Genomic DNA, 95,909 nt, shown 5'->3' on the forward strand with positions numbered 1-95,909 from the left:
GTGCCGACGGCTCCAGCCCCGCCCTGGCCTCCTGCCCCGCCGGCTCCACCGGACCACAGGAACGACAAGAGAGCCCTGTCGACGCCACCGGCGCCTCCGGCGCCGCCGGTCCCACCGATGCCGGTCGGGTTGGCAAAGCCGACTCCGCCGGTCCCACCGGCCCCGCCGTTGCCTCCGAGGAAGCCACCGGCGCCGCCGACACCACCGACCCCACCGACCGCGGTCGCGGTGCCGGCACCCCCGGCCCCGCCGGCACCACCGTTGCCGAACAACCCGGCCGCGCCGCCGGCTCCACCCGCCTTCCCGGCCGCCCCGGACCCACCGTTGCCACCGTTGCCCCAGAGGATGCCACCGGCCCCACCAGCCTGGCCGGTACCCGCCGCACCATTGGTGCCATTGCCGATCAACGGACGCCCGAACAATGCGTTGGTGGGCGCATTGATGATGCCCAGGATGTCTTGTTCTAAAGTCTGAAGGGGCGATGCGCTGGCCGCCTCAACTGCCGCATATGCACCCCCTGCGCCCGTCAATGCGCGCACGAAGTCGGCGTGATATGCCGCAGCCCGGGCATTGAGCGCCGTGAATTGTTGACCGTATCCGCCGAAGAATCTCGAAATCGCTGCCGATACCTCATCGGCGGCCGCGGGCAGCAATTCCGTCGTCGCAGGCGCGGCCGCACCGGCTGCCGATTTGAGTGCAGACCCAATACTGGCGATGTCAGTCGACGCGGCATTCAACACCTCGGGTGCGACCAGCAGGTACGACGACATTCGCGGCTCCCATCTTCAATTGACTCTCGGCAGAACGGGGTTCTAATAGCGATAAATTCATAGCAGACACCACCGCCGGAGGGCCAGTGTTCGTTTTACGGATTTCGGCGTGTCGTTTGGAGGACGTCTCTGCGTGTCGAGCAGGAACAGTGCATTCCCCCGGACGAATGCCGGTAGGCCCGATGCCGTAGGGCGCGCCACTGGGCCGGCATGAGCACGACTGGCGCTGCACGTCGTGGTTGGTGCGTGCCGCGACGGCATTTGCCCGCCCCGGCTGAGGACAGGTCCGCGCCACACCGGCCGGTGGTTATCGGATCAGTTGGCCGTCGGCAACCCTGCAACCAAGTTTGTTGCGCTGCAACAGGATATCGTTTACGGGTGCGCTGGCTCCGCGGCCACTGACCGCATTGTCGGCGGGAAAAACAAGAAAGCGGGCGGCACTACGGCCTGAGATCCTTCGTTGATCGGCGTGCGCGACCTCGTCCAGCCACCGGTCGCCGATCACATCGGCGGTCAACGACGCGATGGCGGGCAGCCACCAATTCGACTCGGCATCAGGCGAATTCACCTTCATCGCTACGCAAGGCTTTACCGGCTTGGGTGAGTTCAAGGCTAAATGACGAGTCTAGTTGTCAGAGAGTTGATTTCGGCTGTACTGCCGTCGACGACCCGGTCCCGCTGCGGTGATTCGATGATCGGCTGTCCAAGAGCGGAGATTGCGGTGTTCCCGCCGCGCGATCGCGGTCACCTGCGCCGCGGGCCGTTTTGCTGGCGCACGCGGCGGAGTCCCCCGGTCGGCACCCGCCAAAGACCGGTATTCCTATTACTGTTTGCCGGCCGCGGCGTCGACGGTCGCGCGGATGGCTCCGGACAGCCGCGTTCCCGCATCCGCAAGTGCCGGATCGACGGCGGTGAACTCCGGCGCCGGATCGAAGTAGCTGATCTGGGCCGGGCCCCCGCGGTCGTTCGCCCACACGGTCACGCGGACCGGAACCACCGCGCCGATGGCCTGGGTGGCACCGAACAACGACTTGCCGATCTGCGGGTCGCCGATGAAGAAACTGTGCGCGCGTTGCGACGGCACACCCACCGCCTTCAATCTGGTCTCTTCGTTCAAGTCACCGAGGATGACCATGCCGTGTTTGTCTGCGGCGTCGTGCAGGGCACCGATCGTCGCCTCGTACTCGCCGTTGGCGGTCAGCGTGATGAACCGCGTGTCGACCGCGGTTGCCGCCATCGGGCCACCGGCGGCGGCTTCGGCGATCGTTCGGATCTGCTGGGATATCTGCTGCCCGCCGTTACCGAGTGCGGGATCGACCGCGGCGAACTCCGGCGCCGGATCGAAATAGCCGATGTGGGCCGGACCGTCGGCGTCCGCCCACACGTGCATGCGCACCGGAACCACCGCACCGATGGCTTTGGTGACATCGAAAAACGTCTTGCCGAGCTCAGGGTTACCGACGAAGAACGTGTGCGCGCCGGGCAGGCGCAACCCGTTGGCCGCCAACTCAGCGTCCTGGTTCACCTCGCCGACGATCGTCATGCCGTGGTCGCCGGCCGCCTTGGTCAGCGCGCCGACCGTGGCCTCGAAACCTTGGTTGGCGGTGTAGCTGACGAACTTCGTCGACACGCCGCGCGACCCGTCGGCGGGGCCGGCGCTGGTCGGCGCCCCGGCGGGTCCCATGCTGCGCCCGTCATGACAACCGGCCACCGTCACGACGACGGAAACAACCAGGACGATTTGCGCCAATATCGCTCGGAATGTGGGGCACATAGGTGCTGCTCCCTCGACTTCGACGGGCACCGACGTCCCATGAGACTCCACCATCGGCGCAACGATCTCAATAGCCGAAGGTCAGCTAGCGAAAGTGGGGTAGCCATCCCGCGCGAACAGACGCAAAAGCACCCTATTTCGGCACGAAATGGGTGCTTTTGCGTCTGCTCGCGAGCCCGGACCCTGGCGCCGACTAGGTGACCAGGGTGACCGAGTTCGACCGGCGCAGCTTGCCCGACGGCGTCTTCGGAATGGTTCCCGGACCCAGCACGACGACGTTGCGGGGCCGCACGTCGACCTCCTTGACCACCTCGTGCGCCACCTGGTGCTCGATGCGGCGCACCTCGGCCGGGTCTTCGAAAGCGTTCGACTCGACCGCGACGGCGAAAGATTCCCGGGAGTGTCCGGCGTCCAAACGCACGGCCACCGCGCAGCCGGGACGGACACCCTCGACGCGACCGGCGGCCCGCTCGATGTCGGTCGGGTAGATATTGCGGCCGGCCATGATGATGACGTCCTTGACGCGGCCACACACCACCACGTGGCCCTCGTCGGTGAGGTAGCCGAGGTCACCGGTGTCGTACCAGCCGTGCTCGTCCTGCGCGGGGATGAAGCCGCCCATGGTGATGTAGCCCGGTGTGAGCGACTCCCCGCGCAGCTCGATGACACCGACGCCGCGGGCCGGCATCACACTGCCGTTCTCGTCGATCACGCGAGCCTCGAGGTCTTTCAGCAGCGGCCCCAGCGTGGCCAGCCGGCGGGTGTTGCCCTTGGTCGCGGGCACGGCCCGGCGCAGTGCGGCCATCAGATCGGCGTCGACCTCGTCGACCACCAGACCCGAGTTGCACTTGGAGAAGGACACGGCCAGCGTGGTCTCGGCCATGCCGTAGGCCGGCAGGATCGCCGACGACCGCAGGCCGAACGGCTTGCCGGCGTCCAGCAGGTCCTCGACGTCAGCCGGCTCGACAGGCTCGGCGCCGGACAACGCGAAGCGCAGCGTCGACAGGTCGAAGTCGCCCGGCTTGGCGTTGCGGCGCAACCGCTTGGCCAGCAGGGCGTAGGCGAAGTTGGGCGCCGCGGTCATGGTGCCCTTGTACTTATCGATGAGCTTGGCCCACAGCAGCGTGTCGCGCAGGAAGTCCATCGGCGTGACCTTGACCAGCTCGGCGCCGAAGAACATCGGGATGGTGAGGAAGCCGACCATGCCCATGTCGTGGAAGCAGGGCAGCCAGCTGACCATCACGTCTTTATCGACGTCGTACTCGGCGCCGATGAACATCGCCTCGGCGTTGGAGTAGATGTTGCGGTGGGTGATCTGCACCGCCTTCGGCGAGCCGGTGGATCCCGACGTCAGCTGCATGAGCGCCAGGTCGTCCTCGCCGACCTCGATCGGGTCGATGGGCTCCGACGCCAGCAGGTCGGAGACGGTGAGGACCTTGATGCCCTTCTCCTCCAGCACCGGGATGGCCACGGTGAAGGGTTCCGAGACGATGACGGCCTTGGCCTCGATCATGCCGATCACGGTCATGGTGTCTTCGGCCCACACGGCCAGGTCGGTGCGCGGGGTGGGCTGGTGCAGCATGGTCAGGCTGGCGCCGCGCATCCACAGGCCCTGGGCTGTGGGGGCGATCTCCACCGGGAATCCGGCGAGAACGCCGACGGCATCGCCGAGGCCGACGCCCGCGGCGGCCAGGCCGCCCGCGATGCACCGGGCGCGTTCGTGCACCTCGCCCCAGGTGTGTCGGACAGGTTCGTGGGGTTCACCGGTGACCATGCCCGTCGTCGCCGTGCGGGCATTGCGGAACATCTTCTCGGTAAACCTGCTCACGCAAACCTCCTCGGTACTAGCGCTGTGCCCAAGGTCCGAGCTTTCATGTTGCACTCGCCAGATCACGCTTGTAGGCAGGCGCGCGCACACGTTGGACAGCGTTTAGGTCTCGATTTGGTAGAGAGCTGCGGCCCTGCGTTGGGCTGCCGATACTCGCCACCGCGGCTTATCTTAAGCAACTCTTAAGTAACTGCCAAACGGTAACGCGATATGAGTGCCATGTCACAGCCGCGTTAACGGCCGAGCACCTCAGTCGCCCGGAGTCGCCGGCGCCGGCACCACGCGGGCCCCCGGCACCGGCCCGCTGGCAACCCGGACGGTACGGCACACGCCCGCCCCGGACAGCTGGGTGCCGACGTCGACGGCGGAGTCCGCCGAGTCACACAGGAATGCGCACGTGGGGCCCGAGCCGGACACGATGCCGGCCAGCGCTCCCGCCTCGACGCCCGCGCGCAGTGCGCGCCGCAATGCCGGATCCAGGCTGACCGCGGCGGCCTGCATCTCGTTGCCCAGCAGCGGTGCCAGCTGCTTGGGATCTCCGGCAGCCAGGGCGGCCAACACCGGGCCGGGCTCGTCCAGGCGAGGCGGATCCCCGACCTCACGCAGCCGATCCAGTTCCGCATAGACCGCCGGCGTCAGCAGCCCGCTGTCGGCGAAAGCCAGCACCCAGTGAAAGGTGTTGCGCGACAACACCGTCGCCAGCTCCTCGCCGCGCCCGGTGCCCAGCGCGGTGCCGCCGTGCAGCGCGAACGGCACGTCGCTGCCCAGCTGCGCGGCCAGCATCCGCAGGTCTCGGCGGGGCAGATTGAGTTCCCACAGCGCGTTCATCGCCACCAGCACGGCGGCCGCATCCGCGCTGCCGCCCGCCATGCCACCGGCCAGCGGAATCGACTTGTCGATCAGGATCGACACGTCGGGGGCACGGCCCACGTGGTCGGCCATCAGCTCGGCCGCCCGCCAGGCCAGGTTGCGTTCGTCGGTGGGCAGCGTGTCAGCGCCCTCTCCGACGTGCTCGAGGGATAGCACATCGGCATTGCGCACCGTCACCTCGTCGAACAGTGAGACGGCGTGGAACACCGTCGTCAGCTCGTGGTAGCCGTCGTCACGGCGGTCGCCCACGGCGAGGTAGAGGTTGACCTTCCCCGGCACCCGAACGGTGGTCGACCCGGTGGGCACCCACAGCTCGGCGGTGTTGCCGTCAGATGCTGACACCGCAGCAGACTATCGCTGCCATCGGTGAATCACACGCAGCGGCACCGCCACCACTGTCATCCGCGCCTCAGCGGGTGGACGCCGGAGCGGCATCCGCTGCGGCGCCGTCGCCGAGGTCGCCGGACCGCTGTAACAGCCGGACGAAGTCTTCGACGGACAGCGTCTCGCCGCGGCGGGCGGGGTCGATGCTGGCCGCCAGCAACCGGCTGGCCGACTCGTTGCCCGATCCGGCCCACTCCACGAACGCATTGCGCGACGTCTTGCGCCGTTGCGCGAAGGCGATGTCGACAAGCTCGAAAACCCGCCTGCGGAAAGCCTCGTCGGTGGGCCACGGCGAGGTCTCGTAGCGATCGATACGCACCAGGCCGGAGTAAACGCGCGGAATCGGCCAGAACACCGTCGGTGACACGGTGCCGCAGCGTCGTACCCGGCCGTAGAAGTTCACCTTGACGCTGGGCACGCCGTATTCCTTGCCACCCGGCTCGGCGGCCAGTCGCTCGGCGACCTCGGCCTGCACCATCACCGTCACGGTGCGGATAGAAGGAAACTCGGCGAGCAGGTGCAGGAGCGCGGGAACGGCGACGTTGTACGGCAGGTTGGCCACCACCGCCGTCGGTTCCGGGGACAGGTCCTCGCGGCGCAGCGTCAACACATCGCGATGGAGCACGGTCAACCGCTGGGCTTCGCTGTTGGAATGCTCGGTGACCGTCTGCGGCAGCCTGGCGGCCAGCACCGGATCGATCTCGACGGCTGCCACGGTCGCGCCGCGGTCAAGTAGCGCGAGCGTCAACGAACCCAGTCCCGGGCCTACTTCCAGAACGACGTCGGACTTGCCGATGCCGGATGCCGTGACGATTCGGCGAACCGTGTTGGCGTCGTGCACGAAGTTCTGTCCAAAGGATTTCCGCGGGCGGAAATCAAGCTCCTTGGCCAACCGCCGGATCTCGGTGCGCCCGAGCAGCCGGATCGTCAGCGGGCACCCACTCGTCCACTGCACACGGGCCAGGCACCCCAGCCCTGACGCTGCCGGGTCACGTCGGCGATCGCGATCTGCTCTTCGCGGGTGGCCAGGTCGGCGCGGGGGGCATAGCGCAGCCCGCCGTTGGCTTCCCAGGTGCCCTGGTCGAACTGGACGCCGCCGAAAAATCCGTTTCCGGTGTTGATCGCCCAGTTTCCGCCGGCCTCGCAGCCCGCGAGCGAGTCCCAGATGGTTCCGTCGCTGACGGGCGGTACCTCGGTGCCCGGTTTGGCGCCGACCCGCACGACCGCTTCGCGGGCCGGGGTCACGACCACGTTGGCGATCGGCAGGCGGCCGGTCTCGACGCCGTTGATCTCGGCTACCGAGAACGTGACGTCCTGGGTGCCCGGGCTGCCCGGGTCTTCGACGACCTCGCGGCTCATGTTCATCTCGGGGTCTTCGATGCGGCGCGCCGGCGGGGCCAGCGGCATCCGCTCGGTGACCCGTTCGATGCGGTTACGGGTGACCTGGATCAGCATGCCGTCCGTGATCGGTGTCGCCGGCGCGGGGTTCACCTGGTCGCTGTCCTGCAGCGGTGCGCCGGCCGCGCTCAGCAGCCCGGCGACGTTCGGCGCCGGCAGGTGCACGGTGCGGACCGCGCCGCCGTCGTCGATCTGGACTGTCTTGGCGCTGACGACGGGCAGTGCCATGCCCGACAGCGGGACGCGGCTGGCGCGCGAAGCGGCGGCGGGAGCGGTGTCGGTCATCGCCAGCTGCGCGAGCGCCTCATCCACCGTCGACGCCGTGGTCCATACCTGCCGGGAATTCTGGCCGTCCAGGGTGATCTCCAGAGGACGGCTCCGGCGCAGCACGATCGTGGCCGCGTCGCCTACGGAGACGTCGCCGGCCGGGAACAGGTCGTCGCGACCTTCGACGGAGAACCCGTTCTCCCGAACGATGTCGATCACCCGCGACCTCATGGTCTGCACCTTCATCGAGGTGCCATCCACGGTCAGCGTGACGGTCTTCGATGCGGACACGGCGTATCCGCCGGCGGATGCCAGTACCAGCAGCAGGGCGCCGACCAGCAGGCGCAATGTGGGCGATTCGGTTTGATGAAGTTTAGTGAGCAGTTTCAATGTCAATCCCAGTCAATCTCTACGTATCCCAAGTCTGTTCCGACCTACCACGACCCTTACGCAGCAACAACGCAGCAAAAGTTCGAGACGAGCTACCGACCATATTCAGCTGAAATAACAAATGGGCCCATAGGCCCACCCGTTCGATCACAAGACGGTAACGAACCGACCAGTGCAGGGCAACTCCTGCGAGTGGATTCTTTTGGGATACAGGCGTTAGAGCTCCGTCGGCCGATTCAGCCGGTATGCGCGGCGAGCGTTGCTCGTAGTGATTTCCGCTAATTCCTCAGGACGGCGATTCACCAGTTCAGCAAGGGCACGAACGGTGTAGGGCAGGCAGTACGATTCGTTAGCTGCGCCCCGATATGGATGTGGGGTGAGAAATGGAGCGTCGGTTTCCACCAATAGCTGGTCCAACGGTATCAGCGGAACGGCTTCGCGCAGGTCGCGGGCGTTACGGAAGCTCACCGTCCCAGACAGGCTCAGCAACCATCCGGCCGCCGCGCAAGTGCGAGCCATCTCACTGCCGGATGAGAAGCAGTGAAAAATCACAATCTCGGGCGCGCCCTCGGCACGCAGCACATCGAGCACCTCCCGGTCGGCCTCGCGGTTGTGGATCATCAACGGCTTGCCGGTCCGCTTGGCCAGGTCGATGTGCCAGGCGAATGCTTCGCGTTGCACCTCCGGGCGGGCGCAGCCGTCGAGCCGTCCCGGCCAGTACATATCCATCCCCGTCTCGCCGACGGCCACCACGCGGGGATGGGCCGCCAACCTTTCGATCTCCGCGCGCGCGTCCTCGGTCAGCGCCTCCGTGCGCGTCGGATGCAGGGCGACCGCGCCGTAGACCCGTGGGTCCCATTCGACAGCCCGCGTCACCCAGCGCGCCGATTCCAGGTCGTCGGCGATGGTGACCACCGCTTCGACCCCGACGGCAGCCGCGCGGTCGACGAGGGCGCGCACTCCCGCCTCGTCGGAGACGCCGCAGGCGTCGAGGTGGGTGTGGGCGTCGATCAACGGTGAAAGCGGCTCCGGCGGTGGCGGTGCTTCTCGTTTGGCGCTCACGCGCCCACGATATGTGCACACGCGAGGCACCCGGCGACCCGATTAGGGTGGAGCCGCAATGAACCAACACCAGCCGAAGCCGTATTACGTCACCACCGCGATCGCCTATCCCAATGGGGCGCCGCATATGGGTCACGCCTACGAATACATCGCCACCGACGCCATCGCCCGCTTCAAGCGACTCGATGGTTTCGACGTGCGTTTCCTCACCGGAACCGACGAGCACGGCCTCAAGGTCGCCCAGGCCGCGGCGGCCGCCGGGGTGCCGACCGCGCAACTCGCGCGCAGCAATTCCGACGTCTTCCAGCGCATGCAGGAGAAACTCAACATCTCCTTCGACCGGTTCATCCGCACCACCGACCCCGACCATCACGTGTCCTCGAAGGAAATCTGGCGGCGCATGGAAGCGGCCGGCGATATCTATCTGGACAACTACGCAGGCTGGTACTCGGTGCGTGACGAGCGGTTCTTCGTCGAATCGGAGACCCAATTACTCGACGATGGCAGCCGGATCGCGGTCGAGACCGGCACCCCGGTGACGTGGACCGAGGAGCAGACGTACTTCTTCCGGCTGTCGGCATATGCCGACAAGCTGCTGACGCATTACCGCGACAACCCGGGTTTCATCGCCCCCGAGACTCGCCGCAATGAGGTCGTCAGCTTCGTCTCGGGCGGTCTGGACGATCTGTCGATCTCGCGCACCTCGTTCGACTGGGGCGTGCAGGTTCCCGGCCATCCGGACCACATCATGTACGTCTGGGTCGATGCGCTCACCAATTATCTGACCGGCGCCGGCTTTCCCGACACCGACTCGGAGTTGTTCGCCCGCTACTGGCCCGCGGACCTGCACATGATCGGCAAGGACATCATCAGGTTTCACGCCGTGTACTGGCCGGCGTTTCTGATGTCAGCCGGAATCGAGTTGCCGCGAAGGGTTTTCGCGCACGGCTTCCTGCACAACCGGGGCGAGAAGATGAGTAAGTCGGTGGGTAACATCGTCGATCCGGTGGCGCTGGTCGACACCTTCGGCGTGGACCAGGTCCGCTATTTCCTGTTGCGAGAGATACCTTTTGGACAGGACGGCAGTTACAGCGACGAATCGATCATCAACCGGATCAACACCGACCTGGCCAACGAGCTCGGGAACCTGGCCCAGCGGTCGCTGTCCATGGTGGCCAAGAACCTGGGCGCGACGGTACCCGAACCGGGTGAGTTCATCGCCGCGGATACCGAGTTGCTGGCCACGGCCGACGGCCTGCTCGATCGGGTTCGCGTCCATTTCGATTCGCAGGCAATGCATTTGGCGCTTGAGGCAATCTGGCTGATGCTCGGCGACGCGAACCGGTACTTCTCCGCGCAGCAGCCGTGGGTGCTGCGCAAGAGCGAGGCGCAGTCGGACCACGAGCGGTTCCGGACCACCCTGTACGTCACCTGCGAGGTGGTCCGCATCGCGGCGCTGCTTATCAGCCCGGTCATGCCGGATTCAGCAGATAAGTTGCTGGACCTGCTCGGCCAGGCCGATGAGCAACGGACGTTCGCCGCTGCCGGTGCGCGCCTGACGCCCGGGACTGCGCTGCCCGCGCCGTCCGGTGTGTTCCCGCGGTATCAGGCGCCCGAAGCCGAGTGAGCGGAACGCAGTGACGGGAACGAGGCGAGCATCCGGCCCCGAAGCCGAGTGAGCGGAACGCAGTGACGGGAACGAGGCGAGCATCAGGCCCCGAAGCCGAGTGAGCGGAACGCAGTGACGGGAACGAGGCGAGCATCCGGCCCCGAAGCCGAGTGAGCGGAGCAAATCTGAAGAATCGTCAAGTCACGTTCACGAAGCCGGATGGCCACATTACGAACCCGAGTTCGCGTTTTGGTGCCAAGCGGTGTGAGGCCTACTTCAGCGATAGGCCATAATCGCCAAGTGGAGCGAAGACGGAATCGGCAGCCCAGCCAATCCCCGATGACCACCCTTAAGCAGTTGCCTGCACTGGTGGTACTCGAGCGGATCCCGGTCCCCGTCCTAGCAATCGCGGATGACGGCAGCATCCTGTTCACCAACACCGCATTCGCCCAGATGGTGGGGTGCGACCCGGAAGAGGTGCTGGCACTGCGCTTTCACGAGATCTTCCACCAGGCGCCGCAGTCGGAGTCCTCACTGCTTTCCTTCGTGCACGCTCTGGCGAACATGGTGGTCGAGCTGGCACACAAGGACGGCTCGGTAGTCCGGGCCCTGATGAGCCGGTCCGCCGTGATGCGCGCTGACGACAAATTTGCTCTGGCCGCATTCCAGGACCTGACCGAACAGTTGTGGGAAGAAGAGCGCTAGCCGTCCCACGACCCAGGGGTGTCCTGCCGAGGCGTGAACATATGAATTCACATAGACTGTAGGTATCCGAATAAGGCTTTCTTGATACTTGTAGTATGGTTTTTCCTGTGATCAGGACTCGCAGCGACTTGGAGTCGTACCTCGAGGCGGACTTGCATGCGCAAGGACTTGAGCGCTGGCGGCATCGCTACCGGGTCATGCACCGAGCCCCATACTTCCAGCGCATGCTGCGCAAGACGGAATATTGGACGAATACCGCGCGGACGCCGTTCGGCCACCTCGTCGCGGCCTATCTTCGCCTGCGGCTGAAGTTCCTCGGCGAGAAGCTGGGATTCGGCATTCCGCTCAACGCCTTCGGGCCCGGCCTCTCCGTCGCCCACGTCGGCTGGGTGCACGTACACCACCGCGCGAAAATCGGCGCCAACTGCCGGATCCACCAGGGCGTGACGATCGGCGAGGGCCGCCCCGGCGAGTACCCCAGCATCGGTGACGACGTGTTCATCTATCCGGGCGCAATGGTGCTCGGCGCCGATGTCGGCAGCCGCGTCGGCATCTACGCGGGCGCGGTGGTGACCAAGCCGGTGCCCGACGATGTCGACGTCGCGGGCGTTCCGGCCCGCATCGTCAAGGACCGCAGGACCCGCGCCGTGAGCGCCTAGCGCTAGCTGCCCTCCGGCACACCGGCTACAGCGCCCGCCGGCGCGGTGGGCCGGGTGTGCCGCAAAGCTTCCCGGGCGAGGAACTGCCGGAAGTACGGCAGCGACGCTTCCGCGGCGACACCGGGAAGCAGAGAAATCCAAATCTGGCTCAGCCGCCCGTTGAGTTCGTCGAGCATGCCGTCGCTCTGCCGGGTCCGCGCCATGGCGATGGAGAGCAACCGGGTCCCGAACATCGCGCCGACGATCGTCTCGGCGAGCGATTGCGGGTCGACGTCCTCCCGCAGGTCCCCTTCGTCGATCGCCTCGCGGGCCTGGACCGCCATTTCCGCCACCCAACCGGCGCAGCAGCGCGCCGCCGCGTCGTTGAACCCGCTGAGCGCGGCGATCAGTTGCTCGGCCGCACGTGCGGTCTTGTCCGTACTGAGCACGTTGGCGATCGCAAAGGTGCCGTGAATCATGTTCTCCAGCGCCGGCGAAGCCGATCCACACACGTTGCGAAACGCCCCGATCAGCACTTCGGCGCCCTCGTCGATGATGTCGGACGCGAGCGCTTCTTTTGAATCGAAGTGGTGGTAAAGGGCGCCCTTGGTCATCCCGGTGCGCTCGATGATGGTGCCCCAACCGGCGGCGGCGTACCCGACCTCACTGAAGACGTCGATCGCCGCGTCAAGAATCTTCCGCCGGGTTACCTCGGATCGAACCTGGCGCGCCATTGGCCATGCCTCCCCAGTGATGTCAATCCGGTTCAGCTCCGGACCTCGGCGTCTTGTTCCTGCTGGTCAGCCGGATAAGCGTAGCAGCAGCAGGTGCGACGTTTCCGATCGCGCGTGCCAGATCGTCTCCGGTGTCGAAATCATGGAGCAATCACCTGGGCCGGGGCGGCCTTGACCGCCAGCGCCGTACGCCGTCGAAGGAATTGCGCGAAGTAGTCGGCCCGGTCCGGTTGCAGGACAGCGGCAAGGATCAGCACCCAGTTCCGTTCCAGGTCGAGCAGGAAACTTCGCGGGTCGTCCAGGTCGCTGGTCTGACGCAGTCCCAGGTACATCGACACGATCAAACGCCCGATGTCACGCGGCTCCCAGCGCTGGGCCACGTCCCCCTCGCTGATGGCGCGCTTGGCGACGCTGGCCAGGGCATCGACCCAGCCGCCCAGCAGACTGGCCTGCAACCCTTCGCTGCGCCCCACCGACTCAATCAGGTGCAACGCGGCTCTGGCCACGTCCTTCGAGATGTCCTGCACGGCGATCAGGTAGCAGAAGTCGATCAGGGTTTCCAGGCCGGACAGCTGGCGGGACAGCAGGTCCTCGACGGCCACCCTGCCCATTGAGGTGTGCTGCTCGATGATGGCCACCGCAAGGGCGTGCTTGGAGCGGAAGTGGGAGTACATCGCGCCTTTGGTCAGTTCGGCCTCGGCGAGAATGTCGTCCAGTCCGACATCGTGGTACGCGCGGCGGGCGAACTGGTGTGCGGCCGCCCGCAGAATCTGTTGCCGGGTGCTGTCTGCTCGTCCGTCGGCCGATTCAGTCGACATCTACCCGCTGCACGCTTTCGGGCGTGCCGAATAGCGGGCAGCAGCGTGGAGCGGAGCGATCTTCTTCACCATCGCGATGCCTTCCTCGACCAGGTGGCCAGACCATCGGATGGTGAGCCGTCCACCGGCGTGTGTCTCAGGCGGCACATTGGACGCCACCTGTGAGGTTATCAAGTTCGCGGCGACCTGCAGGGTTACACGCCGACATGACTGCATCCGTGCCCTGGCAATACCTTAGGTCTGCTCTCAGGCTGCAATAGGTTCAAACAGTATGTAGAATGGGTATATACGCGATCTGTTGGTCTGTGGAGGGCGGACAAACGGGTCCGAACCACCAGTTCGGCCTGGTCGCGATGACTGCCGCCCTCCCGGCCCACTGCACCGACACCCGTTTGCGTTAGGAGAGCCGCATGTCGTTCGTCACCACGCAGCCAGAATCCCTGACCGCGTCGGCCAGCACGCTGCAGGGCGTCGGCTGTGCCGTGAGCGCGGCCGCGGCCGGTCCGACCACTGCGATAGTCCCGGCCGCCGGCGATGAGGTGTCGGCGCTGACGGCAGCGCAATTCGCCGCGCACGGCCACCTGTACCAGGCGGTGAGCGCACAGGCTGCCGCGATTCACGAGATGTTTGTCCAGGTCCTGGGGGTCAGCGCCGGTTCGTACGCCGCCACGGAAGCGGCCAACGCCGCCGCGGCCCGCTGACGACAGGGGTATCGACAATGGATTTCGGCGCACTGCCACCGGAGATCAATTCCGCGCGGATGTACACCGGCGCGGGGGCGGAGCCGCTGCTGGCGGCCTCCGTCGCCTGGGATGAGCTGGCCGCCGAGCTGGCGAGCGCGGCCTCGTCCTACGCGTCGGTGATCGCAGGCCTCACCAGTGGGCCCTGGCTCGGTCCCGCCGCGATCTCCGCGGCCTCGGCCGCCACTCCCTACGCGGTATGGATGGGAGCCACGGCCACGCAGGCCGAGCAATCCGCCGCGCAGGCCAGGGCCGCGGTGAGCGCCTACGAAGCGGCTTACGCGATGACGGTCCCACCAGCTGTTATCGCGGCCAATCGGGCACTGCTGGCCATGCTGGTGGCGACTAATTTCTTCGGGCAGAACTCTCCGGCGATCGCAGCGACGGAGGCCCACTACAGCGAGATGTGGGCGCAGGACGCCGCGGCCATGTACGGCTACGCGGCGGGTTCGGCGGCGGCTTCGACGCTGACTCCGTTCGAGGCGCCGCCTCAGGTCACCGACCCGGCCGGCGCTGCAGCGCAGGCCACTGCCGTGTCGGAGGCCACCGGCGAGGCCGCGGCGACCCAGGCCACCCTGGCCTCGCTGGTCAGCGCGCTTCCGAACACGTTGCAGAGCATGGCAACGCCGGCGTCGCTCGGTACGGCGGCGGCCGGTGTGCCGATCAGCACCACCTCCACTGGCGACATCGCCAACCTGCTGAACATCGCGGTGATGCCGCTCTTCGCGATCAGCAGCGTGTTGGGCATCGCGCAGACTTTGCAGGGCATGACTGCCGCCGCCGCCCAGGTGGGCGAGGTGGCCGCCGAAGCCGCGGAGGCCGCCGCCGGCGCGGCCGCCGCCGGCGCGGAAGCGGCCGGGGGGGCTGCACTGGGGGCCATGGGACAGGCGGCCAGCCTGGGTTCGCTATCGGTGCCACCGGCCTGGACCAGCGTCATCCCGACGGCCCATCTGGCCGGCGTCAGTTCTGCTCTGCCGGGGGGCGCGCCGGGCGCTACGGGCACGATGCCGCCCAGCCTGTTGGGTGGGCTGCCGCGTGCGGCCGCGGCTCCTGGTGGCGCACCGGGGCCGAGGTACGGACTGGTCCCCACCGTGATGGCACAACCGCCGTCCGCGGGGTACGGCGGCGTGATCTGACGCCGGTACGGCGTGATCGTGCGGTTTAAACAGCTGACCACCAACTCACCGCTTTACCAGGTTACAAGTTCAATAAATCACCATCTTAAGTACTCATATCTCGTTTTTCCGCCTTATCTCGTTCCAAAAGTATGTAATAATGGTTCTGTCAGGTAGTTGGGTATGACAGCCCAACGACGGCCGTAGGAGAGCAGCAGTGAGCGGTTTGCAGAGGGGGGCACGGAAATGAAGGTCGTACTGTTCTGTGGCGGTTACGGCATGCGGATGCGCAGCGCCGCCGGTGATCTCATTCCGAAGCCCCTTCAGATGGTCGGGCCCCGACCCCTGTTGTGGCACGTGATGCGCTACTACGCGCACTACGGCCACACGGAGTTCATCCTGTGCCTCGGTTACGGCCAGTCGTTGGTGAAGGACTTCTTCGTCAACTACCGGGAAACGGAGTCCAACGACTTCGTCATGCGGGGCGGCAAAGTCGAGCTGCTCGACACCGACATGTCGAACTGGACGATCACCTTCGTCGACACCGGCCTGGAGTCGCCGATCGGCGAGCGGCTGCGCCGGGTTCGCAAGCACCTCGGTGATGACGAGTACTTCCTCGCCAACTACGCCGACGTCCTGACCGACGCGCCGCTGGACACCATGATCGAGCGGTTCCACGCGGCCGGTGCCGCGGCGTCGATGCTCGTCGTACCCCCGCAGTCGTCGTTCCACTGCGTCGACGTCAGTACGCACGGGGATATCAAGGAGATCGCTCCGATCGCCAAGTTCCCCATCTGGGTCAACGGCGGCTACTTCGTGCTCCGTCAGGACGTCATCGACCTCATCCCCGAGAACGGCGACCTGGTCGGCGACGCGTGCATGGAGCTGGCCGGCACCGGGCGGTTGCTGGGCTACCAGCACGACGGCTTCTGGAAGCCCGCCGACACCTTCAAAGAGCGTGCCGAACTCGACGCCGACTACAACCGTGGCGTTCGCCCTTGGGCGGTCTGGGAGACGCCGACGGCATTGGTGGAAGCGTCGGCATGATCCCGCTGACTTTCTCCGGATCGGGCATCGGCTCGGTCGCGGCGATCGGTGCGCACTGCGACGACATCCTCATCGGTGCCGGCGCCACCCTGATGCAGCTCGAGCGCAGCAACCCCGGCCTTGTCATCCACGCACTCGTCCTGACCGGCGCCGGGACCGAGCGCGAAATCGAGGAGAAAAGCGCCTTTGCGGCGTTCTTTCCCCAGGCCGACGTGCGCCTGACGGTGACCGACCTGCCCGACGGCCACCTCCCTGAACACTGGGGCACCGTCAAACGACACCTCGCTGCGTTCCGCCGCGGCTGCGAGCCCGACCTGGTGCTGGGTCCCCAGCGCGCCGACTACCACCAGGATCACCGGCTACTGGCGAAACTGATCCCGACCGAGTTCCGGGCCCACCTGGTGCTGGGCTACGAAATCCTGAAGTGGGAATCAGACCTGCCGAATCCCATGCTCTACGTGCCGGTTCCGGCTGACGTCGCCGCCGCCAAGACACGGCTGCTCGCCGAGCACTACCCGTCGCAGGCAGGGCGGGACTGGTTCGACGACGAGACGTTCCTCGGCTTGATGCGGGTGCGCGGAGTGCAGAGTCGCGCCCGCTACGCCGAGGGCTTCGTGACGGAGAAGGCCGTGCTGAGTCCGGCCGCCGGGTAGCCCGATCATGGCCGAGAACACTCTCCCTCAGGCACCGGTGCGCATGGTCGTCAGCGGAAGCATCGTCGAGCGTTGCGAAACACACGAGGTGCTGTCGATCGTCGACTCGCGCCTGCGATCGCCGTCCGGTCGCGGTCTGGCCGTGGGATCGGTGAACCTGGACCATCTGCATCACTTCCGCGTCGCGAGCGCCGCCCCCAACGGACTGGTGGAATGGCTGTTGCTGGCCGACGGCATGCCGATCGCCTGGCGGGGCAAATTGCTGACCGCACGGCCGTGGCCCCGCGTCACCGGGGCTGACCTGCTGCCGTCGTTGCTGGCGCTGGCCGAAGCGAACGGTTACCGGGTCGGCTTCTTCGGTGGCAGCCCGCAGACTCACCGGTCGCTGGCCGAGCACCTGCAGACCAATTATCCGGCCCTGGTGGTCTCCGGTATGTGGGCGCCCGACCTCGACGCCATCGAATCACGTTCGCCCGCATTGTGTTCGGCGATCCGTGCGGCACGCACCGAGCTCTTGGTCGTCAGCCTGGGCAAGCCGCGCCAGGAGCGCTGGGTCGACGAGCACGGACATGCGACCGGCGCCCGGGTGTTCCTGCCCTCCGGCGGTGCCGTCGATTTCCTGGCCGGCATGACCAGCCGGGCACCGCACTGGATGCAGCGCGCCGGCCTGGAATGGCTGTACCGGTTGACCCGCGAACCGCGCCGGCTCGCGCGTCGCTATCTGCTGCAGGGGCCGATCGCACTGCTGCGTGCCCTACGGGCGCAGCTCATCTGCTACCCCGGCGTGCACTACGTAGCCGCACCCGCGCCTGACCACATCGAAACCTGCGGCGCCGCAACCGAAGCGGTGTCCGCATGACAGAGAGATCGGCCAGCATGACGGCCACCCTGCATGCGAAAACCGGGCGCTCACGCCTGGTCGCGGTGCCAGCGCAGCGCGTCAGCACCGTTCCGCGCTGGCAGCAACAGTATTCGGCGCGGCTGCGTGTCACCGACTCGGTCATCGTCTGCGCGGCAATCGTGCTCGCGCAGTTCGTCCGGTTCGGCGACTCGCCGAACATGTCGGGCTACCCGGGTCCGGTGATGACGCTGTTCTCCTGCCTGTTCGCGTTGCTGTGGCTGACCTCGATCTCGGTGTTCCACACCCGGTCCCCCCGGATCATCGGCGCCGGCATCGACGAATACCGGCGGCTGGCGAGCGCGTCGTTCTCGGTGTTCGGCATCATCGCGATGGTCACGTTGCTGGCCAAGATCGATTTGGCCCGCGGCTACCTGGCGGTCGCCCTCCCGGCCGGCACCCTGGGCCTGCTGGCCAGCCGCAACATGTGGCGGAAGTACGTGTGGCGCATGCGCGCCCGCGGCCAGTACCAGACCATGGTGCTGGCGATCGGCGACCGCTCCGGAGTCACCCACCTCGCCCACGAATTGATCCGCAACCCGAAGGAGGGTTATGTCGTTGTGGGCGTGTGCATCCCGGGGTACGGTCCGCAACGCGACGAGACGCTCCGGGTACAGGGCCGCGAGATTCCGATCCTGGGCGACGAATCCAGCGCGGTATCCGCGATCGGGCTGTGCGGCGCCGACACCGTCGCGGTGACCCGCACCGAACATTTCGGGGTCCACGGCATCCGCGATCTGATGTGGCGGCTGGAGACGATGGACGTCGACCTGGTCGTGTCACCCGGCGTGATGGACGTGGCCGGTGCCCGGCTGACCATGCGGCCGATCGCCGGATACCCCCTGCTGCACGTCGACAAGCCGCAGTACGAGGGCACTCAGCGCCTGCAGAAACGCGCCTTCGACTTCTGTTTCGCGCTGGCGGCGCTGATGGTGACGTCGCCGCTGCTGGTCGTGGCCGCCGTCTCGATCAAGTTGAGCAGCAAGGGACCTGTCTTCTATCGTGCGGAACGCATCGGCCTGGACGGCAGGCCTTTCACGATGCTGAAGTTCCGCACCATGGTCGACGGCGCGGACAAACAACTGGAGCGACTGCTGCCCCTGAACCAGGGTGCCGGCGGGGTGCTCTTCAAGATCCACCAGGACCCGCGCGTGACATCAGTCGGAAAGGTACTGCGCCGCTTCAGTATTGATGAGCTGCCGCAATTCATCAACGTGCTCAAGCAGGACATGAGCGTTGTCGGTCCGCGGCCGCCGCTGCGCCGCGAGGTGGAGAACTACGACGGTGAGGTCAAGCGCCGGCTGCTGGTCAAGCCGGGTGTCACCGGTCTCTGGCAGGTGAGTGGCCGATCCGACCTGTCTTGGGAGGACTCGGTCCGGCTCGACCTTTCCTACGTCGACAACTGGTCGATGGCAGGCGATCTGGTGATCATCGCCCGCACACTGCGGGCCGTGCTGGCCAGCGACGGGGCCTACTAGACATGAGGAGCGACATTGTGATCGAGCCGCCGGCGCACAAGTCGGCGGCGGCGCCTGAGGTGCCGCCGTCGCGGATCGCGCACGCGTTCTCGGTCCAGCTCGTCTGCCGGGTGCTGGGCATGCTGGCCTCGGTGGTATCGGTGTCGATGACCGCGCGCTACCTGGGCCCCGGCCGCTACGGGCAGCTGATGGTGGCGGTCGCATTCATCGGGATGTGGACCGCAGCAACAGATCTCGGTATCAACACCGTGATCGTGCGGCGGGTCACCGCGGGCCGCGGCGCGCTGGAGCGGCTCGTTCGGGTCAATAGCGGCCTGTCCCTGATGTATTGCGTCCCGCTGGCGGTGATGGCGGCAGTCACCGGGTGGCTGATCTATCGCGACGCCGACGTGCGAGTGATGCTGGTGGTGTTGTCCGGGCAGCTGCTGCTGCTCACGGTGCGGACCCGGTTCGAGCCCGTCTTCTTGTCGACCGTGCGTTTCGCCGCGGTCGCCGTCTCCGACGTCGCAGGCCGGATCGGCACGCTGGCGATGGTCAGCTGGCTGGTGGCGACACACGCGAACATCATCTGGTTCGCGGTGGCACAACTCATACCGCCGTTGGTGCAGTTGGCGATTCAAGGCACGGCGGCGGCACGGCACGTGTCGCTGCGGCCGGTGTTCTCCACCCGCGAGTCCATCGACCTGCTGCGCGAAAGCCTGCCGCTGATGGGCGTCGCGCTGGTCGGCATCCTGTACTGGCGCGCCGACGGGGTGATCCTGTCCCTGCTCAACAGCCATGCCGAGGTCGGCGTCTACGGGCTGGCGTACACCATCGCCTTCAACACCGAGGCGCTGTCCATCTTCTTCCAGAAGTCCACCCTGTCCACGGCCACCGGACTGTATTCGCGCGACGTCGGCGCTTACGTCGCGTTCCTGCGCCGCAGCGTCGAATTGATGAGCTTCCTGGCCTTCCCGGTCGCCGTCGTCGGCACCTTGCTGGCCGGCCCGCTGATCAAACTGTTCGGCGACGCCGAGTTCGTGACGCGCGGCGCACCCACCCTGGCCTTGCTGCTCATCGCCGCCTCGTTGCGCTTCGTCACGGGAACTCTCGGGCAGGGTCTGTTCGCCTGCCACGAACAGCGGTTCTTCTTCCGGCTGTCCGTGGGCGCCCTGGCCGCCAACGTGGCGCTGAACCTGTTGCTGGACGGTCGATTCGGCGCGGTCGGCGCCGGCATCGCGCTGGTGTGCACGGAACTGATCGGGTTGACGTTCGCCAGCTGGCGGCTGGGCAGTCACTGCGGATACCGCACACCCATAACTTTCCTGATCCGCCTCCTGATTCCGACGTCGGCCAGCGCCATTGTGGCGCTGCTGCTTTCGGACCAGAACGTGGTGTTCACACTGGCCGCGGCCGCGGCCACTTACCTGGCCGTCAACGTCGTGGCCGGTCCCGTCAACTGGTCCACACTGACCTCGCTCTTCCGGAAAAAGGTGACCGCATGAGAACCGAACGGCCCCTGTCGGTGCTGATCGTGACCTACAAGAGTCACGAACTGTTGGAGCAGTGCCTGGCCAGCGTCGCCGAACACGCGCCGCAGTTGCCGGTCTACGTCTACGAGAACAGCGGTGATCAGTACCCGGGCCGCGAGGAACTGGCCGCGCGCCATCCCGATGTGCACTGGGTGCTCGGTCCGGTGAATCTCGGCTTCGGGGCGGCCTTCAACGCACTGGCTGAGCACACTCCCGACGACACCGATTTCCTGCTGCTGAACGCTGATACACGGTTGACCGGGCCGCTGACCCGGACCCTCGAGTTGTTCCGCCAACCCGGCGTCGCCGCCGTGTCGCCGCTGATCCAAGACCCCGGGGCGCCGGGCCCGCGGCTGTGGGACATCGCCACCAAGCACCGAACCCTGACCCGGTCGGTGGTGGCGGCCGCAGGCTATTCCGACCGGCTGCGCGGCACCCGGTTCTCCCATCTCTATCGCGAGCAGCCCACCGAGTCGGAGAGTATCGACGGGTACATGGCCGGCATCTGCCTGGCGATCAACCGCGACGCCTGGAACGAGATCGGCGGCTTCGACGAGGAATTCTTCCTCTACGGCGAAGAGACCGACTGGCAGGAGCGGGCCACCGCCGCCGGCTGGCGCATCCTGCTGGCCGACGAGCTGAACGCCGAGCACGGCAACCCGGCGGCCGGCACCACCGCCCGCGAATCGGTCTTCACACACGGCGCCGAGGTTTCCACCGTGGAACGCTTCCGCAACCGGGACTTGTTGCGTTCCAACATCGCACTGTTACTGGAACGCCAGGACAGTGTTCACCATGGGGACGCGTTCCTGGCCGCCACCTCGTTGCTGGACCGGGTCCAACGGTCCAAACGGGGTGCCCGCAAACGCGCCATCGATGCCCGTCGCACCGATAAGCCCTCCATCGTCGTCACCACCAACCGCCTCGTCTACGGTGGTGCGGAGCGACAGAAAGCGCTACTGGCAACGGAATTGGATCGCCGCGGCTACCCCGTGACGGTCGTCTGCATGCAACGGTTCGGTCCGCTGCTCAAGGAGATCCCGCACAGCATCCGGGTAGTACGGCAGCCCTGGTGGGCGCCCATGGTCGATCTTCCGGACGGCCCGTCGGTGTTGATCAGTGGAGACACCAACACTGAGACCGGGTTCGCGACGCTCTGGAAGGCTGCCTCGCGTAACCGGCGCTGGCTGGTGGCCCCACACGTGCCGCCGGAGTCCGACCGGCCGATCTATTCCCGGCCGCTGACCGCCGCGATGAATCGCGCCGACGGCTTCATCGTTCTCGCCCGACGTCATTGGGACATGCTCACCCCGCACCACAAGGTCAGGGGACGGTACTTCGTGGCGCCCAACGGTGTAGCCGTCTCCGGCGAGCCCACCGAACGGGTCCGCGCCGCCGGTGAACCGCCGCACCTGGTGATGCTGTCCCGCATCGTCGAGCACAAGAACCCTCACCTGCTGATCGACGCACTGAGCGGCCTGACCGAGCTGCCCTGGCGGCTCTCGATTTTCGGCGACGGACCCGACCGGGAGACCCTCGAAGCCCGCACGCCGGAGTCGTTGCGCGGGCGCATCCAATGGCGCGGATGGTCACCCGGGCCCGGCCCGGCGCTGGCCGATGCCGACCTGCTCTGCGTGCCAAGCCGTTCCGAGGCATTCCCTATGGTGATCCTCGAAGCCATGGCACGCGGGGTGCCGGTGGCAGCATCGGGCATCTGCGCGGTCCCGGAGATGCTGGACTTCGGCAAGGCCGGCTTCGTCGTCGAGCCCGTGTCGGTATCCGCGTGGCGCAACCAACTGGCCGAAATTCTCACCGACCTCGATGCGCTGCCGGAGGTCGGATGGCGCGGCTTCGAGCGGCTACAAACGCATTACACCGTGGAAGCGATGACCGATGCCTACCTCGATGCGATCGGCGCGGTGATGTGAGCCTCACCGTGCTGCCCGTGAAACCCGAACAGACCCGACGAAACGAGAATTACATGAAGTGCCGCCTGTGCGACTCGCAGCGCATGCTCAGCGTGCTGGACCTGGGTGCGACGCCGCCGTGTGAAAAGATCCTCTCCCCGGAGGAATTGGACCTGCCCGAACCCACCTACCCGCTGCACCTGCGCCTGTGCGAAGACTGCCTGCTGCTGCAGATTCCCGCGCTGATCACACCCGAGGAAACCTTCACCGAATACGCCTACTACTCCTCGTATTCCGACAGCTGGGTCCAGCATGCCGAGACCTTTGTCGATCAGGCCGTCAAGCGCCTCGGGCTGGGACCCGATTCGTTCATGGTCGAGGTCGCCAGCAACGACGGGTATCTGCTGCAGCACGCTGTCGCCCGGGGCATCCCCTGCTTGGGCATCGAGCCCTCGCTCAACGTCGGGGCGGCCGCCACCAAACGTGGCGTGCCCACCGTGTCCGAGTTCCTCAATCCGGCGCTGGCCCGCCGGGTCCGCGCCCAACACGGTTCGGCGAACCTGGTGGTGGCCAACAACGTGTACGCGCATATCCCCGACCTGCGTGGCTTCACCCAATCGCTGCGCGGGCTGCTCGCCGACGACGGGTGGCTGAGCATCGAGGTGCACCATGCGCTGAACCTGGTGTGCCTGGGCCAGTTCGACACGATCTATCACGAGCACTTCCAGTACTACACGGTGTTTTCGGCGCAGAACGCGCTCGCCAGCGCCGGACTGGCCGTGGTCGACGTCGAACTGCTGCCCACCCATGGCGGGTCCATCCGCGTGTGGGCCCGGCCGATCGAAGTTGCCGGACCACCCACCGAGCGCGTCAACAAGATCCTGCGCATCGAAGAGGCTGCGGGACTACACCGCCCCGAGGGATACCTGCAATTGCGTCACCGCACCGAGGAGATCCGCCACGACCTGCTGCGGTTCCTGCTGCAGTGCCGCGCCGAGGGGAAGCGCGTCGTCGGTTACGGTGCTCCGGGCAAGGGCAACACCTTGCTGAACTACTGCGGAATCCGTACCGACCTGCTGGAGTACACCGTCGACCGAAATCCGTACAAGCACGGTCACTTCACCCCCGGCACCCGGATTCCGATTCACGATCCGCAGATGATCGCCAAGGACCGCCCGGATGTTGTGCTCGTGCTCCCCTGGAACCTGGAAACCGAACTCACCGAGCAACTCAGCTATGTCACCGAGTGGGGCGGACAGATCGTCTACCCGCTCCCGAATCTGCACCTGGCGACGAACGTGCATTCGCGCAGTGCCGCGGCCGGGTGAGCCGCTGCCGGGGCTGCGGCGACACTGACCTGACCCGGGTTCTCGATCTGGGCAAAGCGCCTGCGGCCGAACAGTTTCCACTGCGCTCAGAACCCCTGACCCCGGCGGAGACGATGCACGCACTCGCAATGGACCTGTGCGGCTGCTGCGGCCTTGCCCAACTGGCCGGAGACGACGCCTTCCAAGCCGCCGAAGAGCAGCAGAGCGTCGAGCCGCAGGCGATGCTGGACCAGGCGGCGGACGCGGTGCAACGGGTCGCAGCAGGTGGCTGGCTGCGCGGCAGTACGGTTCGTGAGTTCGGCAGTCCGCACGGCGGAACCTGGCTGCCGATGTTCACCGACCGCGGCTATCGCGAGGCCGAGATCGCCGACGTGGTCCTCGACACGTTCGGGCTCATGCATGATCCGGATCAGCGTGCCGCGTTCGAACTCCGGGCCAAGGCCACCGCGCTAGACGGAGTTCTGCTGGTGCAGATCCCGTCACTGATGGCGATGGTCAGCCAGGGACAGTGGAACCTGTTGCGGCATAGCCACTTCGGCTATCACTCGCTGACCGCGCTGACGAATCTGCTCGGATCGGTGGGGATGAGCATCGCCACCGTATGGGAATTTGACCTGCTCGGGGGAACATATCTGGCCGCGGCGGTGCACGGCCGGGTCGCGCGGGACGAGCGCGCGGACGAGATCTTGAAGCTTGAGCGGCAGTTCGGAGTGACGAAACCCTACGTACTTCGGAGAATGCAGAAGGCGGTCGACGTTCACGTTGAACAGCTGCGTCAGTGGCTGGAAGCACAGGCCGATCAACAGATTTCGGTATACGCGTACTGCGCCGGGTCGCGGGTGCCGGGGTTGTTCAGCGTCGCGGGCATAGACCAGCGGCTCATCAAGGGAATCGCCGACGCCTCGCCCGACAAGCATGGACGCCGGGTGCCGGGAACAGACATCGAGATCATCTCCCCCGAGCAGCTCATCGCCGCAGATCCCGATCGGGTATTGCTGACGTTGCCGTACCTCTACGACGAAGTACGGCGCACGTACCCGCAGTTGGACGGACGCTGGTGGGTGGACCACGGCACATCGGTCGCCGAGGGTCAAGCGTGATGCAGCCTCGGATTCTGTGGCTTTCGCCGTGGCTGCGGCCGCTGGCGCGCGTGCAGGTGGAGGCGCTGCGTCGACACGGTGCCGATGTGCTGCTGGTGACTTCCGACCAGCACCCGGAGTCCGGTGCCGCTCGCGAGTACGAACTCGTCCTGGATCCGCGATTCCGCACCGCGGCAACATGGCGTCCCAGTTTCGCGGCGTGGCAACGCATTCGCCAGTACCGCCCGGACGTGGTGGTGACCGAACTGGTCCGTGATCCCCGATGGATCGCGCTGGCTGGGCGGGCCCCACGCATTCAGCTGATACATGACGACCGTCCGCACGATCCCGCCGAGCAGCGGCCGTCCTATGAACTCGCGGTGTTCGACCGTTGGGGCGCCCGCTCGGCGGCCACTGTCACCTACAGCAATTACGTTGCGGCACGGGTCACCACCCGACGCGACGTGGCGGGCACGCCGGTGCACGTGCTGCCGCTCACCAGCGACCTGAATCCGGCTCTCGTCACTGAGCCGGTGGCCCCGCAGCATCGCCGTGATTTCGTCATGATCGGCCGGCTGAATCCCTACAAGAACCTGGATGTGGTGCTGCGGGCCTGGCAGCAGCATATCGGTGGAAAATGCTGGCGTGGGGACAAACTGGTGCTGATCGGCGACGGGTCGATTGACCCTGCACGATTGCCTGCTCACACCGAATGGCGACCCGGTCGTTACCGCTACGCCGACGTGCTCGGCACGCTGGCCGCGGCCAAGGGTTCGGTGGCCCATTACCGGCGCGCGTCGCAGAGTGGAGTGCAGGTCCTGTCGATGCAGCTGGGCGTGATGCCCATCGTCTCCGATCGGGGCGGCTTGCCCGAATACCAACCGCCGGAATGCCATTTGGTCGGGGTCGACGACGTTGCCGGTCTGGCAGCCACTTTCGACGAGCTCGCCGATCCGGCCGCGGCGGCCCGCCTCGGCGCCGTTGCGGCGCGGCACTATGAGCAGCGGTTCGCCGTCGACCACGCGGCGCAGCGGCTACTGGACGTGATCAGCGGCAGCTATCCGTCGTCGTCGCCGGTTTCCAGATGTTTCTCCGGGTGATGCATGCAGTTGGTGCGGGGCCGTCCGAAGTCTAGGTGTTTGGGTGCGAAGCGCACCCAAACGCCTCGGTCCAGTCCTCAAGTGTGCTGCGACCCACGCCCCAATTCTATTGCGGGCCAATGACAACTGAGTTCAACGCCCGCTGCACCGCGCCAAGCGGCTCACTCGCGGAAGCCCGCCACCAACTCCGGTGACCGGACCGCCACGAAATCGTGCACGTAACCCTGCGGCATGGCGAAGGGGTGAAACTCTTCCGAATTCTCCCCCGGATTCAAATAGGCGATCTGATCACGCTGCACATCGAACTCGGCGATCGGCCGCAACGCCGACTCGGTGACATAGAACAAGTGATAACCCAGTCCCTCGATCTCACCGAACACGTCACTGATCGGCACCGAAAGATGGCGCTGCTCGATCTCGATCAAAATCGCTGGGCGGCAACGCCGGAACATCTCGCTGCCGCCGCGCAGCACCGACATCTCATGGCCTTCCACGTCGATCTTCACAAAGTCGACGTCGATGCCGGGTCGGAGCACGTCGTCGAGGCGCACCAGCGGAACCTCAATCCGCCGGACGTCCACCTTCTGCCCGTCGAACCCGTGGGCCAGACTGCCCTGCGCGGTCACCTGCCGCCGGCGGTGCTCCGGCACCAGCAGTTGCGCGGTTCCGGGCTCGTCGGAAACCGCCGCCTGGCTGAAGTGCACGTGCGCAAAACTGTCAGTGAGCTTGCGCAGCATCGGGGCGTTGGCGGGGTGCGGCTCAAAGCTGTAGAGCCGTCCGGACTTTCCGACTCGGCGGGCCAGATGGTAGGTGAACAGGCCCCAGCTCGCACCCACGTCGACGACGGTCGCACCGCCGGGAGCGAAGTGATCCGCCACCAACATTGCCAGATCCTGCGTCCGCCGCCGGCGCCAAAGCGCCTCGGCCGCCGTCGTCATCGCGGGTCGGCCCAGCAGCCGGCCTACGTTGCGTACCGTCACATACCTGGCCGCCCAGTTGGCCGCTTCGCTCTGGCGCAGAACATCTTTCACCGACATTCCGGTACTACCTTCCTCTGTGATCAGGGCGGTCCACAGCTGTGTCAACCGCTGATACCAGCAGTCCAGCCCGAAGTCGCGGGCTCGGACTCGGGCGGCTGCGCCCAGACTGGCTCGCAGTTCGGAGTCTTTGAGCAGTTGGTGCAGCGCATCGGTGATCTGCTCGGGACGGCCCGGCGCTACCACCAACCCGGTCACCCGGTCGGTGATCGCCTCGTCGATGCTTCCCACCAGCGTCGTCACCGGCGCAAGACCGTACGCCATGGCTTCCAGCAACGCCATCGGCAGGCCCTCGTCGTGGCTTGGCAGCACGAAAATGTGTGCATCTCTGAGTAATTCGTCGCGCGCGGCCGGATCCAGCCAACCCACAACATCAATGGTGCCGCCCAGACCGGCCGCGGCGACCGCCGCACGCACCTCGTCCACCTCGCCGTCGCCCGCCAGCGTCATCCGCAGCCGGGCCCGCATGTCGTCATCCAGCGCCCCGACAGCTTCGATCAGGTCGTAGCTGCCCTTGCGCACTCCCAACCGGCCCAGCGAAACCGCATGCACCCGATCGACATTCGCGTGCTCAACCGCAACCGGCGGAATGGGAACCGCATTGTTCAGCACCGAGATCCGCTCGACGGGCACCCGCAGTCTGCCGGCGTATTCCTCGACATGACGGCGGCCGAGCACCAGCCACTGATCGGCCACCAGCACCCGCCGAACCAGTCGCTGCACGGTCGGGCGCAGTCCGTCGAACCAGCCGGCGAAGTCGTAGCTGTGCGCGTGCACCACGGTCGGGACGTTCGCCCGGCGCGCTGCGGCCAGTGGCAGCGCCTTGCGCACCACACTGCCCCCGTGCGCCAGGTGCACGTGCAGCACGTCGACCCGCCTCAGTGCCACCAGCCAGGCGGCCCGCAACATCCCCGTCGCACCGACCCAGAGCCGAAACCACAGCGGCCCTTCGATATACGTCGGCACCGTGATGACGCAGGCGTCGGGGTGGGCGGCCATCAAGGTGATCACGGTGGCCATGCCGCCGCGGCTGGCCGCCTGCGCGGGCGCTGGACCCACCACCAGCACCCGCGTCACCGGGACTCCCCGGCAAGCACCGGTTCGGCCGGGACAGGTTCCAAGATGTCGACGCTCTCCTCAGCGCGCCGTCCCCGCATCGCGAATGCCATCGCCCCGCCCAGCGTGATGCCTAGCGTCATCGCGTTGGTCGGTTCCTCCGGAAGCGGGTCGATGATGCACATCACCATCAGACCGGTGCTGACGGCCGCACTGATCTTGGCCGGCACCGACGCGCTGCGCAGCGCGCGCACCAGTGGCGTCAGCGCGAATACCGCGAAACCGGCCATCCCCACGGCGCCGGACTTCGCCAGCCACCACAGGTAGAAGTTGTGCGCGTAGGTGGTGCCCAGCGACTGGGTGAACTCGTTGGGATCGTCACCGCCGAAGGGCAACTGGTAGGCGTAGCCGAGCCCATGCCCGAACAGCGGTGCCTGAGCGATCGCTTCGTTGAGGTGGCGGTCTTCCTCGAATCTGGCCAGCGTGGACGGATCCTGCGTGAGCGCCGCACCGGATGACCTACCGAGCACCCGGTGACTGAACCCGGTGATCTGATTGGCCAGCCACACCCCGGCCGACGAGTCGCCGAGCAGAAAGAGCGCACCCGGGATCGTCACCGCCAGAATGCCCGCAGCGGTCACCGCCAGCCGGGCCGCCCGCCGCACCGACGACCAGCCCATGCTTGCGAAGAACGCAACGACGGCCGCCACCCCGATCGAGATCAGGGTGTTGCGGGTGAACGCCAGCACCGCCACCACCAGGGCGGGCGGACCCAGCAGCAGGTAGGTGGCCGGCTTCACCCGCCCGAGGATCTGCGCGGCGACCAACGCGGTCAGCACGGCGATGGCCGGAATCAGGGCGGACGTGATGATCCGGTTCGCATCGTCTCCGGTGTCCATCTGCAAGCTCTCGGTGCGGCCGGCCAGCCGAATGCCACCGGAGGAACCCAGGACGGCCATCCCGGCCGAGAACCACAGCGTGAACGCTATGGCGTGCATCGACAACATCAGGTAGTCGCCGTACACCACCACGAGCGCGAGCACGAAACCGGCGAGCATCTCCAACAGAAACGTCGTTTCCCGCACCACGATCGCGGTGCTGTGTCCCATCGAGAAGCCAACCGCGGCAAAGTAAATCACGAAGAGTCCGAACATCCCCGGCAGCAGATAATCGGACATGCGCAACCGCACCACCGGCAGCACGAAGCAGATCGCCAGCACCAGCACCACATGGGAGGCGTAAATCGACACGGGACCGATCACTTTGCCCACGTGCAGTCCCTGCGGCAGCGCGGCACACCCCAGAAACAGCGCCAGCCCGATCATGAGTTCCGGCTTGGCCCAGTAGACGATCAGGAAGAACGTCAGACCGACCAGCAGGATGCCCTGGGTGGTGTTGCGGACGGACAGCGCGCCGTAAACGAAGCACCCGAACAGGAAGAGCGCCAACATGATTGCGGCCATCGCCAGGCGATGACGACTCCGCAGATAGCGGATCACGCCGGTCCACTGATCTTGGCGCGATACGTCTTCGTGGCAGCCCTGGTGTGCCGGGCTATCCGGGCGTCGGTCAGCACGGTCCCCACCACGTTGGCCCCGGCGGCACGCAACGCGGTCAAGGCATCCGCGAGCTCGTCCTCGGTGGTGCGTCCGGCCCGGATCACCAGCACCGTGGCGTCGACGGCGCCACCGAGCAGACCGGAGTCGGCACTGGCCAGCATCGGCGGTCCGTCGACGACGGTGCGCTCGAAAGTCTTTGCCACGTCCTGAAGTACCTTGTCCAGCACTTCGGGAAGGTAGGCGCTGGTCGGCAGGGTCTCTTTGCGGATCGACCGGGCCGCAAGAACGAACAGCTTGGGGATCGAGGTCGGTTTGGTGGCTTCGGTGGCGATCTCCGGATTGGACAGGGCGTTCGACAGGCCCTCTCCCGATTCGACTTTCAGCAGTCCGGCGATCACCGGACGGCGGGTGTCCCCCTCGATCAGCAGGACGTCCTCACCCAATTCGGCGAAGGCCCGGGACAGGTTGATCGCGGTCGTCGTCGTGCCTTCACCACCGAACGGCGCCGTCAACAGCACCCGGTTGGCTCCCGGCCCCATCGCCCGCAACAGCCGGGCACGTAAGCCGCGCACGGCGTCGTCGAACGAGATGTCGGTGCCGAATCGCGGTGCGTTGCCGCGGTGCCCGGGCAACTCGGCCAGCGTCGGCAGGCCCGACAAACTTTCCGCCTTCGCGCGGTCGCGCACCGTTCGGTCGGCGGCCTCCCGGGTCAGCGCCACACCGGTGCCGAGCAGCAGCCCGGCCACCAGACCCATCGCCATGTTGCGCACCGGCACCGGCTTGACCGGCTTATCGGGTGCCCCGGGTTGCTCCACGACGGTCGCCCTGGCCACCGGCAGTTGGGTGGTGGAAGCGGGCGTCTGGGCCGGGTCCGATGGTGTCGACGTCGCTACCGGTGTCTCGCTGGGTTGGGTGATGGGCTGTTCGCCGTCCGCGACCGGAGCTGCCGACACGGGCGTGGTCGCCGGCGTGGTGGTGGCAGGTGCGCCCGTCGGCTTCGGGGTGCCTCCGAGTGAGCCGACCATCAGGGTGAACTCGTCGGCCACCGCCTTCGCCAGGGTCGCCGCGCGCTGTGGATCGGTGTCGGTGACCGTGATGGTGAACAACGTGGTCTTCGGCGTGAACGCCACCTTGGTCTGGCTGGCCAGCTGGTCGGCGTTGACCGGCAGGTGGAACTGGGTGACGGCCTTTTCAGCCACCGCGTGGCCGCCGGCTATCGCCGCATACGACGACAGCCGCTCCTGGGCCGCCTGAGTCCCCTGGTAGACCTGCATGAGGTCGGTTTCACCGGAGAACGAGATCAGCACCGTCGCCGACGATTCGTAGCTCTTAGTCTGGAACGCCGTGATCGCTGCCGCGCCGGCCAGGCACGCCAGGACGGCGCCCAGGAAGAGCTTCCAGTGCAGCAGGAGGGTCCGGACGAACGTTCGGAAATCCATCTAATGCCTCTCTGGCGCTACCGCGCGATCACCTCACCGAGCGAGGAGCACAATTTGTCCCCCGGTTAGTAATTTACCTACTTTTGGTACGGTAAACAAACTGTGACCAGTCTATCGGTATGGCCGGTCGGCCCGCGTCACGTCTTCGGGCTGCCCGCCAGCACGTCCCGGGGCACGTCCAGCGTGGCGATCGGATAGAACCCGGAGTCGTCACGGCCGTCCCGGGCCAACTGCATCGGCGGGTAGTTCACCGCGTGCGAGCCGTTCGGCTTGTGCTGTTGCCACTCGACCGCGGCACGCAGCGTGTAGTGCCCCGGCGCCAGACCCTTCAAGTCGATGTGGACGCTCTCGGTGGCCGACGCGGGCGGCGGTTGGTCGATGCTGCGGTCGCCGGACGAATCCGGGACCAGGCCCTTCAGGTCGATGGTGGCAGGCAGCGTCCGAACCGTCTGCCCGGCGAAGTCGACCAGCCGGTAGCCCGGCACCCACTTCTCGGTGGCCGCCGCGGCGCCGTAGTTGGTCCAGGAGACCGAAATGGACGCCACCTGGTCCTGCACCGATTGCGACCCCGACCGGGCCTCGACCGAGTAGCGGTAGCCGGCGACGGCATTGGCCTGTGCCCACAGCACGTACAGCTTGGGGTCCATCGGTGAGGTCGCGTCCTGGTCGGGGAAGTTGACGCTCGACGTCATCGAGACGTGATACCGGATCACGTCGTGCAGTCCCTTGTCGTAGTAGGCCTGCGGCGTGGTCCCGTCGGGCAGCTGACACCACTCGGTGATCACCGGCGCCTTGCCCAGGCGATCCTTCAGGGCGCCGACCAGCGGGTCGGAGGTCTGGACATAGTGCCCGGACTCGGCCCAGACCGGCAGCGGCGCGTAGACGCCAAGGCAGTCCGAACGGATGCCGACCGGGGCGGCGAGCTTCCTGGTGACGTCGTCGGCCAGCAGTTCGCGCATGATCTCGGGATTGTTCGGAGTGGCCACCAACTGTGTGTGCGGAAAGGCGTTGACGTTGGCGGCGACCAGCCGCTGGATCGACGCCTTGGTGATGTTCTGGTCGCGGAACTGGCTGTAATAGCCCAGCGCAGCCTCACTCTGGTCGGGGCTCGGGCCCGGTGCGTTCAGCGAGTCACGCAGATAGGCGACGTGATTCTCGCTGAAGTCTCCGTAACCGGAGAACTCGAAGACACTGAGCCGCTCGTCGTTGTCATAGCGGCGGCCGAGCGCGGCCAGCAGCTGCCCGAAGTCACCAAGATAGGTCGGGTCGTTGAAGTTCGGCACCACCTGCACCGGACCGTTCCCGGTAGCGGGATAGCTGGTGCTGGTGCCGGCCTTGGCCCGCTCCCAATCCGGGATCTCGATGTTCGTGTTGTCCGGGTAGCTGGCGTTGCAGCATGAGTTGTACGACTGCACCCGCAGCGTCAGCCGCATCCGGCGCTCGGCGAGCTTGTTCAGCGCGTCGTCGATGACGCTGAAGTCGAACCTGCGGTCATCGGGTGCGTCCGGGGGGAGCGTGGCCGGATCGGTTGGCTGCAACTGCCGCCAGGTGACCCGCAGGCTGGCGTCGTAGGACGCCGGCCAGGCCGGATAGCGCTGCTGGGCCGGCTCACCCTGCGGGAAGAGCGGCTCGAGCAGGTCTTCGTACTGCCCGCGCAGCGGATTGGAAATCTCCTGCGCGGCAGGCGGGATCGCCGGACTCACCATCGCGGCCAGCGGGCCGGGGTCGGTGTGCGGACGGCTACAGGCGTTGATCAGCAGCGCCGTGCCGGCGACAAGGACAGTTACGCAGGCGACAGCGACAAGTGTGATTTTCCTAATTGTTCGAACCAATCTCTGCGTGAGCTAGATCGCGCCGAGCGTCAGCGCCTCACGGTCGGCGAGGAACGGCATCGGCATCCAGCGAGCGGCCAGCAACGCCTCCATGGCGTTGCCCGGAACGGGGCGGGACAACAAGAATCCCTGCGCCCGGTGACACCCATGTTGCATCAAAGTCAGTGCGGCGGCCGGGGTCTCAACCCCCTCGGCCACCAGTTGCAGGCCGAATGCCTCGGCCAGACCGATGATGGCGCGCACGATCGCCAGGTCACCGGCGTTGGTGCCCAGGTCGCGAACGAACCCGGTGTCGATCTTGAGCATGTCGACCGGAAGTGACTTCAGGTGCGACAGCACCGCATAACCGGTGCCGAAGTCGTCGATGGCGATCTGCACCCCGACTTCTTTGAGCTCTGAGAGCGTCTTGCGGGTGGCTTCGATGTCGTGCACCACCGCGCGCTCGGTGATCTCGAGGCAGACCGAGCCGCCGTCGATCCCGAACTCCTCGATGGTGTCGGCGACGCTGCGGACGAACCCGCGGGTGATCAGCTGGACGGGCGAGACGTTGATCCGCAGCACCGCACTCTGCCCCACGCCGTTGGACCGCCAGCGGCTGAACTCCGCGCATGCGCTGCGCATCACCCAACGGCCCAGCTCGCCGGCGAGGTTGGTCGACTCGGCGACCCCGATGAACGAGTCCGGCAGCAGCAGGCCCCAGATCGGGTGCCGCCACCGGACCAGCGCCTCGGCGGCCACGATCGCCCCGGTCCACAAATCGACCTCGGGCAGGTAGTGCAGCAGCAGCGCTTCGCTGTCGATGTCGCCCTGCAGATGCAGCTCGATGTCGTTGCGGAACGCGCTTTTGAGCGACATGTCGTCGGTGGACAGTGCCACCTGATTTCCACCGGCCCGCTTGGCCGTCAGCACCGCTTCGTCGGCGCGGCGCAACAGGTCGGTGCTGTTGTCCCGGCCCGGCATGCCGACCGCCAGCCCGATGCTGACCGTGCGGGTGATCTGATGACCGCCGATCGCCAGGCGTTCGCGCAGCATTGTGCCCAGCCGACGCGCGAACGACTCGGCCGCCGCGCTCGACATCGTCTGATCCGGGATGACGACGAACTCGTCACCACCCAGGCGGGCGATCATGCTCTGACTGCCGGCGCACACCCGCAGGCGCTGGGCGAAGACGCGGATGAACCAGTCGCCCGCGGTGTGGCCGAGGTAGTCGTTGATGGACTTGAGCCGGTCGAGGTCCATGTAGAGCACCGCGACGGGGCCGGGATTGCCGGCCGCCAGCCGGTCGGACAGGTGCGCGACCAGCGCCCGTCGGTTGTACAGACCCGTGAGGTCGTCGTGTTCGGCCAGGTACCGGAGCTTTTCCTCGGCGGCGATCCGGGCCTGCAACTGCGCGAACAGCGCCGCGACCGCCTCGAGGGTGTTGATCTCTTCCTGTTTCCATTTGCGCGCGCCGAACTTGACGACGCCCAGCACACCGGTGGTCATCTCCCCGGACACCAGCGGCGCGGCCGCTACGGACGGCGACGCCGTCTGCTTGGCGCCGCCCACCCAGCGCAACGACCGATTGCTCTGATCCGGCCGGATCACCACGGGCTTGCGGCCGTGCTCGCACTGGGCGAGCACCGGGTCGGCGCTGGTGAAGTGCACGACGGCCTGCGGGTCGGGATCCGGCACGTCAGCGCGCGGAGGCCATTCGGCCACCAGGACCGAGGCGCGGATGTCGTGGTCGTGGTGCCGTAGGAAGCTGGCGTCGACGTCGAACTGCTCCACCAGTTGCGCAAGAACCCGTTCGCTCACCTGCGTCGCGGTAGACGCGGTCGCCTCCATGAGCTGGGTGGCCACGGAGGTGACGACGAGGTCCAAGCTGCGCGGCAACGAGACCTCCGATGTTGTGCACGTGTTCAACGACTGCGTCAATTATGGGTGACCCACCCGGTCGGCGGACCGTATTCGCAATCGCCGTTTTCGATGCCCGACGATGCGCATCGAAGTGGCCGAATACCCGGACGGCGCAGGTCACGGATGGATTCCTGGTTACCAGAGACTAGCACGCAAGCCCTTTGCACCCCCGCCTGAAAACCAGCTGACCTGCATGGTCGCTTCGGGTCACACCGCGTTTTTCGGCTAGGGTCGGCTGATGTCTGTCGCACGGTCAGCCAAACGGTTGCTCGCGCCGGCGGCCAAGACCGTCGCGCCACACATGTTCTGGAAGCGCAAGTTCAAGATCCTGCAGCGTCTTGGGGAGTCACGTCCGGATGTGGCGCTGGTGGCCTCGCTGTGTGACCCCGAGCGGGTGTCGCTGGATATCGGCGCCGACGTCGGCGAATTCGCGATCGGGATGCTGCCCTCGTCGAGGTCTGTGATCGCGTTCGAGCCGCGTCCCGCCCAGGCCCGCGACCTGGCCTTGATGTTCACTGCCGTCGGGGCGCCCGTGCGCATCGAAGCGGTCGCGCTCTCCGACCAGCCGGGCATGACGGCGATGCGGGTGGTGGAATCCGACCCGGGCCGCAGCACGATCGATCACGAGAACGTCCTCGACACCGCGGTCGGTGGTCCGGTCGCGACCATCGAGGTCCCGGTGAAGCGCCTCGACGACCTGCGGCTGGACAACGTCGGCCTGGTCAAGATCGACGTTGAGGGTCATGAGCTGGCCGTTCTTCGCGGCGCCGTGAACACGCTGCGGCGCAACCGGCCGACCGTTGTGGTGGAGGCCGAGGAACGCCATCACGTCAACGCGGTCGCCGACATCACCGCCCTGCTGAGCGGGCTGGGATTCCGTGGCTACTTCTGGCTCGACGACCAGCGCCGGCCGATCGAGGAGTTCGACGCCGCCGCTCACCAGAACCCGGACAATATCGGCGGCGCCGAGGACGATTGGGCGCCGCGCGGCGTGTACGTCAACAACTTCGTCTTCGAGCCGGCGGACGCCTGACGGCCCAGTCACCGTGAGACAGCTCACATTTGCCGCCCCTCTGTCACGGACGGCCGGCCGACGGTGTCTGAAGGGTTGTAACCGACACCGAGAAGGAGACAACGATGTCTGAACAGACGAACTCAACCCACCGGAAAGCGCACGTCGTCGTGCTAGGCGGCGGGTACGCCGGGACGATGGCGGCCAACCATCTTCGGCTGCGTACCGATGTCGACATCACTCTGGTCAACCCCCGCCCGCAATTCGTCGAGCGGATCCGCCTGCACCAACTGGCCGCCGGCACTGCCACCGCCACCGCCGACTACGGCACGCTGCTGGGCAACGGTGTCCGGCTGGTCGTCGACACCGCCGACCACATTGACGCCGCCGCCCGGCGGGTGCTGCTGGCCTCGGGCGCCGCGCTGGACTACGACTACCTGATCTATGCGATCGGCAGCACCGGCGCCGCTCCGGTCGCGGTGCCCGGCGCATCCGAGTACGCGCACGTGCTGTCCGAGCTGGAAGGCGCGCAGAAGCTGCGCTACGCGCTTGCGGATCTGCGCGCCGACGCTCCCGTCGTGGTGGTCGGCGCCGGCTTGACCGGCATCGAGGCCGCGGGCGAGTTCGGTGAGCAGGGCCGCGAGGTGACCCTGGTCTGCGGCGGCGTCCTGGGCCCGTCACTGAGCGGCCCCGGCCGGCGTTCGGTGGCCAGGCAGTTGCGCAAACTCGGCGTGAACGTGCTCGAATCCGCCACGGTCACCGAGGTGCGCTGGGATTCAGTGGTGCTCGGTGACGGCACCGTGCTGCCCAGCGCCGTGACGGTGTGGACCGCGGGATTCGGCGTCCCGGACCTGGCCGCGCGCAGCGGGCTGCGCACCGACTCGCTCGGTCGGCTGCTCACCGACGAGACGCTGACCAGCATCAGCGACGAGCGCATCGTCGCCGCCGGTGACGCCGCGGCGCCCTCCAACCAGCCGTTGCGGATGAGCTGCCAGGCGGCCATTCCGCTGGCCGCCCAAGCCGCCAACACGGTGCTGTCCCGCATCGCCGGCACGGCTCCAGCCTTGCTCAACCAGGCGTTCACCGGGCAGTGCATCAGCGTGGGCCGCAGCTTCGGCACCATCCAGCTGGCCCGCACCGACGACACCCCGGTCAACCTGTACATCGGCGGACGCACGGCGGCGGCGATCAAGGAACTGGTCTGCAAGGGCACGGTGTGGGGCCTGCGCAAGGAAGCCGCCAAGCCCGGCTGGTACCGCTGGCTCAAAGGCGGTAACCGGCCCGCGCAGTTGCCCGCCGAGCAGCAGGCCGCGCTGCGGTGAGCAACGGATCGGACAGTGGCGGGCACGCGGAACGCTTCACCCTGCTGCGCCCGCTGCTGTTCACCATCGCCTACGAAATCCTGGGCTCGGCGACCGAGGCCGACGACGTGTTGCAGGACAGCTACCTGCGCTGGGCCGACGTCGACCTGTCGACCGTGCGGGACACCAAGTCCTACCTGGCCCGGCTGGTCACCCGGCAGGCACTCAACGCACTGCGGGCCCAGGCGCGCCGCCGCGAGGAGTACGTCGGTCCCTGGCTGCCCGAACCGCTGCTCCTCGAAGACCAGGACGCCTCCGCCGATGTGGTGCTGGCCGAGTCGGTGTCCATGGCCATGTTGATCCTGCTCGAGACGCTGACCCCGGACGAGCGGGCGGTGTTCGTGCTGCGCGAGGTCTTCGGATTCGACTACGCCGAGATCGCCGAGGCCGTCGGCAAACCGGCGGCGACAGTCCGCCAGGTCGCCCACCGGGCGCGCGAACACGTGCACGCGCGGCGTAAGCGGTTCGGCTCGGTCGACATCAAGCGCAACGCGGAGATCACCGCTCAGTTCCTGGCTACCGCCGCCAACGGCGACGTCACTGCGCTGGTCGGCATGCTGGCCCCGGATGCGGTATGGATGGCCGACGGGGGCGGCAAGGTCAGCGCGGCGCGCAAGCCGGTGGTGGGCGCCGAGAAGGTTGCCAAGGCCATCGTCGGCCTGCTCCGCAAGACGCACGCGCAGTTGCGTGTCGAGACGGTGACCTGCAACAGCGCGCCGGCCGTGGTGCTCTACCTCGCCGGGCGCATGGAGGGGGTGATCACGGTCGAGATCGTGGACGGCAAGATCACCAACTTCTACGCGATGCGCAATCCGGACAAGTTGGTCGCGCTGGGCAACGCCCGGCAGATCAGCCGCGGCTGACCTTCGGCTCGTGCGGGAATCCCCCGTTCTGACAAGCTAGGGCGGTGCGAATCGACCGGCTCGGCGATCTGGGCGGCGCGCCGCAGGTGCTGCGCGCCGTCGGCCGCGCCACCAGCCGGCTCGGCCTCCCCCCGCCGGCCGCGCTGACCGGTGAGTGGTTCGGCGCGCTGGCCGTCGTCGCGCCCAGCGTGCCGGTACAACAGGTCGCGGTGGGCGACGTGTTCTGCGCTCCCCGTGCGGCGGTCTCCGACGGGGGCGCGGTCGGCGGCGGCTGGATCGGCTACCTGTCCTACCCCGATGCCGGAGCAGACGGCCTGCCACACCGGATTCCCGAGGCCGCCGGCGGCTGGACCGACTGCGTCCTGCGGCGCGACCGGGACGGACAGTGGTGGTATGAGAGCCTGTCCGGCGCCCAGATGCCGGCCTGGTTGGCCGATGCCTTGACCCTGACCCCCAGAACGGCACCAATGTGCCAGATCGAATGGGAGACCGGAGACCGCTCAGCACACCGCGATGGTGTGCTGGCCTGCCTGGAGGCGATCGCAGCCGGGGAGGTCTACCAGGCTTGTGTCTGCACCAGGTTCACCGGGACCGTCAACGGCTCTTCGCTGGATTTCTTCATCGAGGGCGTGGCCCGAACCTCCCCGGCCCGAGCGGCGTACGTCGCGGGGCCCTGGGGCGCGGTGGCGTCGCTGTCTCCGGAACTCTTCCTGCGCCGCCGCGACGATGTGGTGACATCCAGCCCGATCAAGGGAACACTGCCGCTGGATGCCTGGCCGTCGGCGCTGCGGGCGTCGCCCAAAGAGGTCGCCGAGAACATCATGATCGTCGATCTGGTGCGCAATGACCTTGGGCGAGTTGCAATTACCGGCACCGTGCGGGTACCGGAACTGCTGGTGGTCCGGCGCGCCCCGGGGGTGTGGCACCTGGTGTCGACGGTCTCGGCGCAGGTGCCGGCCGAGCTGCCGATGTCGCAGCTGCTGGATGCCACCTTTCCCCCCGCTTCGGTCACCGGGACACCCAAACTGCGTGCGCGTCAGCTTATTTCGCAGTGGGAACGGAATCGCCGGGGGATATATTGCGGCACAGTCGGAATGGCCTCTCCAGTGGCCGGATGTGAGCTGAACGTCGCGATCCGCACCGTCGAGTTCGACGCAACCGGCAATGCCGTGCTCGGGGTGGGCGGCGGCATCACGGCCGACTCCGACCCGGATGCCGAATGGGCCGAGTGTCTGCACAAGGCGGCCCCGGTGGTCGGGCTGCCCACGTCCGTGTCGGCGAGTCGGGTGAGTTAGCTCAGCAAATTCACAACGGCTGAGTTTACGGTTGTGAATTTTCCCGATCGGCCACATGAGCCGCCGGGTACGCATAAGCTTCTGCCAGCGACGCGTGTTTGTCGCGCGTCAGACGCGAGGGGTTCGGCAGGGTCGGGCAGGGTCGGAAAGGGAATGTCATGAGAGTTGCCATCGCTGGCGCTGCGGCTGCCGCCGTGTTGGGTGGCGCGCTCGCGGTTGCGCCCTTGACGATCTCCAACCAGAGCCGGACGTCACCCGGCGGAACCTGCAGCGCAGGTCAGCAGTGCGACAAGCTGGCGTCGGTCCTGATGCCGGAAACCGGAAAGCCGGCGGCGATGGCACCGAAGGGAGCCCCGTCGGCCCTCGAACCGCCGGAGCCGGCAGCGCCTTCCGTGGCGCCGCGCCCGCCCGCCGAGCCGGCGGCCTACACGCCTCCTAATCCCTCGCCCACCAACCCGGGGTTGTTGCCCGGTGCGAACAACACGCTTCCCCCGGCGTCACCTCCCCCGAGCGCGCTGCCGCCGGGCTTCGACCCGAACGCCGCGGCGCTTCCCGGCATCGGCGAAGTTCCCGGTGTCGGTATCCCCGGCTTGCCGGACCTCTATGGCTACGCCGGTGGCGTGGCCGGCCTGGCCGGCGTGCCGTACGGGGTGAACGCGGCGTCAGCCGTCGTCAACGGCGTCCTCGGGGTGGGCAACACCGTCGCCAGCGTGGTGTCCACGAGCGCATTGGCCATCACGTACGTGGTGTTGGCGTACAACGCCTTACAGTCCTCGGGCATTCTGCCCGCGGCCCAGGGCACACTGAACTCGCTCGGCTCGATGCTGCTGCCGTCGGCGGCCGCGGCGCTTCCGGCCGCGGCTCTGCCCGCGCTGAGCCTGCCGGGTTTGCCCGCCCTCAACATCCCCGGCCTGCCGGGTATCTCTCCGGCCGGTCTGATCGGCCTGGCCGCGGCCGGCGGTCTGCCCGGCATCAGCCTGCCGGGCCTGCCGGACATCTCGCCGGCGAACCTGATGGCGCTGGCCTCGGCCGGCCTGCCCGGTCTGCCGGGTGTGTCGCCGACGGACCTGCTCGCGCTGGCCGCCGCCGGAGGCATCCCGGGTCTGCCGAGCCTGCCGGGTGTGAACCCGGCCGCGCTGGTAGCCGCGCTGCCCGCGATCGCCGCCGGAATCCCGGGTCTGCCGCCGTTACCCGGCATCGATCCGGCGATGCTGGCAGCCGCACTGCCCGCGTTGACCGGCGGCGGTATCCCGGGCGTTGACCCCGCCGTGCTGGCAGCCGCGCTGCCTGCGCTGATGGGCGGCGCACCGGCCCTGCCGGGTGTCGACCCGGCCACCATCATCGCCGCGCTGCCGGCCATGGCCGCAGCGGCGGGGATCCCGACCGCGCTGCCACAGGGCCTGCCGCCGCTGCCCCAGGGGCTGCCGCCACTGCCGGCCCCGCCGCCGTTGCCGGCCCTGCCGGCGATCCCGCACCCGCCGTTGTGCCCGATTCCGGGCGGCCCGTGCTTCTGAGCGTCCCCGCCCATCGGCCTTTCTAGACCGATTCCTCGGCCTCGCGCCGGGATTTGAGCACCGCGTCGTAGAGCTGGCGCGATCGCACATCCGGGTATCCGGCAGCCACGTGGCTGCAGGCGTCCTTGATGCGGATACCACCGGCGACCAGGTTCTCCACCTCAGCGACCAGGTCGGTTACCAGGGTCGACAGGTCAGCGCGGGGCGTCGCGCCGGCCAGCACGACGGTGACCTCGCCCAGCACCCCCTCGGCCGCCCACGCCGCCAGCTCGTCGAGCGACCCGCGCACCACTTCCTCGTGCACTTTGGTCAGTTCCCGGCAGATAGCCGCCTGACGGGCGCCGCCGAGCTGCTCGACCGCGTCGCGCAGGCACGCGGCCAGCCGGCGCGGGGACTCGAAGAACACACAGGTGCGCCGTTCGTCGGCCAGCCCGGCCAGCCAGGTGCGGCGTGCCGATCCTTTGCGGGGTGCGAAGCCCTCGAAGCAGAACTTGTCGGCCGGCAGACCGGAGACCACCAGCGCGGTCGTCACCGCTGACGGGCCGGGCAGGCACTGCACCGGCAGACCGGCTTCGATGCAGGCCGCGACCAGGCGGTAGCCGGGATCGCTGATGATCGGCATTCCGGCATCGCTGACCACCAACACGGTGGCTCCGGAACTGATCGCGTCGACGAGCGTCCCAACCCGGGTGGTTTCGACCCGGTCGAACAGGCTGAGCACCCGGCCGCCGATCGTGACGTCGAGGGCCTTGGCGAGGTTGCGCACCCGGCGGGTGTCCTCCGCGGCCACCACATCGGCTTCCGCCAAGGCTCGGGTCAGCCGGGGCGACGCATCCGCGGGCTGCCCCAACGGTGTCGCGGCGAGTAACAGGCGCCCACTGGTCATGACGGACAGCCTACGATCGACGTGATGACCGCCCCGCCCCGAGAAACCTCCGTCAGCGAGGCCGGCCTTGACGAGGAGGCCGGCCCGGGGCGTGCCGCACCTGTCCTCAGCCCCACCCCGCTGGTGCCTGTCGCCGATTTCGGTCCGGTAGATCGGCTGCGCGGGTGGCTCATGACGGCTGTCATCGCCGTGTTGGCGACGGCAACCCGGTTCCTCAACCTGGGTTCGCCGACCGATTCCGGCACGCCGATCTTCGACGAGAAGCACTACGCCCCACAGGCCTGGCAGACCCTCAACAACCACTGGATCGAAGACAATCCGGGGTTCGGCCTGGTCGTCCATCCGCCGGTCGGCAAACAGCTGATCGCCATCGGCGAGGCCCTGTTCGGCTACACCGGCCTGGGGTGGCGGTTCACCGGCGCGCTGCTGGGTGTGGGTCTGGTGGTGGTGGTGACCCGGACCGTCCGGCGCATCAGCCGGTCGACTCTGATCGGCGGCATCGCCGGAGTGCTGGTGATCTGCGACGGAGTGAGCTTCGTGACAGCGCGGACCGCGCTGCTGGACGGGTTCCTCACGTTCTTCGTGGTCGCGGCCTTCGGAGCGCTGATCGTCGACCGGGACCAGGTTCGCGCGCGGATGCACACCGCCTTCCTGGAAGGTCGCTGCGCCGAGACGGTGTGGGGCCCGCGGCTGGGGGTGCGCTGGTGGCGCTTCGGCGCCGGGGTACTGCTCGGCTTGGCGTTCGGCACCAAGTGGTCCGGGCTCTACTTCATCGCATTCTTCGGCGTCATGTCGCTGGCCTTCGACATCGCCGCCCGGCGCCAGTACCAGGTGCCGCGCCCCTGGCTGGGCACGCTGCGCCGCGATCTCATCCCCTCGCTGTATGCGTTGGTGCTGATCCCGTTCGGGGTCTATCTGGCCAGCTATGCGGGCTGGTTCGCCTCCGAGACGGCGATCGACCGCCATCAGGTGGGCCAGACCATCGGACCGGACAGCGTGCTGCCGCTGCCGGACGCCATCCGTTCGCTGTGGTACTACACCGCGAAGGCGTTCCATTTCCACGCGACACTGACCAACTCCGCGGGCAATCACCACCCCTGGGAATCCAAGCCCTGGAGCTGGCCGATGTCGCTGCGGCCGGTGCTGTACGCCATCGACCAGAACAACGTGCCCGGTTGCGGGGAACAGTCCTGCGTCAAGGCGGTGATGCTGGTGGGCACCCCGGCCCTGTGGTGGCTGGCGGTGCCGGTGCTGCTCTACACCACGTGGCGCATGCTGGTGCGCCGCGATTGGCGGTACGCGGTGGTGTGGGTGGGCTATTGCGCCGGGTGGTTGCCGTGGTTCGCGGAGATCGACCGGCAGATGTACTTCTTCTACGCCGCGACCATGGGCCCGTTCCTGGTGATGGCCATCGCGCTGATTCTCGGCGACATCCTGCATCAGCCGCGGCAGAACAAGGAGCGGCGCACGCTGGGGTTGATCTTCGTCTGTTGCTATGTGTCGCTGGTGGTGACGAATTTCGCCTGGCTGTTCCCGGTGCTGACCGGACTGCCGATCTCCCAGCAGACCTGGGATATGGAGATCTGGCTGCCCAGCTGGCGTTGAGCTTTCTCCGGCCTGTCGCGTGGGCCGCGAGATTGCCGTAGCGGTTGTGGTCCAGCGTCAACCGCGACCGTGACGGCAATCTCGACAACTCAGGTCCCGAATCCGCGGGCTGCCAGCGCATCCCGTACGCGCTGCAGTATCCGGCTGCGTCGGTCCTCCTTGACCACCCTGATGATCCGCCAGCCGAGATCTTCGACCATCTCCGATCGCCTGATGTCTTTGACGTACTGCCCCCGGTCGGTGCGATGCTGCTCGCCGTCGTATTCAACAGCGACCATCGGCTCCTCCCACCCCATATCCAGGTAGGCCAACGCAGCGCCGCCGGCACTCTGCACCGCAATTTGGGTAGTCGGCTTGGGCAGACCGCCGTCGATGAGCAAGAGCCGCAGCCAGCTTTCCCGCGGGGACTGCGCGCCACCGTCCATCAGGCACAACGCTTTTCGGCACAGCCGGGTGCCCCTGGCCCCCCGGTACCGAACTAGCAGCGGCTGTACGTCCTGTTCGACCAGCCCGGTCGCGGCGGACAGCGCGTCCAAGTGACTGATGGCCATATTGCGTGGTAGGTGCCGGCCGAGATCGAAAGCTGTTCGCACCGGGGTAGTTACGGGTATGCCGGCCAGCTCTGTGACTTCCTCGGCGAGGATCCGTTCCCGGCGAACGATCACACCGGGCGGCGGATGGTTGAACGGGCCGAGAAGCTCGACCGGAGCGAAGTCGTCAACCCACCTCGCTCCATGCATTGCGGCGGCGGCCCGACCGGCGACGATACCTTTGCGGCCCGACCACAGCCACGCCGCACAGATGTTGTCCCGCAGGGTCCTGGATGCGCCTTTCGGCAGATAGATGTCGGGGCGGATCCTCCGGTATCTCCAACGCAATTGGCCGCGGGTGAGCCCGCCGCTCGTCAGCGCTTCGCTCCCGCGAAATACAGATGCCACGTGCGGGATCCTGCGTGAATGGTGTGAGCCCTCCAAGCCAGGAAGCGGAATCGGTTGGGGACAAGTCGCCCACATTGCGGTCAGGGCTGTGAAACTAGCCGCACCCGCGACCCCCACGGCAATCTCGCCGCGCGGCGAGCCCAAAGCCTTACAGCGCGTCCCGCGCGGCCGGGCAGGACATGCACCGGGGCCCGCCGCGGCCGGTGCCCAATTCCGAGCCCGCGATGGTGAGCACCTCGATACCCGCGTCCCGCAGCCGGGCATTGGTCGCGACGTTGCGTTCGTAGGCGACGACCACCCCGGGCGCCAGAGCCAGGGTGTTGTTGCCGTCGTCCCACTGCTCGCGCTCGGCGACGACGGGGTCGCGGCCGGTGTCGATCACGCGTAGCTTCTCGATGCCGATCGCGGTGGCGGCCGCATCCGCGAACGGTTCGGCGTCCTCGATCACCACCCCGGCCTCGGTGCGGCGCAGGGTGAACGCCGACAGTGTGTCCACGACATTGGCGTACATCACCATGGTGTCGGTGTCGACCATGGTGCAGACGGTGTCCAGATGCATCTGCGCGCGCTTCTGGGCGATCGGCACGGCGAGCACGGTATGCGCGAGATCGTCGTCGAACAAGCTGCGCGCCAACGCTTCTGCACCGGCGGGCGTGGTTCGCTCCCCCACTCCCACGGCGATCACGCCCGGAGCGAGCAACAGCACATCCCCACCCTCGACCGGAGCGGTGCGCGACTCGTAGGCCCGCCGCACGCCGGTGAACCGCGGGTGATGGGCATAGATGATGTCGGTCAGCGATGCCTCACGCCTGCGGGCCCGCAGGGCCAGCGACGGAATCACCACCCGTGGGCCGATCCAGATCGACGAGTCGCGGGTGAACACCAGGTTCGGCAGCGGCTCGATGACGAAGTCCCCGCCGTGATGCATGCGCAGCACCAGCGACACCCCGGTTCGGGTGCTGGAGGGCAACTCCTCGAAAGTCATGCCCGCGGTGAGCACGTCGGCCAGCGCGGCCGGCTCCAGCGACCGCAGAAACTCCGTAAGTTGTTGCGCCAGAATGGGTCCCAGCCGCCTGGCATCGACAGCCGCTGCCACGCCCTGCATCCGGGCGGCGCCGCTGTGCTGCAGCGCCTCGGTCAGCAGCTGTGACAGCAGCAACACTTCGACGCCGCGGCCGCGCAGCAGATCGGCGAATTGGTCGTGCTCGTCCTGCGCCCGTGCCACCCAGGGCAGCCCGTCGAACAGCAACTGGTCGTTGTTGCTCGGGTTGAGCCGGCGCAGTTCGGCACCCGGGCGGTGCAGGATGGCGACCCGCAACGTACCCACCTCGGAATTGACGCCCAGCTCGACACCCACAGCTCAAACCGTAGCCGCGTAGCCCGCGTCGGGCGCGTCACACGCCGAACGATCGAACTGGTGTGCGATAGACTCGAATCCGTGGCGATCGCGGCACAGGGCTCGCTATTCGAGCACAACGAACGCAGACAACTCGGCGACGGCGCCTTCATCGACGTCCGGGCGAATTGGCTGCGGGACGGCCCGATAGACGGCCTGGACCTGCTCGAAGCGCTGCTGCAGTCGGTGCCGTGGCGGGCCGAACGCCGGCAGATGTACGACCGGGTGGTCGACGTGCCGCGGCTGGTGAGTTTCCACGATCTGACGGTGGAAGCCCCGCCGCACCCGGCGCTGGCGCGGCTGCGCCGGCGGCTCAACGACATCTACGGGGGTGAGCTGGGCGAACCTTTCACCACCGTCGGACTCTGCTGCTACCGGGACGGTTCGGACAGCGTGGCCTGGCACGGCGACACGATCGGTCGCAGCAGCTCGCAGGACACCATGGTCGCGATCGTCAGCCTGGGGGCCACCCGTACCTTCGCGATGCGGCGCCGCGGGGGCGGCCCCTCGTTGCGGCTCCCCCTTGCCCATGGCGATCTGCTGGTCATGGGCGGATCGTGTCAGCGCACCTGGGAGCATTCGGTGCCCAAGACGACCGGGGCGGCGGGTCCGCGGATCAGCATCCAGTTCCGGCCCAGAGACGTCCGCTAGCCGCGCACCGCGCTGACGGCCTTGACCAGCAGATCGCGGGCCCGCTGGGTGTCGACCTTGGCCACCGGCTGCCCGGGAACCACCAACGGGTTGGCGATGACGATCACCTGGTAGTCGCCGAACTGAGCGGAATAGTCGTAGAGCTCCCCGGTGCGGGGCGAGCCCTCCACCACCGCCTGCAGCACCCGGTGCACGGCCTGGGTGTGAGCGCCGTCGATCTGCGGGGCGTCGACCACTTCGATGGCGCCGCGCAACTGAGCACCGGAAAACCCAACTTTGGCGCAGTCCTTGCCGGGGTCGTTGAGCGGCAGCGCCTTCGAGGTCTCCACGGCAATGGCCACGAACCTGTTGCCGTTGCCCTCCGCGGAAATGGCCGCCATGTTGCCTTCCACGCCCGCCGGCATGTCGGGTCCGACCGCGGCCTTGGCACAGCCGGCCGGGTCGAAGGTCAGCCCGTCGGGCAGCTTGCGGGAGGCGAAGAACTGCGGGTCGATCGCCCTGGGCGTGATGTCGGTGACCTTGAACTCCGGCCCGAAGCTCGACTTGAGGTCCAGGATCTTGGCGATGTCCCCCTTGGCGAGCCGGGAGGGGTCAGCGCCCGGGGAACAGCCGACGAGCAGGCACACCGAACCGAGTGCGAGCACCAGCTTGAACATCGTGGCCAATCTACCCAACCCGGATGCTCAGCCGCGCAACGTCGAGACCGTTTTGACCAGGAGATCGGCCGCGAACTGCGGCGGCAGGGGCGGCAGCATCGATCCGGGATCGGTGGTCAGCGTGGTGAAGACGTAATAATCGCCCAGGTAAGCGACGAATGTGTATGCCCGGGAATCGATTTCGCTACCCGACTCGACGGCCGCCCGGATGTCGGCGACCATGCCCAGCGTCTGGGCGCCGTCCACCTGAGGTGCGTCGGCAAGGCCGACACTCACCACGGTGCGCCCGGCGGTCAGGTCCCAGTGTGTGCAGCCTGCCACGACGTCGCGCGCCAATGCGGCCGGCGCGGCCACCACGACCGCGTCGACGATTCCGCCGGGCCCCGATCCGGAGATGCCCTGTGCCGGCTGCTCACGGCCGGCAGCGGGGTCGGCCAGGGCCCCGCATTCCAGCGGGTTGGCAGCCGACTGCTCGCCGAGGCCCCAGATCGCGCGGGGCGACGCGGCACGGGCGATATTGGAAGCCTCGTACCCGGGCGGCAGCTCACGACCCACCCGGCGGATGTTGGCGGGGGTGACTCCGGCTGCGTGCCCGGTCGGCGATGGCGAGGCGACCGACGGTGTCGGCGCGGGTGATGCAGCGCAGGCCGCCAGCAGCAGGGCCGGCAGCGGGCCAAACCGGTGCGGCCGCATGCCCGTTCATATCACGCCGGGACGGCCTCGCCGCTGATCAACTCACCACCTCGATCACCTGCCGGGCGACCCGCTTGATCTGTTCCTCCATGGCCTGCCCGAAGCCGACGCGGCGGGGCACGTCAATGACGGTGGTGATCACTCCGATATCCTCGCGCTGCCACACCGCACCGTGCTGGTCCATGATGGTGCGCATCGGCAGGTTGTCGGAAAGCATTCGCGCAGAGAATCTTTCGACACCGTCCACCCGAGCGGCCACGGCCAGCGCACCGATCAGGAAGGTCCCGATGCCACGTCCCTGGTAGGCGTCGGCAACGGTGAACGCGATCTCGGCGACCGTCGGATCGTTCTCGTCGCGCACGAACCGGGCGTCGGCCACCGGGTCGCTGCCGTCGACCATGACCCAGACGAAATGGTCGACGTAGTCGACCTCGGCCAGGTAATGCATCATCGCCAGGCTGGGCACCCGCGCGGACATGAAGCGACGGTAGATCGTCTCGCTGGAGAAATGGATGTGCCCGTGCACGGTGCGCTCGCTGTCCCCGGGCAGCACCGGACGCAGCATCAGCTGGCTACCGTCGCGCATTTGCACCGGGATGGGTGTGATGAAGGCCGCCAGACGCTGGCGGACGGTCCGGACCAGCCGCTCCATGATCCCGGGGATGTGCACCATCTGGGTCAGGGCCTCTTTGCCGCCGATCCAGCCGGTCAGCGGTTCGAGCGTGGTGACCGTCGCGGTGCGCGGGATGTCGCGGAGCAGCGCGATCTCGCCGACGATCATGCCGGGCACCAGTTGCTCGACGATCACGGTGTCGTCGTCGCCGACGTGCATCACCTCGGCGCTGCCCGAGTTGATCAGCAGGAAGGAGACCGCCTGCTCACCCTGCCGCATCAGCACCTGTCCGGCCGGGGCCTGCAGCGGCGCAAGACAGGATGCCAGCGGTGACAGATCCTCGGCCGGACAGCCCTTGAAGATGTCCATTGCCGCGAGTTCTTCGGCCCCCACGCCGCTCAATTCGGCCATCCCGTCCATGCATACCCAGTTTTGGGCCCAGCTTTGGGTCCGATCCGCCTCAGGTTATGGCGTCGGCCGCCGCCCCTGCAAGGAAGCGGACGGCACCCGCACTAGCCTGGCAGCAGGTCGCCAGCAAGACGCAAGACTCCCGAAATGGACCAGAAATGATCGACAACCAGGACCGGGTCGAACTGACCCGCAGTCTGCTCGACAAGCCGGCCACGCTGCGCCACGGCTATCTCGATGTGTTGGGCGAATCAACCGCGGCGCCGGTTCCGACGTTCGCCCAGCGGGCCATGAACAGCCCGTTCGTCGCCGCCGTCTACGAAGGGCTATGGCGGCCGACGTCTTTCTACCTGGCCAGCGGTGTCACCACGCAGGCCGAGGAGCGCCGCGCGGCGACGGCCCTGCACCTGCGAAGCGCCAAAAGGCTGCTCGACGTGGCCTGCGGGCCAGGCAATTTCACCGCCCCGCTGGCCGCTCAACTGTCCACCGGAAGCCTCGCGGTGGGCTTCGACATTTCCGAGCCGATGCTGACGCGGGCGGTACAGGACAACAGCGGGCCACGGACCTGCTACGTCCGCGGTGATGCACGCGAGCTGCCGTTCGGCGACGAAACCTTCGACGCCGTTTGCTGTTTCGGGGCTTTGTACCTGATACCCGAGCCGTTCCGGGTGGCACGCGAGATGATCCGGGTGCTGCGGCCCGGTGGCCGGATCGCCATCCTCACCAGTTACGCCGGCCAACCCCCGCCGATAAACCTCGCCCTGCACACCACGGCCCGCCTGATCGGGCTCACCATGTTCGACAAGGACGCATTCGTGAATCTGTTCACCGAGGCCGGATTGACCGACGTCGAGCAGCAGACGCAGCGGGCCCTGCAGTTCGTGACGGCGACCAAGCCGGCCTGACCGGCCCGGCGCTAGGACGCGGTGGCCTCGCAGACGCCGAACAACCGGACGACGGGCGTGCCCGCCTCGTATTCCACGACCGCGCCGGTCTCCGACGTCAGGGCGATCATCACGGGTTTCCCGCTGCGCTGCGACAGCTGGATGCATTCGACCTGGAAGAGGCGGAATCTGGCGCCATCTCGACCAGCATCACGGATGGCCAGCGAATAACCGGGTTCGACGGATTCGACGGGGACCTTCTGCAGGTAGTACTTGGTGCTCATCCGACGAGACTAGGGCCGGGCCACGACACGTTCCCGCGACGAAACACGGTCTTAGCGATTGCTCAGCGGAATTTTGGAACTTCATCAGGCTGCGCGCCGCGCGGTCAACTCGACGGGTTCGACAGGACCGTGATGACGTCGCGCAGCGGGTCGGAAGAAGTAGCCATCTCACCCAGGAAGGGGTGCGAAAGCTCGAGGACGAGAAACAGGTTCGCCGCCACCAGCACACCCACGGTCGCGACCATCACGCTGTGGATTCTCGGGTGTTCGACGCCGTAGATGATCGCGCAGGTGAGCACCAGGCCGCTGGTCAACAGGATCACCGTCCACAGGGCGAATGACGGTCCGGTGTTGGTCTGGGCCTGCATCACCCGCTCGGTGCGCGACTTGCTCATTTTGTCCAGGGTGCTGAAAGACGTTGCCAAAAATGTCTTTTGGGTGTCGGTGTGCGGCTGGACCTGCTGATATGCCAGGTAGACGCGTTGCAGCGCCTTATCGGCCTGGGGGTATTCGTAGCCGCGTACGGCCTGCGGCCACTCGGCCAGCGCGGCTCGCTCGTAGTCCAGCAGCGCTTGTCGAATCCGGTCGGCGTCGGGCTGGTCGAACGCCGTCAGATCCCTGGCCAGCTGAATCCCGGCGGTGCCTTCGTCGCGGGCCTGGCCGTCCTCGGTGTTGATCTGACTCCACATGCCGGAGACGACGAACCCGATGAAGAACGCGTAGACGAAGCCGACGACCCCGTAGGCAAATCGGGTGGCATCGTTGTGGTCGCCGGCGGCCAGCTGGGGGAACTTGCGGCGGACGAGTTTGCGTGCCAGCACCGCGCCGCCGGCGATGCCCACGACCAGCAATACCAGCAAGAGCCACGATGGAACATTGGCGACAATCCAGCCACTCATTGCCCACCCTCCTTCCCCCAACGCACCGACTCTAGCCAGTAGCGTTTACCCGTGGCCGAATTCTGGGGTGTGCGGTGAGCGTCGCGGGGTTCGTTCTCGGCGTGGTCGCCACGGTGCTTGCGGTGATATCGCTGGGCTGGCAACTGGTCGGCTACCGCCGGCAACGCCCCCGTCCGAAACTCAAGCCGGTGATCGGGCGGCTGACGACCGACGGGCTGGTGACGAACGACGCCAGCTGCGACGTACGCGAGTCATTGGCCGCCGTCGCGGACCAGCTCGAGGACATGCCGCTCATCATCGGCGTCAAGGTGGTGAATGCGGGCCGGGCTCCGCTCCACGTCGCGGGCTGGGCCATCCGCACCGACCCCGACGGCACGTCGCTGGTGCCGGTCGAGAAGCCGGTGGCCGGCGACGACGTTCCGTGTGAGATACCGCCCCAGGGCAGCGCCGTCTTCCTCACCGAGTTCCGGCACGCACAGCGGTTCGCCGCCGCTGCCGACAACGTCGCCGGTACCGAGGACCCACCTCCGCGCATCGTACTGACCGTATCTTCGGGCACCCGCACCTACCGGACCAAACCCATTGCACCCGAGCTGTTTTCACTCGAAACCGAATAGCGTCGCGTCGATCGGCTCTTCGGTCGCGGGCAAACCCACCAGGGTGAGGATGTCGTGTGCGGCACCACCGGGAAGCGCGATCAGCGTGCATGCGGCCCTTTGCCGACCGGCAAGTTCGCATGCGTCGGCGAGCACGCTGACGGCGGCCGAACCGAGGTGCGTGACCGCGCTGAGATCGACCCGAATCGACCTGGTGCCGGCCTGACTGCGCACCGAGAGAACCTCTTTCAATTCGGGCGCGGCGAGTGTGTCGACATCGCCTATGACGACGATGTAGCCGTCCTCGGACGTGCCGACCTCGAAGGTGGTCGGCGCGGAGGCCCGTCGTACGGGTGCGCCCAAGTCCGTGAAGACCGACTGCCGGTTCAGCTGTTGGGTGGCCGTCGCGGTGGTGCCGTCCGCATCGTGGCTGACGACCGTATCGGGCACCGCGGCTTGAGCGATCGACAGGCCACGGCCGCGGTGGGCGCCGCTGGCTGCCGTCTTCCAGGTGCCGGAGTCGGCCACCACCACCCGAGCCCGGCCGTTGTCATCGAGTTCCGCGTCGATCGAAAAATCGCCGGGAGATGTTGTGGCGTAAGCATGTTCGGCCACATTTGCGACCAGTTCACTGACGGCGTGCACGAGGGACTGGGTGTTGCCGGCATCGGCCCCCAGCCCCGCTAGCCACCGACGCAGCCTGGCCCGGACGGTGCGCTCAGCGAGCTCATCCGCGCGGCCTTCGATGTGCAATGCCGGTGGCGGAGTGCGCCGCTGGGCGGCGAGCAGGGTGATGTCATCGTTGTATCCGGTAGTGCGCACCAGCAACTCCACCGCTTGCGAGCACACCCTCTCCACCGGCGCCTCGGCAGAGTCGAGCGGGAAGGTGTTGCCGCTGAAGACCCGGGCCATCACCTCGGCAACTTCGGCGGCACTGGCGGCGAGATCGCGACCGGGCCGTTCGATGATGCCGTCGCTGTAGAGCATGACCAGGTCACCCACGGCCAAGGTGGCCTTGCGGATGCTGAAGCCTCGACCGCTGCCCAGCGGGCCCGCCCCGGTGGTTTGCAGATACTGCGCCGTGCCGTGGCCGGTGATGACGAGTGGCGGCGGGTGGCCGGCAGTGCAGTATTCGAGTTCACCTGTCGCCGTGTCGAAGCGGGCGGCGCACAGCGTGGTCGACTTCGCCCCCGGGATCTCCGCGACGAACCGGTCCACCGCCAATAGCGCGTCGAGAATGCCTGCGCCACTGTGAAATTGCATTCTGACCGCGGTACGTAACTGGGCCATCACCGCGGCCGCTCGCACTCCGTGCCCCACCACGTCACCGACCACCAGCACCAGTCGCCCGGCGGGGTCGGTGAGTGCGTCGAACCAGTCGCCGCCGGCCGCCGTGTCCTGCGTCGCCACCAGATAGGCGGCGGCGATTTCAGCTCCCGGCAGCACCGGCACACTCGGCGACAGCAGCGCGCGCTGCATGACGGCGGCGGCGGCCCGCGCCGACTCGTACCTGCCCGCCATGTCGCGGGCGCGTTCTTCAGCCGCCAACCAGGCTTGTACCGACTCGGTGGTGTCGGCGCCCACGATCACGACACCGGTGATCTGCCCCTGTGGACCGCGCTGCGGGACCGCGGAGATGTCGACGAACCGTTCCCGAACCCCAGTCCCGTCCAGATCGACCTGGACCCGCACCTCGGCGACATGTAGCGGTTCCCCGGTCCGATAGACGCGGTCATACATGTCGAGAATGCCCTGCTCGCGCAGTTCTGGCCCGAATTCATCGGCGGCCACTCCCAGCAGCGCGTTCGGATAGAAAGCCCGGTGCGCCGCGTTACAGGCCACCAGCCGTAGCTGAGGCCCTTCCAGCGCGCAGGCGATCACCGGCAGGCCGTCAAACGTTGAGCGCACCGTCTCGTCGTCGCCGCAGAGGCGGCCGACTGCGTTGCCGGTACTCATCGCAACCTTGTACCCCTTGTGCTGTCTTCTCAACTCGGGGATGTGGCCTAGCCGCGAAGTGTCACATGCGGACTCTGGCCGTAGTGCTGCCGATAGTAGACGGCGAAGCGGCCCAGATGCCCGAAACCCCAGCGACGCGCCACGCCACCGACCGTCGCGGTTGCCTGGTCACCGGTGACGAGGTCAAGGTGGGCCTGATGTAGACGGACGCGACGGACGTATTCCATCGGGGTGCAGTCACGATGTTTGCGGAACATGTACTGCAGCGCGCGCGGCGTGACGTATACGGCGCCCGCGATATCGGTCAGAGAGATATCAGTGTCCGCGTTGTCTTCGATGAATGCGATGGCGCGCCGCAGCAGAACGGGCGTGCTGTCGCGCCGGTCCATGGCGATCGGTTCCATCAACGCGTTGTTCGAGAATGTGGCCAGCATGCTCGCCGCGATGTAGCGCTGCGCAGCGCCCACGACGAGCGGGTTGCGGCATGCCTCGGCGTCGGCCGCCACCGTTTCGCGCACGTGGTCCAGCGCGGCGACCAGCTGCGTGCCCGCGGCCGTGGAGATCGGGACTGAGCCATTGAGCCGCACCTGGTTCCGCGGCTCCGGCGAGTCCGCCGCGACCTGGCTGAGCAGAGCCCGGTCCACCGAGTAGACGTCGGCACTGGCGTGGCGGCACATCCCGATCAGCGACTCTCCCGCGAGGGCGCCGAACGCACCCACCTCACCCGCGCCGAATCCTGCGAAAGCACCGCGCTCAACACGCGCGTCGATGCTGCCCGAACGGACTCGGACAAGCAGGATTCGCTCCGGGGGGACCATGGCGTAGCTGAATGTGTAGTCGAAATCCGCGATATCGACACTGGTGGAGCCGACCATGGAACGCTGCAGGCGGCTCCGGGTCGGTACACCGTGTTCACCGGCAGCCATCCGGATACGCCCGAAGCTGGCGCTGACGGCCTCCTCGGCCTCGCTGAGGTCGGGGGTGTCGAGCAGGACAGTGAACATTGCGCGGGCTTTCGACAGGAGACCACTACCGCGGCATCGCGTTGAACCGACGAGGCCCATTATCCAGCAAACGACGAGTTTATCCAGAACTTACTGCCGAAACCCGAGTTTCACTGACGATCGTCATTGACGTTCGTCAGTGAACGGCTGTACGGTACCGGCATGGGGTTACTGTGACCGCTCCGGCGTCCACCCGTGAGGCTCGGCGGCTCGAAACGCGAGCGCGATTGTTCGACGCCGCCCTGGCCGAGATCTCCGATCGGGGACTGGCCGCCGCCGACGTCAGCGCCATCGCCGCCGCTGCGGGCGTGGTGCGGGGAACGTTCTATTTCCACTTCCCCACCAAAGAACATGTTCTTGCCGAGTTGGAGCGCAACGAAGAGGCCCGGATCGCCGGCGAGCTCGGCACTGCCGAGGGTGACCTGTCGTCGGTACTGTCACGGCTGGTCGACCGCGTACTTGAAGCCGAAAACCGTTTAGGGACAGTAGTTTTCCGGGACATGCTTGGTCTGCACTTCGCCTCGACGCATCCGGCCGAAGACGAGTTGGCCGCGCATCCACTCCTGGAATTTCTGGTCGGCGTGATCAGCCGGGCGCAGGAAGCGCAGCACGTTTCCGCGGACGCAGACCCCGGTGAACTCGGAATGTTCTTCCTCACCGGGCTTTTCGCACTGCTGGCCACCGGCACACACGACGCGGCCCAGTTACACCGTTATGTGACAACGATTGTCAACGGAATGGAGACACGATGAACCGCACCAGCATCGAAGGTTACCGGGACTTCCTGGCCAGGCGCGACGGCGAAGCCGACCTGCTCAACCGACGGTTGGCTAAGCGCGAGCAGTTCTTCGAAGAACTGGAAGCCAAACCGGTCCGGTCGGCACACCCCGCCGATCGCGCGACCTTCCTGCGCAATCTGCGTCGCCGTCGACCAGAACCCGGGCTGGACAGGAAAATGCTGTTCCTGTTGGCGACCGCCAAACTGAACCAGGCGGAACGTTTCGGCGTCGGACTCGGCGAGACCTACGGACGCAACAGCGATGAAAACCTGCCACCGGAAAACGTCTACCTGGAACTGGAGGAGCACTACCACACCCGGCTGCTGGCCTACGCGCTCGACGTTTTCGATCTGACATTCCAAGTCGTCCCACCGCCTTTCGTGCTCAGGCAGTTCGTCAAGACGGGCGTGTTCATCCCCGAACGGCTGAGCTTCATGTTCGTCGGAGCCGCGGAGATGGCGGGGTGCGTCATGTTCGACGAGTTGCGCCGCGCCGGCGCTTCGCTGTTCGCCGACGAACCGGAGGTGGCCGAACGTATCGAGCTGCTCTACACCGAGATCCTCACCGACGAGATCGGGCACGTCGGGTATTGCGCGTCGCGGTGCACGCCGGCCGAACGAGTGGTCATGCGGCGGCTCTATCCGTGGATCGGCCGGCTTTTTGCCCGGCAGACCGCCGAGATCAGCCTGCTCGTCGACGTCAAGGCGCTGCACGCGCGGCTGGACCGGCCGTTCGATGTCGAGGAGTTGACCGCGGGGTTGCTGAACGAGACGTATCTGGTCGCGCATCCGTAAATTGACTAGTCGCCGTGTCTTTCGTGGATCGACAACGATGCCATCCGCGGATAGAGGATCGCCGGTCCTAGCCATCGAGTGACGAAGCGGCGCAACGCGATTCCGTCGCGCTGCACCTGCCCTGGATCGGTCAGCAGGGACTGCACACTGCGCAACGTCATTTCGGCGAGCTCAGCTAGCGCTGCGGTGTCGAAGCCGTGCAAGGCCCAATCGACATCGAGACGGTGGAAAGCCGACAAACAGAACGAGATCGCCGTGTCGGAGGTCAGCGAGACGACGGCTGCGCCCTCCTGCCTCTCGGTCAGCAGACTCTCCAGTTGCGGATCGCCGACGAGATTCTCGATTCCGAACGAGATGCATTCGACGACAGCAATGACCGGGTCGTGCTGCCCGCTGGCGCGTTGAACAGCCTGGTCGATAAATCCGTCGACCGCACGCATCGCGCTGGCCATGAGCAGCGCGTCGGCGTTGGGGAAGTAGCGGTACACCGTCTGGCGGGTGACGCCGAGCCGACGGGCTACGTCGGCGAGGCGTATCGCCGATCCATGTTCGGCGACCACTTCGTCCACCGCATCCAGAATGCGGGCGATTGCCTCCTCGTCGGAGGCGGGCGTAGATCCCGCCCAGCCGCGGCTACGCATCGGCCGTCGCGAGCATTTCGGCTTCGAACTCGATCTTCAGTGTCATCGGGCCGGTCATTCCCAGCAGGGATTTCCACGGGGCCGGACCGACACGATGGGGCGCAGGGAGACGTCGGGTCAGGATTGCGAGTGCTTCTGCCAATTCCCGGCGTGCAAGGTTGGCCCCCAGACAGTAGTGCGCGCCGCCGCCGAAGGTCAGAATCGCGGGGGCATCCGCGCGCGTGATGTCGAAGCGGTCAGCCTCGTCATAAATCGCTGGATCACGATTGGCCGCGAAGGTGTTCACGAGTACGAAGGTCCCGGCCGGGAACATGTAGCCGCCGAATTCGACATCGTCGGTGGCGGCGCGTGGCGCGATGCACACCGCCGGTGAGTGGCGCATGCTCTCCTCGACTGCTTGCATGGCGAGCTCGGGGTCATTGCCCAGCTTCGCCCATTGATCCGGATGCTCGCAAAGCACCTGCACCGACGCGGCCAGTTGGTTTCGCGTCGTATCGGTTCCCGCCATCAAGAAGCCGGCCACCAGCATGCGCAGTTCGTCGATAGTCAGCCGATCGCCGTCGCTTTCGGCGCGGATGAGCTCGGAAAGCAGGTCATCGGTCAGAGTGTTCCGGCGGGCGGCGATCATGTCGTCGACATAGGCGTCCAACTCGCCCCACGCCCGCATGATCGCGGATTCGTCGAAGGTGGCATCGGCCTGAAAATTGAAGGCTTTGAAGATTTCGTCGGTCCACTCCGAGAACAACCGCCAGTCCTCGCGGGGCGCGCCGATCAGCGCGCAGATGATCGGGGTGGGGTACGGCCGCGCGATGTCCATCACGACGTCACAGCCTCCGGAGTCAACCACCCGATCGATCAGCCCGTTCACCACTTCGTGGATCGTGTCGCGAAGACGCGATGTCGCGCGGGGTGTGAACGCCTTCGAAACCAGCTTGCGCAAGCGAGTATGTGGCGGGCCGTCGAGGCCCAGCAGACTGCTCACCAGCTTGTCGTACAACGGACCTGACGTGATGCCCTGCGCTGCCAGTGTGATTCCGGGTGGCATCCGAAACCTGTTGTCCCGCAGCATGGCTCGAGACATTTCGTAGGAGAGTATCTCCGGGCCGAGGGGTCCGATGGCGATGGGAGCGCGGGATTGCGCCACGCGTACGTCCTCGAGGATGTCGCCGGGGGTGGCGGTGAAGCTGTAGCTGAGTGCGGGAAGGCCGGCGTCGAAGACGCTGGGAGCGGTGCCGTTCGTGTTCATGGTTCTCTCGACTCCCGCTCAGACCCAGATGGGCGTTTCGGACATAATTACGTTCTATGTATGACCATAACTCCAGATCGCTGAACTTCAAGACAAAAAAGCGGCGAATACGCAGGAGCCAGCACAATGGTCATACGTTCTGTATCCAAACGTCCGAACAAGGTAACCGCGCCCCTGCTCAGGACGGGCGCTGCTGGGTCACAGTCCAGCGCGAAGCCAACGTGTCGCAAATGGTGCGCTGCTCGATCTCATCCAGGTCGTGCATGAGGAGTCCCTCGACGGTGAAGATGCCGATCATCACCTCGGCTTCCACAGTCGAAGTTGAGACGCCCGCAGTCTCCAATTCGTAACGGAACATGCCGCCGGTGATCAGGTGGAAGTTGCGATGCCACTCGGCGATGGAGGCCGAATGTTCGACGCGGGCATGCACCGTTGTCACCAGGCGGCTCATGTGACGTAATTGGCGAACCACCCACAGCACTCGAACGGAGATCGGTTCAGCCGCAACTTGTTGGTACTGCGGCCAGATGTCGGCCATGACGGAGTCGAGCACAGCGATCAGGACGTCGTCCTTGTCCCCGAAGTACCAGTAGATGGTGTTTGGCGCCACCCCGGCTTCCTTCGCAAGGCGACTCATCGGGGTGGCGTCGTAGCCCGCATCGATGAACAACCGTCGTGCTGCCGCGACAATTTCCGCCCGCTTCTCTTCGGCGGCCTGGGGGCGCTTGTTCCGTGCCATCGTTCCCTCTGCATCGACTGGATCACATCGTGTTGAACGACATTCAAGAATTTGATAACTTTTGTTGAACGCCATTCAAGATACTCCTGGGGGCCAGAACCATGAACCAACCCGTTAGCTACGTCCGACACGACGCCACTTTTATCTCCGAGGGCACATCATGCGCGGCGTGGCTCTACCGTCCTGAAGGCGTTGAGAATCCGCCCATCGTCGTACTGGCTCACGGGTTTGCCGCCTTCCGCGAACTGCGCCTGGACGCCTATGCCGCACGATTCGCCCAGGCGGGCTACGCCGCCCTGGTGTTCGACTACCGGCACTGGGGTGCCAGCGAAGGACAACCCCGCCGCATCCTTGACATCGCCAAACAGCACGCTGACTGGCGGGCCGCCATCGCCTACGCCCGCAGCCTGGACAACGTCGACACCACCCGCGTGGTGGCCTGGGGTTCCTCCTTCGGCGGTGGCCACGTGCTCACCTTGGCCGCCCACGACCACGATCTCGCAGCCGCTATCGTCCAGGTCCCTCACGTCAGTGGCCCAGCGTCGACCTTTTCCCAATCCCCAAAACTGGTAGCGCGGTTGATCCTCGCCGGTCTACGCGACCAAGTCGGCGCATGGCTCGGGCGCCCGCCCTACCGGACAGCAGCTATCGGCTACCCCGGTGACGTCGCGATGATGACCTCCCCGGGAGCCGCCGAGCTCGTCGAACGGATGGCCGGGGACAAGCGTGAAGAATTAATCGCCGAGAACGACGTCGCTTCCCGCATCGTGTTGCGGATCCCCTTCTACTCACCAGGACGCAAGATCGCGAACATCACCGCGCCCACCCTGGTGCAACTGGCGAAACGTGACGACGTGACGCCGTACGCGAAAGCCCAGCAGATCGTGACCCGCATCCCCCACGGTGAAGTCCGCTCCTATGACATCGCGCACTTCGAGCCGTACCTGGACCCGCACTTCGACGGGATCGTCACCGACCAGATTGACTTCCTAAATCGCCACGTCACACTGGCGTGAGCCCCACGCCAGGCGGGATTCCACGTCCGCGGAATCCGCGTTGTGCACCACACGCGCACCCCCGATCCGTCGGCTATGGTGGCCGACGCCTACCAGTGAGGAACACCCACCCATGAACACGACCCGACGTGGCGCCCTGATCACGGGGGCCTCCGCTGGCATCGGAGCGGCCTTCGCCCGCCACCTCGCCAACGAGGGTTACGACCTGCTCCTCGTCGCCCGCCGCGCCGAGCGCCTCGAAGAACTCGCCACTCAACTGCACCAACAGCACGGCGTGCGCGCCGAAGTACTCCCCGCCGACCTGACCGACCCCGCTACCCCGGCTGCGATCATCACCCGCGCAACCGAATTGGGCCTGTCTATTGACGTGCTCGTCAACAACGCCGGCCTTTCGGCCGGCACCAAATTCTCCGATACAGCATGGGACTCGGTCGCCGGAGAACTTCAACTGATGGTCACCGCAGTAACCGAATTGATCCACCGCGCCATCCCCGGCATGAAACAACGACGCTGGGGACGCATCATCAACCTGTCCTCACTGGCCGCGATGTCCCCGCCGGCAGAAGGGTTGCTTTACACCGGCATCAAGTCCTACGTACTGAACATGTCCCAATCCCTCGACATGGAATTGAAACCCCACGGCATCCATGTCACCGCGCTCTGCCCTGGCTTCACCTACAGCGAGTTCCACGACGTGATGGGCACGCGCGATGCCGCCGACCGCCTGCCGGGCTTCATGTGGCAACAGCCTGATCCCGTTGTCCGCGAGGGATGGGCGGCCGTGACCGACGGCAAGCCCGTCTGCATACCGGGCTCCGTCAACAAGCTGACCGCCGCCGCCATACGACCACTCCCACAGCGCATTCAGTACTTCCTGGGCCGCACCTTGAATCCCTTCAAGTAGCCAACTGCCAGTCGCCGGACTCGCCGCAGCGACATTTACGCGCATCTCTTCGATGAGGACCTCGACGCGGTAGTGCGCCGTCCCGATGCAGCCGTTCGAGCGACTGCGGACGGCATCGAAAGCCCAGTCTGACCAAATGGGTGCTGAACTGCACAAACTCTGTGGAGCTAAGGGGATTCGAACCCCTGACCTACTCGATGCGAACGAGTCGCGCTACCAACTGCGCCATAGCCCCTGATCGCTAAGCAGGCTACCAGCCGCGACCGCGAAGGAACGAACCGCGACTACTGCCCGACGGCGCGCGGCAGGTCACGGGGCCAGCCGTAGTTGCGCATCGGCACCGCATAGTCCAGGTGCTCGAAGATCGGGTCCTCGTCGTCGATCTCCAACACCACCGCGCCGGGACGCCGCAACCGGGACGGAACCAGGTCGTATTCGCGGTCCTGGGTGTTCTCCACGCCGAGCCGGCTGCGCGCCATCCGCTGCATCCGGCGCCGCCGCACCCGCTCCTCGATCTTGGTCTGTCGCCGCAGGTAGAACAGGTACATCAGGGTGACCGTGGTCGCCACCGCGCACAGCCACCAAGCCATCGGAGTCACCTCGAAGGCCGCGATCGCCGAGCCGACCAGGACAACCGCCATCGCCACCAGCACCCGCTTGCGGAACGCGTACTTGCGGGCGCTGACCGCCGCGGCGGTCTTGTTGTCGAACCGGCGCCGACGGTTGACGCCCACCGCATAGGCCGGCGGTGCGTCGTCCATCTCGTCGTCGTCTTCCTCGGGCTCCAGCCCGGAGGAGTCCTCGACGTATTCGTACTCGTCGTCGGCAAGGTCGCCGTGTGAGTCGTCGTGCTCGTCGACGGGCTCAGGTTCGACCGCGAGCAGCGCCGGCCCCTGCGACTGCGCCTCGGTGGCACCCACCGGCAGCGCGGGCGCGTCCTCGTCGATCACGTCGACGTCGAGATAGTCGGGCTCGGCAACCTCAGGCTCATCGATCTCACCAGCACGCGCCATCGCCGTGACGACCGACCGCGGGCGCATCAGCTCATCGGTGTCGGCGTCGTCGGCCGCGTGGTCCTTGTCCGCGTCGGCGAAGGCACCGTCGATCGGCTCGGTGTCCCAGTCCTCCTCCGGCTTCCAGTCGGGGTCACTGCGATGACCCGCCGCCGGGCCGGTCCGCTTGAGCAGGCGGGCACCGGCACCGCCGTTGAGCACTCTGGTCGCCAGGGCCACGTCGCTGGTGCGCCGGACGGCGTCGCGCTTGCTGATCAACATCGGCACCAGCACGAACAACCACAGCACCACGAGCGAAATCCACAATAACGATTGCGGGATGCTTGGCATGATGACCTGCTCTCTTCGGTTGCGATCCCCGCGAGGCCTGATCGTTGGCCTGCGTGGCCGGGTCGCTGCGACCAGGGCAATTACACACCTGTAATTTGCCTACTTCAAGCATCACACGCCACATATGTCACGCTAGCCACAATTTTATTTCGGTTGGGTGGGCTTTCCGGCGTGTGGGGGCCGCGAGATGGCCGTCAGGGTCGCGATCCGGCTCGATCCGCAGCCATAGCGGCGATCTCGGCGCCAGAAGTCAGACCCAGCTGGCGCGACCGGCCCGGACCAGCGTCGAAGCCACCGACCCGTATACCTCTTCGACCGTGATCGCCACCAAAAGGTGGTCACGCCACCCGCGGTCGACCTCGAGGTAACGCCGCAGCAGGCCTTCTTCGCGAAAACCGTTCTTAGCCAGGACCGCCCGGCTGGCCGCGTTCTCCGGACGGACGGTGGCCTCCACCCGGTGCAGCATCACCGGGCCGAAGCAGTGGTCGAGCCCCAGCGCGACCGCGCCGGTGGCCACCCCGCCGCCGGTGTGCTCACTGGACACCCAGTAGCCGATCCACGCCGACCGCAACGCCCCATGAGTGACATTGCCGATGGTCAGCTGCCCGCAGAACTGTCCGTCCAGTTCGATCACATAGGGCAGCATCCGCCCCTTGCGCGCCTCGGCACGCAGCCCGGAACACACCGCCGGCCACGCGGCCACCGAGTGCCGCACCGACCAGTCGCCATCGGTGCTGGGCTCCCACGGCTCCAACTTCACCCGGTCCGCCAGCCGGATCCGGCTCCACTGCGCGCCGTCGCGCATCCGCACCGGCCGCAGCCGGATCACCCCGGCCGCCACCCGCAGTGGCCCCACGCTCATCGGCCAGCCGGGATGGCGGGAATTGGATCGCAACAGGTTCACGAGCCGGGCCGCGGTCAGCCGTGCTGAGCCAGAAAGGCGACGTCGACGATTTCGCCGGTACGGATCTGCTCGGCCCCGCTGGGCACCACGACCAGACAGTTCGCCTCGGCCAGGGTTGCCAACAGGTGCGACGACGCCCCCGGCGCCCCGCCCAGCGCCTGCACCAGATATTCGCCGCTCTCCTGGTCGCGCATCAGTTGGCCGCGCAGAAAGCCCTTGCGCCCACTCACCGACGTGATCGGCGACAGGGTGCGGGCCTGCACGATGCGACGCATCGGATGCCGCTTGCCCAGTGACAGCCGGATCAGCGGCCGCACCATCACCTCGAAGACCACCAACGCGCTGACAGGGTTGGCCGGCAACAGAAACGTCGGCACGCCGTCGCGGCCGAGCTGCCCGAAGCCCTGCACCGAACCCGGGTGCATCGCGACCCGCACGACCTCCATGTCGCCGAGTTCGGACAGCACCGAACGAACCGCCTCGGCCGCCGCGCCGCCCACCCCGCCGGCGATCACCAGCACCTCGGCCCGGTTCAGCTGGCCCTCGACGATCTCGCCGAGTTCCTTCGGGTTGTTGCTGACGATCCCCACCCGGTTTACCTCCGCCCCGGCATCGCGGGCTGCGGCCGCCAGTGCGTAGGAGTTGACGTCGTAGACCTGTCCGTTGCCGGGGCTGCGCGAGATGTCGACCAGCTCGCCGCCGACCGCCATCACCGACACCCGCGGCCGCGGATGCACCAGCACCCGTTCGCGGCCGACCGCCGCCAGCAGTCCCACCTGCGCCGCGCCGATGATCGTCCCGGAACGCACCGCCACATCGCCGGGCTGGACATCGTCACCCGCGCGCCGCACGTAAGCGCCCGATGGCGCTCCACGCAGCACCCGGACCCGGTTCATCCCGCCGTCGGTCCAGCGCAGCGGCAGCACGGCATCGGCCAGGGTCGGCAGCGGCGCACCGGTCTGCACGCGAGCGGCTTGCTTCGGCTGCAGCCGGCTCGGGGTCCGGGCGCCCGCCTCGATGATCCCCATCACCGGCAGGGTCACCACCTCGCGGGCCTCCGCAATACCGTCCTCGCCGACGGCTTCCAGCGGGCCGGAGTCACCGACCCCGAGTACGTCGACGCTGCGCACCGCGTAACCGTCGATGGCGGCCTGGTCGAAGCCGGGAAGCGGGCGTTCGGTCACCACCTCTTCGGCGCACAGCAGCCCCTGGGCTTCGGCGATCGCAACCTTGATCGGCCTGGGGGCCACCGCTGCTGCCGATATCCGTGCCTGTTGCTCCTCCACAGAACGCACAGTGCGCCTTCCTGCCGTTCCAGCCAGGCGAACTGAGCCGCCGCTACTGTTCGGTCAGGCCCAATCGCGCCACCAACCACCGCCGCAGTTCCGGGCCGTAGTCGTCACGATCCAATGCAAAGTCAACCGCAGCCTTGAGGTAGCCGCCGGGATTTCCCAAGTCGTGTCGGGATCCGCGATGCACCACGACGTGGACCGGATGGCCCTCGGAAATCAGCAACGCGATCGCGTCCGTCAGCTGCACTTCCCCGCCGGCGCCCCGGTCGATGCGGCGCAGCGCATCGAAAATCGCGCGGTCCAGCACGTAGCGTCCGGCCGCCGCGAACAGCGACGGAGCGTCCTCCGATTTGGGCTTTTCGACCATGCCCTTGACCCGCAGTACGTCCTGGTTGCCGCCACCGGGCACCGGTTCGACGTCGAAGACGCCGTAGGCGCTGATCTCCTCGGGCGTCACCTCGATCGCGCACAGCACCGTGCCGCCGTGCTCGGCCCGGACCTGTGCCATCGTCTCCAGCACACCGGTGGGCAACACCAGGTCGTCGGGCAGCAGCACCATGACCGCGTCCTCGTCGGCCGCCAGGGTGGGCTCCACACAGCTGATCGCGTGGCCCAGCCCGAGCGGTTCGGCCTGCACCACGGACTCGACCTTGATCAGCGCCGGTGCGCGGCGGACCTTGGCCAACATGGCCTTCTTGCCGCGGGCCTCCAGGGTGCCCTCGAGCACCAGGTCCTCGACGAAGTGCGCGACGACGCCGTCCTTACCCTCGGAGGTGATGATCACCAGACGCTCGGCGCCGGCGTCGGCGGCTTCGGCGGCGACCAACTCGATACCGGGCGTGTCGACGACGGGTAGCAGCTCCTTCGGCACGGTCTTGGTCGCGGGGAGAAAACGCGTCCCCAAGCCGGCGGCGGGAACAATCGCCGTGAACGGAATCGGGATCTCTGGGCGTGACATCGGTTCTCACCATAGCCTTATCGGCCGCACACAAACCTGCTGGCGGGGATAACGTGCGCGCTGCGGATGTTCTGACATCGTTGAAGCCATGGCAACCGCGGGCAAGGCGGCGTTGCGGGACCAACTGGTCGCCGCGCGCCGCGACGTTGACGACGACGTTCGCGCCGCCGAGGCACAGCTGCTGACCGAGCACTTGGAGCAGGTGGAAATAGCTGCCGGGACGGTGTGCGCATACGTCCCGGTGGGTTCGGAGCCCGGCTCGATGGCCATGCTCGATGTGTTGCTGCGCCGCGCCGGCCGGGTCTTGTTGCCGGTGGCGCGCGTTGGCGCCGGCGACACGCCGCTGCCCCTGCGATGGGGCGAGTACCGCCACGGTCAGTTGGTGGCGGCGCGCTGGGGATTGCTGGAACCACCGCAACCCTGGTTGCCGCAGTCGGCGCTGGGCGAGGCCGCCCTGGTGCTGCTGCCTGCGCTCGCGGTCGACCGCCGTGGTGTGCGGCTGGGCCGTGGGCGCGGCTTCTATGACCGCTCCCTGTCGGTCCGGGACCCCCAGGCGCGTCTGGTGGCGATCGTGCGGGACACCGAACTGGTGGACGAGTTGCCATCGGAGCCGCATGACGTGCCGATGACGCACGCCCTCACCCCAGGACGCGGGCTGATTGCGCTGCCGACCCGGGAATGATCGCCATCACGTGGCGGTTCTAGCACTTGAAACGGTAGAGTGCTAATTCAGACTTAACATCATCCGGAGGTTTTTGTGCCGACGTACAGCTACGTGTGCACCGAATGCGGAGACCGCTTCGACAAGGTGCAAGCCTTCACCGAGGACGCGCTGACCACCTGCGAGAAGTGCTCTGGGCGGCTGCGCAAGCTGTTCAACTCGGTTGGAGTCGTGTTCAAAGGCAGCGGCTTCTACCGCACCGACAGCCGCGAGGCCGGAAAGAAAGACAAGAGTTCCAGCAACGGCTCGTCCTCGAATTCCGGCTCGGGCGAATCGAATTCGGGTTCGACGTCCAGCGAGAGCAAGTCGTCGGGCTCGAGCGAGAAGGCCAGTAGCAGCACCGCTTCCACCGCGGCCGCGTCCAGCTAGTTATCCACAGGCGCCAGCCTCGCCGGCAACGACCGCCGCTCCCCCACGCCTACCGTGACTGCGTGCGGGAACCATCGCTGAATCCGACCCTGATCAGTCGTGTCGAAGCAGCGTGCCGTCCGGACTGGACCAGGACCGTCCTGGCCCGGCGGGTCGCCGCGGGCGGGCTGGTGGTGCTGGCCGGCATCGCTGCGCTGCGCTCCGACCCTGAGGGTGACCGCGTCGACGTAGTGGTGGCCGCCCGCGACCTCGGTTCCGGCACCGCCCTGGCAGACGCCGATGTGCGAGTCGAAAAGCGCTCGGCCACAACGGTTCCCGAGGGATCGATGACAGACCCCGGTCGGGTGCTCGGTGCGACGCTGGCGGGTCCGGCACGCCGCGGCGAGATCCTCACCGACGTCCGGTTACTGAGCAGCCGGCTGGCCGAGTCGACCGCGGGCCCCGGGGCCCGGATCGTGCCCCTGCATCTGGCCGACGGCGCGCTGATCGACCTGGTCCGGGTCGGCGACGTCGTCGACGTGCTGGCCGCCCCGGCCGGTGAAGTTCAGCAACCCGGCCCGGCGCTCGGCAAGGTGATCGCCACCGACGCCGTGGTGGTGCTCGTGTCGGCCAAGGAGAAGCTACGGTCCGGCGAGTCGGACCGCGTAGTCTTGGTTGCGCTGCCGGCTCGCGTGGCGAACACGGTGGCTGGCTCGGCGCTAGGTCAGACGGTCACCCTCACCTTGCACTGAGTACCCGGCCACCGCTGAGCACGTGATCGGCAGCAAAGCCTGTCCGATCAAGAAGGGACATCCCATGCTCAAAGGGTTCAAAGAGTTTCTCTCGCGGGGCAACATTGTCGATCTCTCGATAGCGGTGGTCATCGGGGCGGCGTTCACGACCTTGGTCAAAAGTTTCACCGATGGCGTCGTCAACCCGTTGGTGAGCTCGATCGGCATGGACAAGAATGAGGAGCACGGCATCTTGAAACAACAGATCCCGGGCACCAATCAGTTCATCAACCTCAATGACGTGCTGTCGGCCGCCATCAACTTCATCCTGGTCGCCGCGGTGCTGTACTTCCTGATCGTGCTGCCCTACAGCAAGCTGCGCAAGAAGGGCGAGGTTGAGCAGGCCGACGACGCGCAGGTAGTCCTGCTCGAAGAGATCCGCGACCTGCTCGCGCAGACCAACGGCAGTTCCTCGGGCAGGCACGGCGGCTCGCCGGCATCCGTGCCGTTGTCAGCCCCGCCGGAACACGGGCCCCGCGCCGAGAGCTGAGCCCGCCTCAGATCTCGAGGCTCGACAGCTGGCCGATGATGTGCGCGGCCAGCGGGTTGAGCGTCGCCATCCCGTCGCGCACGGCGTAACGGGAGCCGGCCAGGTTCACTACCAGCGTGCTGCCGGAGACCCCGGCCAGCCCACGTGACAGGCCGGCGTCGGTGATGCCCGCGGACAGCCCCGAGGCGCGGATGGCTTCGGCGATGCCGAGGATTTCCCGGTCCAGGATGTCGCGGGTGGCTTCCGGGGTGACGTCGCGCGGCGTCACCCCGGTGCCGCCGACCGACACCACCAGGTCCACCCCGCCGATCACGGCGGTGTTCAACGCGTTTCGGATCTCGACCTCGTCAGCCTCGACCGCCACCACACCGTCGACCACAAACCCGGCTTCGGTGAGCAACTCGGTGACCAACGGACCGCTGTGGTCCTCGTCGCCGTGCGCAGTCCGGTCGTCGACGACTACGACGAGTGCCCGCCCGACTACCAACTCCGCGCCCTGTTCCACGGGTACAACCGTATATCCGAGGTCGGACAGCTGCCCTTCGACCTTCATCAACTGTCCGCCTTCCCGAGCGTGACCTGCACCGTGCGGTTGCCACCGGCAGGATCCTGGTATGTCAGCGCCACCTTGTCCCCGGGCGCTTTGGAACGCACCGCGGCGACGAGCGCGTCGGCACTGTTGATCGGACGGTCGTCGACCTTGGTCACGACGACGCCCTTGGGGACGCCCGCGTTGGCGGCTGCGCCGTTGCCCACGACCTCCATCACCTTGGCGCCGGGAACACCCTTGTCGGTGGTCACCTGCACCCCGAGGGAAGCGTGTGTTGCCTTGCCGGTGCTGATCAGTTCGTCGGCGATGCGCTTGGCCTGGTCGACGGGGATCGCGAAGCCCAGACCGATGGAGCCGCTCTGCGCGTCGCCGGAATCGGCCCCCAATGTGGCGATGGCCGAGTTGATGCCGACCAGTTGCGAGTTCATGTTGACCAGCGCGCCACCGGAGTTACCGGGGTTGATGGCGGCGTCGGTCTGAACGGCATCCAGCACGGTGTTCTGGTTGCCCGCCTCACCGGTCGTCGAGACGGGACGGTTGAGCGCGCTGACGATGCCGGTGGTCACGGTGCCGGCCAGGCCCAGCGGAGAACCGATGGCCACCACCGGTTGGCCGACCTTCAGGCCGGCCGAGGACCCCATCGCGATCGGCGTGAGGCCGGAGGCGCCCTGCACCTTGACCACCGCGATGTCGCTGGTCGGGTCGGCCCCGACCACGGTAAACGTCGAGGTGCGGCCGTCGTAGAACGTCACCGTCGTTTTCGGCGGCGGACTTCCGGCCGGCGGCTTGGCGGCCGCGGCGACGACGTGGTTGTTGGTCAGGATCAGCCCGTCGGCCGACAGGATGACACCGGAGCCCTCTTCAGACTGCCGGCCCAGGTCGGTCTCCAGCATGACGACGCTGGGCACCACCTTCGAAGCGACCTGCTCCACCGAACCGGGCGGCATGTTGGCCGCCGGGACACTCGGGGCGCCACCCGAAGCCGCGGTAGTGCCGTGGCCGGTGCTGGATTGGTGACCCAGTTCAACCACCGTCGCGGCCGCGCCACCGATGCCGGCGGAGACCACCGCGATGGCGAGCGCGCCGAAAATCAACCCGGCCGAGCGCCGCCGCCGCGGCGGCGGTGACATAGGCGCCATCATCGGCGGCATCGGCCCGGGACCGGGCGGAATCGGACCGCCGCCGGTACCGCCCGGAATCGGCCGGGCGCCGGTCCCGCCGGGGATCGGGCCCGCCCCGGTGCTGCCCGGAATGGGACCGGACCCGGTGTTGCCGGGTATGGGGCCGGCCCCGGTGCCACTGAGCGGGTCGTAGGAGGAGCGGTACTGCTGCTGGGGCTGGTAGCGCCAGTCGAACTGTTGGTTGTAGCTCTGCTGCCCCTGGGCATAGGCGGGCGGTGCCGGCTGACTGGGCGTGGCACCGTATCCCGGCTGCTGCGGCGGTGGCGAATACCTCGGGTGATTCGTCATGTCGCTAAAACGTTCTTCCTCTACCTTGGGGGCTTACTTCAAGCCGACTCGACCACGCGTTGCTTGCATGGCGCTGATTTTCAACCCTAACTGTCAACTACCTTGCTTGCGCGGACTAAGAATCGACTGAGATGACATTCGTGGATCCCCGTGAGTTTGCGCTGTCACCCGTACCTCTAACGGAGTTCCCCCGCGCGTCGGTTCCCGCGTCGCGCTCCGCGACGACGACAGCCGACGGGTGCGCCGTTCCCGGCATCGGGCGCCCGGGTAACAGCACGTAGATCGACGTCCCCGGCGGTTGGCCGCCCGGTTCGGTGTCCTCCACGCGCAACGACCCCCCGTGGTTGAGCACGACCTGCTTGACGATCGCCAGGCCCAGACCCGAACCGGGCATCGCCCGCGCCGACGTCGAGCGGTAGAAGCGTTCGAACACCAGGCGCCGTTCCTGCGGCGGAATGCCCGGCCCCCGATCCGACACCACCAACTCGGCGTGGGACGGATCGAGTTGGCGCAGCGTGACACCGACATGCCCGCCGGTCGGACTCCACTTGGCCGCGTTGTCCATCAGGTTGAGCGCCGCGCGCGACAACCCCGCGGAGTCGCCGTACACCTGCCAGCCGATCACGTCGACGTCAAAGTGAATGTCGTTGCGGCGCCGCCGGACTCGCTCCAGACTCCGGTCGATGACGTCGGCCATGTCCACCGGTTCGTGCACCGCGTGGCCGGCGTCCCCCCGGGTGAGGTCGACAAGGTCGCCGACCAACGTCGACAATTCCTCGATCTGCGCGATCACGTCCGCCTGCAGGTCAACCATCTCCTGCTCCGGTAGCCGCGGCGCGCCGGGCGCCATCGAGGCCATCAGCAGTTCGACGTTGGTGCGCAAGGACGTCAGCGGCGTGCGCAGTTCGTGGCCGGCATCGGTGACCAGCCGCGCCTGGCGTTCCCGGGATTCGGCCAGCGCCCGCAGCATCAGGTTGAACGCCTCGGTGAGCCGCGCCAGTTCGTCGCTGCCGAAAACCGGAATGGGGCGCAGGTCGTCGGTTCGGGCAACCCGCTCGGCCGCTTCAGTGAGGCGACCGACCGGGCGTAGCCCCGCCCGGGTCACCATCCCGCCGGCGACGGCGGCGATCGCGACACCCACCCCGCCGACCATCAGCAGCACGAAGCGCAATTTGCCCATGACGTGTTCGGTGGGCTTGAGGCTCTTGGAGATGAGCAGGGAGCTGCCGTTGTTCAGGTGTATCGCCAGCACTCGCTGGTCGGCGGCGGTGCGTCGGGACATGAACAGCTCACCGCGGATGACGGCCTTCTCCGGCGAGCCCACCGGGAGGGTCTGCCCCGGTTGGTTCGCGGTGTAGATCGACTTTCCCGGGTTCACCAGCATCGCGTTGACATCCGAATACGCCGTGCCCTCGATGGCCTTACCCGGATCGGCCGCCAGCGAGCCGCTGGCGATCAACAATTGCGCCCGGCTCTGCAGCTGGTTGTCGATGTCGCTGTAGAGGGCGGCGGAGATCACCGCGTAGACAGCCAGGGACATCAGGACCACAACCATCGCCACCATCGACATCGCCAGCAGCATGACCCGCCATCGCAGCGACAACGAGCTGGTCGCCCGCAGCGGTGCGCGGCCGGCCCGGTCAGGGCGGCGGAACCAGGTCATCAGGGCGGCGTTTCGCGTAGCACGTAACCCACCCCGCGCACGGTGTGGATCAGCCGCGGCTCGCCGTCGGCCTCGGTCTTGCGACGCAGATATCCCACGTACACCTCGAGCGCATTACCCGAGGTGGGGAAGTCGAATCCCCACACTTCCTCGAGAATGCGGCTGCGGGTCAGCACGCGCCGCGGGTTTGCGATCAACATCTCCAGGAGGGCGAACTCGGTGCGGGTGAGACTGATCCGCCGTTGCCCGCGGATGACTTCGCGCGTGACCGGGTCCAAGCTCAGATCCGAGAAGGTCATCGCCACCGACTCGGCGGCGTCTTCCGGCTTGGTGCGGCGCAGCAGCGCCCGCATCCGCGCCAGCAGTTCCTCGAGAGCGAACGGCTTGGGCAGGTAGTCGTCGGCCCCGGCGTCCAGCCCCGCGACCCGCTCGGAGACCGAATCGCGAGCGGTGAGCACCAGAATGGGCAGGTCGTCGCCGGTGCTGCGCAGCTGCCGGCACACCTCGAGGCCGTCCAGCCGCGGCATCATCACATCCAGCACCACCGCATCAGGCCGGTCGCTGGCGATCAGTTCGAGCGCCTCAACCCCGTCGTGGGCCAACTCCACCGAGTAGCCGTTGAAGGAGAGCGACCTGCGCAGCGACTCGCGCACGGCACGATCGTCGTCGACGACAAGTATTCGCACGGAGCCTAGTTTCGTACGGAGGCCTGAGAGCGGCCTGAGAGGCGCGCCGAGAAGCCGCTAGTCACGCGGTGCGGCGTGCGCCGGCTGTGACTGACTGGGACGTCAGCGCTTGTCGAGGTCGACCAGCCCGAGGCGGGCGGCCTTGAGCAGCCGGCGGGGCACCTTGTGCTTCTGACCGGCGACGTTCACGTTGACCAGCCCGGTCGCGGTGGCCTTCCACTGCGAACGCCGGCTGCGGGTATTCGAGCGCGACATTCTGCGCTTAGGTACGGCCATGGTCGGGCCTAACTCCTCGTGTGGGGCTTTCGGTCGGGCGTGTCGCGCTCCATGGCTTTGCGGGCCGGACGGCGACAGTTGACCTCAAGGGTAGTGGGTACACCGGCCGGTCACCAAAATGGCCCTTACACAGGCACGCGCTGAGCCGGTTGACGCGCCGCCACCGACACCCGCTAACCTACCGGTTGGTTGGTTGATTGCGGCCGCCGAATCATCCCAATGGAGGGAGGACGCGCCCATTGTCTTCCGAGTTGTCTTCCGGGGCCCCTTCTGGCGCCGTGCGTATCGCGAACTGTTCCGGTTTCTACGGTGACCGGCTGTCCGCGATGCGCGAGATGCTCACCGGCGGTGAAGTCGACTACGTCACCGGTGACTACCTCGCCGAATTGACCATGCTGATCCTGGGCCGCGACCGGATGAAGAATCCCGAACGCGGTTACGCCAAGACCTTCCTCACCCAGCTTGAAGAGTGCCTGGGCCTGGCCCACGAGCGCGGCGTGCGCATCGTCACCAATGCCGGCGGCCTCAACCCTGCCGGGCTGGCGGATGCGGTGCGGGCACTGGCCGAGCGCCTGGGTGTCCCGGCGCGGGTTGCCCACGTGGAAGGCGACGACCTGCAACAGCGCGCGGCCGAACTCGGACTGGGCACCCCGCTGACCGCGAATGCTTACCTGGGCAGCTGGGGCATCGCGGACTGCCTGAATGCCGGAGCCGACGTCGTGATCACCGGCCGGGTCACCGACGCCTCGGTGATCGTCGGGTCCGCGGCCGCGCACTTCGGCTGGGGCCGCACCGATTACGACCGACTCGCCGGCGCAGTCGTGGCCGGCCACGTCATCGAGTGCGGCACCCAGGCCACCGGCGGCAACTTCTCGTTCTTCACCGAGGTCGAGGATCTGACCTATCCCGGCTTCCCCCTTGCCGAGGTCTATGACGACGGCTCCTCGGTGATCACCAAGCATCCCGGCACCGGCGGCCTGGTCAGCGTAGATACCGTCACCGCACAGTTGCTCTACGAGATCACCGGCGCCCGCTATGCCAATCCCGATGTGACTGCCCGGATGGACAGCATCACGCTGTCGTCCGACGGCCCCGACCGGGTGCGAATCAGCGGCGTCACCGGTGAACCGCCACCGCCGACGCTCAAGGTGTCACTGAACAGCATCGGCGGCTTCCGCAACGCCATGACGTTCGTATTGACCGGGCTGGACATCGAGGCGAAGGCGGAGTTGGTGCGACGCCAGCTCGAGGCAACGCTGACGGTCAAGCCCGCCGAGCTGGAGTGGACGCTGGCCCGTACCGACCACCCCGACGCCGACACCGAGCAAGGCGCCAGCGCCCTGCTGAGCTGCGTGGTACGCGATCCCGATCCGGCCAACGTCGGACGCAAATTCTCCGCCGCGGCAGTCGAATTGGCGCTCGCTAGTTATCCGGGCTTCACCTCTACCGCCCCGCCGGGTGACGGACAGGTGTACGGCGTCTACACCCCGGGCTACGTCGACGCCCGGCTGGTGCCGCACGTCGCGGTGCACGCCGACGGCACCCGCGTCGAAATCCCCTGCGCCACCGAAACTTTGGCACTGGAGGCGGCGGGCGACCCGGAGCTGCCCGAACCGCTGGCCGCCCAGCCCACCCGACGGGTACCACTGGGCCTGATCGCCGGCGCCCGCAGCGGCGACAAAGGCGGCTCGGCCAACGTCGGGGTGTGGGTCCGCACCGACGACCAGTGGCGCTGGCTGGCGCACACACTGACCGTCGATCTACTGAAAAAGCTGCTGCCCGAAGCGGCCGACCTGCCCGTCACCCGGCATCTGCTGCCGAATATCCGGGCGGTGAACTTCGTGATCGAAGACATTCTCGGCCAGGGCGTTGCCTACCAGGCCCGCTTCGATCCGCAGGCAAAGGGGCTGGGCGAATGGTTGCGCAGCCGTCACGTCGACATTCCGGAGAAGTTGTTATGAACGTCTGGACCACGCCGGAGCGCGAGCAATTGCGCAAGACCGTGCGCTCGTTCGCCGAGCGGGAGGTGCTGCCCAATATCGACGAGTGGGAGCGCACCGGCGACCTGCCGCGCGAACTGCATCTGCGCGCCGGCGAGGCGGGCCTGCTCGGGGCGAACTTCCCGGAATCGGTGGGCGGCGGTGGCGGGGATGGCGTCGACGCGGTGTTGATCTGTGAGGAGATGCACCAATCCGGTGCTCCCGGCGGCGTTTTCGCGTCGTTGTTCACCTGCGGCATCGCGGTGCCGCACATGATCGCCTCGGGTGACCAGCGGCTGATCGACACGTATGTGCGGCCGACGCTGGCCGGTGAGAAGATCGGTTCGCTGGCCATCACCGAACCCGGCGGCGGATCCGATGTCGGGCACCTGCGGACCTCCGCGGTGAAAGACGGCGACCACTACGTGATCAACGGCGCGAAGACCTACATCACCTCCGCGGTGCGTGCCGACTTCGTGGTGACCGCGGTGCGTACCGGCGGCCCCGGCGCAGCAGGCGTTTCGCTGATCGTGGTCGACAAGGGCACGCCGGGATTCGAGGTGTCACGCAAGCTGGACAAGATGGGCTGGCGCTCCTCGGACACCGCCGAGCTGTCCTACACCGACGTGCGGGTGCCGGTGGAGAACCTGGTCGGCGTGGAGAACACCGGCTTCGCCCAGATCGCGCAGGCCTTCGTGTCCGAGCGGATCGCCCTTGCCGCCCAGGCCTATTCGAGTGCGCAGCGCTGCCTGGACATCACCGCACAGTGGTGCCGCGACCGGGAGACGTTCGGCCGCCCGCTGATCTCGCGGCAGTCGGTGCAGAACACCCTGGCCGAGATGGCACGGCGGATCGACGTCGCGCGGGTGTACTCGCGCCGGGTGGTGGAGCGCCAGCTCGAAGGCGAGACCAATCTGATCACCGAGGTCTGCTTCGCCAAGAACACCGCCGTCGAGGCCGGGGAATGGGTGGCCAATCAGGCCGTCCAATTGTTCGGTGGCATGGGCTATATGGCCGAATCCGAGATCGAACGCCAGTACCGCGACATGCGCATCCTGGGAATCGGCGGCGGAACCACCGAGATCCTGACCGCGCTGGCCGCCAAGCTCCTGGGGTACCAGTCATGAGCTTGTTGAAATCCACCCTCGACCCGAATGGGCCCACCTTCACCGAGGCGGCTGCCGCGTCGACCACCAAGCTCGACGAGATCGCCGCCGAGTTCGCCAACGCCGTCGAAGGCGGCGGGCCGAAATACGTTGACCGCCATCACGCACGCGGCAAGCTGACCGCCCGCGAGCGCATCGAGTTGCTGGTCGACCCCGACTCACCGTTCCTGGAACTCAGCCCACTGGCGGCCTGGGGCAGCCCCTTCAAGGTCGGCGCCAGCACCGTCACCGGGATCGGCGTCGTCGAGGGTGTCGAGTGCATGATCGTCGCCAACGACCCCACGGTCAAAGGCGGCACCAGCAACCCCTGGACGCTGAAGAAGATCCTGCGCGCCAACCAGATCGCCTTCGAGAACCGGCTTCCGGTGATCTCTCTGGTGGAATCCGGGGGTGCCGACCTGCCGACCCAGAAGGAGATCTTCATTCCGGGCGGTCGGATGTTCCGTGACCTGACCCGGCTCTCGGCCGCCGGAATCCCGACCATCGCACTGGTATTCGGCAACTCCACCGCGGGCGGCGCCTATGTGCCCGGCATGTCCGATCACGTGGTGATGATCAAGGAGCGCTCCAAGGTGTTCCTGGCCGGCCCGCCGCTGGTGAAGATGGCCACCGGCGAGGAATCTGACGACGAGTCGCTCGGTGGTGCCGAAATGCACGCCCGCATCTCGGGTCTGGCCGACTACTTCGCGCACGACGAGCTGGATGCGATTCGGATCGGGCGCCGCGTCGTGGCCCGGTTGAACTGGACAAAGCAGGGACCGGCGCCCAAGCCGGTCACCGAGCCGCTGTTCGACACCGAGGAACTGATCGGGATCGTGCCCGCCGATCTGCGCATCCCGTTCGATCCGCGTGAGGTGATCGCCCGCATCGTCGACGGCTCCGACTTCGACGAGTTCAAGCCGCTGTACGGTTCGTCACTGGTGACCGGGTGGGCCCAATTGCACGGCTATCCCATCGGCATTCTGGCCAACGCGCGCGGCGTGCTGTTCAGCGAGGAGTCGCAGAAGGCCACCCAGTTCATCCAGCTGGCCAATCGTTCGAACACGCCATTGTTGTTCTTGCACAACACCACCGGCTACATGGTGGGCAAGGACTACGAAGAGGGCGGCATGATCAAGCACGGCTCGATGATGATCAACGCCGTGTCCAACTCGACCGTGCCGCACATCTCGCTGCTGATCGGCGCCTCATACGGCGCGGGCCACTACGGGATGTGTGGCCGCGCCTACGATCCGCGGTTCCTGTTCGCCTGGCCCAGCGCCAAATCCGCCGTCATGGGCGGGGCGCAGCTGTCGGGGGTGCTGTCCATCGTGGCCCGTGCGGCCGCCGAGGCCCGTGGCCAACAGGTCGATGAGGCGGCGGACGCGGCGATGCGGGCCGCCGTCGAAGGCCAGATCGAGGCCGAGTCGCTGCCGCTGGTGTTGTCGGGAATGCTCTACGACGACGGGGTGATCGACCCGCGCGACACCCGCACCGTGCTGGGAATGTGTCTGTCCGCCATAGCCAATGGCCCGATCAAGGGGACGTCGAACTTCGGCGTCTTCCGGATGTGAGCTTCATGGGGATCACGAGAGTACTGGTTGCCAACCGCGGCGAGATCGCCCGGCGGGTGTTCGCCACCTGCCGGCGGCTCGGTCTGGGCACCGTCGCCGTCTACACCGATCCGGACGCGGCCTCCCCGCACGTCGCCGAGGCCGACGCCCGCGTTCGGCTGGCGAAGACCAACGACTACCTCAACGCCGAGGCCATCATCGCGGCGGCGCGGGCGGCCGGTGCCGACGCCGTACATCCGGGCTACGGATTCCTCTCCGAGAACGCCGAATTCGCCGCCGCCGTGCAGGATGCCGGTCTGACCTGGGTCGGGCCGCCGGTCGATTCGGTGCGCGCGATGGGCTCCAAGATCGAGTCCAAGAAGCTGATGTCGGCGGCGGGCGTACCGGTGCTCGAAGAGCTCGATCCGGAGACGGTGACGCAGGGCCAACTGCCGGTGCTGGTCAAGGCGTCCGCCGGCGGCGGGGGCCGCGGTATGCGGGTGGTGCGGGAATTGTCCGCCCTGGCAGGCGAAGTCGAGGCCGCGCAACGAGAGGCGCAGTCCGCGTTCGGTGACCCGACCGTCTTCTGCGAGCGTTATCTGCCGACCGGGCACCACATCGAAGTGCAGGTGATGGCCGACCAGCACGGCACCGTCTGGGCAGTCGGCGAACGGGAATGCTCCATCCAGCGTCGACACCAGAAAGTGATCGAAGAGGCGCCGTCGCCGTTGGTCGAGCGCACGCCGGGGATGCGCGAGAAGCTGTTCGAGGCCGCCCGGCTGGCCGCCGGCGCGATCGGCTACACGGGTGCCGGCACGGTCGAATTCCTCGCCGATGATGACGGTGAGTTCTTCTTCCTCGAGATGAACACCCGGCTGCAGGTCGAGCACCCCGTCACCGAGGAGACCACCGGCCTGGACCTGGTCGAGCTGCAGCTCGAGGTCGCCGACGGAGGCCATCTGAGTGCCGAACCCCCTGCAGCGCAGGGCCATTCGATCGAGGTGCGGCTCTATGCCGAGGACCCCGCCCAGGGCTGGCAGCCCCAGGCCGGCACCGTGCATCGCATCCACGTGCCCTCGGTACGCGCAGAGTTCAGCACGCTCGGGCACCGGACCGGGATCCGCTTGGATTCCGGCATCGTCGACGGTTCGGCCGTGTCGATTTTCTACGACCCGATGCTGGCGAAGGTCATCTCGTACGCCCCGACGCGCCGGCAGTCGGCGCTGGTGCTCGCCGACGCGCTGGCCCGCGCCCAGGTGCACGGGCTGCGCACCAACCGTGAGCTGCTGGTGAACGTGCTGCGGCACCCGGCGTTCCTGGACGGGGCAACCGACACCGCGTTCTTCGACACCCACGGGCTGGCCGAGTTGTCGGCGCCGCTTGCCGACGGCGCGACGGTGCGGGTCTCGGCGATCGCGGCCGCGCTGGCCGACGCCGCGCACAACCGCGCCATCGCCGGCGCGTTGGGCTCACTCCCCTCCGGCTGGCGCAACCTGACCTCGGGCTACCAGGTCAAGACCTACCGGGACGCCACCGACACCGAACAGCGGGTTGAATACCGTTTCACCCGAACAGCTTTGGCGTTGCCACACGATCCGACGGTGCAGCTGGTGTCCGCGTCACCGCATGAGGTCGTGCTGGCCGAACACGGGGTGGCCTGCGCCTACTCGGTGACGCGGTTCGGCGACGACGTCTATGTCGACTCCGCGCGCGGACCGGTGCACCTGGTGGCCGTGCCGCGGTTCCCCGAACCGGGTTCGGCCGTCGAGCAGGGCTCACTGGTTGCGCCCATGCCCGGCAACGTCATTCGTATCGGCGCTGAAGTCGGCGCCACCGTCACCGCCGGCCAGCCGCTGATCTGGCTGGAAGCCATGAAGATGGAGCACACGATCACCGCGCCGAACGACGGCGTGCTCGCCGAGATCAATGTGCAAACCGGCCAGCAAGTCGAGGTGGGCGCCGTACTGGCGCGCGTGGAAGCACCCGAATCAGAAGGAGATTCGTAATGTCCGAAACCAGCTTCATCGAAAGCGAAGACCGCCAGGCGCTGCGCAAAGCGGTACGCGAGTGGGCGTCCGGCTACGGTGCCGAGTACTACCTGAAGAAAGCCCGAGCCCAGGAGCACACCACTGAATTGTGGTCCGAGGCCGGCAAACTCGGGTTCCTCGGGGTAAACCTGCCCGAGGAGTACGGCGGCGGCGGAGCCGGCATGTACGAGCTCGCGCTGGTCATGGAGGAGATGGCGGCCGCCGGCAGCGCGCTGCTGCTCATGGTGGTGTCGCCGGCGATCAACGGCACCATCATCAGCAAGTTCGGCACCGAGGAGCAGAAGAAGCGCTGGGTCCCCGCGATCGCCGACGGCACGCTCACCATGGCGTTCGCCATCACCGAACCCGATGCCGGATCGAACTCGCACAAGATCACCACGACGGCCCGCCGGGACGGCAGCGACTGGATCCTCAAGGGCCAGAAGGTCTACATCTCGGGCGTCGACCAGGCCCAGGCGGTGCTCGTGGTGGGTCGCACCGAGGAGGCCAAGACCGGCAAGCTGCGGCCGGCGCTGTTCGTGGTGCCCACCGACTCGCCCGGCTTCACTTACACACCGATCGAGATGGAGCTGATCAGCCCCGAACGCCAGTTCCAGGTGTTCATCGACGACGTGCGGCTGCCGTCGGACGCGCTCGTCGGAGCCGAAGACGCAGCGATCGCACAGCTTTTCGCGGGCCTGAACCCCGAACGCATCATGGGTGCGGCCAGCGCCGTCGGGATGGGCCGGTTCGCGCTCGACAAAGCCGTCGACTACGTCAAGACCCGCAACGTCTGGGGCGCCCCGATCGGCTCCCACCAGGGTCTGGCGCACCCGTTGGCGCAGTGCCACATCGAGGTCGAGCTGGCCAAGCTGATGATGCAGAAGGCGGCGACGCTCTACGACGCCGGCGATGACGGCGGCGCGGCGCAGGCCGCGAACATGGCCAAGTACGCGGCCGGCGAGGCGTCCACCCGGGCCGTCGACCAGGCCGTGCAGTCGATGGGCGGAAACGGGCTCACCAAGGAGTACGGCGTGGCCGCCATGTTGACGGCGTCGAGGCTGGCGCGGATCGCCCCGATCAGCCGCGAGATGGTGCTCAACTTCGTCGCGCAGACGTCGCTGGGCCTGCCCCGCTCGTACTGATGGACACACTCGTCGAGTACGCCCGGGAAGGCGTGGCCGCCAGGCTCACGCTGAACTCACCGCACAACCGCAACGCGCTGTCGACCACGCTGGTCACCCAACTGCACGAGGGGCTGCGCGCCGCCGCCGCGGACCCCGGGGTGCGCGTGGTGGTGCTAGGACACACCGGTGGCACCTTCTGCGCGGGTGCGGACCTCAGCGAAGCCGGTGGTGGCGGTGACCCCTTCCAGTCCGCGGTGGCACGAGCCAAGGAGATGACCGCGGTCTTGCGCGCGATCGTCTCCTCACCGCGGCCGGTGATCGGCGCCATCGACGGCCATGTGCGGGCCGGCGGATTCGGTCTGGTCGGTGCGTGCGACATGGTGGTCGCCGGGCCGCGCAGCACCTTTGCCCTGACCGAGGCCCGCATCGGCGTCGCGCCGGCGATCATCTCGCTGACCCTGCTGCCGAAGCTGTCCGCGCGAGCCGCCGCACGCTACTACCTCACGGGTGAAACCTTCGGCGCCAGCGAAGCCGCCGAGATCGGTTTGGTCACCCTGGCCGCCGACGACGTGGACGCCGCGGTGGCCGGTCTGGTCGCCGACGTCGGACGGGGATCGCCGCAGGGCCTGGCGGCATCCAAGGCGCTCACCACCGCCGCCGTACTGGAAGGCTTCGATCGTGACGCCGAGCGGCTCACCGAGGAATCGGCACGGCTGTTCGTCTCCGAAGAGGCGCGCGAAGGCATGCTCGCTTTTCTGCAGAAACGGGCTCCGAGCTGGGTCGCCGACACCGGCTCGGGCTCCTGACGGGGCCGCTCGCACGCTGGGAAGGTTGCAGTTCAGCCAACACCTTTTGCAGCAAACCGGGAAAGTCGTAAGCTCGCGGGTGAGATGACCAACCCAGCCCAGCGTGATGTGAAGGCCACGCGAGACGAACTGTCGCGCGCAGAGGACACCGACCGCATCCAGATTGCGCAGTTGCTGGCCTACGCGGCCGAACAGGGTCGCCTCCAGCTCAACGAATACGAAGACCGGCTAACCAAGGCGTACGCCGCCACCACCTATCAGGAACTGGACCAGCTCCGCGCCGACTTGCCCGGCACCGCGGTCAGCGCGCGGCGCGGCGGCAACTGCAATCCGGCCCCGTCCACGCTGCTGCTGGCCATCATGAGCGGGTTCGAGCGCCGCGGCCGCTGGAACGTGCCGAAGAAGTTGACCACCTTCACGTTCTGGGGCAGCGGGGTCATCGACCTTCGCTACGCAGACTTCACCTCCACCGAGGTCGAGATTCACGCGTACTCGATCATGAGCGCTCAGACCTTCCTGTTGCCGCCCGAAGTCAACGTCGAAATCGAGGGACACGGCGTGATGGGCAACTTCGACCACGAAGTGGTCGGCGAGGGCACCCGGGGAGCTCCCAAGGTGAAGATCAAGGGCTTCTCGCTGTGGGGTGGCGTCGGCATCAAGCGCAAGGCGCGCAAGGCCCGCAAGTAATCCACAGCTGGCCGCTGGGGTGAGTGGCCGGCCCCGTTTTCCGATGCCAGGCTTCGTCGTACGTTCGCGTCGGCGGAAGGCGGGTTGCGGTGGCGGCAACAGAGTTGCGAGCGTTTCCGGACATGCTCTTGTACGTCAGCATCCAACTGAACAACCATGCCCGGGTCCTGCACGGGGTGCAGCGGTCCTGCGACCGAGACGTCGACGGTGCGCAGCCAGGGTGGGTGGGCTCGTCGGGCGCGGCGTTGTCGGAGTTACTGAATCGGTGGGCCGCCGCCGCCGCAGGACACCTGGCCCGCCTCGGTGAGCATGCCGACGGCATCCGGTCGGCGGCCGCCGGTTTAGGCGAGATGGAGCAGAGCAACGCCGCCTCACTGCGATGACGGTCACCCTGGCCGATATCGATCGCTGGGATCCCGCCGCGATCACCACGGTCTTCGACGCTGCAATCAGGCGCGCACACGGCACCCGTACCGCGGCGGCGGCAATCACCGAACTGATGCGCCTGCTGAGTTTCGGGGGTGACGCCGCGGAGGCAGCGCACGCGGCGACCGGACATACCGCGCTCGTCCTGGACGACCACGCCGACGCGTGTGCTGCCGTGGCACGGGCCGCCGAACAATCGGCGGAGGAAATCGCCGCCATCAAGCGGCGCCTGGCGGCGCTGCGGGACGGCGCACGGGCAAGCCACGTCGAAATCGACGAGGCGCTGGGTACCGCGTTGCCGCCGTCGGACCTGGCCGGCTTTCCTGCCGCGGACCAGCAGGCCATCGTCGGCGCGGCCGTGCGGCTGACCGAAAGCCTGCAAAGCCTGCTGGCGGATGCCGAACGGGCAGACGAAGATCTGGCCGCGGCCATCCGTGGCGCCGACGGCGACCTCGATCGTGAACTCGTCGACGCGCAACTAGGTCACCAGCCGCCCAGGATGCCGCAACTGCCGCCACCCGGCACCGATCCCGATGCCGTCGCCCGGTGGTGGCAAGCGCTGACGCCGGGCCAGCAGGACCGGGTGAAGCAGTGGTTTCCGGGCGCGCTACGTAACCTCGACGGGATTCCCGGCAGCGTCCGCAGTGAACTCAATACTCCTGTGCTGCAACGGGAACTCATCCGGTTGCAGCAGGGGTGGGTCGACTCCTACGGGTGGCACACCGACCCCGGCCAGCTGGCCGACCTGACCGCACTGCGCGATACCCTGGCCGCCAATCCCGACTCCCGGCTGCTGCTGCTGGACACCGTAACCACCCCGGGCAAGGTGCTGGCGGCCGTTGCGGTCGGCGACGTCGACAACGCCGAGCGGGTCGGCGTCACCGTGGGCGGCCTGACCACCCGGGTGAGCGACAGCACCGCGAACATGGTGCGGCAGGCCGCATTTCAGCGCGACGAGGCGCGGCTGCTGCGCCGCAACGCCGGCCTCGCCGATGCCGATGCAGTGGCCTCGATCGCCTGGCTCGGTTACGACGCACCGGACAGTCTGCGGGACGTGGCGCACGACTGGCTCGCGCGCGACGGTGCGCGGGCGCTGAACAGCTTCTACCGTGGCCTGGCTGTGGCCGGCAACATCGCGGACCCCGGGATCGTCGCCTTCGGCCACTCCTACGGATCGTTGACCACGAGCCTCGCGTTGCAACAGGGCGCGCCGGTCAGCGACGTGGTGCTCTACGGTTCACCCGGGGCCGAGCTCACCGACGCCTCTCAACTCGGCGTCCCGCCCGGACACGCCTATTACATGATCGGCGCCGATGATGTTGTCGCCGAACTGCTTCCGGGATTCGCAGCGTTCGGCGCCCCGCCGCAGGACGTGCCCGGCATGGCGGAGTTGTCCACCGATGAGGGGTACGCATGGAGTGGCAGGTACGGTGACGGGCAACCGCATGAGCGGGCCTACGGACATTCGGAGTATGCCCGCATGGGAAGCGACGGGAACCTGCGGATGAGTGCCTACAATCTTGCGGTGGTGCTGGCAGGCCTACCCGCCGACCTCATCACCCCGGAGCCCGAGGATCCTGACCCGTGCGATCCGTGACCCGGCTCGCGGCGGCGCTGCTCGCCGGCACACTGGCGCTGACCGGCTGCGTCAATCGCACCACCATCGACCCGAACGCCAATCCTGGGCGTTCCGAACTCGATCGGCTGCAGACCATCGTCAACGCGCGACCCGACCTGGAGGCCGTCGAACGACAGCTCAGCGACCTTGACGCCGCGATCCGCGCTGCCGTCGCGAAACACTCTCCACAGAGCCGGTTTTCGGTCATGGCTGCGGGCCACCTGAGCAACGGTTGCCAAGACCCGTTCACCCGCAGCATCGGCCGTCAGGTCAACAGCGACATGTTCTTCGCCGACCCGCCGCCGTCGGCCGCGCAGTGGCTGCAGATCGCCGGCGAGCTTGCTGCGGTGTTCAGGGCCGCGGGCTTCAGGCCCAACAACTCGGCACCGGGAAGTCCGCAATTGCCGATGGGTTCGGCCAACGACTCGCAGAGCCGCGAGGACGGTGCGACGGTCAAACTGGTCAACGGCGTGGACGGCAGCCCGCTGGACTATTCCTATGACACCGGCTGCCATCTGCCCGCCGGATGGCGGGCGTCGCCCCCGCCGCCGGATGCGCGGCCGTCGAACGACCCGAACGTGCACTACCCGTATCTCTACGGCGCACCGGGCGGACGCACCGTCGACGCGTACTAGCCGGGGCCGCGAGCCGGGGCCGCGAGTCCTGCCGCGAGTCCTGGCGCGAGCAGACGCAAAGTCGCACGAACTTGCTGGCAATCGTGCGACTTTGCGTCTGCTCGCGCTGGTTAGCTGCGCCGGCGGCGCGAACTCAGGTAGTCCCCCACCACGGCGGCACCGAGCCCGTCGAGATCGGGCACCACCACCCGCCCACCGACCCGGCGGGCGATCTTATCCAGGAACCGGGCCAGGCCGGGGTCGCTGCCCAGCCGGAAAATGGTGATCTGCGCGCCCAGTCGGGCCATGTCGTCGAAACCCTTGACGGTGAAGGAAATGGTGCGCGGGTTCGGCGGGTAATCGAAAAACACCGATGTGCCGTCGCCGTAATCCTCCAGGTGGGCAGTCGGCTCCCCATCGGTCACCACGAGCACCACGGGCTGTGCGTTGGGGTGCCTGCGCAGGTGCCGCCCCGCCAGCGCGAGCGCATGGTGCAGGTTGGTGCCCTGCTCGTACACGCCTTCCAGGCCGGTCAGCTCAGCTGCTGACACCGTGCGTGCATAGCGGCCAAAGGCGATGATCTGCAAGGCATCTGACCGGAACCGGGTGCTCACCAGGTGGTTGAGCGCCAGCGCGGTCCGCTTCATCGGCAGCCACCGGTTCTCCATCACCATCGAGAACGAGGTGTCTACCAGTAGCGCCACCGCGGCCTGGGTACGCATCTCGGTCTCGGAGACTTCGACGTCGTCGACGGTGATGCGCAGGGGGGAGTCCAGCGTGCGCGTCCCCGACTGCCGCAGCACGGCATTGGTGAGGGTGCGGGAGATGTTCCACGGCTCGGTGTCACCGAACTGCCAGGGCCTGGTGGAGCCGGTCAGCTCCCCGGCGGCGCCGGCCCGCCGGTGGTCACGTTCACCGTGCCGGCCGGAGAGTTGTTGTGCCACATCCCGCAACGCCGTCTCGCCGAGGCGGCGCATGGCTTTGGGCGACAGTCGCCACTGCCCGTCGGAACCGCGGTCCAGGAAACCCTGATTGAGTAGCGCCCGTTCGAGTTCGGCGAGCGTCCGCGCATCCACCGCGGCGTCATCACCCAGCTGCCGCGCCAGCGCGTCGAGGTCGACGTCGTCCATGGTCGCGCCCGGGTATGCCTGCGAGAGTTGCTCGGCCAGCTGCTCCAGCTCGCCGATGTCCGCCATCGCCTGGGTGCCCTCACCCATGCCGAACGGATTGTCGCCGGAGAACTGCTGATCGCCTGTCCAGTCCTCACCCGGCCGCGCGGCCTGCAGGTGCGCGTCGAGGCGGTTCAGTGCGTTCATCAACGACGGCGAGCCGAATGCCTGCTGCGCCAGGGCATCCAGTTCGTCGCGCTGCTCCTGGCTCAGGCTGTTGCGGAACCGCTGGGCGGCCGCGGCCCGTTTCGCCAGCGAGTCCAGCAACTCGTCGACGTTCTGCGGGTTCTCCGGAAAGAACTCGCCGTGCTTGTCCATGAAATCTTGAAAGTCCTGCTGGGTGTCTTCCCCGCGAGAGTGCTTGTCCAGCAGGTCATTCAGATCGTCCAGCATCTCGTTGACACGCTGGCGGTCTTCGTCGGTGGCGCCTTCCAGGGCCTGCTTCATCCCGGCGAAGCGCTGGTCGAGCATCTCGCGGCCGAGCAGATCCTTGATCTGGTCATACTTCTGGCGGGCCTCGGGGCTGCGCCACCGGTATTCGGAAAGCTCCTGCACCGCCTTGGCCGGCGACGGCGGCAACGACTCCAGCTGCAACTCGGAGAACCGCGCGTCGTCGTCCAGCGCACGGGCCAGTTCCTTGCGTTCGGCCAGCACCGCCTCGTCCAGCAGCTTCTTGATCTCCTGCAGGGTGCCGTCCAAGTTGTTGCGGCGCAACAGGTCCCGCCGTTTGCGGTTCGCCTCGGCGGCCAGCCGGTCGGCGCCGCGCATGTTCTCTGAGCCGCGGCGCAGCAACTCGGACAGCGCCCGGCGCGGGGAGGTGCCCGCCATGACGTCCTGCCCGATCTGTTCGAGCGCCTCACGCAGATCCACCGGCGGGGCCAGCGGGTCGGGCCCGCCGGTGTACGCCGAGTACCGCTGTGAGTGCCCGTTACTAGCCATAGACGGTCTGCCCCTCCCCGGATACTTTGTCGACCCGCTTGGCCAGGTACAGCGCTTCGAGCGCCAGCTCCAGTGCCGCGGCGCGCTCCCCCTCGGATTCGGCGCCCAGTTTGGCCGCGATCTTGTCCACCACCGGCAGCCCGGGCACCGCGCCCAGCACATCCTTGGCCGACACCCGCTCCCCCGTCGTGACCGCGGATCCCTTCTCGACCGCCGAAACCAGCGTGCCGACGTCGATGCCACCGAGCACCCGGGAGGCGGTGTCGGCGGTCGCGCGGCGCAGCAGGTGCTCGAGCACGGCCTGCTCGCGACCTTCCTCACCGGACTCGAATTCCAGCTTGCCGCGCAGCACGTCGATGATCGTGCCCAGGTCGACCACCCGGGCCACCGGGTCCGTTTCGCCGAGAATCGCGCCGCGGTGCCGGGCCGCGGCCGCGACCGTCTCGGCGGCCGCGATGGCGAACCGCGCCGACACCCCGGAGCGCTGATCGACCGAACTCGACTCGCGCAGGTAGCGGGCGAACCGCGCGATCACCTGCAGCAGATAATCGGGCACCTGCGCGCTCAGATGTGCCTCCTGGGCGATGACGCCGATCTCGGCCGCCAGTTCCAGCGGGTAGTGGGTGCGGATCTCGGCGCCGAACCGGTCCTTGAGCGGCGTGATGATGCGACCGCGGTTGGTGTAGTCCTCCGGGTTGGCGCTCGCGACCACCAGCACGTCAAGCGGCAGCCGCAGCGTGTAGCCGCGGACCTGGATGTCGCGCTCCTCCATCACATTCAGCATTGAGACCTGAATGCGCTCGGCGAGGTCGGGAAGTTCGTTGACGGCGACGATGCCGCGGTGGGCGCGTGGAATCAGCCCGTACGCGATGGTTTCCGGGTCGCCGAGGCTGCGGCCTTCGGCGACCTTTATCGGGTCGATGTCACCGACCAGGTCGGCCACGCTGGTGTCGGGAGTGGCCAGCTTCTCGGTGTAGCGCTCGCTGCGGTGCTTCCACGCCACCGGCAGGTCGTCCTGCAGCTGGGCGGCGCGGCGGATCCACTCCGGAGTGATCGGCGTATATGGATGCTCGCCCAACTCCGATCCGTCGATCACCGGGGTCCACTCGTCGAGCAGACCGGTCAGCGCCCGCAGTAACCGGGTCTTGCCCTGGCCGCGTTCACCCAGCAGCACGAAGTCGTGGCCGGCGATCAGCGCCCGTTCCAGTTGCGGAATCACGGTGTCGTCGAAACCGAGGATGCCGGGCCATACTTCGTCGCCGTCCGCCAGTGCGGTCAGCAGATTCTCGCGGATCTCCTGCTTTACCCCGCGCTCGCGGTGACCGGAGGCACGCAGCTCGCCAAGGGTTCGGGGCAGATTGCTCGGTGAAGTCACCTCTCCAAGCTACGCGCTGCCGACCCGCGTCACTCGCTGAGCGGTCAGTGCGCGAAGTGTCGGGCGCCGGTGAGGTACAGCGTGACACCAGCTTTGGCGGCGGCCGCGGTGACTTCGTCGTCGCGCACCGAACCACCCGGATGAACGACGGCTTTGACGCCCGCGGCGGTGAGCGTCTCGAGTCCGTCCGGGAACGGGAAGAACGCATCCGAGGCCCCGACGGCACCCCTGACCCGGTCGCCGCCACGTTCTACCGCGAGCCGAGCGGCATCGACCCGGTTGACCTGGCCCATGCCGACGCCGATGGTGGCGCCGCCCGCGACGATGACGATCGCGTTGGACTTGACCGCCCGGCAGGCCCGCCAGGCGAACACCAGGTCGGTGAGGGTGGCCGGGTCGGCGGGTTCACCGGTGGCCAGCGTCCAGTTGTTCGGGTCGTCGCCGGGGGCGTCGAGCTGGTCGCGCTGCTGGATCAGCAGTCCGCCGCTGATCGGGCGCAGCTCGTGGCCGCCTTCGAGTGGCTCGGAGGCGAGCAGGACCCGGATGTTCTTCTTGCGCGTCAACACCTCGAGCGCGCCCGCCTCGTACGCGGGCGCCACGATGACCTCGGTGAAGATGGTGCTGACGTACTCCGCCATTTCGACGCTGACCTCGGTGTTGGCCGCGATCACACCGCCGAAGGCGCTGAGCGGGTCGCAGTCGTGGGCCTTGCGGTGCGCGTCGGCCACCGAGACGTCGGAGATCGCGATGCCGCACGGGTTGGCGTGCTTGATGATCGCCACGCAGGTCTGCTCGTGGTCGAAGGCCGCCCGCCAGGCCGCGTCCGCATCGGTGAAGTTGTTGTAGGACATCTCTTTTCCGTGCAGCTGTTCAGCCTGCGCCAGACCCGGCCAGGCGCCGGGGTCGAGGTAGAGCGCGGCCTGCTGGTGCGGGTTCTCGCCGTAGCGCAGGGTGGCCTGGCGGCGCCAGTTTCTGGCGAAGAAGTGCGGGAATTCCTGCGGGGGCTCTTCGGGTGCCAGGGTTTCCTGCATCCAGGTCGCCACCGCGATGTCGTATTCGGCGGTGTGCTGAAAAGCCAACGACGCCAGCTTCTTTCGCTCGGCGAGGGTAAAACCGCCGTGCCGTACCGCGGCCAGCACGCCGTCGTACCCGCGGGGATCGGTGACCACGGCGACACTGGGGTGGTTCTTGGCCGCGGCGCGCACCATCGACGGTCCGCCGATGTCGATCTGCTCGACGCACTCGTCGGGGCCGGCACCGGACTCGACAGTCTGGGTGAACGGGTAGAGGTTCACGACGACGAGTTCGAAGGCCGCGACGCCGAGCTTCTCCAGCGACGCCCGGTGTTCCGGCTTGCGCAGGTCAGCCAGCAGACCGGCGTGCACCTTGGGGTGCAGGGTCTTGACGCGCCCGTCGAGCACCTCGGGGAAACCGGTCAGTTCCTCGACGCGGGTCACCGGAATCGCTTTGTCCGCAATGGTCTTCGCGGTCGATCCGGTCGAGACGATCTCGACGCCGGCGGCGGCGAGGCCCTGGGCCAGTTCGACCAGGCCGGTCTTGTCGTACACGCTGATCAATGCGCGACGGATCGGCTTCTTGTCGATGTTCATCCCAGGGTCGCCTTTCGCTCTGTAACCGTCACGCCGCGGGTCGCGATCGCGGCCACCACATCCACCAGGAGTTGGCGTTCCACGACCTTGATGCGTTCATGCAGGGTCTGTTCGTCGTCGCCGTCGCGCACCTCGACGGGCTGCTGGGCCAGTATCGGACCAGTGTCCACGCCAGCATCCACCAGGTGCACCGTACAGCCGGTTACTTTCACGCCGTAAGCCAGCGCGTCGCGGACGCCGTGCGCTCCGGGAAACGCCGGTAGCAGCGCCGGGTGAGTGTTCAGGATGCGGCCGTTGAAACGCGAAAGGAATTGCGGACCAAGAATTCTCATGAAGCCTGCGGAAACCACCAGGTCCGGGTTGTGGGCGGCGGTGGCCTCGGTGATGGCTGCGTCCCAGTCGTCGCGGGTCGGGTGCTCGCCGACTCGGACGGCGAAGGCGGGGATTTCCGCGTCGGCGGCGATCTGGGTGGCGCGGCAGTCGCGATCGACTCCGACGGCCACGACCCGCGCCGGGTAGTCGCCTTGGGCCGCGTCCAGCAGGGAATTCAGCAGGGATCCGGTGCCCGACGCCAGCACCACCAGCCGCGCCGGTGCACTCGGGGGTACACGGAGCGGTTCCTGCACACGGAGAGCCTAGTCGGGCGACGATGCCGGCCGCGCCGCGGCCGGAGGAGGAGCCCGGCAAATTGAGCCCAGTCGGGCGACGATGCCGGCCGCGCCGCGGCCGGAGGAGGAGCCCGACAAAATGAGCCCAGCCGGGTGACGATGCCGGCCGCGCCGCGGCCGGAGGTGGGGTATCCCGCGGTCGGGGTGGCCACCGCGGTGCCGCCACGGCCGCCGGCCTCAACGTGATAGCGCCGGCGATATCATTTTCTGCAGGCACATGCCGTGCCCCTCAAGGTACTGCTGTGACGCATGTGACCACCCGCAGCCACCTAATCCTCATCACGCGTTTCGCGCGGCGGCTCGTCGGGGATCGCGGCTTCCTCGACGTTCACGACCTCTTCGTCTTCGGCGAAGTCATCGTCATCGTCGAACACCCCCGCCAGCGGCTCGTCGTCTTCGACGACAGGCTCGGGTGCAACGGGCGGTCTGGCCCGCGGCCGTCGCGGCCGTCGCCGTATACCTCCGGCCATCACCACGGTGACGACACCGACCACGACGAACCAGAACAGCACGCCCAGAAACATGGCGCTGTGGTCGACGCCGACGTCGCCGAAGTTACCCAGCCTGCCGCCCCCGCCATAACCGAGCAGCGTCATCGTCAGGGCCGCCACCACCGCCGCGACCAGCAGCTTGGCGACCGCCGGGATCAGCGGCAGCGCACGTCGGGCACACTGCTGACCGACCGCCACACCTGATGCGGCGCCGACGATCAGCAGCGCGACCCATACCGGCCCGAGCGGCGGCGTCGGCGCCGCGGCCAGGATCGGCAGGGCCGGCACGTCGCCGCCGAATACGGTGAACGAGCTGAACGTCGCGAACCCGATGTGCGCGCTGGACCCGACGGCGACGGCCGCGGCCCCCACGATGACGTTCGGCGCGTACAACACCGACAACGCGGTCAGGTTGAACTGTCCCCAGATCGAGTCGGTGATCCCGTACAGGTCCTGCATGGTCGACCAGTGCACGACCAACGACCCCGCCGTCACCATGCCCGACAGTCCGAGCAGTGCCAGAACACCGGCGGAAGCGGCCCGTAGCGAATCGCCCAGCCAGTTGGGTAACGGAGAAGCGTTCAGCGTGCGTCGTCCCACCCGGGACCAGACGCCGATCGCGGCCCCGATGGCGTGCACCACCAGCACGCTGGTGAACGCCCGCAACGCACTGGGCGTCTGCAACTCGGTCAGCACCGACGACGCGTCGTGGATGACCGCCAGCGCGATGGCCGCGATCAACAACGGACCGCCCAGCGCCGAGGCGATGACCCACCGGATCACCAGCCAGGACGAGTACGGCGACGTCGCTCGCGCCGTGGTGCGCGCCGTGCCCCACACCATCAACAGGACCGGTAACAGTGGCATGACGCCGAGTTCCCGGCCGCCGATCGAGACGGGCACCTGATGCACGCCGAGCCACATGCTCGCGATGGCGCCCAGGGCACCGGTCATGTCGCTGTTGGCGATCAGCAACTCCAGCAGCGTGACCGCCGCGATGACGACCAGCGCCACTACCGCGGGTGCGAAAGCCACCCGGACCAGGTCACGAGCCTGCCGGGCGCCCGTTTCTCCGTTTCTTGCCGACACCCTTGTCACTCTTGCGGGTCACTCTTGAGGGTCACTCGCCGCGCACGAGACTCACCGAGCGCGAGAGCGCGCGATCAGACCGGCGCCGAACCAGGCGACTGCTGCTGGCCCTGGCCGTAGGACGACTGCTGACCACCACCGGAGGCGTTGCCGTAGTTGACGGGGGCGGAACCGCCCTGCGAACCGGTTCCTGCGCTGACCGGCGGCGGCGGACTGAAGCTCGGGAAGCCGGTGGGCGGGGTGTGAGCCGGACCCTGCTGTTGCTGGGGCACCTGCTGCGTGGGCTGCGCCGAGAATCCCCCGGACTGGGGGTTGGGGTTCGACGAGTAGCCCCCGCCGTACTGTGAGCCGTACCCGGACGACTGACCCGGGTTCTGGGCGGGCTGCTGTGCACCCGGCTGACCGTAGTACCCGCCCTGCTGGCCCCCGTACTGGCCGTACTGTCCGTATTGTCCGTAACCGCCGCCGAACGGGTCGTACTTGGGACGCGGCGTCGGCGCGGTGATCACACCCGACTCCAGCAGTAGCGCACCGACGGCGGCAACCGCCTGGAACACAATGCACACCAGCACGATCCACAGCGCCCAGCCGGTGGAGAACGAACTCGGCTTGTTGAACGTCGCGGCGATGATCAGCAGCACGCCCAGCACCGAGAGCACTGCCGAGATGGGCACGTAGCTCTTGGCCTTGGGCAGCAGCCCGAGCCCGGCCAGCATCCCAGCCACCAGGGCAACGGCCACCGACAGGCCGGTGTCACCGGACACCTCAGCGCCGGACCCACTGATTTCGGAGTTATAGGTGAACATCGGGCCGAAGCTGAAGAAGTACGCCAACAAGCCCAGGGCCGCGACCGCGATAGCCAGGTACAGCCCCAGCTTGCTTTCGCCGGGCTCAGTCGGGGCTGCGGCCGGTGCGGCGGCGCCGTACGAGCCGGACGCCTGCTGCCCCGACGGATATCCGGGACTACCGGGCGGGTAGGTCATAAGTCCTCCTGTTGCTTCCGGTGCCGTCACGGCCCCTCTGCTGCGGTGCGACGCGGTGCCGCGTGCGACGCATTCGATCAACCACGCTAGCGCACCTGTGAGAACTAATGCCCGCCCGCCGCAGGGGCCGCCTGCGGCCAAAAGTAGAACACGTTCTAAATTGGGGCATGGACTTCGGCCTCGTTCTGTTCACCAGCGATCGCGGCATTTCCCCGGCGGCCGCCGCGAAACTCGCCGACACACACGGTTTTCACACGTTCTACGTGCCTGAACACACACACATTCCGATAAAACGTGAGGCGGCACATCCCACCACCGGAGACGAGACCCTGCCCGACGACCGCTACATGCGGACGCTCGATCCCTGGGTGAGCCTGGGTGCGGCATGCGCGGTGACCTCCCGGGTCCGGCTGTCGACGGCCGTGGCCCTCCCGGTCGAGCACGACCCGATCACGCTGGCGAAAAGTATCGCCACGCTGGACCACCTGTCGGGCGGCCGCGTCAGTCTCGGTGTCGGGTTCGGCTGGAACACCGACGAACTGGCCGATCACAACGTGCCGCCCGGACGTCGTCGCACCATGCTCCGGGAGTACCTCGAGGCAATGCGGGCGCTGTGGACCCAGGAAGAAGCCGAGTACGACGGCGAGTTCGTGAAGTTCGGTCCCAGCTGGGCCTGGCCCAAGCCGGTGCAGGCGCACGTTCCCGTGTTGGTGGGCGCCGCAGGCAACGAGAAGAACTTCAAGTGGATCGCACGCAGCGCCGACGGCTGGATCACCACGCCACGCGATTTCGACATCGACGAGCCGGTGAAGCTGTTGCAGGACACCTGGGCCGCGGCGGGCCGTGACGGCGCTCCGCAGATCGTGGCGCTGGACTTCAAGCCCGATCCGGAGAAGTTGGCGCGCTGGGCAGAGCTGGGCGTGACCGAAGTGCTGTTCGGCATGCCGGACAGCGACGAGGACAAGGTGGCCGCGTACGTGGAGCGGCTGGCCGGCAAGCTGGCGTCGTTCGCTTAGCCGGGGTTGGGCACGGCCGCGCATGCATTTGCACTTACCGTTGCGCCGAAACTGACACAAGGGCGACGGTCCCAGGCGTGTCGTGTACCGGATTGCAGTGTCGAGGTTGCCGCTCGAGGTCAGGCCATCGTGCAGCGGTTGCCGTAGTCGAACGGGCGCACCCGCACCGGTTGGCCGAGCGGGTCCCCGTCGATCAGTAGGGACACCAGTTCGTCGTCCTCGGTGGTGGCCAGAAAACGGCTGTCGTCGGCGGCGAGCCGACCGATGATGACGCCGGTGGGACGGCCGTTATCGCGGCGCACCGTGTAGGTCTCAATGGTGGCCGGGCCGTCGGGGTTCTCGGTGACCGGCACCGTGGGGCCGCTGTTGACCTGCGCCTGCAACTCGGCGCTGCGATCCGGCTTCCACTGCGCCGGCGCTGTGGAGTAGATCCCGACCGAATACTTGCTCTGGATGCCGCCGTTAGCCCCGACAAAGCCGAATTGACCTGGGGCGACGCGCATTCGATCGATGGTTTCGGCGATGCCGTGCATCGAGTAGTTGTTGCCGGCGCCACCGAAGAACGGCAAGCCACCCGTCAGTGTCAACCCGCGTGGATCGTCGGGTGCGATACCCAGGCCGTCGCAGATGTTGAACACCGGCACTGGGAAGCAGCTGTACAGATCGAAGGTGGCGACATCGTCGACGCCGATGCCCGCGACCTCGAGAGCCTCGCGGGCGGCCAGCACCGCCGACGGCGCGTGCCCGAGATCCGGACGTTGCATGAACGCCTGCGCTTCCAGGTCGGCGTGGCCGCGCAGATACACCCATTTGTCCTCGGGGACACCCAGGCGACGCGCGGCCGCCACCGACATCAGCACCGCCGCCGCGCCCTGGTTCACCTGATCGCGGGCTACCAACAACCGTGGATAGGGCTCGGCGATCATCCGGTTGCTCTCGGTGACGGTAATCAGTTCCTCGACCGTCCGCTCCACCGGCGCGGCAGAGAAGGGGTTGCCCGCGGCAACCTTGCTGAACGGGGCGAACAGCTCGGCCATCCGACGCAGATACGCGGCCGGACCCAGACCGGTTGTGGCGCGCCGGGCATTCTCCATCAGGGCGTACTGCGTCGGCGCATCCACCAGTCCGTGGATCACCGTGTAGCGCGAGATGTACTTCTCGATGCCCGGTCCGCGGTCTTCCAGGTCGCCGGCGACGGTTTCGCTGAAGTCCGGCTTGTCCTCGCGACCCGCGAAATACCGCAGAGTGGACGTTGCGTCGGAGCCGAAGACCAGCGCGACCTCGGATCGCCCGGCGGCGATCTCCCCGGCCAGTTCGGTGATCAGGTGCTGGGGGCCCTGACCGCCGACGATCTCCAGGATCGCGCGACGCGGTTCGGCGCCGATGCGCTTGGCCACCGAGCGCGGGTAGTTGTTGGACCGGCCCAGCGGTGCGTTGGCCACCGGTCCGGAGATCTCGAACTGCCGCAGGGCTGCGATGGTGTCGATGTCGGCGGCGACCGCGGTAGCGCCGCAATCATCAAGGGCGGCCTGGGCCGCGGCAGCAGCCAGCTCGACGGGCGACATGGCCCGGTAACCGGGGTCGTCGATACGCTCGGCGGCCTGCCCGACACCCACGATCACGGGCGTCCGCGGATCAAGATTCATAGCCTTACTATCTACCGGACCTGCCGCCGGACGCCTGCAGCGGGTCCTGCGAAACCGCGCCCACCTGCAGCGTCGCCGAGATACGCTGGGCGTCTCTAGAACATGCGTCTAGCAGGGACGCCTCATTCCCCATCGGGGAGGTGACCACATGTCATTTGTCACCACGGTGCCTGACTTCGTCACGGCGGCCGCCGCCGATCTGGCCAACATCGGCTCGACGATCAGCGAGGCCAACGCGCTGGCTCTCGCCCCCACCTCGGCGGTGTTGGCCGCCGGCGCTGACGAAGTGTCGGCGGCCGTCGCCGCCTTATTCGGAGCCCACGCCCAGTCCTATCAGGCGCTGAGCACGGCCGCCGCGGCGTTTCACGACCAATTCGTGCAGCTCATGAGCGGGGGCGCGGCGCAGTACACCGCGGCCGAGGCGGCGGCCGCTTCGCCGCTGCAACTGGTGCAACAGCAGATACTCGGCGTGATCAATGCGCCTACCCAGTTGCTGCTGGGCCGCCCGCTGATCGGCAACGGGGCCAACGCCGCGCCGGCGAGCGGCGCCAACGGTGGGGACGGTGGGCTGCTGTGGGGCAACGGCGGTGCCGGTGGGAGCGGCTCGACGCTGCGCAACGGCGGAAACGGCGGCGCCGCAGGACTTTTCGGCAACGGCGGGGCCGGTGGTAACGGCGGCGACGGCGGTAACGGCGGAAACGGCGGCGCGGGCGGTCTGCTTTTCGGCGCCGGCGGCGCGGGCGGCGTCGGCGGCGGTTCCCCGGCCGGCGGCATTCCCGGCGGCACGGGCGGGGCCGGCGGCGCTGCCGGGTTGTTCGGCATCGGCGGCGCGGGTGGCATCGGCGGGACCGGCCAAGTTGCCATCGGCGGCATCGGCGGCACCGGTGGTGCG

Annotated in this window: 86 protein-coding genes, 1 tRNA gene and 1 pseudogene; 43 read left to right on the forward strand and 45 right to left on the reverse strand. The window is 67.3% G+C overall.

Annotated features, from left to right (window positions below):
• The 8 genes from AO501_RS05960 to AO501_RS05995 all read right to left on the reverse strand — a co-directional run.
• Positions 1–770: PE family protein (locus AO501_RS05960; protein WP_156452340.1), on the reverse strand; the 770-nt coding region annotated here is incomplete at its 3' end.
• A 307-nt stretch (positions 771–1,077) separates the two neighbouring features.
• The gene (locus AO501_RS05965) at positions 1,078–1,380 is read right to left on the reverse strand and encodes a hypothetical protein (RefSeq protein ID WP_156452341.1); all 303 of its coding nucleotides are present in this window, start codon (positions 1,378–1,380) and stop codon (positions 1,078–1,080) included.
• 213 nt (positions 1,381–1,593) lie between these two features.
• On the reverse strand, positions 1,594–2,544 hold the full coding sequence (locus AO501_RS05970; protein WP_055576847.1) for a DUF302 domain-containing protein: 951 nt from the start codon (positions 2,542–2,544) through the stop codon (positions 1,594–1,596).
• Positions 2,545–2,737: 193 nt separating this feature from the next.
• Positions 2,738–4,372, reverse strand: a complete 1,635-nt coding sequence (locus AO501_RS05975; RefSeq protein WP_055576848.1) for a fatty acyl-AMP ligase — start codon at positions 4,370–4,372, stop codon at positions 2,738–2,740.
• Positions 4,373–4,621: 249 nt separating this feature from the next.
• Positions 4,622–5,584 (reverse strand): 4-(cytidine 5'-diphospho)-2-C-methyl-D-erythritol kinase, encoded by a 963-nt coding sequence (locus tag AO501_RS05980; protein WP_055576849.1) that lies wholly within the window; start codon positions 5,582–5,584, stop codon positions 4,622–4,624.
• Between the two features lie 67 nt (positions 5,585–5,651).
• Positions 5,652–6,590, reverse strand: a complete 939-nt coding sequence (rsmA, locus tag AO501_RS05985; RefSeq protein ID WP_055576850.1) for a 16S rRNA (adenine(1518)-N(6)/adenine(1519)-N(6))-dimethyltransferase RsmA — start codon at positions 6,588–6,590, stop codon at positions 5,652–5,654.
• On the reverse strand, positions 6,554–7,681 hold the full coding sequence (locus AO501_RS05990) for a resuscitation-promoting factor (RefSeq protein ID WP_055576851.1): 1,128 nt from the start codon (positions 7,679–7,681) through the stop codon (positions 6,554–6,556). Before AO501_RS05990 ends, rsmA begins: the two co-directional genes overlap by 37 nt.
• 216 nt (positions 7,682–7,897) lie before the next feature.
• Positions 7,898–8,743 (reverse strand): TatD family hydrolase, encoded by an 846-nt coding sequence (locus tag AO501_RS05995; RefSeq protein ID WP_063892815.1) that lies wholly within the window; start codon positions 8,741–8,743, stop codon positions 7,898–7,900.
• A 58-nt stretch (positions 8,744–8,801) separates the two neighbouring features.
• Here AO501_RS05995 and metG point away from each other — a divergent pair, with 58 nt between their 5' ends.
• From metG to AO501_RS06010, 3 genes are all read left to right on the forward strand, one after another.
• The gene (gene metG, locus AO501_RS06000) at positions 8,802–10,370 is read left to right on the forward strand and encodes a methionine--tRNA ligase (protein WP_055576852.1); all 1,569 of its coding nucleotides are present in this window, start codon (positions 8,802–8,804) and stop codon (positions 10,368–10,370) included.
• A 321-nt stretch (positions 10,371–10,691) separates the two neighbouring features.
• Complete coding sequence (locus tag AO501_RS06005) at positions 10,692–11,057, forward strand: PAS domain S-box protein (RefSeq protein WP_055576853.1); 366 nt, start codon at positions 10,692–10,694, stop codon at positions 11,055–11,057.
• Positions 11,058–11,281: 224 nt separating this feature from the next.
• Entirely contained in the window at positions 11,282–11,716 is a 435-nt protein-coding gene (locus AO501_RS06010) for a serine acetyltransferase (RefSeq protein ID WP_231752355.1), read from the forward strand.
• 2 nt (positions 11,717–11,718) lie between these two features.
• Here the strand turns inward: AO501_RS06010 and AO501_RS06015 are convergent, their stop codons facing one another.
• Positions 11,719–12,429: a TetR/AcrR family transcriptional regulator gene (locus AO501_RS06015; protein ID WP_055576854.1), complete on the reverse strand. Its 711-nt coding sequence runs from the start codon at positions 12,427–12,429 to the stop codon at positions 11,719–11,721.
• 140 nt (positions 12,430–12,569) lie between these two features.
• Positions 12,570–13,247: a TetR/AcrR family transcriptional regulator gene (locus AO501_RS06020; protein WP_055576855.1), complete on the reverse strand. Its 678-nt coding sequence runs from the start codon at positions 13,245–13,247 to the stop codon at positions 12,570–12,572.
• A 410-nt stretch (positions 13,248–13,657) separates the two neighbouring features.
• Between AO501_RS06020 and AO501_RS06025 the strand changes: the two genes are divergently transcribed.
• The 11 genes from AO501_RS06025 to AO501_RS06075 all read left to right on the forward strand — a co-directional run bounded on the left by AO501_RS06025 (position 13,658) and on the right by AO501_RS06075 (position 26,103).
• A complete protein-coding gene (locus AO501_RS06025; protein ID WP_055576856.1) occupies positions 13,658–13,948 on the forward strand; it encodes a PE family protein in 291 nt (96 codons plus the stop codon).
• A gap of 17 nt (positions 13,949–13,965) precedes the next feature.
• A complete protein-coding gene (locus tag AO501_RS06030) occupies positions 13,966–15,123 on the forward strand; it encodes a PPE family protein (protein ID WP_055576857.1) in 1,158 nt (385 codons plus the stop codon).
• Between the two features lie 225 nt (positions 15,124–15,348).
• A complete protein-coding gene (locus AO501_RS06035) occupies positions 15,349–16,149 on the forward strand; it encodes a hypothetical protein (RefSeq protein WP_055576858.1) in 801 nt (266 codons plus the stop codon).
• Complete coding sequence (locus AO501_RS06040) at positions 16,146–16,802, forward strand: PIG-L deacetylase family protein (protein WP_055576859.1); 657 nt, start codon at positions 16,146–16,148, stop codon at positions 16,800–16,802. The genes AO501_RS06035 and AO501_RS06040 overlap by 4 nt, the downstream gene beginning before the upstream one ends.
• A gap of 7 nt (positions 16,803–16,809) precedes the next feature.
• The gene (locus AO501_RS06045) at positions 16,810–17,661 is read left to right on the forward strand and encodes a WecB/TagA/CpsF family glycosyltransferase (RefSeq protein ID WP_231752356.1); all 852 of its coding nucleotides are present in this window, start codon (positions 16,810–16,812) and stop codon (positions 17,659–17,661) included.
• A gap of 17 nt (positions 17,662–17,678) precedes the next feature.
• Positions 17,679–19,178: a sugar transferase gene (locus tag AO501_RS06050; RefSeq protein WP_055576860.1), complete on the forward strand. Its 1,500-nt coding sequence runs from the start codon at positions 17,679–17,681 to the stop codon at positions 19,176–19,178.
• Between the two features lie 2 nt (positions 19,179–19,180).
• A complete protein-coding gene (locus tag AO501_RS06055; protein ID WP_055576861.1) occupies positions 19,181–20,662 on the forward strand; it encodes a flippase in 1,482 nt (493 codons plus the stop codon).
• Positions 20,659–22,617: a glycosyltransferase gene (locus AO501_RS06060; RefSeq protein WP_082658424.1), complete on the forward strand. Its 1,959-nt coding sequence runs from the start codon at positions 20,659–20,661 to the stop codon at positions 22,615–22,617. Before AO501_RS06055 ends, AO501_RS06060 begins: the two co-directional genes overlap by 4 nt.
• A 53-nt stretch (positions 22,618–22,670) precedes the next feature.
• Entirely contained in the window at positions 22,671–23,924 is a 1,254-nt protein-coding gene (locus AO501_RS06065; protein ID WP_055576924.1) for a class I SAM-dependent methyltransferase, read from the forward strand.
• On the forward strand, positions 23,921–25,024 hold the full coding sequence (locus tag AO501_RS06070; protein WP_055576862.1) for a class I SAM-dependent methyltransferase: 1,104 nt from the start codon (positions 23,921–23,923) through the stop codon (positions 25,022–25,024). Before AO501_RS06065 ends, AO501_RS06070 begins: the two co-directional genes overlap by 4 nt.
• Positions 25,025–25,035: 11 nt before the next feature.
• A complete protein-coding gene (locus AO501_RS06075) occupies positions 25,036–26,103 on the forward strand; it encodes a glycosyltransferase family 4 protein (protein ID WP_197419777.1) in 1,068 nt (355 codons plus the stop codon).
• A 161-nt stretch (positions 26,104–26,264) separates the two neighbouring features.
• Here the strand turns inward: AO501_RS06075 and AO501_RS34500 are convergent, their stop codons facing one another.
• From AO501_RS34500 to AO501_RS06100, 5 genes are all read right to left on the reverse strand, one after another.
• The gene (locus tag AO501_RS34500; RefSeq protein ID WP_063892816.1) at positions 26,265–28,217 is read right to left on the reverse strand and encodes an FkbM family methyltransferase; all 1,953 of its coding nucleotides are present in this window, start codon (positions 28,215–28,217) and stop codon (positions 26,265–26,267) included.
• Positions 28,214–29,659: an O-antigen ligase family protein gene (locus tag AO501_RS06085; protein ID WP_231752357.1), complete on the reverse strand. Its 1,446-nt coding sequence runs from the start codon at positions 29,657–29,659 to the stop codon at positions 28,214–28,216. The genes AO501_RS34500 and AO501_RS06085 overlap by 4 nt, the downstream gene beginning before the upstream one ends.
• Before the next feature lie 32 nt (positions 29,660–29,691).
• On the reverse strand, positions 29,692–31,194 hold the full coding sequence (locus AO501_RS06090) for a polysaccharide biosynthesis tyrosine autokinase (RefSeq protein ID WP_055576865.1): 1,503 nt from the start codon (positions 31,192–31,194) through the stop codon (positions 29,692–29,694).
• A gap of 137 nt (positions 31,195–31,331) precedes the next feature.
• A complete protein-coding gene (locus AO501_RS06095; protein ID WP_371934998.1) occupies positions 31,332–32,900 on the reverse strand; it encodes a hypothetical protein in 1,569 nt (522 codons plus the stop codon).
• Between the two features lie 138 nt (positions 32,901–33,038).
• Complete coding sequence (locus AO501_RS06100) at positions 33,039–34,901, reverse strand: putative bifunctional diguanylate cyclase/phosphodiesterase (protein ID WP_055576925.1); 1,863 nt, start codon at positions 34,899–34,901, stop codon at positions 33,039–33,041.
• 262 nt (positions 34,902–35,163) lie between these two features.
• On the opposite strand from AO501_RS06100, the gene AO501_RS06105 reads away from it, so the two are divergent.
• The 5 genes from AO501_RS06105 (at position 35,164) to AO501_RS06125 (ending at position 40,970) form a co-directional block, all read left to right on the forward strand.
• Positions 35,164–35,958, forward strand: coding sequence for an FkbM family methyltransferase (locus AO501_RS06105; RefSeq protein WP_055576867.1), 795 nt, complete (start codon positions 35,164–35,166; stop codon positions 35,956–35,958).
• Positions 35,959–36,062: 104 nt separating this feature from the next.
• On the forward strand, positions 36,063–37,259 hold the full coding sequence (locus AO501_RS06110) for an NAD(P)/FAD-dependent oxidoreductase (RefSeq protein ID WP_055576868.1): 1,197 nt from the start codon (positions 36,063–36,065) through the stop codon (positions 37,257–37,259).
• Positions 37,256–38,161: an RNA polymerase sigma-70 factor gene (locus AO501_RS06115; protein ID WP_055576869.1), complete on the forward strand. Its 906-nt coding sequence runs from the start codon at positions 37,256–37,258 to the stop codon at positions 38,159–38,161. The genes AO501_RS06110 and AO501_RS06115 overlap by 4 nt, the downstream gene beginning before the upstream one ends.
• Before the next feature lie 44 nt (positions 38,162–38,205).
• Positions 38,206–39,456, forward strand: coding sequence for an aminodeoxychorismate synthase component I (locus AO501_RS06120; RefSeq protein WP_055576870.1), 1,251 nt, complete (start codon positions 38,206–38,208; stop codon positions 39,454–39,456).
• Between the two features lie 158 nt (positions 39,457–39,614).
• Positions 39,615–40,970: a hypothetical protein gene (locus tag AO501_RS06125; RefSeq protein ID WP_156452344.1), complete on the forward strand. Its 1,356-nt coding sequence runs from the start codon at positions 39,615–39,617 to the stop codon at positions 40,968–40,970.
• Positions 40,971–40,992: 22 nt separating this feature from the next.
• On the opposite strand, the gene rsmI is transcribed toward AO501_RS06125, so the two are convergent.
• The gene (gene rsmI, locus AO501_RS06130; protein WP_055576872.1) at positions 40,993–41,856 is read right to left on the reverse strand and encodes a 16S rRNA (cytidine(1402)-2'-O)-methyltransferase; all 864 of its coding nucleotides are present in this window, start codon (positions 41,854–41,856) and stop codon (positions 40,993–40,995) included.
• Between the two features lie 24 nt (positions 41,857–41,880).
• Here rsmI and AO501_RS06135 point away from each other — a divergent pair, with 24 nt between their 5' ends.
• Positions 41,881–43,461, forward strand: coding sequence for a dolichyl-phosphate-mannose--protein mannosyltransferase (locus AO501_RS06135; RefSeq protein ID WP_055576873.1), 1,581 nt, complete (start codon positions 41,881–41,883; stop codon positions 43,459–43,461).
• An 89-nt stretch (positions 43,462–43,550) separates the two neighbouring features.
• Here the strand turns inward: AO501_RS06135 and AO501_RS06140 are convergent, their stop codons facing one another.
• Both AO501_RS06140 and arcA read right to left on the reverse strand, forming a co-directional pair.
• Positions 43,551–44,399: a hypothetical protein gene (locus tag AO501_RS06140; protein ID WP_055576874.1), complete on the reverse strand. Its 849-nt coding sequence runs from the start codon at positions 44,397–44,399 to the stop codon at positions 43,551–43,553.
• A 148-nt stretch (positions 44,400–44,547) separates the two neighbouring features.
• Positions 44,548–45,756, reverse strand: a complete 1,209-nt coding sequence (arcA, locus tag AO501_RS06145; protein WP_055576875.1) for an arginine deiminase — start codon at positions 45,754–45,756, stop codon at positions 44,548–44,550.
• 81 nt (positions 45,757–45,837) lie between these two features.
• On the opposite strand from arcA, the gene AO501_RS06150 reads away from it, so the two are divergent.
• Positions 45,838–46,446 carry an alpha-ketoglutarate-dependent dioxygenase AlkB family protein gene (locus AO501_RS06150; RefSeq protein WP_197419776.1) on the forward strand — a complete coding sequence of 203 codons (609 nt, stop codon included), beginning with the start codon at positions 45,838–45,840 and terminating at the stop codon, positions 46,444–46,446.
• On the opposite strand, the gene AO501_RS06155 is transcribed toward AO501_RS06150, so the two are convergent.
• Genes AO501_RS06155 through AO501_RS06165 form a run of 3 tightly spaced genes read right to left on the reverse strand, consistent with a single transcriptional unit; the run spans position 46,443 to position 48,828 of the window.
• The gene (locus AO501_RS06155) at positions 46,443–47,102 is read right to left on the reverse strand and encodes a DUF5642 family protein (RefSeq protein WP_055576877.1); all 660 of its coding nucleotides are present in this window, start codon (positions 47,100–47,102) and stop codon (positions 46,443–46,445) included. The two genes, AO501_RS06150 and AO501_RS06155, sit on opposite strands and share 4 nt — an antisense overlap.
• Before the next feature lie 27 nt (positions 47,103–47,129).
• Positions 47,130–47,795 (reverse strand): DUF5642 family protein, encoded by a 666-nt coding sequence (locus tag AO501_RS06160; protein WP_055576878.1) that lies wholly within the window; start codon positions 47,793–47,795, stop codon positions 47,130–47,132.
• Between the two features lie 37 nt (positions 47,796–47,832).
• Positions 47,833–48,828 (reverse strand): GNAT family N-acetyltransferase, encoded by a 996-nt coding sequence (locus tag AO501_RS06165; protein WP_156452345.1) that lies wholly within the window; start codon positions 48,826–48,828, stop codon positions 47,833–47,835.
• 146 nt (positions 48,829–48,974) lie between these two features.
• Between AO501_RS06165 and AO501_RS06170 the strand changes: the two genes are divergently transcribed.
• Positions 48,975–49,721: a class I SAM-dependent methyltransferase gene (locus AO501_RS06170; protein ID WP_055576879.1), complete on the forward strand. Its 747-nt coding sequence runs from the start codon at positions 48,975–48,977 to the stop codon at positions 49,719–49,721.
• Positions 49,722–49,732: 11 nt separating this feature from the next.
• Here AO501_RS06170 and AO501_RS06175 read toward each other — a convergent pair whose 3' ends face one another.
• Both AO501_RS06175 and AO501_RS06180 read right to left on the reverse strand, forming a co-directional pair.
• Positions 49,733–49,984 (reverse strand): hypothetical protein, encoded by a 252-nt coding sequence (locus AO501_RS06175; RefSeq protein ID WP_055576880.1) that lies wholly within the window; start codon positions 49,982–49,984, stop codon positions 49,733–49,735.
• Positions 49,985–50,088: 104 nt separating this feature from the next.
• Positions 50,089–50,883 (reverse strand): DUF4239 domain-containing protein, encoded by a 795-nt coding sequence (locus AO501_RS06180; RefSeq protein WP_055576881.1) that lies wholly within the window; start codon positions 50,881–50,883, stop codon positions 50,089–50,091.
• A 74-nt stretch (positions 50,884–50,957) separates the two neighbouring features.
• Between AO501_RS06180 and AO501_RS06185 the strand changes: the two genes are divergently transcribed.
• Complete coding sequence (locus tag AO501_RS06185) at positions 50,958–51,500, forward strand: hypothetical protein (RefSeq protein WP_055576882.1); 543 nt, start codon at positions 50,958–50,960, stop codon at positions 51,498–51,500.
• Here the strand turns inward: AO501_RS06185 and AO501_RS06190 are convergent.
• Both AO501_RS06190 and AO501_RS06195 read right to left on the reverse strand, forming a co-directional pair.
• Positions 51,483–53,435, reverse strand: coding sequence for a SpoIIE family protein phosphatase (locus AO501_RS06190; RefSeq protein WP_055576883.1), 1,953 nt, complete (start codon positions 53,433–53,435; stop codon positions 51,483–51,485). The two genes, AO501_RS06185 and AO501_RS06190, sit on opposite strands and share 18 nt — an antisense overlap.
• 47 nt (positions 53,436–53,482) lie before the next feature.
• The gene (locus AO501_RS06195) at positions 53,483–54,439 is read right to left on the reverse strand and encodes a helix-turn-helix transcriptional regulator (protein WP_055576884.1); all 957 of its coding nucleotides are present in this window, start codon (positions 54,437–54,439) and stop codon (positions 53,483–53,485) included.
• 173 nt (positions 54,440–54,612) lie between these two features.
• Here AO501_RS06195 and AO501_RS06200 point away from each other — a divergent pair, with 173 nt between their 5' ends.
• Complete coding sequence (locus AO501_RS06200) at positions 54,613–55,191, forward strand: TetR/AcrR family transcriptional regulator (protein ID WP_055576885.1); 579 nt, start codon at positions 54,613–54,615, stop codon at positions 55,189–55,191.
• Positions 55,188–56,012 (forward strand): hypothetical protein, encoded by an 825-nt coding sequence (locus AO501_RS06205; RefSeq protein WP_055576886.1) that lies wholly within the window; start codon positions 55,188–55,190, stop codon positions 56,010–56,012. The genes AO501_RS06200 and AO501_RS06205 overlap by 4 nt, the downstream gene beginning before the upstream one ends.
• A 5-nt stretch (positions 56,013–56,017) precedes the next feature.
• Here AO501_RS06205 and AO501_RS06210 read toward each other — a convergent pair whose 3' ends face one another.
• From AO501_RS06210 to AO501_RS06220, 3 genes are all read right to left on the reverse strand, one after another.
• A complete protein-coding gene (locus tag AO501_RS06210) occupies positions 56,018–56,653 on the reverse strand; it encodes a TetR/AcrR family transcriptional regulator (protein ID WP_055576887.1) in 636 nt (211 codons plus the stop codon).
• Complete coding sequence (locus AO501_RS06215; RefSeq protein ID WP_055576888.1) at positions 56,646–57,899, reverse strand: cytochrome P450; 1,254 nt, start codon at positions 57,897–57,899, stop codon at positions 56,646–56,648. The genes AO501_RS06210 and AO501_RS06215 overlap by 8 nt, the downstream gene beginning before the upstream one ends.
• A gap of 178 nt (positions 57,900–58,077) precedes the next feature.
• Entirely contained in the window at positions 58,078–58,638 is a 561-nt protein-coding gene (locus tag AO501_RS06220) for a TetR/AcrR family transcriptional regulator (RefSeq protein ID WP_055576889.1), read from the reverse strand.
• 101 nt (positions 58,639–58,739) lie between these two features.
• Here AO501_RS06220 and AO501_RS06225 point away from each other — a divergent pair, with 101 nt between their 5' ends.
• Together AO501_RS06225 and AO501_RS06230 are read left to right on the forward strand one after the other, a co-directional pair.
• Positions 58,740–59,654, forward strand: coding sequence for an alpha/beta hydrolase (locus AO501_RS06225; protein WP_055576890.1), 915 nt, complete (start codon positions 58,740–58,742; stop codon positions 59,652–59,654).
• A gap of 112 nt (positions 59,655–59,766) precedes the next feature.
• Complete coding sequence (locus AO501_RS06230; protein WP_055576891.1) at positions 59,767–60,558, forward strand: SDR family NAD(P)-dependent oxidoreductase; 792 nt, start codon at positions 59,767–59,769, stop codon at positions 60,556–60,558.
• A gap of 162 nt (positions 60,559–60,720) precedes the next feature.
• Here the strand turns inward: AO501_RS06230 and AO501_RS06235 are convergent.
• The 5 genes from AO501_RS06235 to AO501_RS06255 all read right to left on the reverse strand — a co-directional run bounded on the left by AO501_RS06235 (position 60,721) and on the right by AO501_RS06255 (position 65,055).
• Positions 60,721–60,793: transfer RNA gene (locus AO501_RS06235), tRNA-Ala, on the reverse strand.
• Between the two features lie 49 nt (positions 60,794–60,842).
• Positions 60,843–61,901, reverse strand: a complete 1,059-nt coding sequence (gene glpR, locus AO501_RS06240; protein ID WP_055576892.1) for a gephyrin-like molybdotransferase receptor GlpR — start codon at positions 61,899–61,901, stop codon at positions 60,843–60,845.
• Positions 61,902–62,151: 250 nt separating this feature from the next.
• Entirely contained in the window at positions 62,152–62,805 is a 654-nt protein-coding gene (locus tag AO501_RS06245) for a GNAT family N-acetyltransferase (RefSeq protein WP_082658425.1), read from the reverse strand.
• 14 nt (positions 62,806–62,819) lie between these two features.
• Entirely contained in the window at positions 62,820–64,100 is a 1,281-nt protein-coding gene (gene glp, locus AO501_RS06250) for a gephyrin-like molybdotransferase Glp (protein WP_055576894.1), read from the reverse strand.
• A 43-nt stretch (positions 64,101–64,143) separates the two neighbouring features.
• Complete coding sequence (locus AO501_RS06255; RefSeq protein WP_055576895.1) at positions 64,144–65,055, reverse strand: UTP--glucose-1-phosphate uridylyltransferase; 912 nt, start codon at positions 65,053–65,055, stop codon at positions 64,144–64,146.
• Between the two features lie 88 nt (positions 65,056–65,143).
• On the opposite strand from AO501_RS06255, the gene AO501_RS06260 reads away from it, so the two are divergent.
• The 4 genes from AO501_RS06260 (at position 65,144) to mscL (ending at position 67,405) form a co-directional block, all read left to right on the forward strand.
• A complete protein-coding gene (locus tag AO501_RS06260; RefSeq protein ID WP_055576896.1) occupies positions 65,144–65,737 on the forward strand; it encodes a 5-formyltetrahydrofolate cyclo-ligase in 594 nt (197 codons plus the stop codon).
• 75 nt (positions 65,738–65,812) lie between these two features.
• The gene (locus tag AO501_RS06265; protein ID WP_055576897.1) at positions 65,813–66,145 is read left to right on the forward strand and encodes an FmdB family zinc ribbon protein; all 333 of its coding nucleotides are present in this window, start codon (positions 65,813–65,815) and stop codon (positions 66,143–66,145) included.
• A 62-nt stretch (positions 66,146–66,207) separates the two neighbouring features.
• A complete protein-coding gene (locus tag AO501_RS06270) occupies positions 66,208–66,876 on the forward strand; it encodes an SAF domain-containing protein (protein WP_055576898.1) in 669 nt (222 codons plus the stop codon).
• Positions 66,877–66,940: 64 nt separating this feature from the next.
• Positions 66,941–67,405, forward strand: coding sequence for a large-conductance mechanosensitive channel protein MscL (mscL, locus tag AO501_RS06275; protein ID WP_055576927.1), 465 nt, complete (start codon positions 66,941–66,943; stop codon positions 67,403–67,405).
• Between the two features lie 7 nt (positions 67,406–67,412).
• Here mscL and AO501_RS06280 read toward each other — a convergent pair whose 3' ends face one another.
• From AO501_RS06280 to rpmF, 5 genes are all read right to left on the reverse strand, one after another.
• On the reverse strand, positions 67,413–67,958 hold the full coding sequence (locus tag AO501_RS06280; RefSeq protein ID WP_055576899.1) for a MogA/MoaB family molybdenum cofactor biosynthesis protein: 546 nt from the start codon (positions 67,956–67,958) through the stop codon (positions 67,413–67,415).
• On the reverse strand, positions 67,958–69,424 hold the full coding sequence (locus AO501_RS06285) for a S1C family serine protease (RefSeq protein ID WP_055576900.1): 1,467 nt from the start codon (positions 69,422–69,424) through the stop codon (positions 67,958–67,960). The genes AO501_RS06280 and AO501_RS06285 overlap by 1 nt, the downstream gene beginning before the upstream one ends.
• Positions 69,425–69,539: 115 nt before the next feature.
• Entirely contained in the window at positions 69,540–71,087 is a 1,548-nt protein-coding gene (locus tag AO501_RS06290) for a HAMP domain-containing sensor histidine kinase (RefSeq protein ID WP_055576901.1), read from the reverse strand.
• The gene (gene mprA, locus AO501_RS06295) at positions 71,087–71,773 is read right to left on the reverse strand and encodes a two-component system response regulator MprA (protein WP_055576902.1); all 687 of its coding nucleotides are present in this window, start codon (positions 71,771–71,773) and stop codon (positions 71,087–71,089) included. Before mprA ends, AO501_RS06290 begins: the two co-directional genes overlap by 1 nt.
• A gap of 102 nt (positions 71,774–71,875) precedes the next feature.
• Entirely contained in the window at positions 71,876–72,049 is a 174-nt protein-coding gene (gene rpmF, locus AO501_RS06300; RefSeq protein WP_055576903.1) for a 50S ribosomal protein L32, read from the reverse strand.
• A gap of 278 nt (positions 72,050–72,327) precedes the next feature.
• Between rpmF and AO501_RS06305 the strand changes: the two genes are divergently transcribed.
• From AO501_RS06305 to AO501_RS06350, 10 genes and pseudogenes are all read left to right on the forward strand, one after another.
• Positions 72,328–74,010 carry an acyclic terpene utilization AtuA family protein gene (locus tag AO501_RS06305; protein ID WP_055576904.1) on the forward strand — a complete coding sequence of 561 codons (1,683 nt, stop codon included), beginning with the start codon at positions 72,328–72,330 and terminating at the stop codon, positions 74,008–74,010.
• Positions 74,007–75,155 carry an acyl-CoA dehydrogenase family protein gene (locus tag AO501_RS06310; RefSeq protein WP_055576905.1) on the forward strand — a complete coding sequence of 383 codons (1,149 nt, stop codon included), beginning with the start codon at positions 74,007–74,009 and terminating at the stop codon, positions 75,153–75,155. Before AO501_RS06305 ends, AO501_RS06310 begins: the two co-directional genes overlap by 4 nt.
• Positions 75,156–75,157: 2 nt before the next feature.
• Positions 75,158–76,747, forward strand: a complete 1,590-nt coding sequence (locus AO501_RS06315) for an acyl-CoA carboxylase subunit beta (protein ID WP_156452350.1) — start codon at positions 75,158–75,160, stop codon at positions 76,745–76,747.
• Between the two features lie 5 nt (positions 76,748–76,752).
• Positions 76,753–78,732 carry an acetyl/propionyl/methylcrotonyl-CoA carboxylase subunit alpha gene (locus AO501_RS06320; protein WP_055576928.1) on the forward strand — a complete coding sequence of 660 codons (1,980 nt, stop codon included), beginning with the start codon at positions 76,753–76,755 and terminating at the stop codon, positions 78,730–78,732.
• Positions 78,732–79,898, forward strand: a complete 1,167-nt coding sequence (locus tag AO501_RS06325) for an acyl-CoA dehydrogenase family protein (RefSeq protein WP_055576907.1) — start codon at positions 78,732–78,734, stop codon at positions 79,896–79,898. Before AO501_RS06320 ends, AO501_RS06325 begins: the two co-directional genes overlap by 1 nt.
• Positions 79,898–80,687, forward strand: a pseudogene (locus AO501_RS06330) (enoyl-CoA hydratase family protein); the annotation flags it as partial. The gene AO501_RS06325 and the pseudogene AO501_RS06330, both read left to right, overlap by 1 nt.
• A gap of 83 nt (positions 80,688–80,770) precedes the next feature.
• Positions 80,771–81,373, forward strand: coding sequence for a DUF1707 SHOCT-like domain-containing protein (locus AO501_RS06335; protein WP_055576909.1), 603 nt, complete (start codon positions 80,771–80,773; stop codon positions 81,371–81,373).
• Positions 81,374–81,462: 89 nt separating this feature from the next.
• Entirely contained in the window at positions 81,463–81,756 is a 294-nt protein-coding gene (locus AO501_RS06340) for a WXG100 family type VII secretion target (RefSeq protein WP_156452347.1), read from the forward strand.
• On the forward strand, positions 81,753–83,396 hold the full coding sequence (locus AO501_RS34505; protein ID WP_063892817.1) for an alpha/beta hydrolase: 1,644 nt from the start codon (positions 81,753–81,755) through the stop codon (positions 83,394–83,396). The genes AO501_RS06340 and AO501_RS34505 overlap by 4 nt, the downstream gene beginning before the upstream one ends.
• Positions 83,384–84,052, forward strand: coding sequence for an LppA family lipoprotein (locus tag AO501_RS06350; protein ID WP_055576911.1), 669 nt, complete (start codon positions 83,384–83,386; stop codon positions 84,050–84,052). Before AO501_RS34505 ends, AO501_RS06350 begins: the two co-directional genes overlap by 13 nt.
• 110 nt (positions 84,053–84,162) lie before the next feature.
• Here the strand turns inward: AO501_RS06350 and AO501_RS06355 are convergent, their stop codons facing one another.
• The 6 genes from AO501_RS06355 to AO501_RS06380 form a co-directional block, all read right to left on the reverse strand.
• Positions 84,163–86,139, reverse strand: a complete 1,977-nt coding sequence (locus AO501_RS06355) for a vWA domain-containing protein (RefSeq protein WP_055576912.1) — start codon at positions 86,137–86,139, stop codon at positions 84,163–84,165.
• Positions 86,132–87,514 carry an ATP-binding protein gene (locus tag AO501_RS06360; protein WP_055576913.1) on the reverse strand — a complete coding sequence of 461 codons (1,383 nt, stop codon included), beginning with the start codon at positions 87,512–87,514 and terminating at the stop codon, positions 86,132–86,134. Before AO501_RS06360 ends, AO501_RS06355 begins: the two co-directional genes overlap by 8 nt.
• A 44-nt stretch (positions 87,515–87,558) precedes the next feature.
• Positions 87,559–89,124 carry a bifunctional phosphoribosylaminoimidazolecarboxamide formyltransferase/IMP cyclohydrolase gene (purH, locus tag AO501_RS06365; RefSeq protein WP_055576914.1) on the reverse strand — a complete coding sequence of 522 codons (1,566 nt, stop codon included), beginning with the start codon at positions 89,122–89,124 and terminating at the stop codon, positions 87,559–87,561.
• The gene (purN, locus tag AO501_RS06370; protein ID WP_055576915.1) at positions 89,121–89,750 is read right to left on the reverse strand and encodes a phosphoribosylglycinamide formyltransferase; all 630 of its coding nucleotides are present in this window, start codon (positions 89,748–89,750) and stop codon (positions 89,121–89,123) included. Before purN ends, purH begins: the two co-directional genes overlap by 4 nt.
• 311 nt (positions 89,751–90,061) lie before the next feature.
• Positions 90,062–91,381, reverse strand: a complete 1,320-nt coding sequence (locus tag AO501_RS06375; protein ID WP_055576916.1) for a DUF6350 family protein — start codon at positions 91,379–91,381, stop codon at positions 90,062–90,064.
• A 65-nt stretch (positions 91,382–91,446) separates the two neighbouring features.
• Positions 91,447–92,355: a DUF5336 domain-containing protein gene (locus AO501_RS06380; protein WP_055576917.1), complete on the reverse strand. Its 909-nt coding sequence runs from the start codon at positions 92,353–92,355 to the stop codon at positions 91,447–91,449.
• A gap of 167 nt (positions 92,356–92,522) precedes the next feature.
• Between AO501_RS06380 and AO501_RS06385 the strand changes: the two genes are divergently transcribed.
• Positions 92,523–93,371, forward strand: coding sequence for an LLM class F420-dependent oxidoreductase (locus AO501_RS06385; protein ID WP_055576918.1), 849 nt, complete (start codon positions 92,523–92,525; stop codon positions 93,369–93,371).
• 119 nt (positions 93,372–93,490) lie between these two features.
• Here the strand turns inward: AO501_RS06385 and AO501_RS06390 are convergent, their stop codons facing one another.
• On the reverse strand, positions 93,491–95,017 hold the full coding sequence (locus AO501_RS06390) for an acetyl-CoA acetyltransferase (RefSeq protein ID WP_055576919.1): 1,527 nt from the start codon (positions 95,015–95,017) through the stop codon (positions 93,491–93,493).
• 148 nt (positions 95,018–95,165) lie between these two features.
• On the opposite strand from AO501_RS06390, the gene AO501_RS06395 reads away from it, so the two are divergent.
• Positions 95,166–95,909: PE family protein (locus tag AO501_RS06395; protein WP_156452348.1), on the forward strand; the 744-nt coding region annotated here is incomplete at its 3' end.

Origin of the sequence: Mycobacterium gordonae (genome assembly GCF_001417955.2) — a bacterium.
GTDB classification, from domain to species: Bacteria; Actinomycetota; Actinomycetes; order Mycobacteriales; family Mycobacteriaceae; genus Mycobacterium; species Mycobacterium gordonae_B.

Coding starts and splice junctions, on each gene's coding strand:
- AO501_RS06020 (WP_055576855.1), bottom strand. CDS start 13,247: ATGTCGACTGAATCGGCCGACGGACGAGCAGACAGCACCCGGCAACAG.
- AO501_RS06095 (WP_371934998.1), bottom strand. CDS start 32,900: ATGGTGAGTCCGGCGATCCCGCCTGCCGCGCAGGAGATTTCCAATCCG.
- AO501_RS06310 (WP_055576905.1), top strand. CDS start 74,007: ATGAACGTCTGGACCACGCCGGAGCGCGAGCAATTGCGCAAGACCGTG.
- mscL (WP_055576927.1), top strand. CDS start 66,941: ATGCTCAAAGGGTTCAAAGAGTTTCTCTCGCGGGGCAACATTGTCGAT.
- AO501_RS06205 (WP_055576886.1), top strand. CDS start 55,188: ATGAACCGCACCAGCATCGAAGGTTACCGGGACTTCCTGGCCAGGCGC.
- AO501_RS06195 (WP_055576884.1), bottom strand. CDS start 54,439: ATGTTCACTGTCCTGCTCGACACCCCCGACCTCAGCGAGGCCGAGGAG.
- AO501_RS06175 (WP_055576880.1), bottom strand. CDS start 49,984: ATGAGCACCAAGTACTACCTGCAGAAGGTCCCCGTCGAATCCGTCGAA.
- AO501_RS06010 (WP_231752355.1), top strand. CDS start 11,282: ATGCTGCGCAAGACGGAATATTGGACGAATACCGCGCGGACGCCGTTC.
- AO501_RS06040 (WP_055576859.1), top strand. CDS start 16,146: ATGATCCCGCTGACTTTCTCCGGATCGGGCATCGGCTCGGTCGCGGCG.
- AO501_RS06125 (WP_156452344.1), top strand. CDS start 39,615: ATGAGAGTTGCCATCGCTGGCGCTGCGGCTGCCGCCGTGTTGGGTGGC.
- AO501_RS06005 (WP_055576853.1), top strand. CDS start 10,692: ATGACCACCCTTAAGCAGTTGCCTGCACTGGTGGTACTCGAGCGGATC.
- AO501_RS06090 (WP_055576865.1), bottom strand. CDS start 31,194: ATGGATTTCCGAACGTTCGTCCGGACCCTCCTGCTGCACTGGAAGCTC.
- rsmI (WP_055576872.1), bottom strand. CDS start 41,856: ATGACCAGTGGGCGCCTGTTACTCGCCGCGACACCGTTGGGGCAGCCC.
- AO501_RS06165 (WP_156452345.1), bottom strand. CDS start 48,828: ATGGACGGGATGGCCGAATTGAGCGGCGTGGGGGCCGAAGAACTCGCG.
- AO501_RS06045 (WP_231752356.1), top strand. CDS start 16,810: ATGGCCGAGAACACTCTCCCTCAGGCACCGGTGCGCATGGTCGTCAGC.
- AO501_RS06035 (WP_055576858.1), top strand. CDS start 15,349: ATGAAGGTCGTACTGTTCTGTGGCGGTTACGGCATGCGGATGCGCAGC.
- purH (WP_055576914.1), bottom strand. CDS start 89,124: ATGAACATCGACAAGAAGCCGATCCGTCGCGCATTGATCAGCGTGTAC.
- AO501_RS06380 (WP_055576917.1), bottom strand. CDS start 92,355: ATGACCTACCCGCCCGGTAGTCCCGGATATCCGTCGGGGCAGCAGGCG.
- AO501_RS06390 (WP_055576919.1), bottom strand. CDS start 95,017: ATGAATCTTGATCCGCGGACGCCCGTGATCGTGGGTGTCGGGCAGGCC.
- AO501_RS06220 (WP_055576889.1), bottom strand. CDS start 58,638: ATGGCACGGAACAAGCGCCCCCAGGCCGCCGAAGAGAAGCGGGCGGAA.
- AO501_RS06280 (WP_055576899.1), bottom strand. CDS start 67,958: ATGAAGGTCGAAGGGCAGCTGTCCGACCTCGGATATACGGTTGTACCC.
- AO501_RS06050 (WP_055576860.1), top strand. CDS start 17,679: ATGACGGCCACCCTGCATGCGAAAACCGGGCGCTCACGCCTGGTCGCG.
- AO501_RS34505 (WP_063892817.1), top strand. CDS start 81,753: ATGACGGTCACCCTGGCCGATATCGATCGCTGGGATCCCGCCGCGATC.
- AO501_RS06160 (WP_055576878.1), bottom strand. CDS start 47,795: ATGCGGCCGCACCGGTTTGGCCCGCTGCCGGCCCTGCTGCTGGCGGCC.
- AO501_RS06085 (WP_231752357.1), bottom strand. CDS start 29,659: ATGGCCGCAATCATGTTGGCGCTCTTCCTGTTCGGGTGCTTCGTTTAC.
- AO501_RS06255 (WP_055576895.1), bottom strand. CDS start 65,055: ATGTCACGCCCAGAGATCCCGATTCCGTTCACGGCGATTGTTCCCGCC.
- AO501_RS06320 (WP_055576928.1), top strand. CDS start 76,753: ATGGGGATCACGAGAGTACTGGTTGCCAACCGCGGCGAGATCGCCCGG.
- AO501_RS06135 (WP_055576873.1), top strand. CDS start 41,881: ATGACCGCCCCGCCCCGAGAAACCTCCGTCAGCGAGGCCGGCCTTGAC.
- AO501_RS06060 (WP_082658424.1), top strand. CDS start 20,659: ATGAGAACCGAACGGCCCCTGTCGGTGCTGATCGTGACCTACAAGAGT.
- AO501_RS06065 (WP_055576924.1), top strand. CDS start 22,671: ATGAAGTGCCGCCTGTGCGACTCGCAGCGCATGCTCAGCGTGCTGGAC.
- AO501_RS06225 (WP_055576890.1), top strand. CDS start 58,740: ATGAACCAACCCGTTAGCTACGTCCGACACGACGCCACTTTTATCTCC.
- AO501_RS06210 (WP_055576887.1), bottom strand. CDS start 56,653: ATGCGTAGCCGCGGCTGGGCGGGATCTACGCCCGCCTCCGACGAGGAG.
- AO501_RS05970 (WP_055576847.1), bottom strand. CDS start 2,544: ATGTGCCCCACATTCCGAGCGATATTGGCGCAAATCGTCCTGGTTGTT.
- metG (WP_055576852.1), top strand. CDS start 8,802: ATGAACCAACACCAGCCGAAGCCGTATTACGTCACCACCGCGATCGCC.
- AO501_RS06260 (WP_055576896.1), top strand. CDS start 65,144: ATGGCAACCGCGGGCAAGGCGGCGTTGCGGGACCAACTGGTCGCCGCG.
- AO501_RS06025 (WP_055576856.1), top strand. CDS start 13,658: ATGTCGTTCGTCACCACGCAGCCAGAATCCCTGACCGCGTCGGCCAGC.
- rpmF (WP_055576903.1), bottom strand. CDS start 72,049: ATGGCCGTACCTAAGCGCAGAATGTCGCGCTCGAATACCCGCAGCCGG.
- AO501_RS06355 (WP_055576912.1), bottom strand. CDS start 86,139: ATGGCTAGTAACGGGCACTCACAGCGGTACTCGGCGTACACCGGCGGG.
- glpR (WP_055576892.1), bottom strand. CDS start 61,901: ATGCCAAGCATCCCGCAATCGTTATTGTGGATTTCGCTCGTGGTGCTG.
- AO501_RS06015 (WP_055576854.1), bottom strand. CDS start 12,429: ATGGCGCGCCAGGTTCGATCCGAGGTAACCCGGCGGAAGATTCTTGAC.
- AO501_RS06325 (WP_055576907.1), top strand. CDS start 78,732: ATGTCCGAAACCAGCTTCATCGAAAGCGAAGACCGCCAGGCGCTGCGC.
- AO501_RS06180 (WP_055576881.1), bottom strand. CDS start 50,883: ATGAGTGGCTGGATTGTCGCCAATGTTCCATCGTGGCTCTTGCTGGTA.
- AO501_RS06230 (WP_055576891.1), top strand. CDS start 59,767: ATGAACACGACCCGACGTGGCGCCCTGATCACGGGGGCCTCCGCTGGC.
- AO501_RS06170 (WP_055576879.1), top strand. CDS start 48,975: ATGATCGACAACCAGGACCGGGTCGAACTGACCCGCAGTCTGCTCGAC.
- AO501_RS06215 (WP_055576888.1), bottom strand. CDS start 57,899: ATGAACACGAACGGCACCGCTCCCAGCGTCTTCGACGCCGGCCTTCCC.
- AO501_RS06335 (WP_055576909.1), top strand. CDS start 80,771: ATGACCAACCCAGCCCAGCGTGATGTGAAGGCCACGCGAGACGAACTG.
- AO501_RS06155 (WP_055576877.1), bottom strand. CDS start 47,102: ATGTTCAAGCTGGTGCTCGCACTCGGTTCGGTGTGCCTGCTCGTCGGC.
- AO501_RS06385 (WP_055576918.1), top strand. CDS start 92,523: ATGGACTTCGGCCTCGTTCTGTTCACCAGCGATCGCGGCATTTCCCCG.
- AO501_RS06105 (WP_055576867.1), top strand. CDS start 35,164: ATGTCTGTCGCACGGTCAGCCAAACGGTTGCTCGCGCCGGCGGCCAAG.
- AO501_RS06110 (WP_055576868.1), top strand. CDS start 36,063: ATGTCTGAACAGACGAACTCAACCCACCGGAAAGCGCACGTCGTCGTG.
- AO501_RS06285 (WP_055576900.1), bottom strand. CDS start 69,424: ATGACGAATCACCCGAGGTATTCGCCACCGCCGCAGCAGCCGGGATAC.
- AO501_RS06190 (WP_055576883.1), bottom strand. CDS start 53,435: ATGAGTACCGGCAACGCAGTCGGCCGCCTCTGCGGCGACGACGAGACG.
- AO501_RS06055 (WP_055576861.1), top strand. CDS start 19,181: ATGAGGAGCGACATTGTGATCGAGCCGCCGGCGCACAAGTCGGCGGCG.
- AO501_RS06030 (WP_055576857.1), top strand. CDS start 13,966: ATGGATTTCGGCGCACTGCCACCGGAGATCAATTCCGCGCGGATGTAC.
- AO501_RS06290 (WP_055576901.1), bottom strand. CDS start 71,087: ATGACCTGGTTCCGCCGCCCTGACCGGGCCGGCCGCGCACCGCTGCGG.